Source organism: Streptomyces sp. NPDC088766 (assembly GCF_044750845.1).
In the GTDB taxonomy this organism is placed as follows: domain Bacteria; phylum Actinomycetota; class Actinomycetes; order Streptomycetales; family Streptomycetaceae; genus Streptomyces.
This window is the reverse complement of the sequence record NZ_JBIVKQ010000013.1, coordinates 1-112,034: the sequence shown is the minus strand read 5'-3', so window position 1 is coordinate 112,034 and position 112,034 is coordinate 1. Positions and strand designations below refer to the sequence as shown.

General features: G+C 72.6%; 104 protein-coding genes, 1 pseudogene and 1 riboswitch. Of the genes and pseudogenes, 53 read left to right on the top strand and 52 right to left on the bottom strand.

Annotated features, from left to right (window positions below):
• Positions 1–148 precede the first annotated feature (148 nt).
• Entirely contained in the window at positions 149–2,083 is a 1,935-nt protein-coding gene (gene pknB, locus ACIP5W_RS19715; protein WP_401474739.1) for a Stk1 family PASTA domain-containing Ser/Thr kinase, read from the top strand.
• A gap of 89 nt (positions 2,084–2,172) precedes the next feature.
• Complete coding sequence (locus tag ACIP5W_RS19710; protein ID WP_401474736.1) at positions 2,173–3,051, top strand: deoxyribonuclease IV; 879 nt, start codon at positions 2,173–2,175, stop codon at positions 3,049–3,051.
• Between the two features lie 46 nt (positions 3,052–3,097).
• Here ACIP5W_RS19710 and ACIP5W_RS19705 read toward each other — a convergent pair whose 3' ends face one another.
• On the bottom strand, positions 3,098–3,730 hold the full coding sequence (locus ACIP5W_RS19705) for a sulfite oxidase-like oxidoreductase (protein ID WP_401474733.1): 633 nt from the start codon (positions 3,728–3,730) through the stop codon (positions 3,098–3,100).
• A gap of 174 nt (positions 3,731–3,904) precedes the next feature.
• On the opposite strand from ACIP5W_RS19705, the gene bfr reads away from it, so the two are divergent.
• Positions 3,905–4,384 (top strand): bacterioferritin, encoded by a 480-nt coding sequence (gene bfr / locus ACIP5W_RS19700; RefSeq protein WP_401474730.1) that lies wholly within the window; start codon positions 3,905–3,907, stop codon positions 4,382–4,384.
• Between the two features lie 153 nt (positions 4,385–4,537).
• Here the strand turns inward: bfr and ACIP5W_RS19695 are convergent, their stop codons facing one another.
• Positions 4,538–4,762: a bacterioferritin-associated ferredoxin gene (locus tag ACIP5W_RS19695; protein WP_398093389.1), complete on the bottom strand. Its 225-nt coding sequence runs from the start codon at positions 4,760–4,762 to the stop codon at positions 4,538–4,540.
• 157 nt (positions 4,763–4,919) lie between these two features.
• Positions 4,920–6,275, bottom strand: a complete 1,356-nt coding sequence (locus ACIP5W_RS19690) for a class II 3-deoxy-7-phosphoheptulonate synthase (protein WP_401474726.1) — start codon at positions 6,273–6,275, stop codon at positions 4,920–4,922.
• Positions 6,276–6,510: 235 nt separating this feature from the next.
• Here ACIP5W_RS19690 and ACIP5W_RS19685 point away from each other — a divergent pair, with 235 nt between their 5' ends.
• Positions 6,511–6,567 (top strand): trp operon leader peptide, encoded by a 57-nt coding sequence (locus ACIP5W_RS19685; RefSeq protein ID WP_078912442.1) that lies wholly within the window; start codon positions 6,511–6,513, stop codon positions 6,565–6,567.
• 106 nt (positions 6,568–6,673) lie between these two features.
• Entirely contained in the window at positions 6,674–8,563 is a 1,890-nt protein-coding gene (locus ACIP5W_RS19680) for an anthranilate synthase family protein (protein ID WP_401474723.1), read from the top strand.
• A 140-nt stretch (positions 8,564–8,703) separates the two neighbouring features.
• Here ACIP5W_RS19680 and ACIP5W_RS19675 read toward each other — a convergent pair whose 3' ends face one another.
• From ACIP5W_RS19675 to ACIP5W_RS19665, 3 genes are all read right to left on the bottom strand, one after another.
• Positions 8,704–9,381 (bottom strand): response regulator, encoded by a 678-nt coding sequence (locus tag ACIP5W_RS19675; RefSeq protein ID WP_401474720.1) that lies wholly within the window; start codon positions 9,379–9,381, stop codon positions 8,704–8,706.
• Complete coding sequence (gene macS, locus ACIP5W_RS19670; protein ID WP_401474717.1) at positions 9,378–10,607, bottom strand: MacS family sensor histidine kinase; 1,230 nt, start codon at positions 10,605–10,607, stop codon at positions 9,378–9,380. Before macS ends, ACIP5W_RS19675 begins: the two co-directional genes overlap by 4 nt.
• A 145-nt stretch (positions 10,608–10,752) precedes the next feature.
• Positions 10,753–11,523, bottom strand: coding sequence for a lysophospholipid acyltransferase family protein (locus ACIP5W_RS19665; RefSeq protein WP_401474714.1), 771 nt, complete (start codon positions 11,521–11,523; stop codon positions 10,753–10,755).
• A 252-nt stretch (positions 11,524–11,775) separates the two neighbouring features.
• On the opposite strand from ACIP5W_RS19665, the gene ACIP5W_RS19660 reads away from it, so the two are divergent.
• The gene (locus tag ACIP5W_RS19660; RefSeq protein WP_401474711.1) at positions 11,776–12,555 is read left to right on the top strand and encodes an alpha/beta hydrolase; all 780 of its coding nucleotides are present in this window, start codon (positions 11,776–11,778) and stop codon (positions 12,553–12,555) included.
• Positions 12,548–13,171 carry a hypothetical protein gene (locus ACIP5W_RS19655; protein WP_401474708.1) on the top strand — a complete coding sequence of 208 codons (624 nt, stop codon included), beginning with the start codon at positions 12,548–12,550 and terminating at the stop codon, positions 13,169–13,171. Before ACIP5W_RS19660 ends, ACIP5W_RS19655 begins: the two co-directional genes overlap by 8 nt.
• Before the next feature lie 142 nt (positions 13,172–13,313).
• On the opposite strand, the gene ACIP5W_RS19650 is transcribed toward ACIP5W_RS19655, so the two are convergent.
• The 6 genes from ACIP5W_RS19650 to ACIP5W_RS19625 all read right to left on the bottom strand — a co-directional run bounded on the left by ACIP5W_RS19650 (position 13,314) and on the right by ACIP5W_RS19625 (position 18,433).
• The gene (locus ACIP5W_RS19650; RefSeq protein ID WP_401474705.1) at positions 13,314–14,069 is read right to left on the bottom strand and encodes an endonuclease/exonuclease/phosphatase family protein; all 756 of its coding nucleotides are present in this window, start codon (positions 14,067–14,069) and stop codon (positions 13,314–13,316) included.
• Positions 14,070–14,184: 115 nt separating this feature from the next.
• The gene (locus ACIP5W_RS19645) at positions 14,185–15,138 is read right to left on the bottom strand and encodes an ROK family glucokinase (protein ID WP_398093401.1); all 954 of its coding nucleotides are present in this window, start codon (positions 15,136–15,138) and stop codon (positions 14,185–14,187) included.
• A gap of 98 nt (positions 15,139–15,236) precedes the next feature.
• Complete coding sequence (locus ACIP5W_RS19640; protein WP_401474702.1) at positions 15,237–15,737, bottom strand: DUF5304 family protein; 501 nt, start codon at positions 15,735–15,737, stop codon at positions 15,237–15,239.
• A 57-nt stretch (positions 15,738–15,794) separates the two neighbouring features.
• The gene (locus ACIP5W_RS19635) at positions 15,795–16,955 is read right to left on the bottom strand and encodes an ArsA family ATPase (RefSeq protein WP_401474699.1); all 1,161 of its coding nucleotides are present in this window, start codon (positions 16,953–16,955) and stop codon (positions 15,795–15,797) included.
• A gap of 130 nt (positions 16,956–17,085) precedes the next feature.
• Positions 17,086–17,526, bottom strand: coding sequence for an SRPBCC family protein (locus ACIP5W_RS19630; RefSeq protein WP_401474696.1), 441 nt, complete (start codon positions 17,524–17,526; stop codon positions 17,086–17,088).
• Between the two features lie 151 nt (positions 17,527–17,677).
• On the bottom strand, positions 17,678–18,433 hold the full coding sequence (locus ACIP5W_RS19625) for a metallophosphoesterase (RefSeq protein WP_401475043.1): 756 nt from the start codon (positions 18,431–18,433) through the stop codon (positions 17,678–17,680).
• Positions 18,434–18,770: 337 nt separating this feature from the next.
• Here ACIP5W_RS19625 and ACIP5W_RS19620 point away from each other — a divergent pair, with 337 nt between their 5' ends.
• A complete protein-coding gene (locus tag ACIP5W_RS19620) occupies positions 18,771–20,567 on the top strand; it encodes an AMP-dependent synthetase/ligase (RefSeq protein ID WP_401474693.1) in 1,797 nt (598 codons plus the stop codon).
• A 290-nt stretch (positions 20,568–20,857) separates the two neighbouring features.
• On the opposite strand, the gene ACIP5W_RS19615 is transcribed toward ACIP5W_RS19620, so the two are convergent.
• A complete protein-coding gene (locus tag ACIP5W_RS19615) occupies positions 20,858–22,000 on the bottom strand; it encodes a glycosyltransferase family 4 protein (RefSeq protein WP_401474690.1) in 1,143 nt (380 codons plus the stop codon).
• 134 nt (positions 22,001–22,134) lie between these two features.
• Between ACIP5W_RS19615 and ACIP5W_RS19610 the strand changes: the two genes are divergently transcribed.
• The gene (locus tag ACIP5W_RS19610; RefSeq protein ID WP_401474688.1) at positions 22,135–23,376 is read left to right on the top strand and encodes a glycosyltransferase 87 family protein; all 1,242 of its coding nucleotides are present in this window, start codon (positions 22,135–22,137) and stop codon (positions 23,374–23,376) included.
• Positions 23,377–23,458: 82 nt separating this feature from the next.
• Here the strand turns inward: ACIP5W_RS19610 and ACIP5W_RS19605 are convergent, their stop codons facing one another.
• The 5 genes from ACIP5W_RS19605 to ACIP5W_RS19585 form a co-directional block, all read right to left on the bottom strand.
• Positions 23,459–24,652, bottom strand: coding sequence for a hypothetical protein (locus ACIP5W_RS19605; protein ID WP_401474685.1), 1,194 nt, complete (start codon positions 24,650–24,652; stop codon positions 23,459–23,461).
• Positions 24,653–24,715: 63 nt separating this feature from the next.
• Entirely contained in the window at positions 24,716–25,738 is a 1,023-nt protein-coding gene (locus ACIP5W_RS19600) for an NlpC/P60 family protein (protein ID WP_401474682.1), read from the bottom strand.
• A 226-nt stretch (positions 25,739–25,964) separates the two neighbouring features.
• Complete coding sequence (locus tag ACIP5W_RS19595; protein WP_401474679.1) at positions 25,965–26,999, bottom strand: NlpC/P60 family protein; 1,035 nt, start codon at positions 26,997–26,999, stop codon at positions 25,965–25,967.
• Between the two features lie 211 nt (positions 27,000–27,210).
• A complete protein-coding gene (locus ACIP5W_RS19590; protein ID WP_401474676.1) occupies positions 27,211–28,554 on the bottom strand; it encodes an NYN domain-containing protein in 1,344 nt (447 codons plus the stop codon).
• A gap of 72 nt (positions 28,555–28,626) precedes the next feature.
• Positions 28,627–28,866, bottom strand: a complete 240-nt coding sequence (locus tag ACIP5W_RS19585; RefSeq protein ID WP_073491882.1) for a hypothetical protein — start codon at positions 28,864–28,866, stop codon at positions 28,627–28,629.
• Between the two features lie 171 nt (positions 28,867–29,037).
• Between ACIP5W_RS19585 and ACIP5W_RS19580 the strand changes: the two genes are divergently transcribed.
• Positions 29,038–29,751 carry a rhomboid family intramembrane serine protease gene (locus ACIP5W_RS19580; RefSeq protein ID WP_401474672.1) on the top strand — a complete coding sequence of 238 codons (714 nt, stop codon included), beginning with the start codon at positions 29,038–29,040 and terminating at the stop codon, positions 29,749–29,751.
• 182 nt (positions 29,752–29,933) lie between these two features.
• Positions 29,934–30,215, top strand: a complete 282-nt coding sequence (locus ACIP5W_RS19575; protein WP_367323768.1) for an Lrp/AsnC family transcriptional regulator — start codon at positions 29,934–29,936, stop codon at positions 30,213–30,215.
• A gap of 36 nt (positions 30,216–30,251) precedes the next feature.
• Here the strand turns inward: ACIP5W_RS19575 and ACIP5W_RS19570 are convergent, their stop codons facing one another.
• The 6 genes from ACIP5W_RS19570 to ACIP5W_RS19545 all read right to left on the bottom strand — a co-directional run bounded on the left by ACIP5W_RS19570 (position 30,252) and on the right by ACIP5W_RS19545 (position 37,445).
• The gene (locus ACIP5W_RS19570) at positions 30,252–31,613 is read right to left on the bottom strand and encodes an aminotransferase class V-fold PLP-dependent enzyme (protein ID WP_401474669.1); all 1,362 of its coding nucleotides are present in this window, start codon (positions 31,611–31,613) and stop codon (positions 30,252–30,254) included.
• Between the two features lie 238 nt (positions 31,614–31,851).
• Positions 31,852–31,968, bottom strand: a riboswitch (SAM riboswitch).
• 100 nt (positions 31,969–32,068) lie between these two features.
• A complete protein-coding gene (gene trpD / locus ACIP5W_RS19565; protein WP_401474666.1) occupies positions 32,069–33,133 on the bottom strand; it encodes an anthranilate phosphoribosyltransferase in 1,065 nt (354 codons plus the stop codon).
• 139 nt (positions 33,134–33,272) lie between these two features.
• The gene (locus ACIP5W_RS19560) at positions 33,273–34,895 is read right to left on the bottom strand and encodes a cytochrome bc complex cytochrome b subunit (protein WP_401474663.1); all 1,623 of its coding nucleotides are present in this window, start codon (positions 34,893–34,895) and stop codon (positions 33,273–33,275) included.
• The gene (locus ACIP5W_RS19555) at positions 34,892–35,950 is read right to left on the bottom strand and encodes a Rieske 2Fe-2S domain-containing protein (protein ID WP_401474660.1); all 1,059 of its coding nucleotides are present in this window, start codon (positions 35,948–35,950) and stop codon (positions 34,892–34,894) included. The genes ACIP5W_RS19560 and ACIP5W_RS19555 overlap by 4 nt, the downstream gene beginning before the upstream one ends.
• Complete coding sequence (locus ACIP5W_RS19550; RefSeq protein ID WP_401474657.1) at positions 35,947–36,759, bottom strand: c-type cytochrome; 813 nt, start codon at positions 36,757–36,759, stop codon at positions 35,947–35,949. The genes ACIP5W_RS19555 and ACIP5W_RS19550 overlap by 4 nt, the downstream gene beginning before the upstream one ends.
• A 65-nt stretch (positions 36,760–36,824) precedes the next feature.
• On the bottom strand, positions 36,825–37,445 hold the full coding sequence (locus tag ACIP5W_RS19545) for a heme-copper oxidase subunit III (RefSeq protein WP_366062195.1): 621 nt from the start codon (positions 37,443–37,445) through the stop codon (positions 36,825–36,827).
• Between the two features lie 179 nt (positions 37,446–37,624).
• Between ACIP5W_RS19545 and ACIP5W_RS19540 the strand changes: the two genes are divergently transcribed.
• Entirely contained in the window at positions 37,625–38,047 is a 423-nt protein-coding gene (locus ACIP5W_RS19540; RefSeq protein WP_401474654.1) for a hypothetical protein, read from the top strand.
• A gap of 86 nt (positions 38,048–38,133) precedes the next feature.
• On the opposite strand, the gene ACIP5W_RS19535 is transcribed toward ACIP5W_RS19540, so the two are convergent.
• The 4 genes from ACIP5W_RS19535 to coxB all read right to left on the bottom strand — a co-directional run bounded on the left by ACIP5W_RS19535 (position 38,134) and on the right by coxB (position 42,608).
• A complete protein-coding gene (locus tag ACIP5W_RS19535; RefSeq protein WP_401474651.1) occupies positions 38,134–39,390 on the bottom strand; it encodes an Ig-like domain-containing protein in 1,257 nt (418 codons plus the stop codon).
• Between the two features lie 130 nt (positions 39,391–39,520).
• Entirely contained in the window at positions 39,521–39,919 is a 399-nt protein-coding gene (locus tag ACIP5W_RS19530) for a cytochrome c oxidase subunit 4 (RefSeq protein WP_363087165.1), read from the bottom strand.
• Positions 39,916–41,652, bottom strand: a complete 1,737-nt coding sequence (gene ctaD, locus ACIP5W_RS19525) for a cytochrome c oxidase subunit I (RefSeq protein ID WP_401474647.1) — start codon at positions 41,650–41,652, stop codon at positions 39,916–39,918. Before ctaD ends, ACIP5W_RS19530 begins: the two co-directional genes overlap by 4 nt.
• Positions 41,649–42,608, bottom strand: a complete 960-nt coding sequence (gene coxB, locus ACIP5W_RS19520) for a cytochrome c oxidase subunit II (RefSeq protein ID WP_401474644.1) — start codon at positions 42,606–42,608, stop codon at positions 41,649–41,651. Before coxB ends, ctaD begins: the two co-directional genes overlap by 4 nt.
• A 293-nt stretch (positions 42,609–42,901) precedes the next feature.
• Between coxB and ACIP5W_RS19515 the strand changes: the two genes are divergently transcribed.
• A complete protein-coding gene (locus tag ACIP5W_RS19515) occupies positions 42,902–44,278 on the top strand; it encodes a cysteine desulfurase/sulfurtransferase TusA family protein (RefSeq protein WP_401474641.1) in 1,377 nt (458 codons plus the stop codon).
• Between the two features lie 68 nt (positions 44,279–44,346).
• Here the strand turns inward: ACIP5W_RS19515 and ACIP5W_RS19510 are convergent, their stop codons facing one another.
• Complete coding sequence (locus ACIP5W_RS19510; protein WP_401474638.1) at positions 44,347–45,321, bottom strand: carbohydrate kinase family protein; 975 nt, start codon at positions 45,319–45,321, stop codon at positions 44,347–44,349.
• A gap of 129 nt (positions 45,322–45,450) precedes the next feature.
• Between ACIP5W_RS19510 and ACIP5W_RS19505 the strand changes: the two genes are divergently transcribed.
• Both ACIP5W_RS19505 and ACIP5W_RS19500 read left to right on the top strand, forming a co-directional pair.
• Positions 45,451–45,660, top strand: a complete 210-nt coding sequence (locus tag ACIP5W_RS19505; RefSeq protein WP_401474635.1) for a hypothetical protein — start codon at positions 45,451–45,453, stop codon at positions 45,658–45,660.
• 161 nt (positions 45,661–45,821) lie between these two features.
• Positions 45,822–47,591 carry a hypothetical protein gene (locus ACIP5W_RS19500; RefSeq protein ID WP_401474632.1) on the top strand — a complete coding sequence of 590 codons (1,770 nt, stop codon included), beginning with the start codon at positions 45,822–45,824 and terminating at the stop codon, positions 47,589–47,591.
• A 79-nt stretch (positions 47,592–47,670) separates the two neighbouring features.
• On the opposite strand, the gene ACIP5W_RS19495 is transcribed toward ACIP5W_RS19500, so the two are convergent.
• Positions 47,671–48,027 (bottom strand): iron-sulfur cluster assembly accessory protein, encoded by a 357-nt coding sequence (locus ACIP5W_RS19495; RefSeq protein ID WP_030794551.1) that lies wholly within the window; start codon positions 48,025–48,027, stop codon positions 47,671–47,673.
• 278 nt (positions 48,028–48,305) lie between these two features.
• Between ACIP5W_RS19495 and nadA the strand changes: the two genes are divergently transcribed.
• The gene (gene nadA, locus ACIP5W_RS19490) at positions 48,306–49,490 is read left to right on the top strand and encodes a quinolinate synthase NadA (RefSeq protein WP_401474628.1); all 1,185 of its coding nucleotides are present in this window, start codon (positions 48,306–48,308) and stop codon (positions 49,488–49,490) included.
• A gap of 71 nt (positions 49,491–49,561) precedes the next feature.
• Here the strand turns inward: nadA and ACIP5W_RS19485 are convergent, their stop codons facing one another.
• From ACIP5W_RS19485 to ACIP5W_RS19465, 5 genes are all read right to left on the bottom strand, one after another.
• Positions 49,562–52,666 (bottom strand): efflux RND transporter permease subunit, encoded by a 3,105-nt coding sequence (locus tag ACIP5W_RS19485; protein ID WP_401474625.1) that lies wholly within the window; start codon positions 52,664–52,666, stop codon positions 49,562–49,564.
• 181 nt (positions 52,667–52,847) lie between these two features.
• Complete coding sequence (locus ACIP5W_RS19480; RefSeq protein ID WP_401474622.1) at positions 52,848–53,531, bottom strand: response regulator; 684 nt, start codon at positions 53,529–53,531, stop codon at positions 52,848–52,850.
• Complete coding sequence (locus tag ACIP5W_RS19475; RefSeq protein ID WP_401474619.1) at positions 53,528–54,748, bottom strand: sensor histidine kinase; 1,221 nt, start codon at positions 54,746–54,748, stop codon at positions 53,528–53,530. The genes ACIP5W_RS19480 and ACIP5W_RS19475 overlap by 4 nt, the downstream gene beginning before the upstream one ends.
• 174 nt (positions 54,749–54,922) lie before the next feature.
• The gene (locus ACIP5W_RS19470) at positions 54,923–55,201 is read right to left on the bottom strand and encodes a hypothetical protein (RefSeq protein WP_401474616.1); all 279 of its coding nucleotides are present in this window, start codon (positions 55,199–55,201) and stop codon (positions 54,923–54,925) included.
• A gap of 34 nt (positions 55,202–55,235) precedes the next feature.
• Positions 55,236–56,006, bottom strand: a complete 771-nt coding sequence (locus tag ACIP5W_RS19465) for a PspA/IM30 family protein (RefSeq protein ID WP_401475040.1) — start codon at positions 56,004–56,006, stop codon at positions 55,236–55,238.
• A 295-nt stretch (positions 56,007–56,301) separates the two neighbouring features.
• On the opposite strand from ACIP5W_RS19465, the gene ACIP5W_RS19460 reads away from it, so the two are divergent.
• On the top strand, positions 56,302–56,928 hold the full coding sequence (locus tag ACIP5W_RS19460; RefSeq protein WP_401474613.1) for a DUF3043 domain-containing protein: 627 nt from the start codon (positions 56,302–56,304) through the stop codon (positions 56,926–56,928).
• Positions 56,929–57,011: 83 nt separating this feature from the next.
• The gene (locus ACIP5W_RS19455; RefSeq protein WP_401474610.1) at positions 57,012–57,713 is read left to right on the top strand and encodes a class I SAM-dependent methyltransferase; all 702 of its coding nucleotides are present in this window, start codon (positions 57,012–57,014) and stop codon (positions 57,711–57,713) included.
• 257 nt (positions 57,714–57,970) lie between these two features.
• Here ACIP5W_RS19455 and ACIP5W_RS19450 read toward each other — a convergent pair whose 3' ends face one another.
• Positions 57,971–58,183: a hypothetical protein gene (locus ACIP5W_RS19450; protein ID WP_401474607.1), complete on the bottom strand. Its 213-nt coding sequence runs from the start codon at positions 58,181–58,183 to the stop codon at positions 57,971–57,973.
• Between the two features lie 114 nt (positions 58,184–58,297).
• On the opposite strand from ACIP5W_RS19450, the gene ACIP5W_RS19445 reads away from it, so the two are divergent.
• Positions 58,298–59,509, top strand: coding sequence for a bifunctional adenosylcobinamide kinase/adenosylcobinamide-phosphate guanylyltransferase (locus tag ACIP5W_RS19445; RefSeq protein WP_401474604.1), 1,212 nt, complete (start codon positions 58,298–58,300; stop codon positions 59,507–59,509).
• Positions 59,510–59,874: 365 nt separating this feature from the next.
• On the opposite strand, the gene ACIP5W_RS19440 is transcribed toward ACIP5W_RS19445, so the two are convergent.
• The gene (locus tag ACIP5W_RS19440) at positions 59,875–60,831 is read right to left on the bottom strand and encodes a class I SAM-dependent methyltransferase (protein WP_401474601.1); all 957 of its coding nucleotides are present in this window, start codon (positions 60,829–60,831) and stop codon (positions 59,875–59,877) included.
• A gap of 149 nt (positions 60,832–60,980) precedes the next feature.
• Here ACIP5W_RS19440 and cobT point away from each other — a divergent pair, with 149 nt between their 5' ends.
• Positions 60,981–62,129: a nicotinate-nucleotide--dimethylbenzimidazole phosphoribosyltransferase gene (gene cobT / locus ACIP5W_RS19435; protein WP_401474598.1), complete on the top strand. Its 1,149-nt coding sequence runs from the start codon at positions 60,981–60,983 to the stop codon at positions 62,127–62,129.
• Between the two features lie 19 nt (positions 62,130–62,148).
• On the opposite strand, the gene ACIP5W_RS19430 is transcribed toward cobT, so the two are convergent.
• The gene (locus tag ACIP5W_RS19430) at positions 62,149–62,928 is read right to left on the bottom strand and encodes a hypothetical protein (RefSeq protein WP_401474595.1); all 780 of its coding nucleotides are present in this window, start codon (positions 62,926–62,928) and stop codon (positions 62,149–62,151) included.
• Between the two features lie 61 nt (positions 62,929–62,989).
• Here ACIP5W_RS19430 and ACIP5W_RS19425 point away from each other — a divergent pair, with 61 nt between their 5' ends.
• Positions 62,990–63,799, top strand: a complete 810-nt coding sequence (locus ACIP5W_RS19425; RefSeq protein ID WP_401474592.1) for an adenosylcobinamide-GDP ribazoletransferase — start codon at positions 62,990–62,992, stop codon at positions 63,797–63,799.
• Between the two features lie 37 nt (positions 63,800–63,836).
• On the opposite strand, the gene ACIP5W_RS19420 is transcribed toward ACIP5W_RS19425, so the two are convergent.
• Positions 63,837–64,610 carry an endo alpha-1,4 polygalactosaminidase gene (locus ACIP5W_RS19420; protein WP_401475037.1) on the bottom strand — a complete coding sequence of 258 codons (774 nt, stop codon included), beginning with the start codon at positions 64,608–64,610 and terminating at the stop codon, positions 63,837–63,839.
• Between the two features lie 355 nt (positions 64,611–64,965).
• Between ACIP5W_RS19420 and ACIP5W_RS19415 the strand changes: the two genes are divergently transcribed.
• The 7 genes and pseudogenes from ACIP5W_RS19415 (at position 64,966) to ACIP5W_RS19385 (ending at position 76,075) form a co-directional block, all read left to right on the top strand.
• Positions 64,966–66,492, top strand: coding sequence for a leucyl aminopeptidase (locus tag ACIP5W_RS19415; RefSeq protein WP_401474589.1), 1,527 nt, complete (start codon positions 64,966–64,968; stop codon positions 66,490–66,492).
• A 667-nt stretch (positions 66,493–67,159) separates the two neighbouring features.
• Positions 67,160–68,548 carry a dihydrolipoyl dehydrogenase gene (lpdA, locus tag ACIP5W_RS19410; protein WP_401474586.1) on the top strand — a complete coding sequence of 463 codons (1,389 nt, stop codon included), beginning with the start codon at positions 67,160–67,162 and terminating at the stop codon, positions 68,546–68,548.
• Positions 68,549–68,623: 75 nt separating this feature from the next.
• On the top strand, positions 68,624–70,513 hold the full coding sequence (sucB, locus tag ACIP5W_RS19405) for a 2-oxoglutarate dehydrogenase, E2 component, dihydrolipoamide succinyltransferase (protein WP_401474583.1): 1,890 nt from the start codon (positions 68,624–68,626) through the stop codon (positions 70,511–70,513).
• Between the two features lie 336 nt (positions 70,514–70,849).
• Positions 70,850–71,473, top strand: a complete 624-nt coding sequence (locus tag ACIP5W_RS19400) for a GntR family transcriptional regulator (RefSeq protein ID WP_366060811.1) — start codon at positions 70,850–70,852, stop codon at positions 71,471–71,473.
• Between the two features lie 294 nt (positions 71,474–71,767).
• Positions 71,768–74,404: pseudogene (gene aceE, locus ACIP5W_RS19395) on the top strand (pyruvate dehydrogenase (acetyl-transferring), homodimeric type); the annotation flags it as partial.
• Between the two features lie 121 nt (positions 74,405–74,525).
• Positions 74,526–75,500, top strand: a complete 975-nt coding sequence (locus ACIP5W_RS19390; RefSeq protein WP_401475034.1) for a helix-turn-helix transcriptional regulator — start codon at positions 74,526–74,528, stop codon at positions 75,498–75,500.
• A 41-nt stretch (positions 75,501–75,541) separates the two neighbouring features.
• Positions 75,542–76,075 carry a DUF4240 domain-containing protein gene (locus ACIP5W_RS19385; RefSeq protein WP_401475031.1) on the top strand — a complete coding sequence of 178 codons (534 nt, stop codon included), beginning with the start codon at positions 75,542–75,544 and terminating at the stop codon, positions 76,073–76,075.
• A gap of 113 nt (positions 76,076–76,188) precedes the next feature.
• Here ACIP5W_RS19385 and ACIP5W_RS19380 read toward each other — a convergent pair whose 3' ends face one another.
• Together ACIP5W_RS19380 and ACIP5W_RS19375 are read right to left on the bottom strand one after the other, a co-directional pair.
• Complete coding sequence (locus ACIP5W_RS19380) at positions 76,189–76,458, bottom strand: hypothetical protein (RefSeq protein ID WP_401474580.1); 270 nt, start codon at positions 76,456–76,458, stop codon at positions 76,189–76,191.
• 71 nt (positions 76,459–76,529) lie between these two features.
• A complete protein-coding gene (locus ACIP5W_RS19375) occupies positions 76,530–77,393 on the bottom strand; it encodes a peptidoglycan recognition protein (RefSeq protein ID WP_401474577.1) in 864 nt (287 codons plus the stop codon).
• A gap of 187 nt (positions 77,394–77,580) precedes the next feature.
• Here ACIP5W_RS19375 and ACIP5W_RS19370 point away from each other — a divergent pair, with 187 nt between their 5' ends.
• Positions 77,581–78,765, top strand: coding sequence for a MarP family serine protease (locus ACIP5W_RS19370; protein ID WP_401474574.1), 1,185 nt, complete (start codon positions 77,581–77,583; stop codon positions 78,763–78,765).
• Positions 78,766–78,778: 13 nt separating this feature from the next.
• On the opposite strand, the gene ACIP5W_RS19365 is transcribed toward ACIP5W_RS19370, so the two are convergent.
• On the bottom strand, positions 78,779–79,270 hold the full coding sequence (locus ACIP5W_RS19365) for a GNAT family N-acetyltransferase (protein ID WP_401474570.1): 492 nt from the start codon (positions 79,268–79,270) through the stop codon (positions 78,779–78,781).
• 71 nt (positions 79,271–79,341) lie between these two features.
• Between ACIP5W_RS19365 and ACIP5W_RS19360 the strand changes: the two genes are divergently transcribed.
• Together ACIP5W_RS19360 and ACIP5W_RS19355 are read left to right on the top strand one after the other, a co-directional pair.
• Positions 79,342–80,235 (top strand): TIGR01777 family oxidoreductase, encoded by an 894-nt coding sequence (locus ACIP5W_RS19360; RefSeq protein ID WP_401474567.1) that lies wholly within the window; start codon positions 79,342–79,344, stop codon positions 80,233–80,235.
• 162 nt (positions 80,236–80,397) lie between these two features.
• Positions 80,398–81,783, top strand: a complete 1,386-nt coding sequence (locus ACIP5W_RS19355) for an NAD(P)/FAD-dependent oxidoreductase (protein ID WP_401474564.1) — start codon at positions 80,398–80,400, stop codon at positions 81,781–81,783.
• A 100-nt stretch (positions 81,784–81,883) separates the two neighbouring features.
• On the opposite strand, the gene ACIP5W_RS19350 is transcribed toward ACIP5W_RS19355, so the two are convergent.
• Complete coding sequence (locus tag ACIP5W_RS19350) at positions 81,884–83,413, bottom strand: regulator (protein ID WP_401474561.1); 1,530 nt, start codon at positions 83,411–83,413, stop codon at positions 81,884–81,886.
• Positions 83,414–83,765: 352 nt separating this feature from the next.
• Here ACIP5W_RS19350 and lipB point away from each other — a divergent pair, with 352 nt between their 5' ends.
• From lipB to ACIP5W_RS19330, 4 genes are all read left to right on the top strand, one after another.
• The gene (gene lipB / locus ACIP5W_RS19345) at positions 83,766–84,563 is read left to right on the top strand and encodes a lipoyl(octanoyl) transferase LipB (RefSeq protein WP_401474558.1); all 798 of its coding nucleotides are present in this window, start codon (positions 83,766–83,768) and stop codon (positions 84,561–84,563) included.
• Between the two features lie 125 nt (positions 84,564–84,688).
• Positions 84,689–85,654, top strand: a complete 966-nt coding sequence (gene lipA / locus ACIP5W_RS19340) for a lipoyl synthase (protein ID WP_382790198.1) — start codon at positions 84,689–84,691, stop codon at positions 85,652–85,654.
• Positions 85,655–85,936: 282 nt separating this feature from the next.
• On the top strand, positions 85,937–86,137 hold the full coding sequence (locus tag ACIP5W_RS19335) for a hypothetical protein (protein ID WP_401474555.1): 201 nt from the start codon (positions 85,937–85,939) through the stop codon (positions 86,135–86,137).
• Positions 86,138–86,226: 89 nt separating this feature from the next.
• Positions 86,227–86,928 (top strand): DUF4191 domain-containing protein, encoded by a 702-nt coding sequence (locus ACIP5W_RS19330; protein ID WP_382790202.1) that lies wholly within the window; start codon positions 86,227–86,229, stop codon positions 86,926–86,928.
• Between the two features lie 161 nt (positions 86,929–87,089).
• Here the strand turns inward: ACIP5W_RS19330 and ACIP5W_RS19325 are convergent, their stop codons facing one another.
• A complete protein-coding gene (locus ACIP5W_RS19325; protein WP_363087127.1) occupies positions 87,090–87,557 on the bottom strand; it encodes an RDD family protein in 468 nt (155 codons plus the stop codon).
• Between the two features lie 208 nt (positions 87,558–87,765).
• On the opposite strand from ACIP5W_RS19325, the gene glnA reads away from it, so the two are divergent.
• Together glnA and ACIP5W_RS19315 are read left to right on the top strand one after the other, a co-directional pair.
• Complete coding sequence (glnA, locus tag ACIP5W_RS19320; RefSeq protein ID WP_392246393.1) at positions 87,766–89,175, top strand: type I glutamate--ammonia ligase; 1,410 nt, start codon at positions 87,766–87,768, stop codon at positions 89,173–89,175.
• Positions 89,176–89,296: 121 nt separating this feature from the next.
• Positions 89,297–89,554, top strand: a complete 258-nt coding sequence (locus tag ACIP5W_RS19315) for a hypothetical protein (RefSeq protein ID WP_401474550.1) — start codon at positions 89,297–89,299, stop codon at positions 89,552–89,554.
• Positions 89,555–89,729: 175 nt separating this feature from the next.
• On the opposite strand, the gene ACIP5W_RS19310 is transcribed toward ACIP5W_RS19315, so the two are convergent.
• Positions 89,730–90,851 (bottom strand): CapA family protein, encoded by a 1,122-nt coding sequence (locus ACIP5W_RS19310; RefSeq protein ID WP_401474547.1) that lies wholly within the window; start codon positions 90,849–90,851, stop codon positions 89,730–89,732.
• Positions 90,852–91,123: 272 nt separating this feature from the next.
• On the opposite strand from ACIP5W_RS19310, the gene htpX reads away from it, so the two are divergent.
• Both htpX and ACIP5W_RS19300 read left to right on the top strand, forming a co-directional pair.
• Positions 91,124–92,044 (top strand): zinc metalloprotease HtpX, encoded by a 921-nt coding sequence (gene htpX / locus ACIP5W_RS19305; protein WP_401474544.1) that lies wholly within the window; start codon positions 91,124–91,126, stop codon positions 92,042–92,044.
• On the top strand, positions 92,045–92,629 hold the full coding sequence (locus ACIP5W_RS19300; RefSeq protein WP_401474541.1) for a hypothetical protein: 585 nt from the start codon (positions 92,045–92,047) through the stop codon (positions 92,627–92,629).
• A 55-nt stretch (positions 92,630–92,684) separates the two neighbouring features.
• Here the strand turns inward: ACIP5W_RS19300 and ACIP5W_RS19295 are convergent, their stop codons facing one another.
• A complete protein-coding gene (locus ACIP5W_RS19295; protein ID WP_401474538.1) occupies positions 92,685–92,978 on the bottom strand; it encodes a hypothetical protein in 294 nt (97 codons plus the stop codon).
• Positions 92,979–93,142: 164 nt separating this feature from the next.
• On the opposite strand from ACIP5W_RS19295, the gene ACIP5W_RS19290 reads away from it, so the two are divergent.
• Together ACIP5W_RS19290 and ACIP5W_RS19285 are read left to right on the top strand one after the other, a co-directional pair.
• Entirely contained in the window at positions 93,143–93,664 is a 522-nt protein-coding gene (locus ACIP5W_RS19290) for a DUF1269 domain-containing protein (RefSeq protein WP_401474535.1), read from the top strand.
• 32 nt (positions 93,665–93,696) lie between these two features.
• Positions 93,697–95,385 (top strand): alpha/beta fold hydrolase, encoded by a 1,689-nt coding sequence (locus ACIP5W_RS19285; RefSeq protein ID WP_401474532.1) that lies wholly within the window; start codon positions 93,697–93,699, stop codon positions 95,383–95,385.
• Between the two features lie 8 nt (positions 95,386–95,393).
• Here ACIP5W_RS19285 and ACIP5W_RS19280 read toward each other — a convergent pair whose 3' ends face one another.
• Both ACIP5W_RS19280 and ACIP5W_RS19275 read right to left on the bottom strand, forming a co-directional pair.
• Positions 95,394–96,734 (bottom strand): DUF2252 domain-containing protein, encoded by a 1,341-nt coding sequence (locus ACIP5W_RS19280; RefSeq protein WP_401474529.1) that lies wholly within the window; start codon positions 96,732–96,734, stop codon positions 95,394–95,396.
• Positions 96,735–97,030: 296 nt separating this feature from the next.
• Positions 97,031–97,318 (bottom strand): hypothetical protein, encoded by a 288-nt coding sequence (locus ACIP5W_RS19275; RefSeq protein ID WP_401474526.1) that lies wholly within the window; start codon positions 97,316–97,318, stop codon positions 97,031–97,033.
• A 142-nt stretch (positions 97,319–97,460) separates the two neighbouring features.
• Between ACIP5W_RS19275 and ACIP5W_RS19270 the strand changes: the two genes are divergently transcribed.
• From ACIP5W_RS19270 to ACIP5W_RS19225, 10 genes are all read left to right on the top strand, one after another.
• Positions 97,461–97,820 carry an arsenate reductase family protein gene (locus ACIP5W_RS19270; RefSeq protein WP_401474523.1) on the top strand — a complete coding sequence of 120 codons (360 nt, stop codon included), beginning with the start codon at positions 97,461–97,463 and terminating at the stop codon, positions 97,818–97,820.
• 65 nt (positions 97,821–97,885) lie between these two features.
• On the top strand, positions 97,886–98,755 hold the full coding sequence (locus ACIP5W_RS19265) for a hypothetical protein (protein WP_401474520.1): 870 nt from the start codon (positions 97,886–97,888) through the stop codon (positions 98,753–98,755).
• A 129-nt stretch (positions 98,756–98,884) separates the two neighbouring features.
• On the top strand, positions 98,885–99,595 hold the full coding sequence (locus tag ACIP5W_RS19260) for a hypothetical protein (protein WP_401474517.1): 711 nt from the start codon (positions 98,885–98,887) through the stop codon (positions 99,593–99,595).
• 438 nt (positions 99,596–100,033) lie between these two features.
• A complete protein-coding gene (glnII, locus tag ACIP5W_RS19255) occupies positions 100,034–101,065 on the top strand; it encodes a glutamine synthetase (protein ID WP_363087119.1) in 1,032 nt (343 codons plus the stop codon).
• 173 nt (positions 101,066–101,238) lie between these two features.
• A complete protein-coding gene (locus ACIP5W_RS19250; RefSeq protein ID WP_401474514.1) occupies positions 101,239–101,361 on the top strand; it encodes a hypothetical protein in 123 nt (40 codons plus the stop codon).
• 116 nt (positions 101,362–101,477) lie between these two features.
• Positions 101,478–102,062: a winged helix-turn-helix domain-containing protein gene (locus ACIP5W_RS19245; protein ID WP_401474512.1), complete on the top strand. Its 585-nt coding sequence runs from the start codon at positions 101,478–101,480 to the stop codon at positions 102,060–102,062.
• Between the two features lie 60 nt (positions 102,063–102,122).
• Positions 102,123–103,151 (top strand): NAD-dependent epimerase/dehydratase family protein, encoded by a 1,029-nt coding sequence (locus tag ACIP5W_RS19240; protein ID WP_401474509.1) that lies wholly within the window; start codon positions 102,123–102,125, stop codon positions 103,149–103,151.
• 53 nt (positions 103,152–103,204) lie between these two features.
• Entirely contained in the window at positions 103,205–104,491 is a 1,287-nt protein-coding gene (locus ACIP5W_RS19235) for a sensor histidine kinase (protein ID WP_401474506.1), read from the top strand.
• Positions 104,476–105,126 carry a LuxR C-terminal-related transcriptional regulator gene (locus ACIP5W_RS19230; protein WP_401474503.1) on the top strand — a complete coding sequence of 217 codons (651 nt, stop codon included), beginning with the start codon at positions 104,476–104,478 and terminating at the stop codon, positions 105,124–105,126. Before ACIP5W_RS19235 ends, ACIP5W_RS19230 begins: the two co-directional genes overlap by 16 nt.
• A gap of 171 nt (positions 105,127–105,297) precedes the next feature.
• Positions 105,298–106,827 carry a DUF1996 domain-containing protein gene (locus tag ACIP5W_RS19225; protein WP_401474500.1) on the top strand — a complete coding sequence of 510 codons (1,530 nt, stop codon included), beginning with the start codon at positions 105,298–105,300 and terminating at the stop codon, positions 106,825–106,827.
• A gap of 115 nt (positions 106,828–106,942) precedes the next feature.
• Here the strand turns inward: ACIP5W_RS19225 and ACIP5W_RS19220 are convergent, their stop codons facing one another.
• Entirely contained in the window at positions 106,943–107,383 is a 441-nt protein-coding gene (locus ACIP5W_RS19220; protein WP_401474498.1) for a hypothetical protein, read from the bottom strand.
• A 217-nt stretch (positions 107,384–107,600) separates the two neighbouring features.
• Between ACIP5W_RS19220 and ACIP5W_RS19215 the strand changes: the two genes are divergently transcribed.
• A complete protein-coding gene (locus ACIP5W_RS19215) occupies positions 107,601–109,523 on the top strand; it encodes a hypothetical protein (RefSeq protein WP_401474495.1) in 1,923 nt (640 codons plus the stop codon).
• Positions 109,524–109,617: 94 nt separating this feature from the next.
• A complete protein-coding gene (locus tag ACIP5W_RS19210) occupies positions 109,618–110,307 on the top strand; it encodes a TetR/AcrR family transcriptional regulator (protein WP_401474492.1) in 690 nt (229 codons plus the stop codon).
• A 233-nt stretch (positions 110,308–110,540) separates the two neighbouring features.
• On the opposite strand, the gene ACIP5W_RS19205 is transcribed toward ACIP5W_RS19210, so the two are convergent.
• From ACIP5W_RS19205 to ACIP5W_RS19195, 3 genes are all read right to left on the bottom strand, one after another.
• Entirely contained in the window at positions 110,541–110,897 is a 357-nt protein-coding gene (locus ACIP5W_RS19205) for a 5-carboxymethyl-2-hydroxymuconate Delta-isomerase (RefSeq protein ID WP_401474489.1), read from the bottom strand.
• 44 nt (positions 110,898–110,941) lie between these two features.
• The gene (locus tag ACIP5W_RS19200; protein ID WP_401474486.1) at positions 110,942–111,088 is read right to left on the bottom strand and encodes a hypothetical protein; all 147 of its coding nucleotides are present in this window, start codon (positions 111,086–111,088) and stop codon (positions 110,942–110,944) included.
• A gap of 80 nt (positions 111,089–111,168) precedes the next feature.
• Positions 111,169–112,034: alpha-1,6-glucosidase domain-containing protein (locus ACIP5W_RS19195; RefSeq protein WP_401474483.1), on the bottom strand; the 866-nt coding region annotated here is incomplete at its 5' end.

Sequence of the window (112,034 nt, the reverse complement as noted above, 5' to 3'; positions counted from 1 at the left end):
TGTCACGGGTGACGCGTGGGCGGGTGACGGCTTCGGGCGGGCGCGCACGCCGCCCGGTCGTGTCGCTCGTCACAGGTCCGCTTCAGTCCCGCTGCGATACCGGTGTGAGCGGTGAGGGGTGTCGGTGCGGGCTCGTAGACTCGCCTGCGTGGACACGACCCTTCAGGACCCTCTGGTCGGGCAGGTGCTCGACGGGCGTTATCGCGTGGACGCGCGGATCGCGGTCGGCGGGATGGCCACGGTCTACCGGGCCGTGGACACCCGCCTCGACCGCGTTCTCGCGCTCAAGGTGATGCACCCGGCCCTCGCGGCCGACGTCTCCTTCGTCGAGCGCTTCATCCGCGAGGCCAAGTCCGTGGCCCGGCTGGCGCACCCGAACGTCGTCCAGGTGTTCGACCAGGGGACCGACGGGTCGTACGTCTACCTCGCGATGGAGTACGTCGCCGGCTGCACCCTGCGGGACGTGCTGCGCGAGCGCGGCGCACTCCAGCCGCGGGCCGCGCTGGACATCCTGGAGCCGGTCCTGGCCGCGCTCGGAGCCGCGCACCGCGCCGGGTTCGTGCACCGGGACATGAAGCCGGAGAACGTGCTGATAGGGGACGACGGCCGGGTCAAGGTCGCCGACTTCGGCCTGGTCAGGTCCGTGGACACCGTGACCAGCACCACGGGAGCCGTCCTCGGCACCGTCGCCTACCTCGCGCCCGAGCAGATGGAACAGGGCACCACCGACGCACGCGTGGACGTCTACGCCTGCGGGGTCGTGCTCTACGAGATGCTGACCGGCGACAAGCCGCACGACGGCGACACCCCCGCCGTGGTGCTCTACAAGCACCTCCACGAGGACGTGCCGCCGCCCTCCGCCGCCGTCCCCGGCATGGCGTTCGCGCTGGACGAGCTGGTGGCGTCGGCCACCGCCCGCACCCCCGACGTCCGTCCGGCCGACGCCGTGGCCCTGCTCGCGCAGGTCCGTGAGGCGCGGGCCGCTCTCGACGAGGCCCAGCTGGACGCGCTGCCGCCGCAGGCCCTGTCGGCGGACCGCGACATCGCCGAGGACCGCACCAGCGTGATCCCGCGCTCGCTCACGGTCCCGCGCCCCCTGCCCGTCGACGACGGCGGGCAGGGCCCCGACGGGGACCCGATGAACCGGACGTCCCGGTTCGCGGCGGAGCCCCCGCCGCCCCGGCGCCGCTCGGTGCGGCCCCGCCGCCAAGTGGTCGCGATCCTCGCCGCCGCCCTGCTGGTGCTCGGCGTCGGCGCGGGCGTCTGGTACATCAGCTCGGGCCAGTTCACCAAGGTCCCGGCGGTGCTCACCCAGACCGAGGCGCAGGCCAGGGAGCGGCTGGAGGCGGCCGGGCTGGACGTCGGCGAGGTGAAGCACGCCTACAGCGACACGGTCGAGCGCGGCACCGTCGTCAGCACGGACCCGGGGCCGGGCGCCCGTATCCGTGCCAACGACTCGGTGGCCCTCACCGTCTCCGACGGCCCCGAGACGGTGAAGGTGCCGGATGTGAAGGGCTCGCGGCTGGACAAGGCCGAGGACCTGCTGAAGTCGGACGGGCTGGAGCCCGGCCTGGTGACCGAGGCGTTCAGCGAGGACGTCCTCAAGGGCTTCGTGATCAGCAGCAGCCCGGCGGCCGGCACCGAGCGGCGGGCGGGCTCGGCGGTCTCCCTCGTGGTCAGCAAGGGCAGCCCCGTCGAGGTCCCGGACGTCACCGGCAAGGACCTGGACGACGCGCGGGCCGAGCTGGAGGAGGCCGGCCTGGAGGTGAAGGTCTCCGCCGGGGAGGTCACCTCCGAGTTCGACAAGGGCCAGGTCGCCGCCCAGTCACCGGGTGCGGAGGAGGAGGTCGCCGACGGCGACACGGTGACGCTGACCCTGTCCAAGGGCCCGGAGATGGTCGAGGTCCCGGACGTGGTGGGCGCGAGCGTCGACGACGCCAAGGCCGAGCTGGAGAAGGCCGGCTTCGAGGTGGACGAGGACCGCGGCCTGCTGGGCCTGTTCGGCGACACGGTCAAGAGCCAGTCCGTGGACGGCGGCGAGACGGCCCCCAAGGGATCGACGATCACGATCACCATCCGGTGACGGTGGCTGCCCGACCGCCCTGCGGTGCCGGTGGCGCCAGACCGCCCTGCGGTGACCGGGCCGCACCGGCGGCATGACACCCTGAACGGGTGAGTTCCGCGCACCCCTTCCCCTCCCGCAATCCCGTCGGCGGCCATGTCCCGGTGGCCGGCGGTCTGCACTCCGTGGGCATGTCCTACGCCCGTGACCTCAAGGCCGAGACGGTCCAGGTCTTCGTCGCCAACCCGCGCGGCTGGGCCACCCCGGCGGGCAACCCGGCGCAGGACGCGGCGTTCCGGGAGGCCTGCGCGGCGGAGTCGGTGCCGGCGTACGTGCACGCGCCGTACCTGATCAACTTCGGCTCGCACACCGAGGCGACGGCGGAGCGGTCGGTGGAGTCCCTGCGGCACTCGCTGCGCCGGGGGCGGGAGATCGGCGCGCTGGGCGTGGTCGTGCACACGGGGAGCGCGACGGGCGGGCGGGACCGGGGCGTGGCCCTGAAGCAGGTCCGGGAGTACCTGCTGCCGCTGCTGGACGAGCTGACCCACGACGACGACCCGTTCCTGCTGCTGGAGTCGACGGCCGGGCAGGGCGCCTCGCTCTGCTCGCGGACCTGGGACTTCGGGCCGTACTTCGAGGCGCTGGACGCCCATCCGAGGCTCGGCGTCTGTCTGGACACCTGCCACGTCTTCGCGGCCGGGCACGACCTGACCGGTCCGGCGGGCATGCACCAGACCCTCGATCTGCTGGTGGACACGGTCGGCGAGGGCCGGCTGAAGCTGATCCACGCCAATGACTCCAAGGACGTGGTGGGCGCCCACAAGGACCGGCACGAGAACATCGGCGCGGGTCACATCGGCGAGGATCCGTTCCGCGCGCTGATGACGCACCCGGCGACCGCGGGCGTACCGCTCGTGATCGAGACGCCCGGTGGCAAGGAGGGGCACGCGGCGGACGTGGAGCGGCTGAAGAAGCTCCGGGACGGCTGATCCGCCTCCCCGGGCGGTGCCCGGGCGCCCCGGGGGACGCCGGGGCTCAGAGTTCGGGGCCGTCCCCGGGCTTCTCCTGGTAGGAGTAGCGCTGCTCTTTCCAGGGGTCGCCGATGTTGTGGTAGCCGCGTTCCTCCCAGAAGCCACGGCGGTCGGCGGTCATGTACTCGACACCGCGGACCCACTTGGGACCCTTCCAGGCGTAGAGGTGGGGCACGACCAGGCGCACCGGGAAGCCGTGCTCGGCGGTGAGCAGCTCGCCGTCCTTGTGGGTGGCGAAGAGGGTGTGCTCGGCGGCGAAGTCCGACAACCGCAGGTTGGAGCTGAAGCCGTACTCCGCCCACACCATCACATGGGTGACGTCGGCGGCGGGCGGCACGGCCTCCAGGATGGTCCGGGCCGGGATGCCGCCCCACTCGGCGCCGAGCATGCTGAACTTCGTCACGCAGTGCAGGTCGGCGACCACGGTGGCGTACGGAAGGGCCGTGAACTCCTCGTGGGTCCAGCAGCGCTTGTCACCGTCGGCGGTGCCGCCGAAGACCCTGAACTCCCAGCGCTCGGGCCGGAACTTGGGCACCGGGCCGTAGTGGGTGACGGGCCAGCCCCGCTGAAGTCGCTGCCCCGGCGGAAGCTCGGACGCTGCTGCTTCTCCTGATTCTCGCTCCACCGGATGACCCATGACTCCATCCTGACAGACCCCGGCCGGTGCGAATGACCAGGCATGACCAGAATCGGGCAATTAACGCCAAGCATGAACCAACGCACTAAGTACGCACTTACTGGACGATCTTCCGCGCCGGTGACATCATGCGGCGGCAATCTCCCGTACCCCCGCGCGGAAGGAGCCTCTGCGATGCAGGGCGACCCCGAGGTCCTCGAGTTCCTCAACGAGCAGCTCACCGGTGAGCTGACCGCGATCAACCAGTACTTCCTGCACGCGAAGATGCAGGAGAACCTCGGCTGGACGAAGCTCGCGAAATACACGCGGCACGAGTCGTTCGACGAGATGAAGCACGCGGAGGTCCTGACCGACCGGATCCTGCTCCTGGAGGGCCTGCCGAACTACCAGCGGCTGTTCCACGTACGGGTGGGCCAGACGGTCAAGGAGATGTTCGAGGCCGACCGGCAGGTCGAGGTGGAGGCGATCGACCGCCTCAAGCGCGGGATCAAGGTGATGCGCGAGAAGGGCGACATCACGTCCGCGAACATCTTCGAGTCGATCCTCGAGGACGAGGAGCACCACATCGACTACCTCGACACCCAGCTGGACCTGGTGGAGAAGCTCGGTGAGGCGCTGTACATCGCACAGCTGATCGAGCAGCCGGAGAGCTGAGAAGCGGCGGGAGGGCCGAGACCCGGTGGACAGCCCCAGGGGGAACCGGCGAGAGCCCGGGAGAACCTGGAGAGCCGGGGAAGCCGGGAAGGCCCGGCGAGAGCCCGGGAGAGCCGGGGAAGCCGGGAAGGCCCGGCGGGAACCGTCAGGCGCTCAGGCGGCTTCGTCGAGTGCGGCGAGGACCGGCCGGCCCTCGCCGGCCAGGTCACGGCGCGGGGCGGCGCCCCGGCCGAGGATCGCCTGGATGCGGCGGACGCACGAGCCGCAGTCCGTGCCCGCCTTGCAGGCGGAGGCGATCTGGCGAGGCGTACAGGCGCCGCCGTCCGCGTGCTGCTGGACCTGCGCTTCCGTCACTCCGAAGCAGCTGCAGACGTACACGCGGACACCTCCCGCCGAGATCGATTAGGTTTACCTAACCTTACCCGGCGCCCAGAGGCCGCAAAAGGGAGATGGGGCGCGGATCGTATGTGATCCGCGCCCCACTTCGGGTTCTGCGACGCGTGAACCGGTCGCCGGTCCGCCACGTCACCGGCCGCTACTGGTCCCGGTACATCTCCGCGACCAGGAACGCCAGGTCGAGGGACTGGCTGCGGTTGAGCCGCGGGTCGCAGGCGGTCTCGTAGCGCTGGTGGAGGTCGTCGACGAAGATCTCGTCACCGCCGCCCACGCATTCGGTCACGTCGTCGCCGGTCAGCTCGACGTGGATGCCGCCGGGGTGGGTGCCGAGGCCCTTGTGGACCTCGAAGAAGCCCTTGACCTCGTCGAGCACGTCGTCGAAGCGGCGGGTCTTGTGGCCGGAGGCCGCCTCGAAGGTGTTGCCGTGCATCGGGTCCGTCACCCAGGCGACGGTCGCGCCCGAGGCGGTGACCTTCTCGACCAGCTCCGGCAGCTTGTCGCGGACCTTGTCGGCGCCCATGCGGACGATGAAGGTCAGCCGGCCCGGCTCCCGGTCGGGGTCGAGGCGCTCGATGTACTGGAGCGCTTCCTCGGCCGTCGTCGTCGGACCGAGCTTGATGCCGATGGGGTTGCGGATCTTCGAGGCGAACTCGATGTGCGCGTGGTCCAGCTGGCGGGTGCGCTCGCCGATCCACACCATGTGCGCGGAGACGTCGTACAGGCGGCCGGTACGGGAGTCGACGCGGGTGAGGGCCGACTCGTAGTCGAGGAGCAGCGCCTCGTGGGAGGCGTAGAACTCGACCGTCTTGAACTCCTCCGGGTCCGTGCCGCAGGCGTGCATGAAGTTGAGCGCCTGGTCGATCTCGCGGGCGAGCTGCTCGTAGCGCTGACCGGACGGGGACGACTTCACGAAGTCCTGGTTCCAGGCGTGGACCTGGCGCAGGTCGGCGTAGCCGCCGGTGGTGAAGGCGCGCACCAGGTTCAGCGTGGAGGCGGACGCGTGGTACATCCGCTTCAGGCGCTCGGGGTCCGGGACGCGGGCGGCCTCGTTGAAGTCGAAGCCGTTGACCGAGTCACCGCGGTACGTCGGCAGGGTCACGCCGTCGCGGGTCTCGGTGTTCTTGGAGCGCGGCTTGGAGTACTGGCCCGCGATCCGGCCCACCTTCACGACCGGCACGGAGGCCGCGTACGTGAGGACGGCGCCCATCTGGAGGAGCGTCTTCAACTTCGCCCGGATGTGCTCGGCGGACACCGCCTCGAAGGACTCGGCACAGTCACCGCCCTGCAGCAGGAACGCCTCCCCCCGGGCAACCGCAGCCATCCGTGAGCGAAGCTGGTCGCACTCACCGGCGAACACCAGCGGGGGATACGTTTCGAGCTCGGCGATCACTTCGCGCAGAGCCTCGGCATCCGGGTACTCGGGCTGCTGCGCCGCGGGCAGGTCTCGCCACGTCGCCTGAGCGGCGACACTTCGGGAATCAGCGTTCACGGTCACGCGCCCAACAGTACGCGGTCGGTCCATGGGTCCATTGCAGCGCTCAGCCTGTGAGACGGCTCTGTCCCCGGCTCGGTGAGCCGGGGACAGAGCCCGACAGCCCCGCTGCCGCGGGGAGCGAACCGCACCCGTCTGAAGCGGAGTCCTGGGCTTCGGACCGTCCCCCGCGCGGCGGGGAGCACACCTTGTCGGACGAGGCAGAGCCGGACGCCTCACATCGTGTAGCGTGCACCCCATGTTCGCGCTTTCGACCCAGAACTGGTGGTGGACCGCTCATCCGGCGGCCCACTGACTGCGCGTACGCAAGACTTCGCGAAGGCCGCCCGAAGGGGCGGCCTTCGGTGTTTCCGGGCCCGGCCGTCCCTGTCGACTCTCCCACCGAGAAGGACACGGACCCCATGCATCTGCTCGATCTCCTGGCCGACCCCCGCCCGTTCGCCCTGCTGCGCCGCCGGGCGCCGGGCCGGACCACCGAGGACGGCACCACCGTGGAGCTGCTCCTCGGCCCGGTCACCGTCCGCGAGCGGCTCGCCGACCTGCCCGACGAGGGCCTCGCGCTGGTGCCGTTCCGTCAGATCCGCGAACGCGGCTTCGACGTCCGTGACGACGGCACGCCGCTGTCCGTCCTGATCCCCGAGGAGCGGTACGAGATCCCGCTCGCCGAGGCACTGGAGCAGCTCCCCGCGCACGAGGTGCGCGTCGAGGGCGGCGGCTTCGACGTCGGCGACGAGGAGTACGCGGAGATCGTCGGGCGGGTGCTGCGGGAGGAGATCGGGCGGGGCGAGGGGGCGAACTTCGTCATCCGGCGGACGTACGAGGGCGCGGTCCCGGGATTCGGGAGGGCCGACGCACTCGCGCTGTTCCGGCGGCTGCTGGAGGGCGAGCGGGGCGCTTACTGGACGTTCGTCGTGCACACCGGGGACCGGACGCTGGTGGGTGCCAGCCCCGAGGTGCACGTGCGGATGTCGGGCGGCACGGTCGTGATGAACCCGATCAGCGGGACGTACCGCTATCCCGACGGGGGGCCGACACCCGGGCACCTGCTGGACTTCCTCGCCGACGGCAAGGAGATCGAGGAGCTGTCGATGGTCGTCGACGAGGAACTGAAGATGATGTGCACCGTCGGCGACATGGGCGGGGTGGTCGTCGGGCCGCGGCTGAAGGAGATGGCCCACCTCGCGCACACCGAGTACGAGCTGCGGGGGAAGTCCTCGATGGACGTGCGCGAGGTGCTGCGGGAGACGATGTTCGCGGCGACCGTCACGGGTTCGCCGGTGCAGAACGCCTGCCGGGTCATCGAGCGGCACGAGGTAGGCGGGCGCGGCTACTACGGGGCAGCGCTGGCGCTGATCGGGCGGGACTCCGGCGGGGCCCAGACCCTCGACTCCCCCATCCTCATCCGCACCGCGGACATCGACGCGGCCGGCCGGCTGCGGGTGCCGGTCGGGGCGACGCTGGTGCGCGGTTCGGACCCGGCGGGCGAGGTCGCGGAGACGCACGCCAAGGCGGCGGGCGTGCTGGCCGCCCTCGGCGTCCGGCCGGGAAGACCGCGGGCCGAGCAGGCGCGGGCCCGGCTGGCCGACGATCCGCGGGTGCGGGCGGCGCTGGACGGTCGCCGGGCCTCGCTGGCGCCGTTCTGGCTGCGGATGCGGGAGCGGTCCCGGGAACTGACCGGGCACGCCCTGGTGGTCGACTGCGAGGACACCTTCACGGCGATGCTCGCGCACGTCCTGCGCTCGTCCGGGCTGGAGGTCACCGTCCGGCGCTACGACGAACCGGGGCTGCGGGCGGCGGTGCTCGCGCACGAGGGTCCCGTGGTGCTGGGCCCGGGTCCGGGTGATCCGTCGGACCTGGCCGACCCCAGGATGCGGTTCCTGCGGGAGCTGACCGCGCGGGTCGTCGGGGAGCACCGGCACGGGGTGCTGGGCGTGTGCCTCGGGCACGAACTGATCGCGGCGGAGCTGGGGCTGGACATCGTACGCAAGGAGGTGCCGTACCAGGGGGCGCAGACGCGGGTGGAGCTGTTCGGGCGGGAGGAGACCGTCGGGTTCTACAACAGCTTCGTCGCGCGGTGCGACGACGACGCCCGGCAGGAGCTGGCCGCGCACGGGGTGGAGGTGAGCCGTGCGGCGAACGGGGAGGTGCACGCGCTGCGCGGGCCCGGGTTCGCCGGCGTGCAGTTCCACCCGGAGTCGGTGCTCACGCTGGACGGGGTGGCGATCGTGCGGGAACTGATGGGACGGCTACAGGGCACCGGCGGCCTGTCCGAGCGGCGGCCGGCGCGCTAGATGCACCGACCCGCAGGGGCGTTGACCCGGCTGTCCGGCGCACGCTCCCGTCGTCGTCGGCCCCGCTGCCGGCGCCCGCAGGGACCCGGTGGTGCCGCGACCGGCGCCGCCGGGTGTTCCCCGGGGCGCCGGCGGCGGGGTCACTCGTCGTCGAGGCCGCGCTCTATCGCGTACCGCACCAGCTCCACGCGGTTGTGCAGCTGGAGCTTGCCGAGGGTGTTCTGCACGTGGTTCTGGACCGTGCGGTGCGAGATGACGAGGCGTTCGGCGATCTGCTTGTAGCTCAGGCCCTTGGCGACCAGGCGCAGCACCTCGGTCTCGCGGTCGGTGAGCCGGGGCGCGTCCGGTTCGCCGGCGCCGGGCGCCGGGCCGGGGTCGGAGGCCAGCCGCCGGTACTCGCCGAGCACCAGTCCGGCCAGGCCCGGCGTGAACACCGGGTCGCCAGCGGCGGTGCGGCGCACCGCGTCCAGCAGTTCCTCCGTGGACGCCGACTTCAGCAGGTAGCCGGTCGCGCCGGACTTCACCGCTTCCAGTACGTCGGCGTGCTCGCCGCTCGCGGACAGCACCAGGACGCGCAGCGCCGGGTCGGCGGCGACGACCTCCTTGCAGACCTGGACGCCCGGTTTGGCGGGCAGGTTGAGGTCCAGGACGAGGACGTCGGGCGAGGTGGCCCTGGCGCGGCGCACGGCCTGCTCGCCGTCGCCGGCGGTGGCGACCACGTCGAAGCCGGACTCGGCGAGGTCGCGGGCGACGGCCTCGCGCCACATGGGGTGGTCGTCGACCACCATCACCTTGATCGGGTCCTGTCCGCTGCTCATCGTGTGCCTGCCTTCCCCCGCTTGACGTGCTGTTTCGGTACCGTCAGTTCGACCTCGGTGCCCTGCCCCGGCGTCGACACCAGTTCGGCCCCGCCGCCGAGGTCGCGCAGCCGGCCCCGGATCGACTGGGCGACCCCGAGCCGCCCCTCGCCCTCGGCCTGCGCCAGCCGGCCCTCCGCGATGCCCGGCCCGTCGTCCCGTACGGTCACGATCACCGCGTCGGGCTCGTCCTCCACCAGGATCCAGGCCCGCGCCTGCTCCCCCGCGTGCCTGCGCACGTTGTCCAGCGCGGCCCCGACCGCCGCGGCCAGCTCCCGGGCGGCGGCCGGGGCCAGCAGGACCGGGGCGCCGGGCTCGGCGAGGCTGACCCGGGCCGCGGCGAAGGGGGCGAGCAGCGCGCGCAGATCGACCGGACCGGCCTCGTCGTCGCCGTCGTCCTCGTCCACCGCGACGACGAGGGCTCCCTCGGTGGCGTCCCGCGACACCCGGGAGACGGGGACGAGGCCGCCGGAGACCAGGGTGCGCAGGGCGACCTCCTGCTCGCCGGCCATCCGGCCCAGTTCGGCCGCCTCACCGCCGATGACCGCGCCGCGCCGCTGCACCATGGCGAGCACCTGGAGCACGCTGTCGTGGATGTCGCGGGCGAGCCGCTCCCGCTCACGGGTCGCGGCCTCGATCTCCAGGGCGCGGGCGAGGGTGCGCTCGGAGGCGCGGGCGACCTCGACGACGTATCCGATGGCGATGGAGGCGACCCAGACGAGGATGACGTTGTGGACGGTGTCGCGGGCCGGGTGACCGCGCTCGATCAGGTTGGCGGCGGCCACCGGTGTGGAGGCGAACGCCGCCCAGCGCCAGCCGCCCTTGATGGCGAACGCCAGGACCGAGCCGGCCGTCCATATCGAGGGCAGGGTGGGGCCGCTGTCCTGGATGTGCTGGTCGCTGACGACCAGCGGGGTCAGGAGGATGCCGGTGAGCGCGACGAGGAGGTCGGCGGTGAGGAAGCGCTTGGTGCACGCCGTCGCGTTCTGCACGCGGGGCAGGGTGGCGAGCGTCCAGCAGCACAGGACGGCGAAGTAGGCGACGGCGATGCCGGGCCGGTCGTAGTCGTCGTGGGCGGCGACGAACAGGCCGACCGCGTACAGCATGGTCAGCACCCGGTAGGCGGTGAGCGCACGCCACAGCGGCAGCTCGACCGACATCCTCATGACTCTCTCGCGCTTGGGCACTTCCCCCACCCCCTGAGCCCGGACCGCCTCGCCGGGGTCTTCCCTGCGGATCGGGCCGGGCCCCTCGACCCAACCTGATCCAGTCTGATCCAGCCTGATCCGGACGAAGGGATCCGGACGAAAGACCCCGGGGCCCGCAAAGACCCTAGGGCTCGCTCCGCTCGGACTTCTCCTTCTTCGCCTGTTCCTTCTCGGCCTGCGCGAGGGCGGCCTTCGCGGCCTTCTCCGCTTCCCTGTCGGCCTTCGCCGCCTCCGCGATCTGCCGCTTGGCGGCCGTCGCGTAGATGTCGACGTACTCCTGGCCGGAGAGCTTCATGATCTCGTACATGACCTCGTCGGTCACCGCCCGGAGCACGAAACGGTCGTGTTCCATGCCGTGGTAGCGGCTGAAGTCCAGCGGCCTGCCGATGCGGATGCCGGGCCGCATGATCTTCGGCATCACCTGACCGGGCGGCTGGATCTTCTCCGTGTCGATCATCGCGACCGGGATCACCGGAGCGCCGGTGGCGAGCGCCACGCGCGCGAGGCCGCCCGGCTTGCCGCGGTAGAGCCGGCCGTCGGGCGAGCGGGTGCCCTCCGGGTAGATCCCGAACAGCTCACCGCGCTCCAGCACGTCTATCCCGCTCCTGATCGCCGCCTCGCCCGCGCCGCGGGCGCCGGAACGGTCCACGGGGAGCTGCCCGACGCCCTTGAAGAAGGCCGCCGTGAGCCGGCCCTTCACGCCGGGCGTGGTGAAGTACTCGGCCTTCGCGATGAACGTGACCTTGCGGTCGAGGACCGCGGGGAGGAAGAACGAGTCGGAGAAGGAGAGGTGATTGCTCGCCAGGATCGCGGGGCCCTCGGCGGGCACGTTCTCCAGGCCCTCCACCCAGGGCCTGAAGATCATCTTCAGCGGCCCCCCGACGGAAACCTTCATCGCGCCGTACAACAACCGAGTGCCTCCTGTAAGTGTCGCTCAGACCTTAACCCGGAGTGGCGGCCCGAGGCTTCGACGGCCCTGGTCGGTGTCGGTGCGGTCGCGTACGGTGAACCTCACGTCCGTCCGTCGCGGAAGTCCCGTCGCGGAGGTCCCGTCGGGGAGGTCCCGTCGGGAACCGCCGCCGAGGACTCCACCGAGAAACTCCAGCGAGAAGCCCCCATCGAGAACGACGAAGACAGGAGACCGAAGGTGCCGGTCCTTCCTGGAGCCGAGCCGTACCGCCACGAGGGCGGGGAGGTAGGGATCCTCCTCTGTCACGGCTTCACCGGTTCCCCGCAGTCGCTGCGTCCCTGGGCGCGGCATCTGGCCGGGCACGGCCTGACCGTCTCGCTGCCCCTGCTGCCGGGCCACGGCACGCGCTGGGAGGACATGGCGCTCACCGGCTGGCCCGACTGGTACGCGGAGGTGGACCGCGAGCTGCGCGTCCTGCGGGAGCGGTGCGCGCGGGTGTTCGTGGCCGGGCTCTCGATGGGCGGTGCCCTGGCGCTGCGGCTCGCCGCCCGGCACGGCGACGCGGTCGAGGGCGTCGTGGTCGTCAATCCGGCGAACCGGGTGCACGGTCTGTCCGCCCGCGCGCTTCCGGTGGCGCGTCACCTCGTGCGCACGACGCGGGGGATCGTCAGCGACATCGCGAAGGAGGGGGCGGTGGAGACCGGGTACGACCGGGTGCCGCTGCACGCGGCGCACTCGCTGCGTACCTTTCTCCGGCTGGTCGACGGCGAGCTGCCGCAGGTCACCCAGCCGCTGCTGCTCCTGCGCAGTGTGCGGGACCATGTGGTGCCGGCCGCCGACTCCGCCCGGATCCTGAGCCGGGTGTCGTCGACGGACGTGACCGAGGTCCTGCTGGAACAGAGCTACCACGTGGCGACGTTGGACCACGACGCGGACCGGATCTTCGAGGAGACCCTCGCGTTCATCGGCCGGCTCGCACCCAGTGTCGGCAAGGAAGGGACGACAGCAGGTGGCTGAGCACGACTCCGACCGCGAGGACCGTGAGGACCGCGAGGACGGCCGCGACCACGAGCCGGAGCAGAGTGTGCCCTTCGACGAGGAGGCCGCGTGGGCGGCGATCGTCGCGGGGTACGGCGACGAGCCGGTGGACCCGCCGGGCGCCAAGCCGTTCAAGTCGGTCGAGGACCTGGCACTCCTGGAAGCGGAGACCGATGACGAGAGTCCGGCGAGCGGCGCGCCCTCGGGCGCGGGCCCCGTGGAGGAGCCCGCCGAGGAGAGGAAGCCGGCCGGACCGCTGGGCAGCTCGGTCTCCTTCGCCCCCGGTGTCGGACCGCGCGACTACTCGCCGGCCGAGCCCGCCGCGACGGACCCCGACGGGGACGACGAGGGGCACTTCGTGCCGCCCGAGCCGCCGCCGCTGCCCGAGGCCGACACGACGGCCAAGTTCGCCTGGCTCGGGGTGATCGGCGGTCCGGTCCTGCTCCTGCTGGCGATCCTGCTCGGCTGGGAGATGACCTGGTGGCTGACGACGATCTGCATCGGCGGCTTCCTCGGCGGCTTCGCCACGCTGGTGATGCGCATGCGCCCGGACGACGAGGACGACGAGGATCCGGGGCGGGGCGCGGTCGTCTGAGGACCGCGCGCCCGCGCGCCGCCGCCCCGCGCCCGGCACTCCGACGGCACCGGGAGCGGCCGGGGTGCCCCGGCCGTCCGCGGCGCGGACTCCCCCGACGCGCCCGCACCGGCGCGGCCCCGGCCTCCGTCCGGCGGTCGGTTCAGACGGCGGGCACCCGCAGGGCGGCCAGGACCGGCAGGTGGTCCGTGGCCGCCCTCAGGTCCGTGTCCGTGACGCCCGGGAGGCCGAGCGGGACCCCGCAGCCCAGCACCTCCACGCCCTTCGTCGCGAGGAGGGCGTCGATGCGGCGGTCCGGGCGGCCGGCCGGGAAGGTGTTCTCGCCGCCCCGGGGTGCCGTCGTACGGCAGTCCTGGAGTGCGGCGGTCAGGCGGGTGAAGGCGCGTCCGCCGGGGCGCTCGTTGAGGTCGCCGCCCGCGACGGCGTGCTCCACGCCCAGCCCGGCGAGCCGGTCGAGGAGCATCCCGGCCTGCTCGTACCGCTCGGCCCCGTCCAGGCCGAGGTGACAGCTGAGGACGCCGAGGCGGGCGCCCGCGAACCGGACCACGGCGGTGGCGAAGCCCCGTCGGTGGTGTCCGGGGGTGAGGGGCAGGAGCACGTCCTCGGTGCGTTCGACGGTGGCCCGCAGCGAGCAGAGGACGGCGGGGCCCGCGGCCGTGCCGCCGCCGGTGAGGACGACCTGCCCGGAGGCGGCCGCGAGCCGGGCCAGCTTCTTGCGCCAGCGGAAGAACCGCGGGGCCTCCTGGACCAGGACCAGGTCGGGGGCGCAGGCGGTGATCACTCGGGCGAGGGCGGCGGTGTCGTCGCGCATCGAGCGGATGTTGTAGCCGAGGACGCGGATCACGGCGGAGCCGTCGGGTTCGGTGCGGGACTCAGGGAGCGGCGGGGGCGTCACCATGCCGTCACGATACGTGCCGATCGCCCGGCGGGGGCGAGGATCCCGGGCGGCCGCGGACGTGGTTCCCCGCGCCCCGAAGGGGTGCGGGGAACCGTGGTGCGTCAGACGGCCGCCCTCACATGATCGGGTCGGGCTCGCGGGCCAGGTCGGCCGCGCCCACCAGCCCCGCCTTGTTGCCCAGCCGGGCCGCGATCACGTCCGCCACCGGGCGCCAGTTGCCGCCGACCAGCCACCGCTTGTAGGACTTGCGGATCGGGTCGAGGACCAGGTCGCCCTCGTCCGAGAGGCCGCCGCCGACGATGAAGGCGGACGGGTCGAACAGGGAGGCCAGGTCGGCGAGGCCGGCGCCGGCCCAGCGGGCCAGCTCGCGGTAGGAGTCCACGGCGACCGGGTCGCCCTGGCGGGCGGCCATGGAGATGTGCTTGCCCTCGATGCCGTCGGGGGTGCCGTCGCCGAGCGCGAGCAGCACCTCGGCGCGCTCCGGGGTGGCGTTGGCGCGCTGCTTGGCGTACCGCACGAGGGCGCGGCCGGAGGCGTACTGCTCCCAGCAGCCCTGCGAGCCGCAGCCGCACAGCAGCCCGTCCGGGACCATGCGGATGTGGCCGAACTCGGCGGCCACGCCGAAGTGGCCGCGGCGCAGCTTGTTGCCGATGATGATGCCGCCGCCGAGGCCGGTGCCGAGCGTGATGCAGATGACGTTGCGATGGCCCTTGCCGGCGCCGAACTTGTACTCGCCCCAGGCCGCGGCGTTGGCGTCGTTCTCCACGACGACCGGCAGGCCGACGCGGGCCTCGACCTTCTCCTTGAGCGGCTCGTTGCGCCAGTCGATGTTCGGCGCGAAGTAGACCGTGGAGCGCTGGCGGTTGACGTAACCGGCGGCACCGATGCCCACGCCGACGATCTCGTGCCCGGCGCGCGCGCCCTCCACCGCGGAGGCGATGGCGTCCACGATGCCCTCGGGCGTACCCGGGGTCGGCACCTTGAAGGTCGAGAGGATGTTGCCTTCCTCGTCGACCACGCCGGCCGCGATCTTCGTGCCGCCGATGTCGACGCCGATGGTGAGTCCCATGAATCCCTCAGTTTCGGTCGAGCCCCGCTACGGCCAACCGTACCCGAGGGGGCGGCGCCACTACCGCGCGAGCGCCGCCCGGGTGCGGGCAAGGACCGTCAGTCGAGATCGATGCGCTGGCCGGGGCCGGTGTCCCCGTCGTCGTCGCGGGGGTGGGCCGGGTCCTCGCGCGGTTCGGCGGTGCGGGCCGTCCAGCGCCGCTCCTGCTGCTGGACGGCGGAGCGGTAGGCGGCGAGCAGTTCGCCGCCCGCGGCGGCCAGGTGGTCGAAGACGTCCGGGTTGCGCTCGATGACCGGTTCGACGGCCGCCCTGGCCTGCTGGACGACCTGGCGGACCACCTGCTGGGCGGCGGGTCCGGCGACCGCGCCGAGCAGCGGGGACTGGAGGCCGGAGAGCTTGTCGGCGACCGTGTCGACGAGCCTGCGCAGTTCCTCGGCGGCCGATCCCTGGGGCGCGCCCTGCTCCGCCCGGCGGCGGGCCCTCTCCGCCGCCATGTCCTCGGCGCAGGCGGTCGCCCAGGCGTCGGCGTCGGTGGCGCGAGGTACCTCGTCGGCGGTCTGGTGCTCACCGGTGTCCGACGGGGGAAGCTCTTCGCTCATGACGGGCTCCTGACTACGGTTCGTCCCTCCGACGTTACCCGAACGGCGGAACGTCCTTCACCGGGTCCGCGGCCACAGCGCGGGATCCGGCGCGAACCGCACGCGCAGCTCGCCGTCGCGCAGGGCGGCGCCCGCCACGGTGCAGCGGCGCAGGGCGGAGGGCAGCGGGACGATCCGGCGGAACGGACCGGCGGTGACGACGAGTTCGTCGCCGCGGCGGACGAGGTCCAGCCCGTCGCGTACGGCGCCGGGCAGCGGGAGGTGCCACACCAGGACGCCGTCCGCGCCGATCCGGTCCTCGACGGGCCACTCGACCGGGGAGGCCGCCGGGTTGACGCCGGGCACGGCCAGGGCGGTCAGGTCGTCGTCCCCGCGGGGGTCGCGGCCGAGGTGCGCGACGGTCCCCGCGCCGGTCCACTCCCCCAGGGTCTTCTGCTGCTGGGCGTGGAGCCCGGCGAGCAGGCCGTCCCCGGCGTCCTCGGGCAGGACGCGGTTGGCGAGGAGCGACTCGACGGGCAGGCCGCGCAGGGCCAGGCCGAGGCGGGCGTCACGGACGGCGTCGGCGCCGGCCGGTCCCGGCTCGGCCACCAGCCGTACGGAGGTCCTGCGGTCGGCGAGGACGGCCTGCACGGCGGCCAGTTCCACGTCCCAGCGGGCGGTCGTCTCGTACAGCCACTCGGCGGGCATGGGGACGCCGGCCAGGCGGCCGAGGACGGGGCGCAGGGCGCGGGCGGCCTGCCGCTCCGGGGGGAGCAGCCGGCGCAGGTAGCGCCGCAGTTCCTCCGGGAGGGCGAGCAGGGCGAGGGCCTGCGGGGCGGGCGGCAGGTCGACGACGAGGAGGTCGTGGGTCTCGGCGAGGGCGGCGTCGCGCAGGGCGCGCAGCAGGGTCAGTTCCTCCGCGCCGGGCAGCGGGGTGACCTCCTCGGGGTCGAGCCGGGAGGCGCCGAGCAGGTCCAGGACGGTGGCGGCGCGGTCCTGGAAGGAGGTGAGGTCGTCCCGGAAGCCGGCGGTGGCGTCGGGGCGCCAGGCGGTGAGGTCGGGGCCCGCCTGCACCGGCACCGCGCCCGTCGCCACGCCGAGTGCCGCGCCGAGGGTGTCGGTGCGGTCGGCACTGAGCACGAGGGTCTTCACGCCCGCGCGGGCCGCCCCGAGCGCGGTGGCCGCGGCGACGGTCGTACGGCCGCTGCCGCCGGGGCCGGTGATCAGGAGGGTGCGCATGAGGGTGAACGGTAACGGACGCCGGGGTTGTGCCCTGGTGGCCGGCGGCCGGACGGGGTCCGGGGGCGGCAGCCCCCGCGGAGGCCCGCACCGGCGCGGGGCCACCGGGCCACCGGCTACCGGCTACCGGCTACCGGCCGGACTCGACCCGCTTCTTGAGGCCCGCCAGCGCCCGGTCGATGATGACCTTCTCCGCCTTGCGCTTGATCATGCCCAGCATGGGGATCTTGACGTCGACCGTCAGCTGGTAGGTGACCTCGGTCGCCCCCGCCCCGGCGGCCCGCAGGAGGTACGAGCCGTCCAGGGACCGCAGCATCTGGGACTTGACCAGCGTCCAGGAGACCTCGTGCGCGCCGGTCCAGGTGTAGGCCAGCGTCTGGTCGTCCTTGATCGCGCCCGCGTCCATGACCAGCCGCACCCGCTCGGCGCGTCCCGCCGCGTCGGTCGCCAGGACCTCCGCCTCCTTGACCTCACCGGTCCAGTCCGGGTAGCGGGCGAAGTCGGCGATGACCGCCATGACGTCGGCCGGTGCCGCCTCGATCGTGATGCTCGAGCTGGTGTATTCCGCCATCGCGGTGGCTCCTCCAGATGCGGGCCGGTAGGGAGGGATCCCCCGTGCGCGAGCGTGCGCACGTGTGTGCAGCGTGAAGGCTACCGCGCGCCCGACCAGCCGCCTTCACCCCGTGGGGCACGGCGGCCCGTGCCGTGCCGCGCGGCGGTGTTCACCACTGCAGCGCCCACGGCTTCCCGGTCCCCGCGAAGTGCCCGACGTTGACGCACTCGGTCGCCCCGATCCGCATCCGCCGGACCAGCGGCTGGTGGACGTGGCCGAAGAGGGAGTAGCGGGGCCGGGTGCGGCGGATGGCGTCCAGCAGTGCGCGGCTGCCGCGTTCGAAGCGGCGCGCGACGGTGTCGTAGACGAGTTCCGGCACCTCGGGCGGGATGTGCGTGCACAGGACGTCGACCTCGCCGACGGCCTCGATCTTCGCGGCGTACTCCTCGTCGCTGATCTCGTAGGGGGTGCGCATCGGGGTGCGCAGGCCGCCGCCCACGAAGCCGAAGACCCGGCCGCCGATCTCCACCCGCTCCCCGTCGAGCACGGTGGTGCCGGGACCGGCGTACTCCGGCCACAGCGCCGGCATGTCGACATTGCCGTAGGTGGCGTACGTCGGCGTCGGGAAGGCGGCGAACATCTCGGCGTACTGCCTGCGCACCGCCCGCTCGATCACCGCGGCCCGGTCCTCGCCGACCCCGCCCCACAGCCGGGCGCCCAGCTCACGGGCCTCGGCGAAGCGGCGGGCCGTGCGCAGCTCGACGATGCGGTGGGCGTTCTCCACGCCGAACAGGTCGGGGAAGATGCCGCGGGAGTGGTCGGCGTAGTCGAGGAAGAGGACGAGGTCGCCCAGGCAGATCAGCGCGTCCGCGCCCTCGCCGGCCAGGGCCAGATCGCGCGCGTTGCCGTGCACGTCGCTGACCACGTGGATACGTGTGCCGGGGTTTCCGGACGGTGTGGAGGCCATGTCGATCAAGGGTAGGCGCGTGCGGCATACGTGAACAGTGGCGGCGAAACCTGCCGTTACTGGCCGGTCGGTTTCCGGGTGGACTACCGTACGGACTGCAACATCCATCTGTGTGACGCAGCGAACATCTCGCCGGGACCCCCTGTCGAAGAAGCCATACCGGCGGGTAACGTCCGGGCAGTCCAGTCGTGCTCAGCATTTCAACCACCGATGCGCGAGCACTTGCCCGAGCCTTGGACCGCACCGTCGCATCGCACAACGTCGTGGCGCCGGCGCCCTATGAGGAGCAGCAGTCTTGCGCGAGTTCAGCCTTCCGGCTTTGTACGAGGTCCCCGCGGACGGCAATCTGACCGACATCGTCCGGAGAAACGCCGCGCAGCATCCCGACGTCGCCGTCATCGCCCGCAAGGTCGACGGCGTCTGGCAGGACGTCACGGCCACGGCCTTCCTGGCCGAGGTGCACGCGGCGGCCAAGGGCCTCATCGCCTCCGGCGTGCAGCCGGGCGACCGCGTCGGCCTGATGTCCCGCACCCGTTACGAGTGGACACTGCTCGACTTCGCGATCTGGTGCGCGGGCGCCGTCACCGTGCCGGTGTACGAGACCAGCTCGCCCGAGCAGGTGCAGTGGATCCTCTCCGACTCGGGCGCGACGGCCTGCGTGGTCGAGCTGGACGGCCACAGCGCCGCCGTCGAGTCGGTGCGCGAGACCCTGCCGGCGCTGAAGCACGTCTGGCAGATCGAGGGCGGCGGCGTCGAGGAGCTGCGGCGGCTGGGCACGGACGTCTCCGACGAGGCCGTGGAGGAGCGCGGTTCGCTCGCCAAGGCCGACGACCCGGCCACCATCGTCTACACCTCCGGCACGACCGGCCGGCCCAAGGGCTGCGTGCTCACCCACCGCAGCTTCTTCGCCGAGTGCGGCAACGTGGTGGAGCGGCTGCGCCCGCTGTTCCGCACCGGCGAGTGCAGCGTGCTGCTGTTCCTCCCGCTCGCGCACGTCTTCGGCCGCCTGGTGCAGATCGCCCCGATGATGGCGCCGATCAAGCTGGGCACGGTCCCGGACATCAAGAACCTCACCGACGAACTGGCGTCCTTCCGGCCGACGCTGATCCTCGGCGTGCCGCGCGTGTTCGAGAAGGTCTACAACGCGGCGCGGGCCAAGGCGCAGGCGGACGGCAAGGGCGCGATCTTCGACAAGGCGGCGGACGCCGCGATCGCGTACAGCAAGGCGCTGGACACCCCGTCGGGCCCCTCGATCGGCGTGCGGATCAAGCACAAGGTCTTCGACAAGCTCGTCTACGGCAAGCTGCGCGCGGTGCTCGGCGGCAGGGGCGAGTACGCCATCTCCGGCGGCGCCCCGCTGGGCGAGCGCCTCGGCCACTTCTTCCGCGGCATCGGCTTCACCGTCCTGGAGGGCTACGGCCTGACGGAGTCCTGTGCGGCGACCGCGTTCAACCCGTGGGACCGGCAGAAGATCGGCACGGTCGGCCAGCCGCTGCCGGGTTCGGTCGTGCGCATCGCGGACGACGGCGAGGTGCTGCTGCACGGCGAGCACCTGTTCAAGGAGTACTGGAACAACCCCGGCGCGACGGCGGAGGCGCTGGCCGACGGCTGGTTCCACACCGGCGACATCGGCACCCTGGACGAGGACGGCTACCTCAGGATCACCGGCCGCAAGAAGGAGATCATCGTCACCGCGGGCGGCAAGAACGTCGCCCCGGCCGTGATCGAGGACCGCATCCGGGCGCACGCGCTGGTCGCGGAGTGCATGGTGGTGGGCGACGGGCGGCCGTTCGTGGGCGCGCTGGTCACCATCGACGAGGAGTTCCTGGGCCGGTGGGCCGCCGACCACGGCAAGCCGGCGGGCTCCACCGCGGCGTCGCTGCGCGAGGACGCCGACCTGCTGTCGGAGATCCAGTCGGCGGTCGACGACGGCAACGCCGCGGTCTCGAAGGCGGAATCGGTGCGGAGGTTCCGCATCCTGTCCGCCCAGTTCACGGAGGACTCGGGCCACCTGACCCCGTCGCTGAAGCTCAAGCGCAACGTGGTGGCGAAGGACTACGCGGCCGAGATCGAGGCGATCTACGCGAAGTAGTGCCCGAGTCGTCCCATGGCGCGGGTCCTCGGCGAGGACCCGCGCCATGGTGCGTTCGGCGAACGCGGTGACGGTGGCGGACGGGTGCACCCCGATCGCCCCGGGCACGAGCGGGCCGCCGGTCACGGACACCGCCACACCCGGTACGTGACGAACCGTCAGGTGACGCTGCATCAGATGGGGTGCCGTGCGGGCAGGGCGGGCGGGTTGCCCGGTTCCGGCCGGCGACCGCGGCGCACCGGGGGCACCGACGGGCCCGCGGGCGACCGTGACGGGGCGGCGGGGGCTGCCTAGAGCAGTTCCTTCAGCCTCTCCGCCAGCAGGTCCCAGCGCCACTTCTCCTCGACCCATCGGCGGCCCCGTTCGCCCATGCGGCGGCGCAGTTCGGGATCGGCCAGCAGGGCCGTGACGCGGTCGGCCGTGTCTTCCGGGGAGGCACCCCGTACGACCCAGCCGGTCTCGCCGTCCAGTACGGCGTCGGGGGCGCCGCCGGAGTCGCCGGCGACGACGGGCAGGCCGGTCGCGGAGGCCTCCAGGTAGACGATGCCGAGGCCCTCGACGTCGAGTCCGCCCCGGCGGGTGCGGCACGGCATGGCGAAGACGTCGCCGGCGCCGTAGTGGGCGGGCAGGTCGGACCAGGGAACGGAGCCGGTGAACCGTACGGAGGCGGCGACCCCCGTCTCGTGGGCCAGGCGGCGCAGGGCCTTCTCGTAGGGCCCGCCGCCGACGACGAGCAGCACGGCCTCCGGCTCGGCGGCGAGGATGCGGGGCATGGCCCGGATCAGCGTGTCCTGGCCCTTGCGCGGCACGAGCCGCGAGACGCACACCACCACCGGGCGGTCGGTGAGCCCGAGGCGGGCCCGCACCCGGTCGCCGCCGGAACCGGGGTGGAAGGTCTTCTCGTCGACGCCCGGCGGCAGTTGCACCATCCGCGCGGCGGCCTCGGGGCTCAGCGCGGTGGCGATGCGCGAGCGCGTGTACTCGCCGAGGTAGGTGATCGTGTCGGTGGCCTCGCCGATGCGCCCCAGCAGTTGCCGGGCGGCGGGCAGCTGGGCCCAGCCGGCCTCGTGGCCGTGCGTGGTGGCCACCAGCCGCCGGGCGCCGGCCTTCCTGAGCGCGGGTGCCATCAGTCCGAGCGGCGCGGCGGCCCCGAACCACACGGACGTGCACCCGTGCTCGCGCAGCAGAGCGACGGCCCGCCGCGTCGCGCCGGGCGTCGGCAGCAGCATGGTCGTGGAGTCCCGTACGACGGTGAAGGGCTGCTCGGCGTCGAAGGCCGCCGTCGCCTCGGCGCCCTCGCGGCCCCGCTTCCAGGTGGACGCGTGGACGACGACGCGCTCGGGGTCGAGGCGCAGCGCCATGTTGTGCAGGAACGCCTGGATGCCGCCCGGTCGGGGCGGGAAGTCGTTCGTCACGATCAAGGTCTTGTGCATCGCCGCCGACCCTATCCAAACCGTCCCTCACAGCCGCGCCCGGCCGTGCCGCACGGCCCGCGCACAGCCGGGCGGGAGATCATGTGGTCCGCATACCCCGACCAAGAGGACGAACAGGGGCACACGTGGAGTTCATGGAGGGCAGACGCTCCCCGGCCGGCCTGACGGGCCTGACGGGCCTGACGGGCCTGACGGGCCTCTGGGTCGTGACCCGGCTCGTGCTGCTGCTGTACGTGTTCAGGGTGTACGTCTTCCCCGGCCCGGACGTCACCACCGACGTGTCGGTGATCTACCGGGGCTGGTACGACGTGCTGAGCGCCGGAGCCTACCCGCAGGGCGACGTGACCTGGCAGTACCCGCCCGCGGCCGCCCTCGCGATCCTCTCCCCCGGTCTGCTGGCCTTCCTGGACTACGCGTCGGCGTTCTTCGTCCTGGTCCTCCTCGCCGACCTCGCCGTCCTCGTGCTGCTGCTGACCGCCGGCCGCTCCCCGCGCGGCGCCCTGGTGTGGGTGGCGGGCGTCCCCCTGCTGGGCCCGACGGTGTACGCACGTTACGACCTGATGGTGACCGCGGTCGCGGTGGCCGCACTGCTCGCCGGGGTCCGGCGTCCCCGGGTCATGGGGGCGCTGGTCGGTCTGGGAGCCCTGCTCAAGGTGTGGCCGGTGCTGCTGCTGGCCGGTGCGCGGCGGCGGGCCCAGGGCGCGGCGGCCGTCACCGTCGGCGCCCTCGGGGCCCTGTTCGCGCTGGCCGCGCCCGGCGCCTTCGGCTTCCTCTCCTCCCAGCGGGACCGCGGCACCGAGGTGGAGTCGCTGGGCGCCCTGGTGTTCCACGTCGCCCGGCATCTCGGCTGGAGCGGCGAGGTGCGGCTCCACTACGGCTCGGTCGAATTCCTCGGCCCGCACGTGGACGCGGTGAGCGAGGCGGCCCTCGGTCTGACGGCGGCCGCGTTCGGCTGGCTGCTGCTGTGGCGGCTGCGGGCGCGGCGGTCCGCGCCGCACACGCTCGCGGACGCCGCCCTCACCGCCGTCCTGCTGTTCACCGTCACCAGCCGCGTGATCAGCCCGCAGTACCTGGTGTGGCTGGTCGGTCTGGCGGCCGTCTGCCGGTGCTTCCCAGGCAGCCGGATGGGGCCGCCGACCGTCCTGGTGCTGGCCGCGTCGCCGGTGACGGTGCTGGAGTTCCCCGTCTGGTTCGGCCACGTCGTCGCGAGCGACGCCCTCGGGCTCACCCTGCTGTTCCTGCGCAACGGCCTGCTGGTGGCGGCCACGGTCACCGCGGCCGTACGGCTGTGGCGCTCGACGGTGCCACGGGCCGCCGCCCCGCCCGCCGAACCCGGTCGGGCCGCCCGCGCCGGGCACGCGCAGGTCCCCTCCTGACGCCGGGCCCGGCGCACGGGGAAACCGGGCGGGCCCGGCGCGAAGAGGCGACCGTCCGGCCGGGTGACGGGAGTGGCGGTGCTCAGCCCAGTTCGTCGTGGAGGTACCGCTGCCACTCGGCGGTGAAGTCCTCCAGGGTCGTTCCCAGCACGCTCTCCATCGCCCCCTCGACCGCCCCCGGCCGTTTCCCGTGCTCGCCCACGGCCCGGTAGAAGGCGTGGAGGTCCTCCTCGCCCCATCGCTCGGCGATCATCCGGCAGGCCGTCCAGCCGCCCTCGTACGCCCGCGCCAGCCGCGCCGCGTCCCCGGCGAAACCGAAGTCGCCGTCGGACGGCAGCCCGTCCGGCAGGTCACCCCCGCGGACGGCCTTCTGCAGCTCGGGCGCGGCCTCCTCCGGGGTGCGGCCGGTGCCGCGGTAGCCGACCCAGTCGGCATAGCCCTCCGACAGCCACAGCGGGGTCGCCGCGTTGGTGTCGGCCCGGGTGGCGACGTGCGTGGTCTCGTGGGTGAGCACCACCTGCCGGCCGACCGGACCGAGCACGCCGAAGGCGTCCGGGTTGACGATGACCCGGTCGGCCGGGGCGTCGGCCCCGCCGCCCGTCTCGCCCGTGGTGACCGCGGCGATCCCGCGGTAGGAGGAGGCGGGCGAGCCGAGCAGCGCCGCCATGCCGTCGAGCGACTTCGGTACGAGGACGACGACCCGCCGGGCCCAGTCGGTGCCCCACGCCTGCGAGACCGCGGGGACGGCCCGGTCGGCCAGCCCCGCGAAGGTCCGCAGCTGCTCGCCGGACCGGCCGACCCCGAGGACGAGGCTGCGGGCGCCCCGGACGACCGTGACCGTGCCCTGGTCCCACAGTTGCTGGCCGGACTCGCGTGCGGGCTCCTCGCCGGCCACGTTCCACCGCCCGGCGGCGTCGCGGGTCAGCCGCAGGGTGCGTGCCACGGTCACCGGACCGCGGTCGTGGCCCTCGACGCGGTAGCTCAGCTCCGCGTCGGCCTCGGCCCCGTCCCCGCCGGGCCGGACGGCGGTGACCCGGTAGGACCAGGCGGCCAGGGGTACGGCGCGCAGCCGGGTGTATCCGGTGGGGTCCCCGGTGGCGGCGTAGGCGGTCGCGTCGTGGGCCAGGACGGCGGCGGCCCGCCGGTCCAGCACCCGCTGGACCTCGGCCCTGACGCCGTCGGTGGCGGGCCGCCCGCCGCAGCCCACGAGCAGGACGAGCAGCAGCACCGCGAGCCCCACGGCTCCGGATCCGCGCGCCCGCCCGTGACCAGCCATCCCCCCGATCGTACGGTGGGCCGCCCCGGGCGGAACCCCGACGGCGTGCGCCGCCCGCCCCGGTCAGGGCCTCGTCACCGACGACACCGGCATCATCCCGACCGGGTCGTAGCGCACGGCCGCACCCGGGTGGGGGGCGTGGATGACCTGGCCGTTGCCCGCGTACATGCCGACGTGGCTGGCGTCGGAGCGGTAGGTGACGATGTCGCCGGGCCGGGCCTGGGAGAGCGGGACCCGCCGTCCGGCGTGCGCCTGGGCCTGTGAGGTCCGCGGCAGGGAGACCCCGGCCTGCGCGTACGACCACTGCATCAGGCCCGAGCAGTCGAAGCCGGTGGGCCCGTTGGCGCCCCAGACGTAGGGTCTGCCGACTGCGGAGCGGGCGGCGGCCAGGGCGGCGGCCGCGCGGCCCGAGGCGGCGCCGGCGCTCTCGGGGCCGGGCAGGCCGGAGCGGCCGGACCGGGCAGCCCGGTCGTAGGCGGCGCGTTCGGCGGACGGCAGGGAGTTCAGCAGCCGCCGGGCCCCGGCGAGCTTCCGCTCGACGGTCCGCTTGTGCTTCTCGACGACCTCGCGGCTCTTCTCCAGCTCGCCGAGTTTCCGGGTGGCCTCGGTGCGTTCCTGGGCCAGTTCGCGCAGGGCGTGCTGGAGGTCCTTCAGCTCGCCGGCCTGGTGGGCGGTGATGCGGTCGAGGACGGAGGCCTTGTCGAGGTAGTCGGCCGGGTCCTCGGAGAACAGCAGTGCCAGGGACGGGTCGATTCCGCCGGAGCGGTACTGGGCGCCGGCCAGCGCGCCGAGCCGCTCGCGCAGCACGTTGACGCGCTCCTGCTTGCGGGCGACGCGGTCCTGGGCGTCTTTGACCTGCCTGCGCAGGGTGCCGGCCCGTTCCCCGGCCTCATTGAAGGCCTCGGTGGCCTTCTCGGCGGCCGCGTAGAGCCGGTCCACCTCGGTCCGGGTGTCCTCGTGCGGGGCGGCCGTGGCCGGTACGGCGGTGGTGGCGACGGCGCCGAGGGCGGCTGCGGCGGCGGACAGGACGCACAGGGCGCCCCGGTCGAACCCGGACGACGGTGCAAGGCGGCGATGGGACCCCACGGGAAGCCGCGTTCCTTCCTCTGGCGGACAGAGACCGTCCCCTCGGCACACGTGCCGGGGAAACGCGGCAGACAGTAGCCGCGCGACGGGGGGCCCACCAAAGACCTCGGCGGCGACACAACGTGACACCCCGCCTCTGACGCAGGTCATGGGCGGGGTGCGGGGTCAGTTCACGTCGCGGTGATTCGCCCGTTCGGGCGCCTTGGTGTCGCGGTCGGGCGAATGCTCAGATCCGGACGCCGAACTGGTACGGCATGTTGTTGATCGACTCGTAGCGCACGACGGTGCCGGTGCGCGGGGCGTGCAGCACCTGGCCGTTGCCCGCGTAGAAGCCGACGTGGTGCTGGTCGCCGTAGAAGATGACCAGGTCGCCGACCTTGAGGTCGGACTGGGAGTAGATGCGCGTACCGGCGTTGGCCTGGGCCTGGGAGGTGCGCGGGATGCTGACGCCGGCCTGGGCGAAGGCCCAGGAGGTCAGGCCCGAGCAGTCGAAGGTGGAGGGGCCGGTGGCGCCGTAGGAGTAGGGCGAGCCGATCTTGCTCTGGGCGGCCTGGAAGGCGGCCATGGCGCGGCCGGAGGCGGCGCCCGTGTTGCCGAGGTCGACGCGCTCACCGGCGTCACGGCTGGCGCGGGCGTCGGAGGCGGCCAGCGCGGCCTTCTCCTCGGCCGTCAGTGTGTTGAGGAGCTTGCGCGCCTCGGCGAGCTTGGCCTGGACTTCCTTCTTCTTCTTGCCCAGTTCGGTGCGGGTGGAGGCGAGGTCCGCGAGCTTGTCGGAGGCCTCCGCGCGGTCCTGGGCCAGCTCGCGCTGCTTGTCCTGGATCTTCTTCAGCGACTCGACCTGCTGGGCGCTCAGCTGGTCGGCGGTGGACGCCTTGTCCAGGTAGTCGTCCGGGTCCGAGGACAGGAGCAGCTGGAGGGAGGGGTCGATGCTGCCGGAGCGGTACTGGGCCGCCGCCGCCTGGCCTATGGACTCACGCAGCTCGTTCAGCTCTTCCTGGCCGCGGGCGACGTTGTCCTGGATCGTGGAGATCTCCTTCTGGAGCTTCTCCTGCTTCTCCTTGGCCCCGTTGTACTTCTCGGTGGCCTGCTCCGCGTCTTCGTAGAGCTTGTCGACCTTGGACTTAACCTCGTCCTTGCTGGGCTTCTCACTCGGCGCGGCGTTGGCGGCCTGCGAGGTCAGGGCAACAGCGGCGGCGGCCGCGGTGGTCAGCAAGGTCACGCGTGCGCGACTCGGCTGCTTGGGTCGACGGTGGGACGCCACGGAGAGCGAGCTCCTTCATGTGAGTGATCACTCGTGCGGAGGTTCGAAGGCAGACCCTAGTGACCCTCTCGTGATCACTTCAAATCCTGGAGCCGAAAAAGTCGGTGACGCACTGCATTCTTTACACTCAACCCACATGCAGTGACGCGCGATTGACGCTACGTTGCGTGACGATTGCGCCAATTCGGGCATTGACCCTTTACGTTGACCTTCAGGTCAGTCGCTTCAGGAGTACCGCAGAAGCCACGGGCCGGGCCCCCGCCCTGGCCACCCCGTCGGCCACCTCGCGGTCCGTCGAGGCCACGATGACCGGCCGGCCGGGCGGTTCGGCCCGCACCAGCTGGCGGATCAGCTCGTCGGCGGTGACCCCCGGCTTGGAGAACAGCACCCGCACCCCGCGCGGCGGCGCCAGCAGTACCGGCGCGACCAGTTCGGCACCGTCGAAGACGCAGGTGACCTCGGCGCCGGTCTGCGCGGCGAGCGCCGAGAGCTGCCCGAGCAGCCTCAGCCGCTGCTTCTCCAACGGCATCTGCGGATAACCGGTCTTGGTGACGTTGTAGCCGTCGACGACGAGATGTGCCTGCGGCAGCGCCAGCAACTGGTCCAGGATCGCCGGGTCGTTCTCCGACAGCGCGCGGGCCGCGATGTCCTTCGGGGTCATCCGGCCCGGCTCCACCGCGTCGACGGTCTCCGCCGGACGCACCGACACCGGCGGCAACGCCAGTTCCCGGCGCAGTCCTTGGGCCGATTCCAGCAGGGTGTCCAGCAGCAGCCGTACCCGCATGTCCTCGACGCTGCGCCCCTCGCGGGCCGCCCGCCGGGTGGCCTCCAGCGCGGCCTCCGCCTCGCTGAGCCGCGTCTTGAGCCGCCGCGACTCGCTCTCGGCCGCGGACACCTGCGCCTGCCCCTCGCTCCGTACAGCCTCCATCTCGCCCTGGAGCTTGCGCAGCGCGGCCTCACCGCGCTTGACGTCGCTGAGGGCCGACCGCAGCTTGCGGTGCAGCGACTCGCCCTCGCGCTTCGCCGCGTCCAGCTCGGCGCGCAGCCGCTCGGTCTCGGTCCGGGTCAGCTCACGGGCCTCGGCCAGCTGCTCGCGCAGCCGCTCCAGCTCCGCCCGGCTCTCCTCGTCGGCCCGCTCGGCGTCCGCCCGCAGGGCCTCCTCGCCGGCGGCGGTGACCAGCTTGACCCAGCCGGCGGGGCGCAGCACGTAGGCCGCGGCGGCCACGTCGAGCGGGTCCGCGGCCGGGGGCGGCGAACCGGAGTCCAGGGCACCGGCCAGTTCCGGCTGGGCCTCCCTGAACTTCTCCGCGATGCGCTGCCGGAACAGCGGATCGGTCTCCAGCGCGGCGGCCATCGCGTTGCCCGCGAACTTGGCCCGCCGGTTCGGGGCGAACCGGGCGTACTGCCGCAGCTGGGCGGGCAGTTCGGCGACGGTCAGGCCGCCGAAGCCGTCCGAGACGATCTGCACGACCCGGCGCCGCACTCCGTCGGGCAGCGGACGGTCGAGCACCTCGGCGGCGCCGTCGCCCGGCCCCCCGCCCGTGGTCTCCACCATCCGTCACACCCCAATTCTGTGCGGGGCCCTCCCCCACCCTCGGCTTCGCTCGAGCGGGGGGGACCCCCATCCTCAGGAGCCGGCGCCCGGCCTGTCCACCAGTTCCACCTGATCCACGGCGTTGCACCAACGGCACCGCACCGACTCGATGGTCTCACTGACCACCTCGCGCTCCTCCACCTTCGCCTCACCGGCGAGATCGAGGTGGACGTACTCGACGACCTTCGACGAGCGCGTCACGTCGAACCGCGTGAGGTTGCCGCAGAGGGTGCAGCGCCACCGCGTCGTGGCGGTCGGCAGGGGAACCGTCATCGTGACTGTCCGCTTCCTTCTAGTGTCCGTCTTCCGGGACCGGGGCGCGCCGAAGGCTCCCCGGAGCATGTGGCTCGTAACCCTACGGCCTGGCGGGTCCTCGCCGCCCGTCCGTCCACGGCGGCGAGGCGGTACGGCCCGGTACGCCCCGTTGCGTCATGCTCTGTAGCCATGATCAGCGACTGGAGCGGGCCCCTGGGCCGAGCCGTCCGGCACCCCGTGGCGCCCGTGACGTACGCACTGATGGCCCTGTGCTGCCTGATCTTCGTGATCGGCCCGGCCTCGGGCCTCGACCCGGTGTACGGCACCGGCGAGGAGGCGGCGCTCGCGCAGCGCGCCTACTTCCGCCGGTGGGGCGTGATCCCCGCGGACGTGTTCGACGGCTTGCCGCGGTCCGCCCTCACCCCCTTCACGGCCCTGTTCGTCCACGGCAGCTGGGTGCACCTGCTGGGCAACATGCTCTTCCTCTACGTCTTCGGGGCGATGACCGAGCACCGGATGGGCCGCGTCGAGTTCACGCTCTTCTACCTCGGCTGCGGCGCCCTGGCACTGCTGGGGTACGCCGCCGCCAACGCCGGCTCGGGGCAGTCCCTGGTCGGCGCCTCCGGGGCGATCTCGGCGGTTCTCGGCGCATTCCTGTACCTGTTCCCCCGGGCCCGCGTCACCAGTCTCCTGCCGTTCCTCTTCTTCCTGCCGCTGCGCTTCCCGGCCTGGGTCGTGCTGCCCTTCTGGGCGGCGCTGCAGTGGGTGGCGGCGGGGCGGGCCGGACCGGGGCCGGGCGTGGCGTACCTGGCGCACCTGGTGGGCTTCGGGCTGGGCTTCGGCTACGCGTGGGCCCGGTTCACCCGGCCCACCCGTGCCGCGGCAGGCGGCGTCCGCCCGTGAAGGAGCGGCGTCCGGTGCGTGCTCCCGGCGTGCCGGCCGGAAGCCCTCGTACGGAATGCACCCGGGCTTTCGGCCGGTGCGGCGAGAGAGCGTGCAGGGCGTCGCGACGGGGCGAACGTCGCCTGCCGCGGCACTAGAGTGAGCAGCAGCCCAGCTCCGGCCCCCGAGGGAGAGAACCAGCCGTGATCACCGCGATCGTCCTCATCAAGACCAGCGTGGACCGGATCCCCGAGATCGCGGAGTCGATCGCTTCGCTGGAGTCCGTGAGCGAGGTGTTCTCCGTGACCGGCACCTACGACCTGATCGCCATGGTGCGGGTGCGGCAGCACGAGGACCTCGCCGAGGTGATCCCGGGGCGGATCAGCAAGATTCCGGGCGTGGAGGCGACGGACACGCACGTGGCGTTCCGCACCTACTCGCAGCACGACCTCGAGGCCGCGTTCGCCATCGGGCTGGACTCCTGACCGTCCGGCGCACCGCCCGCGGCGGGCGGGGCCCGTCTACACCGCCGGGACGCAGCGGCCGCCCTCCGTGCGGTAGCGCCACTTCGCACCCTCGGTCACCAGTTCCCGCACCGCCGCCACGAAGCGGTCGACGTGCTCGTCGGGGGTGCCCGCGCCGAAGCTCACGCGGATCGCGTTGAGGGACTTCTCGCCGGGGGCCGCCTCGGGGGCGCCGCACTCGCCCTGGCTGTGGGGGGCACCGCCGAGGAGGGTGCGCACCAGGGGGTGGGCGCAGAAGAGGCCGTCGCGGACGCCGATGCCGTACTCGGCGGAGAGCGCGGCGGCGAGGTGGGAGCTGTTCCAGCCGTCCACGACGAAGGAGATCACGCCGACCCGCGGCGCGTCGTCGCCGAAGAGGGACAGGATCCGCACCTCGGGGACCTCCGCGAGGCCGGTGCGGACCTTCTCCACGAGGTACTGCTCGCGGGCCACCAGGGTGTCGAAGCCCGCCTCGGTGAGCGCCTTGCAGGCGGAGGCGACGGCGTAGGCCCCGATGACGTTCGGGGAGCCGGCCTCGTGCCGGGCGGCGCTCTCGTGCCACTCCACCTCCACTCCCCCGTCCGCGCGCCGGGTCACCTTGCGGCTGGCGCCGCCACCGGCGAGGTACGGCTCGGCCGCCCGCAGCCAGTCGGCGCGGCCGGCCAGCACGCCGGAGCCGAAGGGGGCGTACAGCTTGTGGCCGGAGAAGGCGACCCAGTCGACGTCGAGGTCGCGGACGGACACCGGGTGGTGGGGGGCGAGCTGGGCGGCGTCCAGGACGATCCGGGCACCGTGGGCGTGGGCCGCGGCGGCCAGCTCGCGCACGGGCCACAGCTCGCCGGTGACGTTGGAGGCGCCGGTGACGCAGACCAGGGCCGGGCCGTGCGGTTCCCGGTCGGCGAGGGCCCGCTCCAGGGCGGCCACGGCCTGCCGCGGGGTGCGGGGGGCGTCGAGGCAGGTGACCCGGGCGTTCTTCCAGGGCAGCAGCGCGGCGTGGTGCTCGGTCTCGAAGACGAAGACCTGGCAGTCGGCGGGAAGGGCGGCGGCGAGGAGGTTGAGGGAGTCGGTGGTGGAGCGGGTGAAGACGAGCTGGTCGTCGGGCCGGCAGTCGAGGAAGTCGGCGACCGTGCGGCGGGCGTTCTCGAAGAGGTCGGTGGAGAGCTGGGAGAGGTGTCCGGCGCCGCGGTGGACGCTGCCGTAGTAGGGGGCGTAGGCGGCCACGTCGTCCCAGACACGCTGGAGGGCGGGCGCGCTGGCGGCGTAGTCCAGGGCCGCGTAGCCGACCTCGCCGCCGGTGACGAGCGGGACGGTGACATCCCGTCCCAGAACGGGCAGGGGGGCGCAAACGGTCGGGGCGACGGCAGCGGTGGAGACGGACATGACGGAACTCCCGTGAGAGGCAGAGGGATTCACCACGCGAGCGGCCGGGTTCTTCCGTTCGGATCAGGCCGGATCAGGGAGCGGGGCCCGCGGGCCCGGCATGATCCGCACGAGAGGCCCTGGGGCTCGAGCGCGGGAAAAGGTGAAGGAGGGATGCGGAGGCGGGGCTCTGCGGCCCTATCGCATTCGCTTGCTCACGGAAGGCTCCTCGACGACCAGGACCCCTGGTGTGACGAGGGGTCCGCGCTTGCCGTGGACCTTTGTGTCCACAGCCTGGTCTTCACCCGGGGCACCCCGCCACGGACGGAGGGTTGCCGGACAGTCGGCCGGGGCCTCATGACTGTCACTCATGACCTGGTACGGCATCCTGCCACACGATCACCGGCGCGCAAGGCGCGGTCCATTTCCTGAGACACCAGGGGCCGGGACCGCGCCTCGCCGGCCGTTGTCCCGGCTCAGGCGTGGGTGGCCGCCGCCCAGCGCTCCAGCGTCCGCTTCGCCGCCCCCGAGTCGAGGGACTCCGCGGCCCTGGCCATACCGGCGCGGAGCTGCTCGGCGAGCGGTGCCCCGGTCGGCTCCAGGGCGACCAGGGCGGCCGCCGAGTTCAGCAGGACGGCGTCGCGGACGGGGCCCGTCCCGCCGTCCAGCAGCCTGCGCGCCACCTCGGCGTTGTAGGAGGCGTCGGCACCCCGCAGGGCCTCGACGGGAACGAGGTCGAGGCCGACGTCGCGCGGGTCGAAGGACTCCTCGGTCACCTTGCCCTCCCGCACGACCCAGACCCGGGAGGTGGAGGTCGTCGTCAGCTCGTCGAGGCCGTCGTCGCCGCGGAACACCAGCGAGGAGTGGCCGCGTTCGGCGAAGACACCGGCGACGATCGGCGCCATGCGCAGGTCCGCCACACCGACCGCCTGGGCCCGGACCCTGGCCGGGTTGGTCAGCGGGCCGAGGACGTTGAACACCGTGCGGATGCCCAGCTGGCCGCGCGCGGCACCCGCGTGACGCAGCGCCGGGTGGAACTTGACGGCGAAGCAGAAGGTGATGCCCGCCTCCTCGGCGACCTCGGCCACCCGCCGCGGGGTCAGGTCGAGGCGGACACCGAGCTTCTCCAGGACGTCCGAGGCACCGGAGGCGGAGGACGCGGCCCGGTTGCCGTGCTTGACGACCTTGACGCCCGTGCCGGCGACGACGATCGAGGACATCGTGGAGATGTTGACCGTCTTCGCGCCGTCGCCGCCCGTGCCGACGATGTCGACCGCCGGGCCGGGCACCTCGATGACGTTCGCGTGCTCGTACATCGCGCGGACGAGTCCGTTGATCTCCTCGACGGTCTCGCCCTTGGCGCGCAGCGCCACCACGAAGCCGGCGATCTGCGCGTCGGTGGCCTCGCCGCGCATGATGCGGTCCATCGCCCATGCCGTGGCGTCGGCGCTCAGGTCGCGGCCGGACAGCAGGGCGTTCAGCACCTCGGGCCAGGAACGGGCCGCCGCGGTGTCGCCTCCGGCGGGGGTCACAGCGCTCATAAGCCGCTCCTGGATCAGTGTGGTCCCGCTCCACGGGACGCGCGTCTCGACGGTTCCACCCTATCCAGCCGCGGACAGGGCGAAGGGCCCCGTCCGTACACCGGACGGGGCCCTTCTGGGGTGCGTGGCGACGCAGCGATCAGTGGTGGCCGTGGCCGCTCGTGATCTCCTTGTACTCCTCGACGGTCGGCTTGGCGATCTGGCTCTCCTCGCCGTAGTACGCGTTGCTCAGCTTGACGCGGACCTTCTCGGCACGGTTCACCTTGCGCTCGACGCCGTTCTCGTCGACCGTCGGGCCGATCTCGGCGGGCTTGTACTGCTCGTGCGCGGTGAGCGTGTAGAGCGCCTCCTGGCTGAGCGGCTCGTGCACCTCGATGAACTCACCGTGCGGCAGGCGCTTGATGGTGCCGGTCTCGCGACCGTGCAGCACCTTGTCCTTGTCGCGGCGCTGGAGGCCGAGGCAGATCCGCTTGGTGATCACGAAGGCGATGACCGGTCCGGCGAAGAAGCCGATCCGGACGAACCAGGTGACCGCGTTGATCGACAGGTGGAAGTGGGTGGCGATGATGTCGTTGCCACCACCGACCAGCATGATCAGGTAGCCGGTGACCCAGGCGACACCGAAGGCCGTACGGGTCGGGGCGTTGCGCGGCCGGTCCAGGATGTGGTGCTCGCGCTTGTCGCCGGTGACCCAGGACTCGATGAACGGGTACATGGCGATCACACCGAGGAACAGACCGAACAGCACCAGCGGGACGAACACGCCCATGACCAGCGTGTGGCCCCAGAAGTTGATCTCCCAGCCCGGCATCGCGCGGATCAGGCCCTCGGCGAAGCCCATGTACCAGTCGGGCTGGGCGCCGGTGGACACCTGGTCCGGACGGTAGGGGCCCAGCACCCAGATCGGGTTGATGGTCGCGATGCCGGCCATGGCCGCGATGGCACCGAAGACCAGGAAGAAGAAGCCTCCGGCCTTGGCCATGTAGACCGGCAGCAGCGGCATGCCGACGACGTTCTTGTTGGTGCGTCCGGGACCCGCGAACTGGGTGTGCTTGTGGTAGAAGACCAGGATCAGGTGGCCGACCACGAGCCCGAGCATGATGCCCGGCAGCAGCAGGATGTGGATCGAGTAGAACCGCGCGACGAAGTCGCCGCCCGGGAACTCCCCGCCGAACAGGAACATCGAGATGTACGTGCCGACGATCGGCACGGACAGGATCGCGCCCTGCGTGAAGCGGACACCGGTGCCGGAGAGCAGGTCGTCCGGGAGCGAGTAGCCGGTGAAACCGGTGAACATGCCCAGGACGAACAGCAGGAAGCCGAACAGCCAGTTGATCTCGCGCGGCTTGCGGAAGGCGCCCGTGAAGAAGACGCGCATCATGTGCACGAACATGCCGGCGAGGAAGATGACCGCGGCCCAGTGGTGGATCTGCCGGATGAGCAGACCACCGCGCACGTCGAAGGAGATGTGCATGGTCGAGTTGAAGGCCTCGGACATCAGCTGGCCCTGCAGCGGGACGTAGCTGCCGTGGTACTCCACCTCGTTCATCGACGGGTGGAAGAACAGCGTCAGGTACACACCCGTGAGGATGATGATGATGAAGCTGTAGAGGCAGATCTCACCGAGCATGAAGGACCAGTGGTCCGGGAAGATCTTGCGCATGTTGGCCTTGGCCAGGGAGTAGATCCCCAGGCGGCCGTCGGCCCAGTCGGCGACCCGCTCGCCCGCGGGTGCCTTGCGGCGGTCGTCCTTGTTGCTCATCCGCGCTCCCAGAAGGCAGGACCGACGGGCTCTTCGAAGTCGCCGAGCGCCTCGAGATAGCCCTCGTCGTTCACGCCGATGCGCAGCTGCGGCAGGGCGTGACCGGCGGGACCGAAGATCACTCGGGCACCGTCGGACAGGTCGAAGGTGGACTGGTGGCAGGGGCACAGCACGTGGTGCGTCTGCTGCTCGTACAGGGAGATCGGGCAACCCACGTGGGTGCAGATCTTCGAGTACGCCACGATGCCCTCGTGCGACCACTCGAGCTCGCGCTTGTCCTTGATGTTGTCCGGCTGGATGCGGACGATCATCAGGGCGGCCTTGGCGATCTCGGTCTGGAAGTCGTGGTCCTCCTCCTCCAGGCCTTCCGGCTTGGCGAAGGTGAGGGAACCGACGGCGACGTCCGAGGGACGCAGCGGCTCGTTGGTGTTCATGTTGACGAGCAGCTTGCCCTTGGCCCACAGCGTGTGCCGCAGCTTGTCCTCGGGCAGCGGACCGAGGTCGCGCAGCAGGACGACACCGGAGAGCGGGAACAGGGCCAGCGCACCGAACATCGTGTTGCGGATCAGCTTGCGGCGGCCCAGCGCGGACTCCCTGGCGCCGTCCCGGAAGTCGGCCATGACCTTGGCCTTGACCTCGGGCGCCGCCTCGATCGGGTGCCGCTCGTCGGCGATCTCCACGTCGGACATCAGGGTGCGGGCCCAGTGGACCGCGCCCGCGCCGATGCAGAACAGGGCCGCGCCGAGCGTCAGACCGAGCGCGAAGTTCAGCGCGCTGATGTGGCCGAGCGGGAAGATGAAGACCGACTTGTCGTGCGGGATCGCCACGTAGGAGGCGATGAAGCCGACGGTGGCCAGCATCGACAGCGTGAACAGGAAGGCGACCGCACGCTCGGACCGCTTGGCGGCCCGCTCGTCGATGTCCTGCACGCGGTGCTCGTGCGGCGGCAGGCCGGGGTCGGCGAACGGGTGCTTCTCGTCCGCGACGCCCACGGCTCCGTGGACGTGGTCCTGCTCAGCGGGCAGGTTCTCTTCTGGGATGTCTTGGCTACTCATGACTTCTTGGCCTTTGCGGTCCGGGCGGCGACCCACACGGCGACGGCGATCAGACCGCCGAGACCGAAGATCCAGCCGAAGAGGCCCTCGCTGACCGGCCCGAGGCCGCCCAGCTCAAGGCCGCCGGGGCTCTCCGTGTCGGAGCTGTTGACCGCGTCCAGGTACGCGATGATGTCCTTCTTGTTCTGCTCCGACAGGGTGGTGTCGGGGAAGGAGGGCATGTTCTGCGGGCCGGTCTGCATGGCCTCGTAGATGTGCTTCGGGTCCACGCCCTCCAGCGAAGGCGCGTACTTGCCCCGGGTCAGGGCGCCGCCCTTGCCGGTGAAGTTGTGGCACTGAGCGCAGTTGGTGCGGAACAGCTCACCACCCTTGGCGATGTCCGCGCCCTCGGGCCCGTACTGGGCCTCGGTGGGGACGGCCGGGCCGGCGCCGAGCGAGGCGATGTACGCGGCGAGCTGGTCGATCTCGGCCTGCGTGTAGATGTTCTTCTTCTTGGGCACCTGGGCGCCCTGGGAGGTCGCGGCCGGCATCCGGCCGGTGGCGACCTGGAAGTCGACGGCCGCGGCGCCCACGCCGACCAGGCTCGGACCGTCGGAGGTGCCCTGACCGCCGGTGCCGTGGCAGCTGGCGCAGCCGACGGCGTAGAGCTTCTTGCCCTCGTCGATGGCGAGGGACTGTGCGGTTTCGTCTGCCTGCGCCTTGCTCGCGGGTGCGAACGCGGCGTACAGCCCCCCGGTGCATGCCAGCGCGAGGAGTAGGACGACGAGCGCCGCCATCGGATGGCGTCGTCGTGCGGAGAGCTTTTTCACGGATTACCCCGGTGTCAGGATCTTCTGCGTCGATGCTTCTGGGACGGGTGCGGGATCGGGCCCGGCTACTTGATCAGGTAGATCGTGGCGAAGAGGCCGATCCAGACGACATCGACGAAGTGCCAGTAGTAGGACACGACGATGGCCGCGGTCGCCTGTTCGTGGGTGAACCTCTTCGCCGCGTAGGTGCGGCCGAGGACGAACAGGAAGGCGATGAGGCCACCCGTCACGTGCAGGCCGTGGAACCCGGTGGTCAGGTAGAACGCCGAGCCGTACGGGTCGGAGGAGAGCGAGAGCCCGTCCTTCTTGACCAGCTCGGTGTACTCGTACACCTGACCGCCGATGAAGATCGCACCCATCACGAAGGTGACGATGAACCACATTCTGAGCTTCTTCACGTCACCGCGCTCGGCGGCGAAGACGCCGAGCTGGCAGGTGAGGGAGGAGAGCACCAGGATCGTGGTGTTCGTCGCCGAGAACGGAAGGTTCAGCGCGTGCGCCATTTCCTTCCAGTGATCGGGACCCGTCACCGATCGCAGGGTGAAGTACATCGCGAAGAGGGCCGCGAAGAACATCAGCTCGGAACTCAGCCAGATGATGGTTCCGACGCTGGTGAGGTTCGGCCGATTGACCGACGGGTGCGCGTGCCCGGTGTCTACTGTCGTTGCTGTCGCCACGACCGACATTATGTCGGTCGCTTATCCCGCCCTCACTCCGGGGGGTGCCGTTCGGAGTGTTCGCACCTCGTGTACTGCCCGTATGGCCCATCGCAGGCATGTTCCAACAGGTGTTGACGAGGTGTGCGGGGGAGTAGCATCCGCCCCATCGGTACCCCGAAGTTCCACTCCAATGACGCGGAGGAACCATGCAGGCGACCGCCACGGTGCTGGTCTACAGCGACGACGCCAACACCAGGGAGCAGGTGCGGCTGGCCGCCGGCCGGCGGCCGGCCCCGGACGCGCCCCTGGTCGAGTTCCTGGAGTGCGCGACGCCCGCCGCCGTGCTGACGGAGCTGGACCGGGGCGGGATCGACGTGTGCGTGCTGGACGGCGAGGCCGTTCCCATGGGCGGCATGGGGCTGTGCCGGCAGATCAAGGACGAGGTGTTCCGCTGCCCGCCGGTGCTGCTGCTCATCGGGCGGCCGCAGGACGCGTGGCTGGCGACCTGGAGCCGGGCCGACGCGGCCGTGACGCTGCCGGTGGACCCCGTGGAGTTCGCGGAGGCCCTGGCGGCCCTGCTGCGCCGCCGGAGCCTCGTGGGCGCGTCCGAGGGCCTCGCCGGAGCCTGAGACGCCGGCGCGCGCGGGCACCCGCGGGCCGTCGGGGCCGGGCGCGTCCCGCGGGGCCGCGGAGGCCCGCGGCCCCGCGGGACGTGCTAGACGGCCGTCGGCCAAAGCCTCGAGGTGTCCTCCTGGGGCTTCTGCTTGCCGGCTGTCAGGGCGCTGCCCTCGCGCCACTTCTTCCAGTCCAGGTTCCAGTCGCCGAAGCCGTTGCCGAAGGTCTCCATCGTGTCGCCGTCGCTGTTGACGACCTGGACGATGTCGCCCTCGCGGACGTTCTCGAAGAACCACTCGGCGTTCGCGGTGCTCATGCCCACGCAGCCGTGGCTGACGTTGGCGGAGCCCTGGGAGCCGACGGACCAGGGGGCGGCGTGGACGTACTCGCCGCTCCAGGTGACGCGGGTGGCGTAGTACACGGGCAGGTCGTACGACTCCGAGGAGCCCTCGGCGATGCCGATGCTGGTGCCGCGCATGCGTACGAAGTACTCCTTGCCCAGGACGACCTTGACGCCGTTGCGGGTCTCGAAGCCGGGCTTTCCGGTGGTGACGGGAATCTCCTTCACCTCCTCACCGTTGCGGTACAGCGTGAGGGAGTGCGCGGAGGCGTCGGTGACGGCGATGACGCGGTCGCCGATGGTGAGGGTGACCCCCTTCGACTTCCCGCCCCAGAGCCGGTCGCCGACCTTGATGCCGTCCAGGGTGCTGCGGACGCGGACGGTGGCGTGGGCGGGCCAGTAGTCCTTCGGGCGGTAGTGCAGCGTCTTGTCGTCCACCCAGTGCCAGGCCCCCTGCACGGCGGGCTTGGCGTCGACCTTCAGGGCGCGTTCCACGACGGCCCGCTGGGCGGGGTCCTTGATCGGCCGGCTCAGTTCGGCGGTGACGGGCCGGCCGACGCCGTAGGTGCCCGTGCCGGGACCGAAGGTGACGGTCAGCCGCTTCTTGGCGGTGGGCCTGCCGGTGTCGAAGGTGAGGACCCGGCGGCCGGGGGCGCCGTCCTCGTCCTCGGTGCTCACCCGGACCGTGTAGTGGGCGCCCGCGGCGAGCGGCTCGGTGCTGTGCCAGCGACGGCCGTCGGCGGCGAGTTCGCCCGCCACGTAGCGGCCTGTGGCGTCCAGGGCGGTGACGTCGGTGATCCGCTCGTCGGAGTCCTCCGCCCTGATCTCCAGGGGCTTGTCCGGGTCGGCCTTCTCGGCGTCGCCGCGGGGGACGTTGAACGAGATCCGGTCCGTCGCGTCGTACGGGCGTGAGGCCAGCGGGTTGCCGTCCGAGCCGCAGGCGGTTGCGCCCGCGACCAGGGCGGTCACCAACAGCGTGCAGCCGGCGACGGTGCGGGGGCGGGGTTCGTGGCTCATGGCTCCACGCTAGGGAGCAGCGTCAAACACGGCACGCCGGGTGACACGGACGGGCGATACCGATTACGGCAAAAGCAGGAGCCCGGACGCTCCTTGCGGAGTGTCCGGGCTCTGTCGCGCACGGCGCGTGCTACTGGGTGCGGTTCTCGCCGCGGTAGTACTCGAAGACCCAGCCCCACAGGCCGATGAGGATCAGCGGGGCGGAGAAGTAGAGCAGCCACCAGCCGACCGCGACCCCCAGGAAGGCGAGGGCGCCGCCGATGGCCAGGGAGAGCGGCTGCCAGCTGTGCGGGCTGAAGAAGCCCAGCTCGCCGGCGTCGTCCGCGACGTCCGCCTCCTTGTTGTCCTGGGCACCGGTGTCGACCCGCTTGGCGGTGAAGCCCAGGTAGAAGCCGACCATGATGGACAGGCCGAAGGCCAGGAAGAGGGCCGTCGTACCGGCCGGCTCCTTGGACCAGACGCCGTAGACGGTCGCCATGACGAGCAGGAAGACGCTCAGCCAGATGAACATCTTGCCCTGGATCTTCACTTGCCGGCCTCCTTGCTGCCCGCGACGGCGGCGGCGCCGTGACCGGCGTGCTCCAGCTGCTCGAGCGCTGCGATCTCCGGGTGGTGCAGGTCGAACGCCGGGGATTCACTGCGGATCCGCGGCAGGGTGAGGAAGTTGTGCCGCGGCGGCGGGCAGGAGGTCGCCCACTCCAGGGAGCGGCCGTAGCCCCACGGGTCGTCGACCTGGACCGGCTTGCCGTACTTGGCGGTCTTCCACACGTTGTAGAAGAACGGCAGGACGGACAGGCCGAGCACGAACGAGCTGATCGTCGAGATCGTGTTCAGGGCGGTGAAGCCGTCGGCGGCCAGATAGTCCGCGTAACGGCGCGGCATGCCCTCGGCGCCCAGCCAGTGCTGGACCAGGAACGTGCCGTGGAAGCCGACGAACAGCGTCCAGAAGGTGATCTTGCCGAGGCGCTCGTCGAGCATCTTGCCGGTCATCTTCGGCCACCAGAAGTGGAAGCCGGAGAACATCGCGAAGACGACGGTGCCGAAGACGACGTAGTGGAAGTGCGCCACCACGAAGTACGAGTCCGAGACGTGGAAGTCCATCGGCGGCGAGGCCAGGATGACACCGGTCAGACCACCGAAGGTGAAGGTGATCAGGAAGCCGGTCGCCCACAGCATCGGGGTCTCGAAACTCAGTGACCCCTTCCACATCGTTCCGATCCAGTTGAAGAACTTCACGCCCGTCGGGACGGCGATGAGGAACGTCATGAAGGAGAAGAACGGGAGCAGGACGCCACCGGTGACGTACATGTGGTGCGCCCACACGGTCACGGACAGACCGGCGATCGAGATGGTCGCGGCGATCAGGCCCATGTAGCCGAACATCGGCTTGCGGGAGAACACGGGGATCACTTCGGAGATGATCCCGAAGAACGGCAGGGCGATGATGTACACCTCTGGATGGCCGAAGAACCAGAAGAGGTGTTGCCACAGCAACGCGCCGCCGTTGGAGGCGTCGAAGATGTGGGCGCCGAACTTGCGGTCCGCCTCCAGGGCGAACAGCGCTGCCGCGAGGACCGGGAAGGCCAGCAGGACCAGGACACCGGTCAGCAGGACGTTCCAGGTGAAGATCGGCATGCGGAACATGGTCATGCCCGGGGCGCGCATGCAGATGATCGTGGTGATGAAGTTGACCGAGCCGAGGATCGTGCCGAAGCCGGAGAAGGCCAGGCCCATGATCCACATGTCGGCGCCGATGCCCGGGCTGCGGACCGCGTCCGAGAGCGGGGAGTAGGCGAACCAGCCGAAGTCGGCCGCACCCGAGGGGGTGAGGAAGCCGCCCACGGCGATCAGCGAGCCGAACAGGTACAGCCAGTAGGCGAACATGTTCAGCCGCGGGAAGGCGACGTCGGGGGCACCGATCTGGAGCGGCATGATCCAGTTCGCGAAGCCGGCGAACAGCGGCGTCGCGAACATCAGCAGCATGATCGTGCCGTGCATCGTGAACGCCTGGTTGAACTGCTCGTTCGACATGAACTGCAGGCCCGGACGGGCCAGCTCGGCGCGCATGAAGAGCGCCATCACGCCGCCGATGCAGAAGAACGCGAACGACGTCACGAGGTACAGCGTGCCGATCGTCTTGTGGTCCGTCGTGGTGAGCCACTTGACGGCGACTTCGCCACGGCGCTGGCGCCGGACCGGCAGCTCGTCCTCATAGTAGGACCCTGCTGCGGCGGCACCCTGGGGTTCGTTGAGGATGCTCACAGGATGTTCGACTCCCGGTTCTTCTCGGGGCTCGTCTGCTCGATGCCGGCCGGAACGTAACCGGTCTGCCCCTTCTTGGCGAGGTCCTTCAGGTGCTGCTCGTAGCGCTCGGGGGAGACGACCTTCACGTTGAACAGCATCCGGGAGTGGTCGACGCCGCACAGCTCGGCGCACTTGCCCAGGAAGGTGCCCTGCTTGTTGGGGGTCACCTGGAAGGCGTTGGTGTGGCCCGGGATGACGTCCTGCTTCATCAGGAACGGCACCACCCAGAAGGAGTGGATGACGTCACGCGAGGTGAGGACGAAGCGGACCGTCTTGCCCTCGGGGAGCCAGAGGGTCGGGCCGGGGTTGTCGGTCTGCGGGTTCCGCTCACCGGGGGTGCCGCAGGTGTAGACACCGCCCGCGTCGGCCGGGAAGTCCTTCTTGTACCGGTCCGGGATCGCGGCCAGGTTCTTGTCGGACTTCGCGTCACCGGTGGAACCGTCGACGCTCTCGATGTAGTTGAAGCACCAGCTCCACTGGAAGCCGACCACGTTGACCGTGACGTCGGGCTTCTTGTCGAGGCTGAGCAGCTTCGATTCGTCGCGGGCGGTGAAGTAGAAGAGGACCGAGACGATGATGATCGGGACCACCGTGTACAGGGCCTCGATGGGCATGTTGTACCGGGTCTGCGGAGGTACCTCGACCTTGGTGCGGCTGCGCCGGTGGAAGAAAGCACTCCACAGGATCAGGCCCCACACCAGCACGCCGGTGGCCAGCGCGGCAGCCCATGAGCCCTGCCACAGGGAGAGGATCCGCGGAGCCTCTTCCGTGGTCGGGGTGGGCATACCAAGGCGGGGGAAGTCCTCGTATGTGCAACCGGTTGCGGTCGCAAGGACCAGGCCCGCGGTCAGTGCCTGCAGCAGCTTCCGCCGCATCGGGCGCCGCGGCGAGCGGTCGGAGCCGTTGGGACTCACGTAGCGCCTTCCCGAGAGTCTCGCCCGCGCGGTCGGCTGCGGCCTTCTCGCTGGTAGGTCGCCGCCCTGCGTCGGGCAGGGGTTTGGATGTTTATGCGGACCAAACCCTACTGGACGCGTTTTGGGGTCGCGCGGGGAGGGGTGGGCAACGCGCCGGGGGTCATGCCCAGGGGTGGGAGAGGGCCCCTAATCACTCGGGGATGCGGTCTGTTGGACGCGTGCGTGCGGGTTTGTGGCTGCTCGCGCCGTTCCCCGGCCCGCGGTCCCGCTCCCCCGCGCTCTACCGTTGCCGTGTGCCCTACTTCGACGCCGCCTCCGCCGCCCCGCTCCATCCCGTGGCCCGTCAGGCCCTGTTGGCCTCCCTCGACGAGGGGTGGGCCGATCCCGCACGCCTCTACCGGGAGGGCCGCCGGGCCCGGCTGCTGCTGGACGCCTCCCGTGAGGCCGCGGCGGAGGCGGTGGGGTGCCGGCCCGACGAGGTGGTGTTCACCCCGTCGGGGACGCGCGCCGTGCACAGCGGTGTCGCCGGCGCGCTCGCAGGCCGGCGGCGCGCCGGACGCCACCTGATCGTGTCAGCGGTCGAACACTCCTCCGTGCTCCATTCGGCCGGGGCCTTCGAGTCGGCCGGCGGGACGGTGACCCGGGTGCCGGTGCTGCGGTCCGGCGCGGTGACCGCCGCGTCGTACGCCGGGGCGCTGCGGCCGGACACCGCGCTCGCCTGTCTTCAGTCGGCCAACCACGAGGTGGGGACCGAGCAGCCGGTGGCGGAGGTGGCCGAGGCGTGCCGGGAGGCGGGGGTGCCGTTGTTCGTCGACGCGGCCCAGTCGCTCGGGTGGGGGCCGGTGGCGGGGCCCTGGTCGCTGCTGGCGGCGAGCGCGCACAAGTGGGGCGGACCGTCGGGGGTGGGGCTGCTGGTGGTGCGCAAGGGGGTGCGGTTCGCTCCTGAAGGGCCCGCCGACGAGCGGGAGTCGGGGCGCGCGGCCGGGTTCGAGAACATCCCGGCGATCGTGGCCGCGGTGGCGTCGCTGCGGGCGGTGCGGACGGAGGCGGCGGCCGAGGCGGCGCGGCTGCGGGAGCTGACCGGGCGGATCCGGGCCGCGGTGGCGCGGACCGTGCCGGACGTGGAGGTGGTGGGTGACGCGGAGCGGCGGCTGCCCGGGATCGTCACCTTCTCCTGTCTCTATGTCGACGGGGAGACCCTGCTGCACGAGCTGGACCGGGAGGGGTTCTCCGTCTCGTCCGGTTCGTCCTGCACGAGCAGCACGCTCACGCCGAGTCATGTGCTCAGGGCGATGGGGGTGCTGAGCGAGGGCAACGTGCGGGTGTCGCTGCCGCCGGGGACGGCCGAGGAGGACGTGGAGCGGTTCCTCGCCGTGCTGCCGGGCGTGGTGGCGGGGGTGCGGGACAAGCTCGGGACGCCCACGCCGACGGCCGTCACGGGGGAGGACGAGCTGGTCGTCGACGCCCTCGGCAAGCTCTGCCCGCTCCCCGTCATCGAACTGGCGAAGGTCATCGGTGACGTGCCGGTCGGCGGCACCGTGCGGATCCTGGCCGACGACGAGGCGGCCCGGCTCGACATCCCCGCCTGGTGCCAGATGCGGGGACAGGAGTACGTCGGCGAGGAGCCGGCGGACCGGGGCTCCGCCCATCTGGTCCGCCGGCTCGTCTGAGCCGGCCCGGAGTCCTCCGGGCCGGCTCCGGGTGGGCCGGGGTGGGCCGGGGTGCCGGCCGCCCCGGGTCAGTTCAGGTGCTTCTGGACCTCGGCGGCGGCCTCGTCGCCGTACGCCTTCGCGAAGCGGTCCATGAAGTGGGCGCGGCGGAGCTGGTACTCCTGGGTGCCGATGGTCTCGATGACCAGGGTGGCGAGCATGCAGCCGATCTGGGCGGCGCGCTCCAGGGAGACGTCCCATGCCAGGCCGGAGAGGAAGCCGGCGCGGAAGGCGTCGCCGACGCCGGTGGGCTCGGCCTTGCGCTCCTCCTGCGGGCAGCCGACCTCGATCGGCTCCTCGCCGGCCCGCTCGACGCGCACGCCGCGCGCGCCGAGGGTGGTGACGCGGTGGCCGACCTTGCCGAGGATCTCCTCGTCGCTCCAGCCGGTCTTGGATTCGATGAGGCCCTTCTCGTACTCGTTGGAGAAGAGGTACGTCGCCCCGTCCAGCAGGATGCGGATCTCCTCGCCGCCCATGCGGGCGATCTGCTGGGAGAAGTCGGCGGCGAAGGGGATGTTCCGGGAGCGGCACTCCTCCGTGTGGCGCAGCATCGCCTCGGGGTCGTCGGCGCCGATCAGGACCAGGTCGAGGCCGCCGACGCGGTCGGCGACGGTCTTCAGCTCGATGAGGCGGGCCTCGCTCATCGCGCCCGTGTAGAAGGAGCCGATCTGGTTGTGGTCGGAGTCCGTGGTGCACACGAAGCGGGCGGTGTGCAGGGTCTCGGAGATGCGGACCGAGGCGGTGTCGACGCCGTGCCGGTCCAGCCAGGCCCGGTACTCGTCGAAGTCGGAGCCGGCGGCGCCGACCAGGATGGGCTTCGTGCCGAGCTGCCCCATGCCGAAGGCGATGTTCGCGCCCACCCCGCCGCGCCGTACGTCCAGCTTGTCGACCAGGAAGGAGAGCGAGACCGTGTGGAGCTGGTCCGCGACGAGCTGGTCGGCGAAGCGGCCGGGGAACGTCATGAGGTGGTCGGTTGCGATGGAGCCGGTGACTGCGATGCGCACGGCGTGGACTCTCCTGTGGGAGGGGGATTGACAGTTCACGCTACCCGGTCGACCGTGACCGTTGAAGCGGATGAAACTACCCGATAGTAAATCTTTCTTCGCGCCCCCGACCGTGCATACGGTGCCGTCATGACGAACCTCAAGGTCCACTCGCCCGCTCCGGCCGATCTCGAAGGCGACCTGGCGTCGCTGCGGGGTGACTGCGCCCGGATGGCACCGCACTGGACCGCCCCGGAGAAGCGCGCGGCCCGTCCGGTGCCGCTGTCCCTGATCCACGGCGTGACCGTCCCCGCGACCGCGGCCCGGCTGCTGGAGGCGATGCCGGAGTACGGCAACTGACGCGGGCTCCCCCACGGGCCCTGTACGGGCCGCCTTCCGCGGGCCCTTCTTTCGGCCGGGGCGCGAGCAGGGGAACCGTGCGCTCCCCCGCTGCGTCCCATCGCTGTCCCCCGTGCAGGGGATGTGAGGTACGACAGCGGCGCAGCCGAAGGAGCGATGCGGTGAACACCGAGCGACCCGACAACGACGACGCCGCACGCGGGCCGGAGGACGGACGTGCCCCGCAGGACCGGGGTACGCCGGAGGAGGCGCGTGCGGAGGAGGCCACGGTCGAGGAGACCGCGCAGGCCGGCGAGGCCGAGGCAGCCGGGGCCGAGGGGAGTGCGCATCGGCCCGGCCCGGAGGTGCCCGCCGATGCCCCCGGCACGGCTGCGGAAGCGAGGAGCCTCGGCCCGGCCGGTGCCTCCGACACGGAGGAGCCGGCGGCCCGTCCGGCGCCTCACGCGGGTCCGGACCTGGAGGAGGAGGCCGACGACGCCGTCGTCGGCCGCTCTCCCGGCGACGGCGCCTCCCGGGGCGGTCGCCGGCGCTCCGTCGTCCTCGTCGCCTCCGTCGCCGCCGCCGTACTGCTCGTCGGCGGAGGCGGGGCCTTCCTCGCCTCCCGTGCGGGAGACGGCACCGGTGGCGGTGGCCGGGCGCCCGCGGCGGCCGGCACTCCGTCGGCGCTCGTGCTGGACGACCACGCCCCGGCGTCGGCCCAGGGGAGCCCGCAGGGCATCGCGCCCGGGGAGCCGAACCCGTACGGGGTGACCTACCGGGCCGACGGCACCCTCCCGGCGGGCCCCGGCTCGGCGTCCGTGTACTGGGCGAAGGGCGAGGTGACGCAGACAGAGGTGGCCCGGCTGGCGGGCGCACTGGGGGTCGAGGGCACTCCGGTGGCCGAAGGCCTGACGTGGCGGATCGGTTCCGGGAACGACGGGTCCGGTCCGGTGCTCCGGGTGGAGAAGGGGGCGCCGGGCCTGTGGACGTTCAGCCGGTACGCCCCCGGCACCGACGCCTGCAAGAACGGCTCCGACGTCTGCGCGCCGGAGGCCACGGCCTCGTCCGCGGACCCGGTGAGCGAGGCGGCCGCGAAGAAGGCGGCGGCGCCGGTCCTGAAGGCGGTCGGGCAGGACGACGCCACGATCGACGCGAGCCAGGTCACGGGTGCGCAGCGGGTCGTGAACGCCGACCCCGAGGTCGACGGTCTGCCGACCCACGGCTGGACGACCGGCGTCACCGTGAGCACCCAGGGCGAGATCGTCGCCGGCAGCGGCCAGGTGAAGGCACCGGTCGAGGGGGCGACGTACCCGGTGCTGGGGGCGCAGGAGACGCTGGACCGGATGAACGCGGCGCCGGGGACCGATCCCCGTGCCGGCATCGGCGGCTGCGCCACGCCCGTGCCGGCGCAGGAGCGGCCGGAGAGCCCGTGCGGGACGTCGGCCGGTGTGGCCCTGAAGGAGACGCTCACGGTCGAGGACGCGGTGTTCGGGCTCGCCCCGCACACCTCGGGCGGCCGGCAGGTGCTGGTGCCCTCCTGGCTGTTCTCGGTGCGCGGGGCCGGGGCGGGGGACGCCTACACGGTGACGTATCCGGCGGTCGAGCCGGAGTTCCTGAGCGCACCCCCGGCCGCCACGCCGTCCGCGGCGCCGACCTCGGGCACCGGGACCCGTGACGTGAAGGTCGACGGCTACACGGCCGAGGGCGACGAACTGGTCGTCGGCTTCACGGGCGGGGTGTGCTCCGACTACCGGGCGACGGCGGTGGAGAGCGGGGACCGGGTGAAGGTCACCGTGACCGAGACGCCGTGGCCGGACACCGTCTGCATCAAGATCGCCAAGTTCTTCCACCGGACCGTGCGGCTCGACGAGCCGCTGGGCGACCGGACGGTCGTCGGCCCGGACGGCAAGCAGGTCCCCCTGGAGAAGCCGGGGGCGCGGCTGCCCCGCTAGTGCTGTGACCGGACGACACGCGGAAGGCGGCGGCCCCCCGGGGGGGGCCGCCGCCTTCCGCGTCGAGTACCGGGACGCCCTAGCTGAAGGAGTCGCCGCAGGCGCAGGAGCCCGTCGCGTTCGGGTTGTCGATCGTGAAGCCCTGCTTCTCGATGGTGTCCACGAAGTCGATGGACGCGCCGCCCAGGTAGGGGGCGCTCATGCGGTCGGTGACGACCTTGACGCCGTCGAAGTCCTTGACCACGTCGCCGTCGAGGGAACGCTCGTCGAAGAAGAGCTGGTAGCGCAGGCCGGAGCAGCCACCGGGCTGGACGGCGACACGCAGGGCCAGGTCGTCACGGCCTTCCTGGTCGAGCAGGGCCTTGACCTTCGCCGCGGCGGCGTCGGACAGGATGATGCCGTCGGTGACGGTGCTGGTCTCGTCCGATACGGACATCTACATCTCTCCCGGGTTGTACGGAGACTGCTTGCCGACGGTTTCAACCGGCGGGGCCGCGGATTCATTCCACGGGCCGGGCGAGTTGTCTTCCGCCCGTTCTTTCATGCTCGCACACGCGGGCAGCGGCGAACAGCGGCCCTCGGCGCCCGCGGACGAGCCCGTGCCGGGGCGCGCGGGATTCATGTCACATCGACGCAATGACCATCGTCAAAGTGACGTGAAGCGGGTTATGATAGATAACGTCAGATCGACGAAAAGTAGAAAGGGTGCGTGTCGTGACCACCGCCCAGACCACGGAGCTCGACGTACAGCCGACTCCGCTCGCCCTGTTGCTGCTCGGCCGCGAGGCCGACCCGAAGAGTGAGCGGGGCGTCGAGTGTCCCGGCGACCTGCCCTCCCCGTCCGACCCGGACCTGGTGGAGCGGGCCCGCGCCGCCAAGGAGAAGCTCGGTGACAAGGTCTTCGTCCTCGGGCACCACTACCAGCGCGACGAGGTCATCCAGTTCGCCGACGTCACGGGCGACTCCTTCAAGCTGGCACGGGACGCGGCCGCCCGCCCGGAGGCCGAGTACATCGTGTTCTGCGGTGTGCACTTCATGGCCGAGTCCGCGGACATCCTGACCTCCGACGACCAGAAGGTGGTCCTGCCCGACCTGGCGGCCGGCTGCTCGATGGCCGACATGGCGACGGCCGAGCAGGTCGCCGAGTGCTGGGACGTGCTGACCGAGGCCGGCATGGCCGAGCAGGTCGTGCCCGTCTCGTACATGAACTCCTCCGCGGACATCAAGGCGTTCACCGGCAGGCACGGCGGCACGATCTGCACCTCGTCCAACGCGCAGCGGGCTCTGGAGTGGGCCTTCGCGCAGGGCGAGAAGGTGCTGTTCCTGCCGGACCAGCACCTGGGCCGCAACACCGCCGTCCGCGACATGGGCATGTCCCTGGAGGACTGCGTCGTCTACAACCCGCACAAGCCGAACGGCGGGCTCACCGCCGAGCAGCTGCGCGACGCGAAGATGATCCTGTGGCGGGGCCACTGCTCGGTGCACGGCCGCTTCAGCCTGGAGTCGGTGGAGGACGTCCGCGCCCGCATCCCCGGGGTGAACGTGCTCGTCCACCCCGAGTGCCGGCACGAGGTCGTGGCGGCGGCGGACCACGTCGGCTCGACCGAGTACATCATCAAGGCCCTGGAAGCCGCGCCCGCCGGGTCCAAGTGGGCCATCGGCACGGAGCTGAACCTGGTCCGCCGGCTGGCGAACCGTTTCGCGCCCGAGGGCAAGGAGATCGTGTTCCTCGACAGGACGGTCTGCTTCTGCTCGACCATGAACCGCATCGACCTGCCGCACCTGGTCTGGACCCTGGAGTCCCTGGCCGAGGGCAAGCTGGTCAACCGCATCGAGGTCGACGAGGAGACCGCGGCGTTCGCGAAGCTGGCGCTGGAGCGGATGCTGGCGCTGCCGTAGGGCAGCCCGCGGGACAGACGTCGAGGCCCCGGCCCGCGCACTGCGGACCGGGGCCTCGGTGCGTCCACCGGTCAGACGCCGGCCGTCTCCAGGGTCCTCTCCGGTTCGGCGGCGCGCTTCTTCGCCGCCCGCTTCTGCGCCCGCCGCTCCTTGCGCAGTTCGACCACCGCGTAGAGGGTCGGGACCAGCAGCAGGGTGAGCAGCGTCGAGGTGATCAGACCGCCGATCACGACCACCGCCAGCGGCTGCGCGATGAAGCCGCCCTCACCGGTGACGCCCAGGGCCATCGGCAGCAGGGCGAAGATGGTCGCCAGCGCCGTCATGAGGATGGGCCGCAGCCGGTGGCGGCCGCCCTCGACCACGGCCTCGACCACGCCGTACCCCTGTCCGCGGTACTGGTTGATCAGGTCGATCAGCACGATGGCGTTGGTCACCACGATGCCGATCAGCATCAGCATGCCGATCATGGCCGGGACGCCCATCGGGGTGCCGGTGGCGATCAGCAGGCCGATCGCGCCGGTCGCCGCGAACGGGATGGAGACCAGCAGGATCAGCGGCTGGACCAGTGACCGGAAGGTCGCCACCAGCAGCATGAAGACGATCGCGATCGCCGCGAGCATCGCCAGGGCGAGGTTCTTGAACGCGTCGTCCTGGTCCTGCGAGACACCGCCGATCTCGGCCGTGGCGCCCGCCGGCAGCTTCAGCGCGTCCAGCTTCGACGTCAGGTCCGCGCTCACCGCGCCCGTGTTGTCGCCGGTCGGCCGCGCGGTGACGGTGGCCGCGCGCTGACCGTCGATGCGGGTCATGGCGACGGGGCCGTCGACGAGCCGCACGGTCGCGATGTCGCCGAGCTTCACCGGCCCCAGGGGCAGGGCCCTGAGCTGCGCCAGCGTGGTGGCCGGCCGGGCGGAGGTGATGACGACGTCGCGCTCGGTGTCGTCCAGGGTCGCCTTCGCCGCCGTCGTCCCGCGGACCGCCTGGGTGACCGCCGCGCCCAGCGTCTGCTCGTCGAACCCGGCCGCCGCGGCCTTCGCGTTCGCCTCGACCGAGATGCGCGGCACGCTCTGCGAGAGGTCGCTGGTGACGTCCGTGACGTCGTCCAGGCCGGCCACCGCGGCGCGGACCTGCTCGGCAGCCTTGCGCAGCACCTCGCCGTCGGCCGCCTTCACCACGACGCTCAGGTCCTGGCTGCCGAAGCCGTCACCGGCGGCGACCGTGGTGCTGCCGATGCCGGACAGCTTCTTCAGGCCGTCCTCGATGTGGTCCCGGACGTCCTCGAAGGACGCCGAGTCCTCCAGCATCACCTGGTACGAGGCCTGGTTGGTGTCGGTGCCGCCGCCGAAGGCCGCCATGAACCCGGAGGAGCCGACGGTGACCTGGTAGTCCTTCACGCCCTCGGTGCCGGCGAGGAGTTGTTCGACCTTCCTGGCCCGGGCGTCGGTCGCCGCCAGGCTGGTGCCCGGCTCCAGCTCCTGCTTGACCGTCAGGACCTGCTGCTCGCCCTGGTCGAAGAAGTTGGTCTTCAGCAGCGGCGCCATGCCGAAGGTGCCGATCAGGACGACGACCGCGATCGCCACGCTCGTCAGACGGCGCCGGGTCGCGAACCGCAGGACGGGGACGTAGAAGCGCTGGAGGCGGCTGCGCGCCTCCTTCTCCTCGGCCGCGCGGCGGGCTTCCTCGGCGTCCTCGGGGGTGCCCTTCGGGGGCCGCAGGAACCAGTACGACAGGACCGGGACGACGGTCAGCGACACCAGCAGGGAGGCCAGCAGGGCCGCCGTGACGGTGAGGCTGAACGCGCCGAACAGGGCGCCGACCATGCCGCCGACCAGGCCGATCGGCAGGAACACGGCGACCGTGGTGAGGGTGGAGGAGGTGACCGCGCCGGCCACCTCGCGGACCGCGGTGAGGATCGCGGTCTGGCGCTCCTCGCCGTAGCCGAGGTGGCGCTTGATGTTCTCCAGGACCACGATCGAGTCGTCGACGACCCGGCCGATGGCGATGGTCAGCGCGCCCAGGGTCAGCATGTTGAGCGACAGGTCACGGGTCCACAGCACGATCAGGGCGAGGACCACGGACAGCGGGATGGACACCGCCGTCACCAGCGTCGAGCGGATCGACGCCAGGAAGACCAGGATGACCAGGACCGCGAAGAGCAGGCCGAGCGCGCCCTCCGTGGTCAGGCCCTCGATGGACTTCGACACCGCCGGGCCCTGGTCGCTGACGACCGTGATCGACGCGCCGGCGCCGAGGTCATCGCGCAGAGCGGGCAGCTTGTCGCGGACCGCGTCGGAGATGGCGACCGCGCTGCCGTCGTGGTCCATGGTGACGGCCACGGCGAGGCTGGGCTTGCCGTCGGTGCGGGTGATGGAGGCGGCCGGGGCCTCCTCCTGCTTCACCGTGGCGACGTCGGCGAGGCGGACCGGCTTGCCGCCCGGCCGCGCGGGGATCACCAGGTCCTGGATCTGCCGCAGGGAGGTGTAGCCGCCGCCGACCTGGACGGTGCGGTTGCCGCCGGCCTCGTCGAAGGAGCCCGCGGCGACGGTGACACCGCCGGCCTGGAGGGCCTGGGCGAGGGACTGGGTGGTCAGCCCGGCCTCGGCCAGTTTCGCGTCGGCCGGGGTGACGGTGACCCGGAGGTCGCGCACACCGTCGACGGTGACCTGACCGACGCCGTCGATGTCCTTCAGCGCGGGCACGACCGTCGTGTCCAGGCGGTCGGCGAGGGCCTGCTGGTCCCCGGCCGAGGCGACGGCGAGGACCACGGTCGGGATGTCGTCCGTGGAACCGGCGACGACCTGCGGGTCCACCGAGTCCGGGAGCTGGACGCGGGCCCGGTTGACGGCCTGCTGGACGTCGGCGACGAGCTGCTTGGTGTCGTTGCCGTAGTCGAAGGAGGCCAGGATGACCGCGTTGCCCTCGCTGGCCGTGGAGGTGACGCCGGTGATGCCGTCGACCGCTTCGAGGTTGTCCTCGATGGGCTGGATCACCTGCTTCTCGACGACGTCGGGGGAAGCGCCCTGGTACGGCGCGAGCACCGACACCACCGGCAGTTCGATGGTGGGCAGGAGCTGCTGTTTGAGCTGCGGGATCGCGATCGCCCCGAACACGATCGCGATGATGGACACGAGGCCTATCAGGGCCCGTTGCGCGAGGCTGAACTTCGACAGCCAGGACATGGGTTACAGGTCTCTCTTCTGAAAGCGGCAGAAGCGGCACGGCAGGGACGGAAAGGGACGACGCGAGCACGCATGAGCGCCGTCCCCTACACCCTGAGCCATGGAGAGAGCCCGATCCGTAAGCCCCAGGTCGGTTTCCTTATACGGCGCATACTCCGGGTGCAGTACGGCCGGGTGGAGATCAGTCCACCCTTGGGCGGACCAGCCCGGACTCGTACGCGATCACCACGAGCTGGGCCCGGTCGCGGGCGCCCAGCTTGGCCATCGCCCTGTTGACGTGCGTCTTCACGGTCAGCGGACTGACCTCCAGGCGCTCGGCGATCTCGTCGTTGGAGTGGCCGCCGGCGACCTGGACGAGGACCTCGCGCTCCCGGCCGGTGAGTGCCGACAGCCGCTGCGCCCGGTCCGGGTCACCGCCGTCGCCCCCCGCGTCGCCCTGGGCGAGGAAGCGGGCGATCAGCCCCTTGGTCGCGGCCGGCGAGAGCAGGGCGTCCCCGCCGGCGGCGACCCGGATGGCGTTGAGCAGTTCCTCCGGCTCGCTGCCCTTGCCGAGGAAGCCGGAGGCACCCGCGCGCAGCGACCGCACCACGTAGTCGTCGACCTCGAAGGTCGTCAGGATCACCACCCGGACGTGCGCGAGGGACGGGTCGGCGCTGATCAGACGGGTGGCGGCGAGGCCGTCGGTGCCGGGCATGCGGATGTCCATCAGGACGACGTCGGCACGCTCCTCCTTGGCGAGCCGGACCGCCTGCGCCCCGTCGGACGCCTCACCGACCACCTCCATGTCGGGCTCGGAGTCGACGAGCACCCGGAACGCGCTGCGCAGCAGCGCCTGGTCGTCGGCGAGCAGGACACGGATGGTCACGCGGAGTCCTCGGGGGCGCTGGAGCGGGTCTTGACGGGCAGGATGGCATGGACGCGATAGCCGCCTCCGTAGCGGGGACCGGTGGTGAGGGCGCCGCGCAGGGCGGTGACGCGCTCGCGCATCCCGAGCAGGCCGTGCCCGCCGCCGTCCTCGGGGGCCGGCACGTCCCCGGCGCCGTCGTCGAGGACGGTGACCTCGATGTGGGGGCCGACGCGGACGACGCTGACCTCGGCCCTGGCCTGCGGCCCCGCGTGTTTGCGCACGTTGGTGAGGGCCTCCTGGATGACGCGGTAGGCGGCCAGGTCGACGGCGGCGGGGAGTTCGGTGCCGTGGTCGGAGCGGGCCACCTCGACCTGGAGGCCCGCGTTGCGGAAGGTGCCGGCCAGTTCGTCGAGCCGGTAGAGGCCGGGGGCCGGCTCGGTGGGCGCCTCCGGGTCGCCGGACTGGCGCAGCAGGCCGACCGTGGCGCGGAGTTCGTTGAGCGCGGAGCGGCTGGCCTCGCGGACGTGCGCGAGGGCTTCCTTGGCCTGGTCGGGGCGTTTGTCCATGACGTGGGCGGCGACCCCGGCCTGCACGTTGACCAGGGCGATGTGGTGGGCGACCACGTCGTGCAGGTCGCGGGCGATGCGCAGGCGCTCCTCGGCGACCCGGCGGCGGGCCTCCTCCTCGCGGGTGCGTTCGGCCCGTTCGGCCCGCTCCCGGATGGCGCGCACGACGGCCCGTCGGCTGCGGACGGCGTCCCCGGCGGTGGCGCCGATGCCGGTCCAGGCGAGGATCGCCACGTTCTCCTGGGCGTACCAGGGCAGCGGCCCGGCGAGCATGGCGGCGCCGGTGAGGACGGTCATGGTGAGCAGGCCGACCCGCCAGGTGGTGGGGCGGTCGGTGGTGGAGGCGACGGTGTAGAGGGCGATGACGGCGGACATCGCGACGGGGGCGCGGGGGTCGCCGGTGACGCTCTCGACCACGGAGCAGGTGCCGGTGACCGCGAGGACCGCCAGGGGGGCGATGCGGCGCAGGACGAGGGCGGCGCCGGCGAGGGTGATCAGCAGCAGGCTGAGCGGGTCAGGGGTGCGCAGGCTCCAGCTGACGCCCCGCTGGCCGTGCGGGTCGACGAAGGAACCGGCCAGCATGCACAGCAGTACGGCGGCGGCGAGGGCGGAGTCCAGGGCGAGGGGGTGGGCCTTCAGCCGGCGCCGGGCTCGGGCGAGGGGGGTCAAGGGGGGTCACTTTCCGTACCGTCGCTTTCGTGGCGGTCGCCCGCTTTCGTGGCCGCCGCCGGGACCGCCGCCGGGGGCTGCCGCCCTCGGACCCGGCCGTCGGCCCGGGCGGTCTCGTCCTCGGTCGCCCGACGGGCCGGACACGCGCGCCGCCACCCGGGGAGCGGCCCGCCGTCACCCGGGGATCAGCCCGCCGTCGCTCAGCATCTCCCGGACCTCCTCCAGGCTCGCGTCCGGGGCCGGGAGGATCAGTTCCGACGGTTCCAGGGCGTCGTCGGGAAGGGGCTCGCCGAAGCGGCGGACGGCGTCCAGGAGGGCACCGAGGGTGCGGTGGAAGCCGTCGTCGTCGCCGCCCTCCATCTCGGCCAGCAGTTCGTCGTCCAGCTTGTTCAGCTCGGCGAAGTGGGAGTCGGCCAGCGTCCACTGGCCCTCCCCCATGATCCGGACGATCATGTCGGCCTCCTCGGCTCCGGCCCCGGCGCCGAAGCTACTGCTTGTCGAAGCGCGGGGTGTCCTGCGGCTGCTGCCGGCTCTGCGACGGGTCGGTGCCGCCTTCGATGGCCTGCTGCCCCGACGAGGGGCCGCCGGCCAGCTCCGCCTTCATGCGCTGGAGCTCCAGCTCTACATCCGTACCACCGGAGAGCCGGTCCAGCTCGGCCTGGAGGTCGTCCTTGGCGATGCCGGTGGGGTCGTCCAGGGCGCCGGAGGCGAGGAGTTCGTCGAGGGCGCCGGCCCGGGCCTGGAGCTGGGCCGTCTTGTCCTCGGCGCGCTGGATCGCCAGCCCGACGTCCCCCATCTCCTCGGAGATGCCCGAGAAGGCCTCCCCGATCCGGGTCTGCGCCTGCGCCGCCGTGTAGGTGGCCTTGATGGTCTCCTTCTTGGTGCGGAAGGCGTCCACCTTGGCCTGGAGGCGCTGGGCCGCAAGGGTGAGCTTCTCCTCCTCGCCCTGGAGCGTCGAGTGCTGCGTCTCCAGGTCGGTGACCTGCTGCTGGAGGGCGGCACGGCGGGAGAGCGCCTCACGGGCCAGGTCCTCGCGGCCCAGCGCGAGCGCCTTGCGGCCCTGGTCCTCCAGCTTGGAGGACTGCGACTGCAACTGGTTCAGCTGGAGTTCCAGTCGCTTGCGCGAGGTGGCCACGTCCGCGACACCGCGGCGGACCTTCTGGAGGAGCTCCAGCTGCTTCTGGTACGAGTAGTCGAGGGTTTCGCGCGGGTCCTCGGCCCGGTCAAGGGCCTTGTTCGCCTTCGCGCGGAAGATCATCCCCATACGCTTCATGACACCGCTCATGGGCTTCGCGCGCCCCCTTCTGACGTCCAGCTCCAGCTCTGCGACAGAACCCACAGTACGGGCCCTGCTTCCATTGACGCACTGTTCGAGGACAGATGCGCTCATCCCCAAGGACGACTGACCAAGGCCTTGCTCCGGCGTAAGGAGTAGGTGACCTTCGGGGTGACCGTCGCGCCACCGCTCGTCCCCTCTCCACCGGTTCGTCCCGGGTCCGTCCTCACTTCAGACGACTGGTGTTGCCGGATCGTTCCCCGCCCGGCTGGGGTCCATGCCCGGGGAGCGCTTACCCTTGGGTTTTGTGTTCCGTAGCCGTGCCAAGGAAGAGAAGGCCCCGGTAGCCGACAAGGCGCCGGCCGACTCCAAGCAGACCCGCGACCCGCAGGCCCCGAAGGGCAGGCCCACGCCCAAGCGCAGTGAGGCCCAGTCCCAGCGCCGCAGCGTCGCCAACACCTCGTTGTCGCGCAAGGACGCCGCCAAGCGTCAGCGCGAGGAGCGCCGAGCCCAGCTGGAGCGCCAGCGTCAGGCGCTGGCGGGCGGTGACGAGCGGTTCCTGCCGGCCCGCGACAAGGGTCCGGTGCGCAAGTTCGCGCGCGACACCATCGACTCGCGGTTCAACGTGGCGGAGTTCTTCCTGCCGATGGCCGTGGTCATCCTGGTGCTGAGCATGGTCCGGGTGGGCTCGCTCCAGACGACCGCGCTGCTGCTGTGGCTCGTGGTGATCGTGCTGATCGTGCTGGACTCGCTCGTGACCGGGTTCCGTCTCAAGAAGCGGCTCGCCGAGCGCTTCCCCGACCAGAACCGGCGGGGCGCGGTGGCCTACGCGCTCATGCGCTCCCTCCAGATGCGTCGGCTCCGGCTGCCCAAGCCGCAGGTCAAGCGCGGAGAGCGGCCCTGAGCACCGGTTCTTTCTCCGGGGGTGCGGCGAAGGCCTGGCTGAGCAGGCTCGGCGGACTGCGTGATGTCGTACGGCAGGAGCTGGTGGCCCGGCAGCTCGACGAACAGATAGCCGGGCGGTATCCGGTCGGGCAGCGGCTGCGCGTGCTCGACGTGGGGATGGGACAGGGCACGCAGGCGCTGCGGCTGGCCCGGCTCGGTCACCAGGTGACCGGCCTGGAACAGGACGCGACGATGATCGCCGCGGCCCGTGAGGCCCTGGGCGGGGAGCCCGAGGGCATCCGGGAGCGGATGCGGATCATGGAGGGCGACGGCCGGGACACCGGTGCGCACTTCCCGCCCGGCAGCTTCGACGTGGTGCTCTGCCACGGCGTGCTCATGTACGTCCAGGAGCCGGATCCCCTGCTCGCGGGCCTCGCGCGCGTGCTGGCCCCCGGCGGGCTGCTGTCCCTCCTGGTCCGCAACGCCGACGCGCTGGCCATGCGGCCGGGGCTGGGCGGGGACTGGGCGGGCGCCCTGAGCTCCTTCGACACCACGGCGTATCGCAACCGGCTGGGCCTCGACGTCCGCGCGGACCGCCGGGAGACCCTGACCGCGACCCTCGCGGGCATCGGGGCACCGCTGCACACCTGGTACGGCGTGCGGGTCTTCACGGACACGGCGGTGGACGGCGCGGACGTCCCCGAGGACCTGGAGCCGCTGCTGGCGGCGGAGGAGCGGGCGGGCCGGACGGACCCGTACCGCGGTGTGGCGGCGCTGCTGCACCTGTGCGGGGTGCGGGGCTGAGAGGCTCCCCGAGGACCGGTCGGGTGCCGGGGCCCGGCGGGTCTGCGGGACCTCGCCGTGGGAGACGCCGCCCCGAGTGCGGCCCGGCGGGCGGGACACGGCCCCGCGGGCGGAGGCCGGTCGCTTCCACCCGCGACTTCACCCGCAACGGCGACGGGCGGACGGCCGGCGCGCCGCCGGACGAGCGGTGACGGGGGCGGTCGGGGCGGGGTGAGCGGGGTGGCCGTCGACCGGCCACCCCGGGCCGGGGGCCTGTCCTACGACTCGTCGGCGTGCAGGTTCATCGGGCCGTAGATCTCCGTGGCGTCCTCGGACAGCCGGACCTGGTCCGCGCCGCCTTCGAGCAGGGCCTTCCAGTGCTCCCCGAGCCAGGACTCGGCGTCCCCCTGGGTGGTGAACTCCTCCGGCTGCACCGCGGGCTGGACCTCCGTCCCGTCGGCCTTCTCGAACCGCCACGTCCATGCCGCCATGTACGCCTCCAACGTGTGAGCGCATGCAGAGCAGAAGCCGGATCATGGTCCGGCTCCTGGCACGCAGCCTAGCCGGATGCGCAAGACCTGATCGGACGCGCGAAAATCAGGTCCGTGGAAGTGACTCTGCTCGGTACCGGTGCCCCCGCGGGACTCCCCCGCCCCGACTGTCCCTGTGCCGTCTGCGCGACCTCCCTCGGGGTGGACGCCCGGGCGGCGACCGCGGTGCTCGTGGACGGGGCGCTGCTGCTCGACCTCACGCCGGGCGCGGCCTTCGCCGCGGCGCGCTCCGGGCACTCCCTGGGCGGGGTACGGCAGGTGCTGCTGTCGCATCCGCACGACGGACCCGCGGTCGAGGTGCCGGCCGGGCTGCCGCAACCCGTCCGGGTGCCGGACGGAAGGGAGTTGACGCAGCTGACGGGGCATCGGGTGCGGGCGGTGGCGATGGACGCGCCCGGTACGGGGTACGCCGTGACCGGCCCGGGCGGGCAGCGGCTGCTGTACCTGCCGCCGGGCGGCGCGCCGGCCGGGCTGGAGGAGGGCGGGGAGCCGGCCGAGCGGTACGACATGGTCCTCGCCGACGTGGTGGGGCGGCCGGACGCGCTGGCGAAGCTGCGGGCGGTGGGCGCGGTGGGGCCCACGACGGACGTCGTCGCGGTGCATCTGGACCACGACGTGCCCCCGGGGCCGGAGTCGCGGCGCCGGCTGGCCGCGGCGGGGGCGCGGGCGGTGCCGGACGGATCGACGCTGACGGTGGGGGTGTACGAGGAGGTGCCGGACGTGCCGCGGCGGACCCTGGTGCTGGGCGGCGCGCGGTCGGGGAAGTCGGTGGAGGCCGAACGGCGGCTGGAGTCCTTCCCCGACGTGCTGTACGTCGCGACCGGCGGGTCGCGGGGCGGGGACGGCGAGTGGGCGGCACGGGTCGCCACGCACCGGGAGCGGCGGCCGGGGTCGTGGCGGACGGTCGAGACGTGCGACCTGGTGCCGCTGCTCGCGCAGGACGGGGCGCCGCCCCTGCTGATCGACTGTCTGTCGCTGTGGCTGACCGACGCGATGGACTCCGTCGGCGCCTGGGACGACGCGGTGTGGGCGGACGGCGGTGAGCGCGAACTGCGCTCCCGGGTGGCGGAGTTGGCGGGAGCGGTGCGGGGGACCCGGCGGCCGGTGGTGCTGGTGTCGAACGAGGTGGGGTCCGGGATCGTACCGGCCACGGCGTCGGGACGGCGCTACCGGGACGAGCTGGGACGGCTGAACGCGGCTGTCGCGGGCGAGTGCGAGGAGGTGCTGCTGGTGGTGGCGGGACAGGTGCTGGTGCTACGGGGCTGACGCGCCGGCGCGCCTCCGGGGGCGGTGGGCCGATACCGGGACCCGGTGCCGGGACCCGGTGCCGGGTCCGGTGCCGGGTCCGGTGCCGGGGCCAGGGCCCGGCGGGGGGCGCGGCACGGCGGGGGCGCGGCACGGCCCGGAACCGCAGGAGGGCTCCCCGGCTCCCGGCTCGCTCGGGCGGGGCTCCGGCACACGCCCGTGCGGCTCCGGGCGGCACGCCTGCCTGCGGACGACAGAGGGGGCCGCGGGCCGGGGCTTCGCTCCCGCGCGACCGCCGCCGGGCATGAGGACGGGGCGCACAGGACGGGGCGCGCAGGGCGGGGTTCCGGCGGCGGGGGCCGGGGCGGCCGCCACCGGTGCCGGGGTCAGTTCTTGCGGGCGATCACCCGGTACGTGTTGGAGAAGCGGGTGTGGCGGAGCAGGGGGGCCAGCGCGTGGTCCAGGGCGCCCGCCGCGGTGACCAACGGGGCGGCGGCTCGCAGCAGGGCCGTACGGGGGGCCGGGACCGAGTGGGACAGGGACAGGGCGAGGGCCGCCGCGAGGTCGTGGGGGACGTGGGCGCCGCTGCGGTCGGCCGTGACGACGGTGCAGCCCCGGGACTCGAGTTCGGCGCGGAGGTTGGGCAGCGGGATGAGGTGGAGGTGGCGCGGCTGCCCGTGAGCCACCCACCACTTGCCGAGCAGCGCCGCGAACGCGCTGCGCGGCTCGGGCAGTTCGAGGAGCAGATGTCCGCCGGGCCGCAGCGCGAGGAGCGCGGCACGGAGTTCCGCGCGCGGGTCGAGGGTGTGCTCCACATGGCCGAGCATGCTGACGACGTCGTAGCGGGCGCGCAGCCGTGCGCCGGTGGCGGGGTCGGTGAGCTGCCCCTGGTGGGCCTCCTCCACACGGCCGGCCTCCCGGGCCCGGACGACCCGCGCGGTGGGGTCGAGCCCGTCGAAGGAGGTGTAGGCGAAGACCTCCTTCGCCACCTCGGGGAACAGCGCGTCCCCCGTGCCCACGTCCAGCCAGCTCTCCGGCTCGGAGAAGGGCAGCATCGCGCGGGCGGTGGCCACCAGCCGGCGCCGCCGCGTGCGGGTGGCGAGGACGCGTTCGGCGGAGCCACCGGGCAGGCCCCCCGCCGGGGGGCGCTGGTAGAGGGCGAGCCCCTCCGCGGTCAGTCGCGGGTTCTGGAAGGTGTGGGCACAGTCCCGGCATTCGTCGACGGCGAAGGTGCCGGGCCGGTGCTGGAGCAGGTCGGACGCGCGCAGGCGGGTGCGCAGGCGTTTCGAGCCGCACCAGGGGCAGTCGTCGCGGCGCGGCTCGTGGATGGGCCTGGGGGGCATGAGCGGCTCCGTGGAGGGGCGTCGAGGGATGCGGCAATTCGCAGTAAAACGGAACGTATGGGATGCCGATCTTGGGTGCAAAGACGTCATGGGGGTGTGGTGCCGATGTGGCGCCGAACCGTTCGATCGGTGCCGGTACTGTTCGGCGAATGAGCTCGCTGAATCTCGACGACTTCACCGATCTGATCGAGCGCCCCGACGGCGGGGTGCGCCGCGACGCGGAGGCCCGCCGGGAACGCCTGGTCGTGCCGCCCGGATCGCTGGGCCGCCTCGACGACCTGGGCGAGTGGCTGGCGGCGGCGCAGGGTTCGGTGCCCGTACGGCCGGTCGTACGGCCGCGGGTGGTGCTGTTCGCCGGCGATCACGGGATCGCCGAACTGGGCGTCTCGGCGCGTCCGGCGGGCAGCGCGGCGGAGCTGGTGCGCCAGGTGCGCGAGGGCGGCCGGCCGGTGTCGGTGCTCGCCGGGCGGCTCGGCGTCCCCGTGCGCGTGGTGGACATGGCGCTGGACTGCCCGCCGGAGACGTTCCCCGAGGACGTCGTACGCCACCGGGTGCGGCGCGGCAGCGGCCGTATCGACGTCGAGGACGCGCTGACCGCGGAGGAGGCCGAGGCGGCCTTCCTCGCCGGGGTCGCGGTGGCCGACGAGGAGGCCGACTCCGGGACGGATCTGGTCGTGCTCGGCGACGTCAGCGTGGGCGGGACGACGGCGGCGGGCGTGCTGGTGGCCGCGCTGTGCGGGACCGACGCGTCCGTGGTGACCGGGCGGGGCGGCCTGGCGATCGACGACCTGGCGTGGATGCGCAAGTGCGCGGCGATCCGGGACGCGTTGCGGCGGGCGCGGCCGGTGCTCGGGGACCAGGTGCAGCTGCTGGCGACCGTGGGCGGCGCGGACCTCGCCGCGATGACGGGCTTCCTGCTCCAGAGCGCCGTCCGCAAGATGCCGGTGGTGCTGGACGGCGTCGTGGCGGCGGCGTGCGCGCTCGTGGGGCAGCGGATCGCGTTCCGGGCCCCGGACTGGTGGCTGGCCGGTCAGCGCAGCGGGGAGCCGGGGCAGGCGAAGGCGCTGGACCGGATGGCGCTGGAGCCGCTGCTGGACCAGGGCGTGACGGTGGGCGAGGGCGCGGGGGCGCTGCTGGCGCTGCCGCTGGTGCAGGCCGCCGCCGCCCTGGCCGCCGAGCTGCCGGAGAAGCCCGGAGCACCCCGGGAGCCCGAGCAGGCCGAGGGACCCGAGGGACCCGAGGGACCTGCCGGGAAGGTGTCCGCCGGGGAGCCCGCCGAGGCGTTCGGCACGGAGTAGCCACCGGGGCCCGCGGCCGTCACGGCGGCGCGTCAGTGCGGTGCTCGGCGGCCCGGCTCAGCTCGGCGTCGGTCTTGCCGCCCAGCCAGTCACCGAGCACCCGGCGCGGGCCTGCCCAGCGGCGGTCGTGGTGGTAGGCCCGCAGCACCGCCCGGGCACGGGCGCGGGGGCGCCTGCGGTAGAAGCGGCGGGCCCACGGCGAGTCGGGACGGGCCACCCGGACGAGGCCGAACAGGGCGACGAACGGGACGAACACGCTGAAGACCGCCAGCTTCACCTTGCCCTTGCTCAGTACGGCCAGGGCGAACAGGAAGTTGACGGCCACGGTCGACAGCACGGTGCCCCGGTCCTGGAGTTCCTCGTCGCTGAGGTCGTTGACGCCGAACGGCGCGAAGCCGACCAGCACCAGGCCGACGAGGGCCGCCGTCACGACGACGACCTCCACGCTCTTGCGGCCGGCCTCCGTCCAGTACACGTCGTCGAGGTGCAGGACCAGCGCGAACTCGTCCAGGACCAGGCCCGCGCCGATGCCGAAGACCGCCGCGCAGACGTACGAGCCGAAGCCGCTCCGGCCGCTGGCCACCGCGCCGAAGCCGCCGACGACGGTGAGCACGACGCCGGGCACCACGTGGTGGATGTGCACCCCGCCCGCGCTGACGTTGCCGAACGGACCCCTGCCCGCGCGGATCAGGCGGGTGATGACCCGGGTGATCACGAAGGTCAGGACGAAGGAGGCGAGGGCGATGAGCAGGGGGAGCTTGCCCGGCTCGACGATGTTGCGCTGCAGCCAATCTCCCATAGGCGCATTTTCGTCCCGGGCGCCCCGGGGCGCCCGTCCGACCGCCGGGTAACCTGCGCCGGTGTCCACGACCCCGCCCTCCACGCCGCCTTCCCCGTCCTCCGGCCTCGACGGTCTCCGCTTCGCCTTCGGCACCCTCACCGTCCTCCCGGTCCGGGTGACCCGCTGGGACCGCGGGGCCGCGCGCGGGGGCATGCTCGCGGCCCCGCTGGCCGGGCTGGCCGTCGGCGGCTGCGCGGCCGGGCTCGGGCTGCTGCTCCTGCTCCTCGGCGCGGGCCCGCTGCTCGCCGCCGTCGCCTCCGCCGCCGTACCCGCCGCCCTCACCCGCGGCCTGCATCTCGACGGGCTGGCCGACACCGCGGACGGGCTGGGCAGCGGCAGGCCCGCGGACGACGCGCTGCGGATCATGAAGCAGTCGGACATCGGGCCCTTCGGCGTGCTCACCCTCGTCCTCGTCCTGCTCGCCCAGGTCGCCGCGCTGGCCCAGCTCTACGGCTCCTCCTGGGCCCGGGGCGCCCTGGCGGCCGTCGCCTGCGCGGTCGCCGCCCGGCTGGCGCTCACCCTCGCCGCCCGCGCCGGCGTGCCCGCGGCCCGGCCGGAGGGGCTCGGCGCGGCGGTCGCCGGGGTGGTCCCGGTGCGCGGCGCGCTGGCCGTGGCGGCGGGCTGCCTCGCGGCCGCGGCGGCCGGGGGCGCCCTGCTCGGCCCGTTCGACGCCGTCCGCACGCCCGTCGCGGTCGTCCTCGCCGTCGTCGCCGCCGAACTGCTCCTGCGCCACTGCACGCGTCGCTTCGGCGGGGTCACCGGCGACGTCTTCGGCGGCCTGGCGGAGACGGCGGCCACGACGGCACTGGTGGTGCTCTGCCTCGGCTAGGACTTCCGAAGGTAACGAGGGTGACGAGGGTGTCCGGCTAACAGGCCTCGCGCCACGCCGTGAGTTCGTACTCCTTCCGCAGGGAACTCAGTTTCAGGCGGCGGGACTCGGCGCAGAAGCGGCTCGTGGGGAGCTCGTACTCGACGTGAAAGACGGCCTTGCCCGCCTCGACGAACGGGGTCGTCCTCGCGCACTCGCCGTACTGGGCGCACTGTTCGTTGACCGCGAAGTCGAAGTCGTCGACGAGTTCGGGGATCTGGTCGAGGTCGTTCTTCAGCCCGACGGACAGGCCCCGGTCGTGGGCGAGCCGGGCGATCAGCCGGTTGTAGCGGAGCTGGTCGGCGGCCGTCAGCGGGAAACCGGTCCCGTTGCGGTAGCCGTCCATGTTGTCCGGTTCCACCGCGTCGAAGCCCTTGTCGCGGCACATGTCGAGCCGGGCCGCCATCAGCGGTTCGAGGACGTCGGTACGGCGGATGTCCAGCCAGCGTTCCCCCTCCCAGCCGTTGCCCTCGCCCAGGACCGCCCGCGGGAACCTGCCGGCGTCCGGGCGCCAGTCCTCCCAGGCACCGGTGGACAGGTAGCAGATGACCTTGCGGCCGTCCTCGTGCAGTCCGGCGACGGCCGCCGCGCTCTGGTCGAAGCCGTCGATGTCGTACACCGGCACGTCGACGGAGGTGTCCAGACGCCCCCTCAGCTGCCACTGCCAGCCGGTGCCGGGACGCGGCCGCCAGCGGTCCCCCTCCGCGGGCTCCCCGTCCGGCGCGGACGCGCAGCCCGCGAGCAGCAACAGCAGGACGGGCAGCAGGACCATGCGTCTCACGGACGGGCTCCAGGGTGGGCGACGGCGGCTCCCGCCATGATCCCCCGCCGCCGCCCGGCACGGGACGCCGCCCTCCACCGCACCCGAGAGGTGTGACCGCGTCAGCCGGATGCGAGGATCGGGGAGTGGCCACGACGCCACCGACAGGTGAACGCTCCCGTGCACGAGCGAACGCTCACGCACGCGTACGCTCGTCGCGGGGTCTCCGCGCCGGTCCGCCGCGCCGGTGGGGCCGACCCCGGTGACGACCGCACCCCCAGCCCGGTTCTAGGGTCGGCTGTCGGGCCCGGTCGACCCACTCATATCGGCCACAGCAACTCCACATCGGAAGCGAGAAATCACCACCGTGACTGCTCTCACTCTCAGCACCGCCGCGGCGCCCGGCCTGCGGGCCGACGCGATCGTGATCGGTGTCGCCAAGGGCGCCAACGGCCCCGTCGTCACAGCGGGCGCCGAGGCCGTGGACAAGGCCTACGACGGCCGGCTCGCCGGCGTCCTGGAAACCCTCGGTGCCGCCGGCGCCGAGGGCGAGGTGACGAAGCTGCCGGCCCCGGCCGGCTTCAAGACGCCTCTCGTGCTGGCGGTGGGGCTGGGCGCGGAGCCCGAGAAGGACGCCTCCTACGACGCCGAGGCACTGCGCCGCGCCGCCGGTGTGGCCGCCCGCACCCTCGCCGGTTCCAAGAAGGCCGCCTTCGCCCTGCCCCTGACGGACGCCGCCGACCTCGGCGCGGTCGCCGAGGGCGTCGTGCTCGGCGCCTACTCCTTCGACGTCTACAAGGAGCAGGGCAAGGACGCCAAGGCGAAGAACGGCAAGGGCCCGCTCGCCGAGGCCGTCCTGCTCGGCGGCAAGCCGCGCGACGCCGCCCACAAGGCCGCCGTCGCCCGCGCCGCCGCCGTCACCGAGGAGCTCAACCGCGCCCGGGACCTCATCAACACCCCGCCGAACGACCTCGATCCCCAGGCCTTCGCCGCCCTCGCCCAGACCGCGGCCAAGGAACACGGCATCAAGGTGCAGGTCCTCGACGAGAAGGCCCTCGCCAAGGGCGGCTACGGCGGCATCCTCGGCGTCGGCGCCGGTTCGGCCGCGGCCCCGCGCCTGGTGAAGCTGTCGTACACCTCCTCCAGGGCGAAGAAGCACCTCGCCTTCGTCGGCAAGGGCATCACCTACGACTCGGGCGGCATCTCGCTCAAGCCGGCCGGGCACAACGAGACGATGAAGTGCGACATGAGCGGTGCGGCGGCGGTCTTCGCCGCCGTGGTCGCCGTCGCGCGTCTCGGCCTGGACGTCAACGTCACCGGCTGGCTGGCGCTGGCCGAGAACATGCCGTCCGGCTCCGCCACCCGCCCGGGTGACGTGCTGCGCATGTTCAGCGGCAAGACGGTCGAGGTCCTCAACACCGACGCCGAGGGCCGGCTGGTCCTCGCCGACGCGCTGTGGGCCGCCTCCCAGGAGAAGCCGGACGCCATCGTGGACGTCGCGACCCTGACCGGCGCGATGATGCTGGCGCTGGGCAGCCGGACGTTCGGCATCATGGCGAACGACGACGCGTTCCGCGCCACGGTGCACGAGGCCGCCGAGGAGGTCGGCGAGCCGGCCTGGCCGATGCCGCTGCCCGACCACCTGCGCAAGGGCATGGACTCCCCCGTCGCCGACATCGCGAACATGGGTGAGCGGATGGGCGGCGGGCTCGTCGCCGGTCTGTTCCTGCGGGAGTTCGTCGGCGAGGGGATCACCTGGGCGCACCTCGACATCGCGGGACCGGCGTTCAACGAGGGCGGGCCGTTCGGCTACACGCCCAAGGGCGGTACGGGTACCGCGGTGCGGACGCTGGTGCGGCTGGCGGAGCTGACCGCGGAGGGCGACCTCGGCTGACCGCCGCGGGTGCGGGGACTGTGTGCCTGGTCACTCGGCGCGCCGCCGATCGGCACGTCCCCGCACCCCCGGTGGGGCCGCTCGCCCCGCACACCAGTGGGCGTGGGGTGTCTCACACCTTTCCTGCGGACCGAGCAGAGGTGAACCGCCTCGGCCGCGCGCCCCGGACGGTCCTGGGCGTTCCCCCACTGCCCCAAGGGCGCGGGAGGTGCCCCCGGGTCCCCGGCGCACCCGGCCCCGGGGCGGCGACACGGATCCCTTCCGTGGTCCGCCCCGGGAGGCCGGCTCCCTCACGACCTGGGCGGACGGGTACGGCCGGAGGCGACGGGGAGGCCCCGGACGGTCACTCCGGTGGAGCGGGGGCACCGCACGCCGACGCCGTACCGGGGGTCTCAAATCGCGCGGTCACCGCAGCCCGAACGGCCCAGGACGCCGCGAGTCCGAAAGCCGGCCGCCACACGATCGCGCTGAACCACCCTTGTGCACACTCCCCGGCGGCGAACAGCCGGCAACTCCGGCCCGGCGTCCCGTTCGGCTCCCACAGGTGCGAAGATGGGGCTCGGCAGGACAGGGCCCCCACCACAGGGCCGAAGAAAGAGCGGCCGGACACCAGCCGCCGGCGGTCAGCGACGACCGGCGCACGGCGCACATGCATGGAGGACGTGACGTGGCGAACGACGCCAGCACCGTTTTCGACCTAGTGATCCTCGGCGGTGGCAGTGGCGGTTACGCCGCGGCCCTGCGCGGGGCCCAGCTGGGCCTGGACGTCGCCCTGATCGAGAAGGACAAGGTCGGCGGCACCTGCCTGCACCGGGGTTGCATCCCCACCAAGGCCCTGCTCCACGCGGGCGAGGTCGCCGACCAGGCCCGCGAGAGCGAGCAGTTCGGCGTCAAGGCCACCTTCGAGGGCATCGACATCGCCGGGGTCCACAAGTACAAGGACGGTGTCATCTCCGGCCTGTACAAGGGCCTGCAGGGGCTCGTCGCCTCCCGCAAGGTGACGTACATCGAGGGTGAGGGCCGTCTGTCCTCGCCGACCTCCGTCGACGTGGGCGGGCAGCGCGTCCAGGGCCGCCACGTGCTCCTGGCGACCGGCTCCGTGCCGAAGTCGCTGCCGGGCCTGGAGATCGACGGCAACCGGATCATCTCCTCCGACCACGCGCTCGTCCTGGACCGCGTGCCGAAGTCCGCGATCATCCTGGGCGGCGGCGTCATCGGCGTGGAGTTCGCCTCCGCGTGGAAGTCCTTCGGCACCGACGTCACCATCGTCGAGGGCCTCAAGCACCTCGTCCCGGTCGAGGACGAGAACTCCTCCAAGCTTCTCGAGCGCGCGTTCCGCAAGCGCGGCATCAAGTTCAACCTGGGCACCTTCTTCCAGAAGGCCGAGTACACCCAGGACGGCGTCAAGGTCACCCTCGCCGACGGCAAGGAGTTCGAGGCCGAGATCCTGCTCGTCGCCATCGGCCGCGGCCCGGTCTCGCAGGGCCTCGGCTACGAGGAGCAGGGCATCGCGATGGACCGCGGCTACGTCCTGGTCGACGAGTACATGCGCACGAACGTCCCCACCGTCTCCGCCGTCGGCGACCTCGTCCCGACGCTCCAGCTCGCGCACGTCGGCTTCGCCGAGGGCATCCTGGTGGCGGAGCGGCTGGCCGGTCTGAAGACCGTCCCGATCGACTACGACGGCGTCCCGCGGGTGACGTACTGCCACCCCGAGGTCGCCTCCGTGGGCATCACCGAGGCCAAGGCCAAGGAGATCTACGGCGCGGACAAGGTCGTCGCTCTGAAGTACAACCTGGCGGGCAACGGCAAGAGCAAGATCCTCAACACCGCGGGCGAGATCAAGCTCGTCCAGGTCAAGGACGGCGCCGTGGTCGGCGTCCACATGGTCGGCGACCGCATGGGCGAGCAGGTCGGCGAAGCCCAGCTGATCTACAACTGGGAGGCGCTGCCGGCCGAGGTCGCGCAGCTCATCCACGCCCACCCGACGCAGAACGAGGCGATGGGCGAGGCCCACCTGGCCCTGGCCGGCAAGCCGCTCCACTCGCACGACTGACCCTCGGTCGACGAAGCGACTCCGCGACTCCGCGACGACACAGACTTCCGCAATTCGTAAGGAGCAACCGAAACCATGGCGGTTTCCGTAACCCTTCCGGCGCTCGGTGAGAGCGTCACCGAGGGCACTGTCACCCGCTGGCTGAAGGCCGAGGGCGAGCGCGTCGAGGCCGACGAGCCCCTGCTCGAGGTGTCGACCGACAAGGTCGACACCGAGATCCCCTCGCCCGCCGCCGGCATCCTGGCGTCCATCAAGGTCGCCGAGGACGAGACCGTCGAGGTCGGCGCCGAGCTGGCCGTCATCGACGACGGCACCGGCGCGCCCGCTGCCGAGCCGGCCCCGGCCGCCGAGGAGGCGCCGGCCGCCGAGGAGGCGCCGGCCGCCGAGCAGGTCGCCCCGCCGGCCCCTGAGCCGGCCCCGGCCGCGCAGCCCTCCACCGAGCAGGCGGCCCCGGCCCCCGCCCCCACCGCCGAGGCCGCCTCCGGCGGCGGCTCCGCCGAGGGCACGGACGTCGTCCTGCCCGCGCTCGGCGAGTCCGTCACCGAGGGCACCGTCACCCGCTGGCTGAAGTCGGTCGGCGACTCCGTCGAGGCCGACGAGCCGCTGCTCGAGGTCTCCACGGACAAGGTCGACACGGAGATCCCGGCGCCCGCCTCCGGTGTGCTGCTCGAGATCACGGTCGGCGAGGACGAGACCGCCGAGGTCGGCGCCAAGCTGGCCGTCATCGGCGCTCCGGGTGCGGCCCCGGCCGCCGCCCCGGCGCCCGCCGCCCCGGCCCCGGCGCCCGCCGCGCCCGCCCCCGCCGCCCCGGCTCCGGCCGCCCCCGCGCCCGCCGCTCCGGCACCCGCGCCCACCCCGGAGCCCGCCCCGGCCGCGCCCGCCCCGGCTCCGGCTCCGGCCGCGCCCGCCCCGGTCGCCGCAGCCCCGGTCGCCGCAGCCCCGGCTCCGGCCGCTCCGGCTCCGGCCGCTCCGGCCGCCGCTGCGACTGCCGGAGGCCCTGCCGCCGCGCAGGCCGGCGACGAGGGTGCCTACGTCACCCCGCTGGTGCGCAAGCTCGCCGCCGAGAACGGCGTCGACCTGGGCTCGGTCAAGGGCACCGGCGTCGGTGGCCGTATCCGCAAGCAGGACGTCGTCGCCGCCGCCGAGGCCGCGAAGGCCGCCGCCGCTGCCCCGGCTCCGGCCGCCGCCGCGACCGCCGCAGGCCCCGCCGCCGCGAAGAAGGCCCCCGCGCTGGAGGCCTCCCCGCTGCGTGGCCAGACCGTCAAGATGCCGCGCATCCGCAAGGTCATCGGCGACAACATGGTCAAGGCGCTGCACGAGCAGGCCCAGCTGTCGTCGGTCGTCGAGGTCGACGTCACGCGGCTGATGAAGCTGCGCGCCAAGGCGAAGGACTCCTTCGCGGCCCGTGAGGGCGTCAAGCTCTCGCCGATGCCGTTCTTCGTCAAGGCCGCCGCGCAGGCGCTGAAGGCCCACCCGGTCATCAACGCCAAGATCAACGAGGCCGAGGGCACGATCACCTACTTCGACACCGAGAACGTCGGTATCGCGGTGGACTCGGAGAAGGGCCTGATGACCCCGGTCATCAAGGGCGCGGGCGACCTGAACATCGCCGGTATCGCCAAGGCCACGGCCGAGCTGGCCGGCAAGGTCCGCGGCAACAAGATCACTCCGGACGAGCTGTCCGGCGCGACCTTCACCATCTCCAACACCGGTTCGCGCGGTGCCCTCTTCGACACGATCATCGTGCCGCCTGGGCAGGTCGCGATCCTCGGCATCGGGGCCACGGTGAAGCGTCCGGCCGTCATCGAGACGGAGGAGGGTACGGTCATCGGCGTCCGCGACATGACCTACCTGACGCTGTCCTACGACCACCGGCTGGTGGACGGCGCCGACGCGGCCCGCTACCTGACGGCGGTCAAGGCGATCCTGGAGGCGGGCGAGTTCGAGGTCGAGCTCGGCCTGTAGTCAGCGCACAGTGTCGTACGGCGCCCCCGCCCGGGTCACCCGGGCGGGGGCGCCGCGCGTTGGCGTCCAGGGGACCTCTTCCGCCCCGCCGCCCCTTCCCGTCCCCGCCCCGCCGACCCTTCCCGTCCCCGTCCCGGAGCCGCCGCCCCAAAGCCGTGCTTCGGTCCTGGACAGGCCTCGTCCTCGAAGGCAGGACAAGCCGTCAGTGGCGTGTAAGTCTCGTCTCACCTGCGCGGAAGCACCCCCGTGAGCCGCTCCCCGAACCCGTCGCGGCCGTATTGTCTAAACGTCAAACGCCCCCGGGGCCGATGGGCGGCCCCTCCCTAAGGAGCCCTCATGACCGCGCCCGTCGTCCACTCGCTGCGCGAACAGATCCGCGAGCACATCGTGGAGGGGATCGTCAGCGGGCGCTGGCAGCCGGGCGAGCGGATCGTGGAGCGGCGGATCGCCAGTGAGCTGGAGGTCAGCCAGACACCGGTGCGGGAGGCGCTGCGCGAGCTGGAGTCGCTGCGGCTGATCGAGTCCGCACCGAACAAGGGCGTACGGGTGCGGAACCTGACCGCGGCCGACCTGGAGGAGAGCTATCCGGTCCGGGCCGGTCTGGAGGCGATCGCCGCGGAGCTGGCGGCGCAGCGGCTGGCCGAGGACTGCTCGGCGCTGGAGCCGCACGTGGCCGCGCTGTACGAGGCGGACCGGGCGTCGGACGGGACGGGCCAGGTGCGGCACACGGTGGCCTTCCACCGCGAGCTGGTCCGCGCGGCCGGCAACTCCGTACTGCTGCACACCTGGGAGGGCCTGGGCATCGAGGTGTTCACGGCGCTGTCGATCCGCTGGCTGGGGACGGTGCAGCAGTCGTACGCGGAGGAGCACGAGGAGCTGGTGGCGGCCTTCAAGCGGCGGGACCCGCGCATCGCGGAGATCGTGAAGGCGCACGTGCTGGGCTGCGCGCCGCGGGCCTGAGCGGTGCGCGCCGAGGGCAACGAGGGCGCCGGACGCCACTGAGCGCACATTCGCTCATACGTGGCCCCACCTGCGAAAACCTTTCGAAAATGCGGCACCGGGTGCCTTTGCGCGAGACACCCCGTGCCGACTTTCTCGCGATCAAGAGGTTTTCACCCTCAACCCTTTGATCGATCATCGATCAGGGGGTTACAGTCACCGACGGGCCACGCGGCGGTGTCGTACCACGACTCCGCGGCGGAGCCCCACCGCCCTGTCCTGCCAAAGACAAAGGGCACCCCCGAACCCTTACCGATGAGGGAACCCCCTTCGACTGAGGAAGGCGGCGACATGACCGACCCCCACGCCATCCAGCCGAGCGCGCTCGACCAGCTCCCCGACCGGGACCCGGAGGAGACCGCCGAATGGCAGGCCTCACTGGACGCGGTCGCCCAGGCGGCCGGGCCGCACCGTGCCGCGTACCTGATGCGGCGCACGCTGGAGCGGGCCGAGGGCAACGGCATCGCGCTGCCCAAGCTGCTCGAGACGGACTACGTCAACACCATCCCCACCGCCGCCGAGCCCGCCACGCCGGGTGACGAGGCGATGGAGGCCCGGATCACCGCCTGGAACCGCTGGAACGCGGCGGCCATGGTGACCCGCGGCGCGAAACACGGCGTCGGCGGCCACATCGCCACCTTCGCCTCCGCGGCCTGGCTGTACGAGACCGGCTTCAACCACTTCTTCCGGGGCAAGGAGACCGACGGCTCGGGCGACCAGCTCTACATCCAGGGCCACGCCTCCCCCGGCATCTACGCCCGCGCCTTCCTCGACGGCCGGCTGAACGAGGGCCACCTGGACAACTTCCGCCAGGAGGCGGGCGGCAACGGCCTGCCGTCGTACCCGCACCCGCGGCGCCTGCCCTGGCTGTGGGAGTTCCCGACGGTGTCGATGGGCCTCGGCCCGCTCTCCGCGATCTACCAGGCGCGTTTCAACCGCTACCTGACCAACCGCGGCATCAAGGACCTCACCGGCTCCCACGTCTGGGCGTTCCTCGGCGACGGCGAGATGGACGAGCCCGAGTCGACGGCGGCCCTCGCGCTCGCCGCCCGCGAGGAGCTGGACAACCTCACCTTCGTCATCAACTGCAACCTCCAGCGCCTCGACGGCCCGGTCCGCGCGAACTTCAAGATCGTGCAGGAGCTGGAGGCCCAGTTCCGCGGCGCCGGCTGGAACGTCGTCAAGACGCTGTGGGGTTCGGCCTGGGACGAGCTGTTCCGGCTCGACACCACGGGCGCGCTCGTACGCCGCCTGCGCCAGGTGCCCGACGCCCAGGTGCAGACGTACCAGACGCGCGACGCCGCCTACATCCGCCAGGACTTCTTCGGCGCCGACCCGGCGCTCGTCGAGATGGCGAAGCTGCTGAGCGACGACAAGATCCTGGAGTGCTTCCACCTCTCCCGCGGCGGCCACGAGGCGCGCAAGGTGTACGCGGCCTACAAGGCGGCCGTCGAGCACAAGGGCGCCCCGACGGTCATCCTGGCCCAGACGGTCAAGGGCCACACCCTCGGTGAGGGCTTCGCGTCGAAGAACGCCAACCACCAGATGAAGAAGCTCTCGGTGGACGAGTTCAAGACGATGCGCGACCTGCTGGAGCTGCCGATCTCCGACAGCCAGTTCGTCGACGGCGTGGTCCCCTACGGCCACCCCGGCGCCGACTCCCCCGAGGTCCGCTACCTCCAGGAGCGCCGCGCCGCCCTCGGCGGCCCGGCCCCGGCCCGCCGTACGCACGCGCTCGCCCCGCTGCCCGCCCCCGCCGAGAAGGCGTTCGCCGCGTTCGACAAGGGCTCCGGCTCCCAGAACGTCGCCACCACCATGGCCTTCGTCCGGCTGGTCAAGGACCTGGTCCGCGACAAGGAGACCGGCAGGCGCTGGGTGCCGATCGTCCCCGACGAGGCGCGCACCTTCGGCATGGAGTCGCTGTTCCCCTCGCTCGGGATCTACTCCCCCAAGGGCCAGACGTACGAGCCGGTCGACCGCGACCAGCTGATGTACTACAAGGAGGCCAAGAACGGCCAGATCCTCAACGAGGGGATCACCGAGGCCGGTTCGATGGCCGACTTCATCGCCGCGTCCACCGCGTACGCCACGCACGGCGAAGCGATGATCCCGTTCTACATCTTCTACTCGATGTTCGGCTGGCAGCGCACGGCCGACCAGATGTGGCAGCTCGGCGACCAGCTCGGCCGCGGCTTCCTCGTCGGCGCCACGGCCGGCCGCACCACGCTGACGGGCGAGGGCCTCCAGCACGCCGACGGCCACTCGCCGGTGATCGCGGCGACCAACCCGGCCGCGCTGACGTACGACCCGGCGTTCGCGTACGAGATCGGCGTCATCGTCAAGGACGGTCTGCGCCGGATGTACGGCGAGGCGGCGCCGGGTGAGGACCCGAACGTCTTCTACTACCTGACCGTCTACAACGAGCCGATGCCGCAGCCCGCCAAGCCGGCCGGCCCCGGCATCGACGAGGGCATCGTCAAGGGCCTGTACCGCTTCAACACGGCGGAGTCGGCGGGCCTGTCCCCCGCGGCCAACGCGCCGCGCATCCAGCTCCTGGGTTCCGGTACGGCGATCCACTGGACGCTGAAGGCGCAGAAGCTGCTCGCCGAGGAGTGGGGCGTGGCCGCCGACGTGTGGTCCGCGACCTCCTGGACCGAGCTGCGGCGCGACGCGCTGGAGGCCGACGCGGCGCTGCTGCGCGGCGAGGAGCGGCTGCCGTACGTCCGCCAGGCGCTCCAGGGTGCCGCGGGGCCGGTCCTCGCGGTCTCCGACTACATGCGCCAGGTCCCGGACCAGATCGCGCAGTGGGTCGAACAGGACTACTCGTCGCTGGGCGCCGACGGCTTCGGCCTGTCCGACACCCGTGACGCCGCCCGCCGCCACTTCGGCGTCGACGCGGAGTCCATCGTGGTGGCGGCCCTCGCCCAGCTGGCCCGCCGCGGCGAGGTCCGGGGGCCAGAGCGGGGTCCGGGGGCCAGAGCGCCCTGTCGGTGCCACCCGGCATCATGCGGGTATGCGTGCTGCCCGGCTCATCAAGATGGTGCTGCTCCTGCAGGGGCGGTCCGCCATGACCGCCGCCGAGCTGGCGCGCGAGCTGGAGGTGTCGGAGCGGACGGTCACCAGGGACGCCCAGGCCCTGTCGGAGGCGGGCGTCCCGGTGTACGCCGAGCGCGGACGGGCCGGCGGCTACCGCCTGGTCGACGGCTACCGCACCCGCCTGACCGGCCTGGCCCGCGGCGAGGCGGAAGCGCTGTTCCTGAGCGGCGTACCGGGCGCGCTCCGGGAGATGGGCCTGCAGGACGCGGCCTCGGCGGCCCGCCTGAAGGTGTCGGCCGCCCTGATGCCGTCCCTCCGGGACGCCCCGAGGACGGCGGCGCAGCGGTTCCATCTGGACGCGCCCGCCTGGTTCCAGGAGCCGGAGACACCCCCGCTGCTGCCCGTGGTCGCGGAGGCGGTGTGGGACGACCGTCCGCTCACCGCCCGGTACCTGCGGGGCGGGACGGAGGCCGTACGGGAGCTGGAGCCGTACGGGCTCGTGCTCAAGGCGGGCGTCTGGTACCTGTGCGCGCGGGTGGCCGGCGCGGGGGCCTTCCGGACGTACCGCGTCGACCGGTTCACGGACGCGCGACCGGGCGCGCAACGGTTCGACAGGGACGAGGAGTTCGATCTGCCCGGCTTCTGGGCCCGGCAGGCGGAGCGGTTCGCACGGTCGATCCTGCGGACCGAGGTCGTCGTACGGCTCACGCCGGCGGGGCTGCGCCGGCTGCCGTACGCCGTCGACCCGGTGGCCGCGCGGGACGCCCTGGCGGGGGCCGGGGAGCCCGACGCGCGGGGGTGGGTGACGGTCACCCTGGGCGTGGAGTCCGAGGAGGTGGCGCACGACCAGCTCACCGCGCTGGGGCCGGAGGCCGAGGTGGTCTCCCCCGAGCCGCTGCGCCGCCGTCTCGCCGAGGACGCGGCCCGGCTGGCGGCGCTGTACCGCCCCTGAGACCGCCCGCACTCCGGGTGCGGCCCACCGGTCCAGGCAGGATGCTGGGACGCGTGATGGACGAGACGGAGTTCTGGGAACTGGTCGACGCCACCCGCGAGGCCGCCGAAGGCGACCCGGAGGACCAGGCCGATCTGCTGGTGGAGCGGCTGCTCCTGCTGGACCCCGACATGGTGCTCGACTTCGCCCGTCACTTCGAGGCCCGCTACAACCGGGCGTACACCTGGGACCTGTGGGGCGCCGCCTGGGTGTTGCTGGACGGGGCGAGCGACGACGCCTTCGACTTCTTCCGGTGCTGGCTGATCGGTCAGGGCCGGGAGGTGTACGAGGGGGCCGTGCACGACCCGGACTCGCTCGCGGAGCTGCTGGGCGAGTTCGACGAGGAGATCGACGGCGACGGCGAGGAGCTGGGCTACGCGGCCGACGAGGCCTATGAGCAGCTCACCGGGACCGTCGCCCCGGACCTGGGCATCGCGCCCGCCCCGGCGGAACCCGAGGGCACCCCGGTCGACTTCGAGAGCGAGCGGGCGCTCGCGGAGCGGTGTCCGCGGCTGTGGGAGCGCTTCCGGGGCTGACCGTGGCGCCGGGCCGCGAACGGCCGGGCGCGCAGCGAACGGCCGGGCGCGCAGCCAACGGCCGGGCGCGCCGCGAACAGCCGGGGCCGCGCCGCGAACAGCCGGGGCCGGGGTCAGACCGTCGTGCGGCGGCGGGTGGTGTCCGCCGGGAGGTACGCCTGCTGATCGGCCCGCACCGCGTGGTGCAGCGGCGCCTTGTTGGCCTGTTCCAGGGCGGACGCGGTGGCCGCGGCGGGGCCGAGGACGACCGCGGCGACGGCGCAGACGACCGTCCAGGGGCTGCGGAGGGCCCCTCGCCCGGCGGCCGCCGCCTGCCGGCCGCGGTGCGTGGTGCCGGTGCCGGTGCCGGTGCCGGTCTTCAGGATGCCGTTCGTGCCGTTCATGATCCCCACCTCGGTCGGCTTGTGTTGTGCATGACCGTAGGAGACGCGGATGGGAGAAGCCTGAACGGCGCCTAAGGCGTTCCTGTGAGCGTCCGGCCCTGGAGGCGGGCGGCCGTCTGCCGGATCTCCGGCAGCCGGGCGCTGAGGGCCGCGCCGGGGCAGCTGGTCATGTAGCCGTCCTGGTGGCCGGCGAGGGCGGGCAGGGCGGCCGTGACGCCCGCGGCGTACCGGCTGCCGCTGTTGCTGGAGGTCAGCCGGACGCTCCCGCGCGGGTCGACGTCCGCCAGGCCGAGCTTCCAGGCGGCGAGGGCCGCTATCGAGTCCACCATCGCCTGCGGCACGGGGACGCCCGAGGTGAACGTGCCGAGGGCGGCGATGCCGGCCGTGCGGTGGTTGAAGCCCTGGGTGTGCGCGCCGGTGACGGGCCGGTCGACGCCGCCCGCCCGGCCCTCGTAGACGGTGCCGCAGCGGTCGACGAGGAAGTTGTAGCCGATGTCGTCCCAGTCGCGGCCGCCGGTCTGGCCCGCGTAGAGGTGGCGGATGATGCGGGGCGCGTCGGCGCAGTCGTAACCGTTGGGCGAGTCGGTGTGGTGGACGAAGACGGCGACGACCTTGTCGTCGTAGCGCGGCGGCGGCTGGGCGCGTCCGGCGTCGGCCACCCAGACCGAGCGCGGCACGATGCGCGGCCGGGCGGCGGAGTGTGCGGGGAGCTGCGCCGCGCGCCGCACGGGGCGGGCCGCCAGGGACGCCGTGGCGGCGTGTTCGACGCCGCCCGCGCACAGGCCCAGGGCTGCCACGGCGGCCAGTCCGGGCAGGCAGGCCAGGGCCACGAGGAGGGGGCGCGGCAGCCGCGCCGAAGGCCGTTCCCAGGGTCTCCGTCCGGGTCTTTGCACAGGCCTCCGCCCGGGGCGGGGGGCCTGTCGGATGGCACGCATGAACCCACTGTCGGACGGTTCCGTTCCGCCCGCGATGTGTGCTGTGCCACCCGGTGGAACCATCCTCCCGGTCCGCGACGTTTCCTGGGTGCACGCGTGCGCGGCCGGTCGGGGCGGGCCCCGCGCGCGAGGCTGATCACCGGGCCCCTCCCCCACGTACTGAGGGGCCCGAGAGGAAGGCGGCTGCGTGGACCTGCTCGACATCGCGCTGGTACTGGTGATCCTGGCGTACGCCGGATCGGGCTACCGGCGGGGACTGGTGGCCGGCTGTGTCTCGCTGGCCGGTTTCGTGGGCGGCGCGGCGGTGGGCGTGTGGATCCTGCCGTGGGTGATGGACCTGGTGGCGCCGGGGACGACGGCGGCGACGGTCACCGCGGTGCTCACCGTGCTGGTCCCGGCGGCGGTGGGGCACGAGCTGGCGGGGCGGCTGGCGCTGCGGTTGCGCCGGGAGCTGGACCGCGGGCCGCTCCGGGTGGCCGACGGGATCGGCGGGGCGGTGGCGAACTCGGTGGCGGTGCTGATCGTGGCCTGGGTGGCGGCGAGCGTGCTGGCCGTGTCCTCGACGCCGGTGGTGTCGTCGGCGATCCGGGACTCCCGGCTGCTGGGGGCGGTGCAGGACACGATGCCGGACACCACCCCGGCCTGGTTCTCACGGGCCACGTCCGCGCTCACCGAGGCGGGTTTCCCGCAGGTCTTCAACCCGTTCGAGAACGAGTCGACGGCGGAGGTCGCCGAGCCCACCGGCGACAGCGTGACCCCGGCCGCGACGAACGCCGCCAGGCTCAGCACGGTGAAGATCGAGGGCGTCGCGGGCGACCAGGGCCGGGAGGGCAGCGGGTTCGTGTACGCGCGCGAGCATGTGATGACCAACGCGCACGTGGTGGCGGGCATCGACGACCCGACCGTACGGATCGGGGGTGTGGGGCGGTCGTACGAGGCGCGGGTGGTGCTGTTCGACCCGGCCGGGGACGTCGCGGTGCTCTACGTGCCGGGGATGCGGGCGCCGGAGCTGCGGTTCGACGACGACGCCTCGCGCGGGGACTCCGCGGTCGTCGCGGGCTATCCGGAGGACGGCGGTCTGAACCTCCAGGCGGCGACGGTGGCCAACCGGGTCGACGCGACCGGGCGGAACATCTACAACGACACCACCGTCACCAGGGAGATCTACTCGATCCGTTCCACCGTCCGCCCCGGCAACTCCGGCGGTCCGCTGCTGACCACCGACGGCCGGGTGTTCGGGGTCGTCTTCGCCCGGTCCACCTCCGACGCCGGGACGGGGTACGTCCTGACGGCCGCCGAGGTGGCCGGGGACGCCGAGCGGGCGGCGACGGCGACGGCGGCCGTGGACACGGGCGAGCTGGTCGGTTCCTAGGACCGCAGGTGGATCACAGGACGGAACGGCCCATGAACACGTCGTCGACGTACGCACCGTCGAGGAGGAACTCCTCCGGCAGGACGCCCTCCACCGCGAAACCCTCGGACTCGTAGAGCGCGCGGGCCACGGTGTTGTGGCCGAGCACGCGCAGGGTCAGGCGGCGGGCGCCGCGCCGGCGGGTCTCCTCGACGGCCGCCCGGACCAGGGCGCGTCCGACACCGTGGCCGCGCGCCTCGTCGGAGACGGCGAGGCCCTGGATCTGGCGCACGTGCGCGTTGCAGGCGAGTTCGGTGGGGCGGACGACGCGGACGTAGCCGACGACCCGGCCGGACACTTCGGCGACCAGGTGGTCCTCGGGCAGGTGCCGCGCGTCGAAGAAGGGGCCGTACGGCGGCTGCGGCCGGGGCATGACGGCGTGCAGGGGCGACCAGGTCAGGGCGTCGACCAGGGCGAGCGTCGCGTCGTCGTCGGGCCGGGCGGGGCGTATGAGAGGGCCGGTCATGAGCGGCATCCTACGAGTCGGGCGGCTTGTCCCGGCGAGGGTGTCGCGGGGTCACGGGGCAGGATGGGTCCATGGAACGAACGCGAATCGCGGTGGCCGGCGCGTCCGGTCTCATCGGCAGCGCCCTGGTGCGGTCCCTGACCGCCGACGGGCACGAGGTGGTCCGCCTGGTGCGCCACGCGCCCCGGGGGGCGGACGAGGTGCGCTGGGACCCCGAGCGGGGGCAGGTGGACGCGGCGGGACTCGCCGGGTGCTCCGCCGTGGTCAACCTGGCGGGCGCGGGGGTCGGCGACCACCGCTGGACGGACGAGTACAAGCGCCGCATCCATGACAGCCGGGTGCACGGGACGACCGCCCTCGCCGAGGCCGTCGCCTCGCTCGACGAGCGGCCGCGGGTGTTCGTGAACGGCAGCGCGATGGGCTACTACGGCGAGACGGGCGACCGGGTCGTCGACGAGAGCGCGCCGGCCGGCCGGGGCTTTCTGCCGGAGCTGTGCGTGAAGTGGGAGGCGGCGGCGGAACCGGCGCGGGCGGCCGGGGTGCGGACGGTGTTCCCCCGGACCGGGCTGGTGGTGTCGCGCGACGGTGGCGCCTGGGGGCGGCTGTTCCCGCTGTTCCGGGCGGGCCTCGGGGGGCGGATGGGCGACGGGCGGCAGTACTGGTCGTACATCGCGCTGCACGACGAGGTGGCGGCCGTCCGGCACCTGCTGGACCGTGACGACCTGTCGGGGCCGTTCAACCTGACCGCGCCGGAGCCGCTGACGAACCGTGAGGTCACCGCGGCCATGGGGCGGGTGCTGCACCGGCCGACGCTGTTCTCCGTGCCGGCGCCGGTGCTGCGGGGAGTCCTGGGCGAGATGGCCGGGGATGTGCTGGGCAGCGCGCGGGTGGTGCCGAAGCGGCTGCTGGAGTCGGGGTTCACCTTCGCGTTCCCCGGGATCGAGGACGCCCTCCGGGCCGCCTGAGGACCCGTCGGGGCCGTATGCGACCGCCGTGCGACCGTGCCCTGTCCATGCGCGACTGTTCCCGACCGGTCACGGGCCTACGCTCGATCCGAACTCGGGTATCCAGGAAGCCGGTCGGGGGCATGACGTCTCCATCGGCCGCGCAACCTCGAGGAGGGGCACGTGCTTGAGCCCGCGTACCGGACGGACGTCGTCATCGTGGGGGCCGGGGTCGCCGGACTCTCCGCGGCGCATCGGCTGACCAGCGCAGGAGTGACGACCACGGTCCTGGAGGCCGCCCCCTGCGTGGGCGGCCGCATGGCGACCGAGAAGGTCGACGGCTTCCGGCTCGACCGCATCGGACAGCTGCTGTCCACGGCGTATCCCGAACTGGCCCTGACCCCCGGGCTGGACGCGCTCACCCTGCGTCCCTTCGCCCCGGGGGTCCTGCTGCACAGCGGCGGACGCCACCATCGCGCAGGCGCGCAGGCGGGCGCTGGGGGCGCAAGGGGCGCACTCCACGCCGTACGCGCCCTCGCCGGCGCTCCCCGGAGCGGTGCGCTGCCACGGCAGCGCACCGGCTCGACCGCCGCACCGCCACGGATGCGGACCGGGGCGCCGCTGGGTTCGGCCGTGGACCAGGCCCGGCTCGGCGCCGCGCTCACCCGGCTCGCGGCCACGCCCGCCGAACGGCTGCTGCGCCGGCCCGAGGCACCGGCCGCCGAGGCCCTCGCGGCGCGCGGTCTGCCCGCCCGCACGATCGACGGCTTCCTGCGGCCGCTGCTCGCCGCGCTGCTGTGCGACCCGGACCTGACCACCTCCAGCCGGTGCGCGGACCTGGCGCTGCGCGCCTTCGCGGCCGGACGGCTGTGCGTGCCGGAGGGCGGGGCCGACGTCCTGCCCGACCTGCTCGCGCGGACGCTGCCGCCGGGAACCGTGCACACCGGGGTGCGTGCCACCGCCGTCTCCACGACCTCGGTGACCACCGCCGAGCACGGCGAGTTCCGGTGCCGCGCGGTGCTGGTGGCGACGGGCGCGCGCACCGCGGCGGAGCTGCTGCCCGGCCTGCGGGTGCCCGGCTTCCATCCCGTCACGGTCCTCCACCACACGACGGACGAGCCGCTCGCGACCGGGGCCTCGCTGCTGCTGGACGCCGACCGGAGCGGACCGGTCGCCCACACGGCGGTGCTCAGCCGGGTGGACCCGAGCCGGGCCCCGGCCGGCCGCACGCTGATCTCCTCCACGGTGCTCGGGGCGCCGCCGGAGGGGGTCGACGCGGCCGTCCGCAGGCACCTCGCGCGGCTGTACGGCACCTCGACCGGGCGCTGGGAGACGCTGGCCGTGCACCACACCGCCGAGGCCGTGCCGGCCATGCGGGCGCCGCACGACCTGCGCCGCCCGGTGCGGCTGCTGGCCGGGCTGTACGTCTGCGGCGACCACCGGGACACCAGCACGGTCCAGGGCGCGCTGCACTCGGCGCACCGGGCGTCCGCGGCCATCGTCTCCGACCTGGGAGCGGGGTCGCTCCACACGGCCGAGCCGGTCAGGACGGCGCAGCGGGCGGCGTGAGCGCACACGGGGGCCGGGGCCAGAACCCTCTGCCCCCGGCCCCCGCCCCCTGGACCCCGGCCGCCCGGCCCGGCGGGACGGGGAGCGACGGCCGGTGTCCCTACCCCAGCGCAGCCACCCGGTCCCGGTACACCCTGGCCGGGGCCGCGTCGCGGTAAGGCTCCAGACGGCGTTCGAAGTCACGGACGTACTCCACCGCCCGTACCGACCGCATCTCCGCGGCCTGTGCCGCCGCCTCCGCGGCGATCTGGCAGGCCTGGTCGAGTTCGCCGAGGCCGAGGCGGGCGGTGGCGAGGACGATCCGGCAGAACAGGCGGCTGCGCGCGTACCCGGCGGACCGCAGCCGCAGGGAGCGTTCGGCGTGCTGCGCGGCGGCGCGGAACTGCTGGAGATCGCGGTGGCAGTGCCCGAACTCGCCGGCCAGCTGTCCCTCGTCGAAGAACCGCGCCCAGAACGGCACCTCCTCGCCCGGCCCGGCCGCCTCCAGCGCCCGCTCTGCCCGCACCAGGGACGCCGTGCAGGCCCGCACCTCCCCGAGCACCGCGTGCCCGCGCGCCTCGACCGCGTGCAGCAACGCCTGCACGGCGGGCGGCGCACCGGTGCCGACGCCCTGCTGCGCCACCCGCGCGAGCTGCACGGCCTCCCGTCCGTGGCCGAGGTACACAGCCTGACGGCTCATGGTGACGAGGACGTAGGAGCCGTACGCCCGGTCCGCGGCGGCCTGGGAGAGGCGCAGGGCCTGGACGAAGTAGCGCTGGGCCAGACCGTGCGCGGCGATGTCGAAGGAGGTCCAGCCCGCGAGGCGGGTGAGGTCGGCGGCGGCGCCGAACAGCCGGCGGCCGGTCTGTTCGCCGTAGGTGCCGCGCAGCATCGGCTCGCACTCGTGCTCCAGGTAGCGCACCAGGGCCTGACGGGCGTGACCGCCGCCGTACATGTCGTCGAGGGTGCGGAAGAGTTCGCCGACCGAGCGGAGCGCGGCGATGTCGCCGCCGGTGACCCGCTGGCCGGGGCCCCGCTCGGCCGTGCCGCGCTGCCGGGGCACGGCGGGCAGGACGGGCGGGCCGGGCGGGCCGGGCGGGCCGGGCGGGCCGGGCGGGCCGGCCGCGAGGGCGTTCCGGGACGGGGCGGGCCGGGCGGCCGGGCGGCCCTGGGCGGGCACGCGGGCGGCCGGATCGCCGTGGGCCACCTTCTCGTCGGCCCGGCCGATCAGCCAGTCCCGGCTGGGCACGACGAGCCCGGCCGCGGTGAAGGCGATCCTGCGCAGCTCGGCGTGGCTGCCGGAGTCCTTGCGCCAGAGCCCGCTGACGATCTCGACGGCCTCCTCGGGGGTGCCGGCGAACTCCAGCCCCGCGTACACGGGGGCGCAGGCGTCCAGGCCGAGGTCCTGGGCGGTGAGCCGGCGGCCGAGACGGCGGGTGAAGACCTCGGCGATGAGGGCGGGGGTGGTGCCACGGGGCTGCTGGCCGCGCAGCCACCGGGTGACGGACGTCTTGTCGTATCTGAGGTCCAGGCCGTGCTCGATGCCGAGCTGATCGACGCGTCGGGCCAGACCCGCGTTGGAGAATCCCGCTTCTGCGATGAGCGCGGCGAGCTGACGGTTGGGGATGCGCTGCGCGGGTCGTTCCGTCATCTGCGGTGCGGTCTCCTGCCTTCCGGGCCTGTGACGTGCCCGGATGAAGTGCCCTGATTGCTGTGAGCAGCCCTGATGGCCTCGTGAACGGCGCGAATGTAGCGGAGCGTGAGCAAGCAGTCGCACATATCGACGTTCATTCATCCGATCGTGTGAGGATTGCCCGCGGGGCTGACGCGCGACGGGCGGACGTACAGTGGCTTGGGGCGCGGTCGGACCTGACAGACAGGTCCGGGCGGCCGGCCGCGCATCCGGGTGCCGACGGCAGGTCCGGGTGACCGGCACGGAGCCCCGCCGCATCACCGTGCCGCCGTATCGCCGTATCGCCGTATCGCCTAGGGAGGCGTTTGCCGTGAGTGAGTTGCGGTTCGTTCGCATGGGCTTCGGAGCGGACTTTGTGGAGTACCGGAAGGCGTGGGACGAGCAGCGCCGGGTGCACGCGGCGCGGTTCGCGGACGAGGTGCCCGACACCGTGCTGCTGCTGGAACACCCGCCGGTGTACACGGCGGGCCGGCGCACGGCCGAGAGCGAGCGCCCCCTGGACGGCACCCCGGTGGTGGACGTGGACCGCGGCGGCAAGATCACCTGGCACGGTCCCGGCCAGCTGGTGGGCTACCCGATCCAGAAGCTCCCGCGGCCGGTGGACGTCGTGGCGCACGTGCGGCGGCTGGAGGAGGCCCTGATCCGGGTGTGCGCGGAGTTCGGCGTCGCGACCTCGCGGGTCGAGGGCCGCAGCGGGGTGTGGGTGCTGGGCGACCCGGTCGAGCAGCGGCCCTCGCTCGGCGGGCTCTCCCTCGACTTCGACCCCCGGCTGCACGACGAGGAGTTCGACCCGCGGATGAACGGCCCGGAGTACGCGCCCTCCAACGCCGGCCAGCGCCGCGAGGACCGCAAGCTCGCGGCGATCGGCATCCGGGTGGCCAAGGGCGTGACGATGCACGGCTTCGCCCTGAACGTGAACCCCGACAACGCCTGGTTCGACCGCATCATCCCCTGCGGGATCCGGGACGCGGGCGTCACGTCCCTGGCCGCGGAGCTGGGCCGGGACGTCACGATCGACGAGGTGCTGCCGGTCGCCGAACGGCACCTGCGGGACGTACTGGAGAACGCGGAGCTGAAGCCGCGGGAGATCGAGAAGGCGTCCGTCTAGCCGGACGGTGCCCGGCTCCGGGGGAATGGCCCCCGCGGTCTCCGGGTTGGCCTCACCGGTAGGGCTCAACAAACACGGGCGTACCCTGGTGTACGCCGAAGAATCGAAGCTACAGGGAGCCGGTCGTGTCCGCAGTCGCACCCGACGGACGCAAGATGCTGCGCCTGGAGGTCCGCAACAGCCAGACCCCCATCGAGCGCAAGCCCGAGTGGATCAAGACCCGGGCGAAAATGGGCCCCGAGTACACGAAGATGCAGAACCTCGTGAAGAGCGAGGGCCTGCACACGGTCTGCCAGGAAGCCGGCTGTCCGAACATCTACGAGTGCTGGGAGGACCGCGAGGCGACCTTCCTCATCGGCGGTGACCAGTGCACGCGGCGCTGCGACTTCTGCCAGATCGACACCGGCAAGCCCGAGGCGCTGGACCGTGACGAGCCCCGCCGGGTCGGCGAGTCCGTGGTGACCATGGACCTGAACTACGCCACCATCACCGGCGTGGCCCGCGACGACCTGGAGGACGGCGGCGCCTGGCTGTACGCGGAGACGGTCCGCCAGATCCACGCGCAGACCGCCGGCCGCGAGGGCGGCCGGACCAAGGTCGAGCTGCTGGCGCCGGACTTCAACGCCGTCCCCGAGCAGCTGGCGGAGGTCTTCTCCGCCCGCCCCGAGGTCTTCGCGCACAACGTCGAGACGGTCCCGCGGATCTTCAAGCGGATCCGTCCGGGCTTCCGGTACGAGCGCTCGCTGAAGGTCATCACCGAGGCCCGGGACTTCGGGCTGGTCACCAAGTCCAACCTGATCCTCGGCATGGGCGAGACCCGCGAAGAGGTCAGCGAGGCACTCCGGCAACTGCACGAGGCGGGCTGCGAGCTGGTCACCATCACGCAGTACCTGCGCCCCTCCGTGCGCCACCACCCGGTGGAGCGCTGGGTGAAGCCGCACGAGTTCGTGGAGCTGAAGGAGGAGGCCGAGCAGATCGGCTTCTCGGGCGTGATGTCCGGACCGCTGGTACGGTCCTCCTACCGCGCCGGACGCCTGTACCAGATGGCCGTCGAGAAGCGCGGTTCCTTCGTGGCCGTCCAGGCCGTCTGACACACCGTCAAGCGTCCCTCGCGCCGGGCCGGGAGCGCCATTGTGTGAATTCGCGCACAAGCGATTACCTGCCAGTAGAGTCCGATACGACGCGGTCCTGACCGTCCTCGCAGATGAGGGCGTACGTCAGGGCCGCGTCAGCATTTCGGCCCCCCGCACCAAGGCTTCATGGGTGTTTGACCGGTCGGTCATGCCCTGGTAACACCAAACAGTGACGCTGGTGTCACATCACGCAGACCACCGCAGATCCGTGCCGAGCCGCTCCCGAGGGGGACCCCCGCCATGCAGGCCGCGCCCGTTCGCGCCACCGCGATCCCGTCCATCACCGACGCCCTGCGCGCCGTCGAGTCCCTGCTCATGAGCGGCGGCCAGCGCACCGCCCGGCGCAACGCCTGGACCTCCGTCCTGGAGGACCGCCGGCGCGCCAAGGACCGCTTCGAGGCGCAGCGCGTCCTCGAAGAGGTCACCTCCGTCCGCCTCTGACCACCCCGGCCCCCTCTCCGGGACGCCTCCGGGAGATCTCCGGGGCACTGCCGTCGTCGGCGGTCCCGGGGCCACGTAGACTGCGTGGCATGGCGAGGAAGGACACGGCGGCGGACGCCGCTAACCCCGGGCGACTGAAGCAGATCGCCCTGACCTACAAGATGACCCGCAAGGCCGACAAGAAGATCGGTCTTGTACTCGCGGCTGTCGGAATCGTCACCTTCGGTGTCTTCCTCGCGATCGGTTTCCTGATCGGTCACCCCATCTATCTCGGCATCCTGGGCTTCCTGCTCGCTTTCCTCGCGACGGCGATCGTGTTCGGGCGCCGGGCCGAGCGGGCGGCCTTCGGGCAGATGGAGGGCCAGCCGGGCGCTGCCGCGGCGGTGCTCGACAACATCGGCCGAGGCTGGACGACGACCCCCGCGGTGGCGATGAACCGCAGCCAGGACGTGGTGCACCGCGCGGTCGGCAAGGCCGGCATCGTGCTGGTGGCCGAGGGCAACCCGAACCGGGTGAAGAGCCTGCTGGCCGCCGAGAAGAGGAAGATGAACCGCATCGTCGCGGACGTCCCCGTGCACGACCTCCTCGTCGGCACGGGCGAGGGCCAGGTCGAGCTGAAGAAGCTGCGGACCACCATGCTGAAGCTGCCGCGGGTGCTGACCGGCCCCCAGGTGACCACCACCAACGACCGGCTGCGCGCCATGGGCGACCTGATGAGCAACATGCCGCTGCCGAAGGGCCCGATGCCCAAGGGCATGCGCCTGCCGAAGGGCGGACAGCGGCCCCGCTGATCCCCGTCTCACACGAAGGGGGCGCCCGGAATCATCCGGGCGCCCCCTTCGTCGTACCGTCGCGCTTCGTCATGCCGTCGTGCTTCACCGCGTTGCCGTGCTTCGCCGCGTTGCCGTGCATGCGGTCGCGCTTGCGCTCGTGCCGCCGCATGGCGCGCTTCTCAGAAGCGGACCTCGACCGTGCGGGCCACGCGGTCGTGGAGGCCGCGGCCGTCGCGGTCCCAGACCAGGGCGGGGACGGCGAGGCAGAGCAGGACGGTGCGGGCGGCCGCGCGCAGGGGGCTGACGGTGCCGGTACCGAGGGCCACCACGCGCAGGCGGAACAACCGCTTGCCGGGCGTGAAGCCGAGCGTGCCCACCGTGAGGAGGCTCATCACGAGGAAGATCAGCAGGGCCCAGTTGCTGGTCGCGGGGCCGTAGCCGTGCGTGATCAAGCTGTATGCGATCAGGACGCACAGACCCCAGTCCACGGCCAGTGCGCCCAGCCGCCGGCCGGGGCGGGCGATCGACCCCGGCCCCTCCTCCGGCAGGCCCAGCTGCTCGCCCCGGTATCCGAAGTCGGCACCGGCGTCCTCCATGGCCGCGCGGGGCCCGGACAGCCACGATCCGATTGCTTGCCTGTTGTCCACCCGTCCACGGTACTGCGCCCCCTTTCGCGCGCGGGACGCCGGGGTGCGGCGGCGTTACGGTGGAACCGGGTCCGTTAACTTCTGCGAAACAAACGGGTCACGCCCGAGAAACCACCCGTCCTTAGGGTCGACGACAGCGTGTGCCACCGCACTGGCCGCACGAACGAACTACCACCCCGGCTCGACGGCCGGGAGTAGGAGGAGCTGGATGTTCCAGAACGCCGACGAGGTCAAGAAGTTCATCGCGGACAAGGACGTCAAGTTCATCGACGTCCGGTTCTGCGACCTGCCGGGCGTCATGCAGCACTTCTCGCTGCCCGTCGAGGCGTTCGACCCGGACGAGGAGCTGGCGTTCGACGGTTCGTCGATCCGCGGCTTCCAGGCCATCCACGAGTCCGACATGGCGCTGCGCGCCGACCTGTCGACGGCGCGCGTCGACCCCTTCCGCCGCGACAAGACGCTGAACATCAACTTCTTCATCCACGACCCGATCACGGGCGAGCAGTACTCCCGTGACCCGCGGAACGTCGCGAAGAAGGCCGAGGCGTACCTGGCGTCGACCGGTATCGCCGACACCGCCTACTTCGGCCCCGAGGCCGAGTTCTACGTCTTCGACTCCGTGCGCTTCAAGACGTCGGAGAACGAGTCCTTCTACCACATCGACTCCGAGGCGGGCGCCTGGAACACCGGTGCGCTGGAGGACAACCGCGGTTACAAGGTCCGCTACAAGGGCGGCTACTTCCCGACCCCGCCGGTCGACCACTTCGCCGACCTGCGTGCGGAGATCTCCCTGGAGCTGGCCGCGTCCGGCCTCCAGGTCGAGCGCCAGCACCACGAGGTGGGCACCGCCGGCCAGGCCGAGATCAACTACAAGTTCAACACGCTGCTCGCCGCGGCCGACGACCTTCAGCTGTTCAAGTACATCGTGAAGAACGTCGCCTGGCGCAACGGCAAGACCGCGACCTTCATGCCGAAGCCGATCTTCGGCGACAACGGCTCGGGCATGCACGTGCACCAGTCGCTGTGGAGCGGCGGCTCCCCGCTGTTCTACGACGAGGCCGGTTATGCGGGCCTGTCGGACATGGCCCGCTACTACATCGGCGGCATCCTCAAGCACGCCCCGTCGCTGCTGGCCTTCACCAACCCGACGGTGAACTCCTACCACCGCCTGGTCCCCGGCTTCGAGGCCCCGGTCAACCTGGTGTACTCGCAGCGCAACCGCTCCGCCGCGATGCGTATCCCGATCACGGGCTCGAACCCGAAGGCCAAGCGCGTCGAGTTCCGCGCGCCCGACGCCTCCGGCAACCCGTACCTGGCGTTCTCCGCCCTCCTCATGGCGGGTCTGGACGGCGTCAAGAACAAGATCGAGCCGGCCGAGCCGATCGACAAGGACCTCTACGAGCTGGCTCCCGAGGAGCACGCGAACGTCGCGCAGGTCCCGACCTCGCTGTCGGCCGTCCTGGACCGTCTCGAGTCCGACCACGAGTTCCTGCTCGCCGGTGACGTCTTCACGCCCGACCTGATCGAGACGTGGATCGACTACAAGCGCACGCACGAGATCGCGCCGCTCCAGCTGCGTCCGCACCCGCACGAGTTCGAGCTGTACTTCGACGTGTGATCGAACCGCCAGGCCGTCGGCCTGGCGGGCCGCGCCCCCGTTCCTGGTTTCCCAGGGCCGGGGGCGCCGTCGTATGGTTTCTGGCACGGCTGTTCGACGAGGGTGACGGGGAGAGACGGGGATGTCCCGACAGGACGACGCCGAGCGGGAGTTCGACCTCAAGTGGGCCGACAGCGCGGAACACAAGGAGCCGTCGGCGCGCGCCCGGATGCTGGCCGCCCGCTGGAAGGAGAACCCGCCCGAGCCCCAGCCCTTCCGGGCCGACCCCGGCCCGCGAACGCCCCGCCGGTCGTCCTGGACGTCGACGGCGATCGTCCTGGGGTGCGTCGCCGCGGTGATCCTGCTGCTGGGGTACGCGCGGTTCCAGGCGCCCCACTAGGGTCTTTCGTTCGGATCACTCCGCGGACGCGGGGCCCGGCACGCGCTCCCCGGGAGGACGAACCGCCGGCGGCGTCGTCGCAGGTCGCCGATGTCCCCCGGCCTTCGGCCGAGGGTGCCCCCACCGCGTCGCCGGACGCCTTCGCCGCCGCCCGTCGGAATGCACCACTCCCCCGTCAGCCACCCGGCTCCGGCCTGAGCGTGATGCCGCCGTCGGCACAGGGGCCGGTCGGCGGACGGAAACCGGAGGTGATCCGGGCGAGAAGTGCGGACATCCAGCGGGTGTCCGTGGGCGGGGCGTGCCACAGGCGCATCCGCCGGGCCCGGAAGGGGACGATCCGCAGGGCGACGAGCCGGCCGGTGTCCGGTTCCAGGGTGGCCAGGTGGGCGGGCCGCAGGTCGTCCCGGTACTCCTCGTAGCCGGTGATGCCCTCGTAGTCGTCGATGAAGTCGCCGCAGCCGTGCAGGATCAGTCTGCCCCGGTGGACCTCCAGCGGCCGGATGTGGTGCGAGGAGTGGCCGTGCACGACGTCCGCCCCGCCGTCGACGAGCGCGCGGGCGAAGGCCGCCTGCTCACGGGGGACGAGATAACCCCAGTTGGAGCCCATGTGCACCGACACGACCGCCAGATCCCCGGGCCGCTTCACCTGCCTGACCCGCTGGACCACCGTGTGGGCCACGGCGTCCGTCGGCCCGTCGGCGAAGGCGACGCCGCTCCGGTCCGCCGTCGCCGCCCAGGCGGAGGGGACGCCGCTGGAGGGCAGGGCGACGGAGAAGACCAGCAGCCGGGCGCCCGTACCGAGCGGGACGACCGCCGGCCGGCATGCCTCGTCGGCGTCCCGTCCGGCCCCCGCGGTGCGCAGCCCGGCCCCGGCCAGGGCGTCGAGCGTCTCCGCCAGGCCCGGGCGGCCGAAGTCCAGGACGTGGTTGTTGCCCAGGACGCAGACATCGGGACGGGCGGCGGTGAGACAGGGCAGGTTGGCCGGGTTCATCCGGTAGTGGACCTCCTTGCCCGGCGCGAACCCGTCGTGCCTCGTGACAGCCGTCTCCAGGTTGATCACCCGGGCGTCCGGGGCCGCCTCGTCGAGCAGCGGCAGGGCCTCTCCCCACGGCCCGGCGAAGTCGGCCGGCACCGGTATCGGACCGTGGGCCGCCTCGGCCAGCTCCACGTAGGCGCGGGCGTCCTTGATGTGCCGCTCCCGCAGGGCCGGGCCGCCGGGGTACGGGAGGATCTGGTCGACGCCCCGGCCGAGCATGACGTCACCGCAGAGGAAGAGCGTGAGCAGGTCGCCGCCCATGCCTCCATGCTAGGACCTCTCGTCCGGGTCATGCCGGGCTCGCGGGGTCCGGCCCGGTCCGGGCGAAAGACCCTGGGGCCGGGCCGGCACCGTCCTGCCGGCAGACGAGCGCCGGGCTTGGTCGCACCGGACCGGGCCGGGGTCACCGGCCTCTACCGCCTCTGTGGCCTCTGCCGCCTCTGCGGCTTCCGGAGCGGACGACGACCGCGTCGTGGGCGGTCAAGGTGCACACTTGCAGTGGGGCGAGTGCCTGACTGTGGGTGGTGGTACGGATGAGGAGTCGCTTTCGCAGCGACCGGGGCCTGACCGTGCGGATGACGGTCACGCTGTTCCTGCTCGGGCTGCTGTACGTGGCGTTCGTCGCCGCGTTGGTCGTGTTGCTGAAGTCGTGGGTACTGGTGGTCGTGGTCGCGGCGGGGTTCCTCGGCGCGCAGTACTGGTTCTCCGACCGGATCGCACTGTTCGCGATGCGGGGGCGGGTGGTGGAGCGGGAGGAGTATCCCGAGCTGTACGCCGTGGTCGACCGGTTGAGCGCGCTGGCGGACATGCCGAGGCCGGTGGTCGCCGTGTCGGAGATCAACATGCCGAACGCGTTCGCCACCGGCCGCGATGCCGGTCACGCGGTGGTGTGCGTGACCACCGGGCTGCTGCGGCGGCTGGAGCCGGCGGAACTGGAGGGCGTGCTCGCGCACGAGTTGTCGCACGTGGCGCACAAGGACGTCGCCGTGATCACGGTCGCCTCGTTCCTCGGTGTGATCGCGGGGCTGGTCGTGCGGTTCGCCTTCTACAGCCAGGTGTTCGGCGGTGCGCGCAGGGACCAGAACACCGCGGCGGTGTTCGCCGCCGTCATGGGTGTCTCGGCGGCCGTGTACGCGATCAGCTTCCTGTTGATCCGGTCCCTGTCCCGGTACCGGGAGCTGGCGGCGGACCGGGCGGCGGCACTGCTGACCGGGCGGCCCTCGGCGCTGGCCTCCGCCCTGACGAAGGTCACCGGGGACATCGTGCGGATCCCTTCGGAGGACCTGCGGACGGTCCAGGCGTTCAACGCGTTCTACTTCACCCCGGCGCTGGGCTCCGGCCCGGGTCTCGCGCGGCTGTTCTCCACCCACCCGAGCCTGGAGCAGCGGCTGGCGCAGCTGGGGCGGATCTCGGCCGAACTGGGCGAGGCCGCCGTCCCGGGGAAGGCGGACTGAATGGGGCTGCTGGACATCCTGCTCGGCCGGTCGAAGCCGGTCGCACCCGACCTCGACCAGTTGTTCGCGCTGCCGTCGGCTGCGGTGACGCTGGAGGCGGCGGCCGGGTTCACGCCGACCGGGCAGGGCGCGGTGTGCTTCGCGACGGTCGAGGGGTCGGCGTTCGAGCAGACGCACCGCGAGGTCCAGGCCCTGCTGGACGCGGACACCGAGCGCACCGGGCCCCCGGTGCGGCTGCTGCGGGACGACTACGGCTACTCCTGGCTGGTCTCCCTCCGCTCCCCCGGCGAACTCCCGCAGCTGGTCAACGATCTGCACGCGGTGAACAGCGCGATGGAGGCCAACGGCTTCGGCCCGCAGTTGCTGTGCTCGCTCGCGGGGTTCGAGGACCGGGGCGGGCGGCGGCTGGCGCTGGTGTACCTGTACAAGCGCGGCTCCTTCTACCCGTTCGCACCGCTGCCCGGCGGGGGGCAGCGGCGCGACAGCTCGCTGGAGCTCCAGGTGAGGGCGGCCCTCGCGAGCGACCTGCGGACCGAGGAGGACCTCGGCCGCTGGTACCCGCTGTGGGGCGCGCCCGGCCTGTGAGGGGTGGCGCCGGCCGGTGCGGGGAAGCCGCTGCGCGGAAGCGGCCCTGCGCTTCCTACCTGCCGCCGCGCTCGCGGGCGTAGCGGCGCTCCCACTCGGCCTGCTGGTCACGGCGTGCCCGGTAGGCCTTGTACGACGTCGGCGCGGACGCGGGGGCGGAGCCCTGCGCGGAGCCGGCGACCGGACCGGACACCGCCGACGAGGACGACGCCGACGACCAGGACGACGACGAGCCGCGGCCGTGGCGCGCGTACAGGTAGAGGACGGCGATCGCGGCGAGCCAGTACAGGTGGTTGCCGAATCCCAGGACCACCAGGACGACGGTGCCGGAGAGGACGACGGTGCCCATGGTGTGCCTCCTTCCTGGGCAGGGACGGACGGGTGTGCCGGGTGGTGGGGGTGAGGGGCGGGGGTCTCCTCAGAGTAGGGATGCGGTGACTCGACGTGCATCTCCTTTTCGCGGCACCTAGAGTCGGCCGAAACGGCATACAAAAGACCAAAAGGGGTGCCCTGATGAGCAATCTCTTCGTCGTCGCCTACGACGACCTCGCCACCGCGAACCAGGTGCGCGACAAGCTGTTCGAGCTGTCCAAGCAGCATCTGGTCGAGCTGGAGGACGCGGTGGTCGTCGAGCGGCGCGACGACGGCAGGATCAAACTGCACCAGGCGGTGAACCACACGGCGGTGGGCGCGGCGGGCGGCGCCGTGTGGGGCGGGGTGATCGGACTGCTGTTCCTGGCCCCGCTGCTCGGGGCGGCGGTGGGCGCGGCGGCCGGAGCGGCCGGAGGCTCCTTGACCGACACCGGTATCGACGACGACTTCATGAGGGACCTCAGCCAGAACCTGCGGCCCGGTGCCGCGGCCCTCTTCGTCCTGGTCGAGCACGCGGCCGGGGACAAGGTGATCCCGCAGATCGCCCCGTTCGGCGGGCAGTTGGTGCAGACCTCGCTGAGCAAGGCGGAGGAGGAGCATCTGCGGGAGGCGGTCAGGGCGGCCCGGACGCCCGGGGCGGAGACTGCGTCTCCGACGGCGTGACCGCCCGTGCGTGAACATGAGTGAATGGGTTGATGAGCGAGTTCTCCGGCTTCCCTCACCAGGCCTTCCGGCACGAGCACGACGGTGAACGACTCAGCGGTGTGTACGGCGACGGCGGCAAGGGCCCGGCAGCGGCCACCGCCGTCGTCCTGCACGGGGCCGGCCGCAGCAGCAAGGAACGACTGCTGCCGCTGCTCGGCGAGTTCACGGCGCGGGGCTGCCACGCCCTCGCCCTCGATTTCTCCGGCCACGGCGAAAGCACCGGCGCGCTGCGGGAGTCGAGCCTGCGGCGCCGCTTCGAGCAGGCCGTGGCGGTGATCGACGCGTACGTGCCACGGGGCGGACCGCTGGTGCTCGTGGGGTTCAGCATGAGCGGCCAGACGGTGGCCGACCTCACCGCCCACTACGGGGGCCGGGTCGCGGCCCTCGGCCTGTGCGCGCCCGCGGTGTACGCGGCCGAGGCGTGGGACGTGCCGTTCGGGGACGGGGGAGGTCCCTCCCGAGCGGGCGCGGCCGGGAGCGGGGCAGGACGGTTCAGCGCGATCATCCGGACGCCGGGGAGCTGGCGGGCGGCGCCGGCGTTCGACGTCCTGCGGGCGTACGAGGGCCGGGCGGTACTCGCCGTCCCGGGGACCGACGCGGTGATCCCGGCGGAGGTCACGGAGGCGGTGCAGGACGCGCTGGCCGCCCGTTCCCAGTACACCCGGTTCGAACTGCCGGACGCCGACCACCAGGTGGGTGCGTGGCTGCGCGATCACCCCGATGACCGGCGGGAGTTCGTCAGTGCCGTCCTCACCGGCCTCGGCGAGGACGGCTGGACGGCGACCCGCGCCTGGCTGGCCGGGCAGTTGCCGGGCGGCCGGACGGTCGTCGACTCCCGTCGGCTGCAAGGCGGTTGGAGTTCGCAGATGCGCCGGCTCACCCTGGACGACGGCACGCGCCTGGTGCTGCGGACGTTCGTGAAACCCTTCTTCCGCCGTCACGCGCCGGGGCTGCTGGCGCGCGAGGCGGACGTGCTGACGCTGCTCGCGGGGCAGGAGGGCGTCCCGGCGGCGCGACTGCTCGCCGTCGACGCGGCGGGCGAACTGTGCGACCACCCCAGCCTGCTGATGTCGTCGCTGCCCGGCCGGGTGCGGGTCGACGAGGAGGACCTGGAGCGCCGGCTGGACCTGCTCGCGGCCCAGCTCGTCCGGGTCCACGCCGTCACCCCCGGCGAGCGCCCGCGGACCTACCAGGCCTGGACGTCCCCGGAGCGGGTCCGTGCGCCTGCCGGGGCGGTGTGGGAGCGGGCGGTCGACGTGATCCGCCGCGAACCACCGGCCCACGAGGGGCGTTTCCTGCACCGGGACTTCCATCCCGGCAACGTGCTGTTCGACGGAGCGGGCGACGGGCTGCGCGTCAGCGGGGTCGTCGACTGGGTGGAGACCTCGTGGGGCCCCGCCGACCTGGACCTTGCGCACTGCTCCACGGCGCTGGCCCTGCTGCACGGTCCCGCCCACGGTCTGGGCTTCCGGGAGCGCTACGAGGCGCACGGCGGACACGGCCTCGCCGACGGCGCCGACCACCTGTACTGGCGGCTGCTCGACGCCCTGGCCCACTGCCCCGACGCGGCGAAACTGGCGGGGCCGTGGCGCGAGCTGGGCCGGACCGACCTGACGGCGGAGGTGCTCGGCGGGCGGCTGGAGGCTTACGTGGCGGGGCTGTTGGAGGCGTACGCGTGAGGGGCCGTTCACACTCCGGGGGCGGCGGGCAGGACTCCCGCCGCGATCGCCGCGCCCAGGGCCGCGTGGTCGGCGGCGGTCTGGTCGGCGTAGGCGAGGGCGAAGTCGGCCACGGCGCGTTCGAAGGTGTCGGCGCCCCCGAGGTACCCGGCGATGGCGATGCGGTCGCCGGAGCGGGCGTGCGCGCGGGCCAGGGCCGTGCCGCACAGCCGGGCGTACGCGGCCAGGTCGGCCGGGGTCATGCCGGCGACGTCGGCGGAGCCCTTCATGTCGCGCAGCTGCCGCCAGTAGAAGGCGCGCCCCTGCGGCCCGGTCATCCAGCCCAGGAAGATGTCGCTCGCCGCCTGCAGGAGCCGCTGACCGGCGACGACCCGGTGGCCGGGGTGGACGTACGCCCCGCTCGGCAGGTGCTCCTCCAGCACGGACGGGCGGGCCTCCTTGATCTGGAGGAACAGCGGGTCGTCGGTGTCGCGGCCGGTGAGCAGGACGACGAAGCAGCGGGTGCCGACGCTGCCGACGCCGACCACCTTGCGGGCGGCGTCGACGTAGCGGAAACGGTCGAGAAGCAGGCGGCGTTCCTCGGAGAGGGTGGAGCGGTAGTCGCTGAAGATCTTTCGCAGGGCGGCGGAGTCGGAGGCGCCGGCCGGTTCGAGCAGCGGCGGGTCGTGCACGATGCGGCGGCGTCCGTCGACCACCTCGGTCAGCCGGTCGAGGGCCTGCAGACCGGTGCGGCGGCGGGCGCGGGTGAGGCTGGCCTCGGCGCGCCCGCGGCGGCGGGCGGAGCGGATCAGCGGCAGCAGGCGGTCGGCCTCGATGCGCTCGTACCAGACGGCGAGTTCACCGAGGCCGGACAGCCGTCGGACGGCGGTGCGGTAGGCGGCGGCGGTCTCCAGGGCGGCCCGGCGGGCCTTGGCCTCGCTGTGGCCGTTCTCGCGCGCGGCGACGGCGACGGAGGCGGCGAGGCGTTTGACGTCCCACTCGAAGGGGCCGGGGAACGTCTCGTCGAAGTCGTTGAGGTCGAAGAGGAGGGCGCGCTCCGGGGAGGCGTACAGGCCGAAGTTGAGCAGATGCGCGTCGCCGCACAGTTGCACGGTCAGCCCCGTGTGCTGTCCGGCGGCCAGGTCGGCGGCCATCACGGCGGCCGAGCCGCGCAGGAAGGCGAACGGCGAGGCGGCCATCCGCCCGTACCGGATCGGCAGCAGTTCGGTCAGCCGGTCGCGGCCCTGACGCTCCAGTACGGCGACGGGGTCGGGGCGGTCGACGGACGGAAGCCAGTAGGCGTGCGCGGAGCGTGACGCGCGTTTGCGGGCGTCCCGGCCGCGGCGGGCGCGGTCGGCGGGGGTGGTCATGTGAGCCGCCTCTGCATCACGACTGGCCTCCCTGCTCGCGTGCACGCCCACGCGTGCGTACGGCTGTGCACGGGTGCCTACGACTGCGTGTGTATGGGCTTGATCGCAGTGAAGGCCCGGCGGGGGGCCTCCGCACGCCGGGTCCGGCGAACGGGTGACGCGGGGGGCCGTCGCCGGCGGGGGCGGGCAGTGGGGGTACGAGGCGCTGTCCGGGCCGGCGGGAGCGGGGGCGGAACCCCCGGAGGGGAGGGTCGTGGCGCGCCGGGTGCCGTGCGGGGCGGCACCCGGCGCCGCCCTCACCTGCTGTAGCGCATCAGCGCCCGCACCATGTGGCACGTCGTGTCCGACGGCGGGTGCACGCCGATGAGCCGGGCCGTGCTGCGGATCTTCTCGTTGCGGGCCTGGCTGGGCAGGTAGACGCCCAGGTCCAGGAGGGCTATCGCGAGGCGCATGGCCTTGAGGCGCCGGTTGTGCGTGACGTACCAGTCGCGGGGCCGTCCGGGCGGCAGCGGCCGCTTCTCCACGGGCACGTAGGGCAGGTCGAGTTGGACAGGTCGCTTCGTCTTGAGTGCGGCAGCGGGCACAGGCATCCTCCTGTCGCGGTCAGGGCCCCGGCCGGCACCTCCGGCGGAACCCTCGAACACTGCTTCCATTCTACTGCCCACCACTGACAAAAGCCCCTGGCCAGAAGGGCTTTCGGCCCTGTTTCCGGCTACCGTGACCGGCATGGAGATCTGGATCAACCCCGCCTGTTCCAAGTGCCGCAGCGCCCTCACCCTCCTCGACGCCGAGGGCGCCGACTACACCGTCCGCCGCTACCTGGAGGACGTACCGAGCGAGGACGAGATCAGCGCCGTACTCGACCGCCTCGGGCTGGAGCCGTGGGACATCACCCGCACCCAGGAGGCCGAGGCCGAGGAGCTGGGGCTGAGGGAGTGGCCGCGGGACGCCGCAGCGCGCGGGCGCTGGATCGCGGCGCTCGCCGGGCATCCCCGGCTCGTCCAGCGCCCGATCATCACCGCCGGGGACGGCACGGCGGTGGTGGCCCGCACGGACGAGGCCGTACGGGAGGCTCTGTCCCGTTAGTCCGCCTGCGAACGATTCGTCGGGCGGCGGGAGTCGGGGCGGCCGCGCTGTTACCCTCCGCCGCCATGACCTTCGGTGATCAAGGATTCCCGTACGGACCGCCCGACCCGTACGCCCGGTTCGCGGCCGAGCAGGACCGGATCGAGCAGAACCGGATCGAACAGGGCCGGATCGAGCAGGACCGGATACGCCGGCGCCGGCGCAACCGGCGGCTCGTGGCCGCCGGGACCGGTGTCGTCCTGGCCGCCGCCGTCGCGGCCGGTGCCGTGATGGCGGCAGACCGGGACGGCGGGGAGGGCGGGGGCGGCCCGGCCGCCGCTCCCCCGGCGGCCACCGCGACCGGATCGGGCCCGGTCGTCCCGTCCGTCGACGCGTCCCTGCCCTCCGGCGCCCCGAGCACCCTGCCCTCGCTGCTCGCCCGGCCGGTCATCCGGCCGGAGCAGGCGTTCCCGGCGAAGAACGTCCGCGTCGGGGACGGCTCGCGCTACACCCGGGTCGATCTCGCCACCACCACCGACTGCGCCCGCGGCATGTCGGCGGAGCTGGCCGAGCTGATCGAACAGGGCGAGCCGTGCTCCCGGTTGACGGCGGCGCTCTTCACGGACGCGGACCGGCGCTCGCAGATCACGGTGAGCGTGCTGAGCTTCGCCCGCGTCGAGGACGCCACCAGGGTGTTCATGATGGCCTCGATGGACCCGGTCACCTACCAGGTGGTCTCGCTGGACCCGCCGCCCGAGGCCGGCATGCCGACGGTGCCGCCGGGTTCGGCCGGGGTGTTCCGGCGGGTGATGACGGTCCGTTCGGTGGTGTTCGCCAACGGCCAGTGGGGCGACGGCTCGCAGACCGGCGAGGCCGAACTCACCTCCCAGACGGAGGGGTTGCTGCGGCACGTCAAGGAGACGGTGGTGGATCACGAGGACGGGGAGAACGGCTGAGCGGGTCACCGGACAGGGGGACGCCCGCGTGACGCACGCCACACCATTTGACGTCGGCGGCCACTGAGCACCCTCGTTCGGTATCTCGTACATAGCGGCGTACGCTCCCCTACCTCTCAGGAGGCGCGGATGTCGCGCAGGAGAACTCTCGGTACGAAGAAGAAGATCGCGCTGCTGGTGGGCGCCGCGACGGTGGCGGGAGGTGGCGCCTTCGTCATGGCGGCCACCTCGAACGCCGCGCAGAGCCCGCAGACGGCCGCCGGGTCGACCGTCTGCCAGGGGCTCGCCACCGCCCTCGGCAACAACCAGCGGTTCATCGCCGACCAGCGGGCGGAACCGGACGCGCAGTCCGCGGCCCGGATCGCCAACCGGGAGGCGGTCGTCGAGCAGATCAAGGTGCAGCAGAAGGCGTCGGGTTGCGTCGTTGGGGAGTCGGCTCAGGGCTCCCAGGCGACGCAGCCGGCGCAGGGCAACCAGCAGGGCGGCGGGCAGCAGGCCACCCGGCCCGCCCAGCCGCCGCAGAGCGCCCCGGCCGGGAACACCGGAAACACGGGAAACGCAGGGAACACGGGGAACACGGGCGCCGCCTCCGGCCGGCAGGTCTGCAACGGCTCGACCGTCACCCTCTCCGGTGAGGCGGGCGCCCCTGCCGCGTCCAGCAACCAGTTCCCGCCGGGGACGAAGCTCAAGGTCACCAACCTGGACAACAACAAGTCCACGACCGTCGAGGTGACCTCGGTCTCCGGCAGTTGCGCGCTGCTGAACAACGCGGCTTTCGAGCAGGTCCGCGAGCCCGGCAAGTTCCTCATCCGCCGGGCCCTGATCGAGAAGGTGGGGTGACGTCGGGAAGAGACGTACGTGTCACCGGTCCCGCTGTCCGCGGCCACGGACAGCGGGACCGGCACGTCCGGGCCCCGCGGCCGGGGCGGCGGGGCGCCCGCCGGCCGCCCCGTGGCGGCGTCGCCGCTCCCCTCGCGCACGAGGTCCCCACACACGAGGCCCCGCATACGAGACCCCCGCGTTCCCCTCGCGCACGAGGCCCCCGCGCCCGCACCGGCGCACCCGCGACCACGGCCGCGAACGGCGCCTCCGGGCCGGGCCGTCGCCCTCACACCGTGAGCCGGACCACAGAACCACCAGGTAACACGGGGTTCACATGCGAGCAATGACCGGGAAATCGCCTGTTGACAGGCTGCCCGGCATCGAGTGCGGCGCCCCAGTGCCGCAGCGCCGCAGCACCCGCAAGTGCGTCTGACCCACCCCCGAAGGAAGTGGCCCGTGACCTTCAAGGCTGAGTACATCTGGATCGACGGCACCCAGCCGACCGCCAAGCTCCGCTCCAAGACCAAGATCATCACGGGTGAGCCCGCGGGTCTGGACGCGCTGCCGATCTGGGGCTTCGACGGGTCGTCCACGAACCAGGCCGAGGGCCACGCCTCGGACCGTGTCCTCAAGCCGGTCTTCACCTGTCCCGACCCGGTCCGCGGCGGCGACGACATCCTCGTGCTGTGCGAGGTCCTCAACATCGACATGACGCCGCACGAGTCCAACACCCGTGCCGCGCTGGCCGAGGTCGCCGAGAAGTTCGCCGCGCAGGAGCCGATCTTCGGCATCGAGCAGGAGTACACCTTCTTCAAGGACGGTTACCCGCTCGGCTTCCCCAAGGGCGGCTTCCCGGCCCCGCAGGGCGGCTACTACTGCGGTGTCGGCGCCGACGAGATCTTCGGCCGTGACGTCGTCGAGGCGCACCTGGACAACTGCCTGAAGGCGGGCCTCGGCATCTCCGGCATCAACGCCGAGGTCATGCCCGGCCAGTGGGAGTTCCAGGTCGGCCCGCTCTCCCCGCTGGAGGTCTCCGACCAGCTGTGGGTGGCCCGCTGGCTGCTCTACCGCACCGCCGAGGACTTCGACATCGCCGCCACCCTCGACCCCAAGCCGGTCAAGGGCGACTGGAACGGCGCCGGTGCGCACACCAACTTCTCCACCAAGGCGATGCGCGAGACGTACGAGGCGATCATCACCGCGTGCGAGTCGCTCGGCGAGGGCTCCAAGCCCCTCGACCACGTCAAGAACTACGGCGCCGGCATCGACGACCGCCTGACCGGTCTGCACGAGACCGCCCCGTGGAACGAGTACTCCTACGGTGTCTCCAACCGTGGCGCCTCGGTCCGCATCCCGTGGCAGGTCGAGAAGGACGGCAAGGGTTACATCGAGGACCGCCGCCCGAACGCCAACGTGGACCCGTACCTGGTGACCCGCCTGATCGTGGACACCTGCTGCTCCGCGCTGGAGAAGGCCGGCCAGGTCTGATCCCGCACTCCTGACGGAACCGGAACCCGGATCGCCTACGGGTCCGGCCCGCAGTCCGCCCGGAAGGGGCGCCCGCCACCGGCGGGCGCCCCTTGTCCGGTTTCCGGCCGGGAACGCGTCCAAGCAGTGAGAGGACTCCCCTGTCCGGGGCCGGTGTCTGCTTCAATGAACCCATGGCCGGCTTCCAGCAGCACACCGCGACGGGTCACCACGACCTCGAGCCGTTCTGGCCTTCCCGTCAGCACCACGACTTCGACCGGGTGTGTCGCCGCGCGACGAACGCGCCGGCCCTCTAAAGCCGTACCCCCCGGTCTTCGGCCGGCGCGACCGACGTACGTCCCCCGACGGGCCCGACCACGAATCGCGGCCGTCGCCTCCTGACGAACCTCTCGCGCGAAAGAGCTGACCTCTCATGGCGACCACTCGTTCCCTGTCCAACGCCTCCACCCGCCCCGGCCCGGCCCTCCCCGCCCCGGCCCGGCACCGCCTCCGTGCGGTGGACCGCGACGAGGTCGTGGACGTCCCGGACTTCCTGCCGCCGGGTGCCACCTGGCTGCCCGCTCCCCAGCACGTCCTGCCCACCCTGCCGGGGCAGCCGCCGATGATCGGCTACCTGGTGCTCGTCCCGGCCGACCAGCAGCCGCCGTTCCCGTTCGCCGCGGTCCCCGACCGGCCGGTGCCCGACGAGGCCCCGGCCGCCGGTGAGGCGGTCGTGCGGATCGACCCCGTGCAGCGCACCGCGTGGGTGAGCGGGCGGGAACTCGACCTGACCTACCTGGAGTTCGAGCTGCTCGCACATCTCGTCGCACACCCGAACCGGGTGCACACCCGCGACCGGCTCGTCACCACCGTGTGGGGCTACGGGCATGTGGGCGACGGCCGTACCGTCGACGTCCACATCGCCCGGCTGCGCCGCAAGCTGGGCGCGGAACACCGCCGGGCGATCCAGACGGTGCGCCGGGTGGGCTACAAGTACACGCCGCCGACCGGCTCGTGATCCTCTGCTGACGGCAGAGCACGGTTCCCTCCCGGCGGCGGACCGGGCACAGTCACCGGCATGAGACTTCTGGTGCTGGGTGGTACGGAGTTCGCGGGACGGGCCGTCGTCGAGGCGGCCCTCGGGCGCGGCTGGGAGGTGACGGCCTTCAACCGGGGGCGGCACGCGTCCGTCCCCGGCGCGCTGACCCTGGCCGGCGACCGGACCGTGCCCGGCGGCCTCGCCGCGCTGGAGGACGGCGAGTGGGACGCCGTCGTCGACACCTGGTCGGCGGCGCCCCGCGCCGTGCGCGAGGCGGCGCGGCTGCTGCGGGGCCGCGCCGGCCGGTACGTGTACGTGTCGAGCTGCTCGGTGTACGCCTGGGCGCCGCCCGCCGGGTACACCGAGGACGCGCCGCTGGTCGAGGGCGCCGAAGCCGACGCGGAGCGAAGCGACTACGCCCGCGACAAGCGGGGCGGCGAGCTGGCGGCCGTGGACGCGTTCGGGGCGGCGGACTCCTTGCTGGTGCGGGCCGGGCTGATTCTCGGGCCGTACGAGAACGTCGGCCGGCTGCCCTGGTGGCTGACCCGGATCGCGCGCGGCGGCCCGGTCCTGGCGCCGGGGCCGCGCGAACTGCCCCTGCAGTACGTCGACGTCCGTGACCTCGCCGAGTGGATCCTCGGGGCGGTGGAGCGGGGAGCGAGCGGCCCGTTCAACCTGATGAGCCCTCAGGGACACGCGACCATGGGCGAGTTGCTGGAGGCGTGCGTGCGGGTCACCGGCGGTCCGGCCGAACTGCACTGGACCGCGCCGGAGACCGTCCTCGCCGCGGGCATCGAGCCGTGGACCCAACTGCCCGTGTGGGTGCCGCCGGACAGCGACCTGCACGACGCCCTGCACGCGGCGGACGTCTCCCGGGCCCTCGCCACCGGCCTGAGCTGCCGGCCGGTCGGGGAGACCGTCGCCGACACCTGGCGGTGGCTGCGGGAGATCGGCGGCGAGGCACCGCAGCGCCCGGACCGGACGCGGAAGGGCCTGGACCCGGAGGTGGAGGCGAAGGTGCTCGCGGCGGCCGTGCGGGCCGGGGGTGTACCTGGCCCCACCCCCTGACCGGGGGCTTCGGGCCAGTGACCGCCGGCCCGCGGCTCGGCCAGACTGACGGCATGAACACCAACACCAAGAGCGGCGACGTCGGTCCGAGGGCGCGTGGGATGCTGCTCGCCGCCGGGCGGGGGCTCGTGCTGGCCGTGGGATCGCTGCCGCCGGCCGTCCTGGGCTTCTGCCTCTTCCTCGTCTCCCTGGCGCTGATACCGCTCGGGGTCGGGGTCCTCACCACGCCGTACGTGGTCAAGGGAGTGCGGGCCTTCGCCGACCGGCGGCGTGCGCTCGCCGAGCGGTGGGGCGGGGTGCGCATCCCGTCGGCGTACCGGCCGGTACCCGACACCGCCAACCCGTGGACGCGCACCTACGCGCTGCTGCGGGACCCGGCGACCTGGCGGGACCTGCGGTGGCTGCAGGTGGACATGACGGCGGGGTTCGTGACGGCGCTGCTGCCGGCCGTGCTGGTCCTCTATCCGCTGGAGGGGTTCGCGCTGGCGGCCGGACTGTGGCGGACCATGACGGCCGGGGCGTACGGCGAGTACGGACCGTACTGGTACGGCTTCGTCCCGGTCAGCGGTCAGGCGTCCGCCTTCGGCGCCGCCGCCCTGGGCGCCGTCCTGCTCGTCGTCGCCCACCGGTACGCGGTCGGCGCCCTCCGGCTCCACTTCCGGCTCACCCGAGCCGTCCTCACCCCGACCCAGGCCGAACTCGCGGAGCGGGTGCGGGTGCTGACGCGGACGCGGCGGGACGCCGTGGACACCTCGGCCTCCGAGCTGCGGCGCATCGAGCGCGACCTGCACGACGGCGCCCAGGCCCGTCTGGTGGCGATGGGCATGGATCTCGGGACCGTGGAGATGCTCGTCGACAAGGACCCCCAGCAGGCCAAGCTGCTCCTCGCGCAGGCCCGCCGGTCCTCCGCCGACGCCCTCGCCGAACTGCGCGACCTGGTGCGCGGCATCCATCCGCCGGTGCTCGCCGAGCGCGGACTGGGCGACGCCGTACGGGCGTTGGCGCTGCGGATGCCGACGGCCACCGAGGTGACCGTGGAGCTGCCCGGCCGGGCGGACGCCCCCGTGGAGTCGGCCGCGTACTTCGCGGTCAGCGAGGTGCTCACCAACGCGGTCAAGCACTCCGGTGCCGACCGGATCTGGATCGACGTGCACCACGCGGACGGCCACCTGCGGATCTCCGTCACGGACAACGGCAAGGGCGGCGCGGCGATCGGCGCCGGGTCGGGGCTGGCCGGGGTCGAGCGGCGACTGGGTACATTCGACGGCGTCCTGGCCGTCAGCTCCCCGGCGGGCGGCCCCACCATGGTGACCATGGAGATTCCGTGCGCGTTGTCCTAGCCGAAGACCTGTTCCTGCTGCGGGACGGACTCGTCCGGCTCCTGGAGGCGTTCGGCTTCGAGGTGGCCGCCGCCGTCGAGAGCGGACCCGAGCTGGAACGGGCCCTCGCCGAACTGGAGCCGGACGTCGCCGTCGTCGACGTCCGGCTTCCGCCGACCCACACCGACGAGGGCCTCCAGTGCGCGCTGCGGGCCCGGCGGGAGCGGCCCGGGCTGCCGGTGCTGGTCCTGTCCCAGCACGTGGAACAGCTGTACGCGCGCGAGCTGCTCGCCGACGGCAGCGGCGGGGTCGGTTATCTGCTGAAGGACCGGGTCTTCGACGCGGAGCAGTTCGTGGACGCCGTACGGCGGGTCGCGGCGGGCGGGACGGCGATGGACCCGCAGGTGATCCAGCAGTTGCTGGCCCGGCGCGGTGACGACCGGCCGCTGGCCCGGCTGACGCCGCGCGAGCGGGAGGTGATGGAGCTGATGGCGCAGGGCCGGTCGAACACGGCGATCGCCGCGAAGATGGTCGTCACCGAGCGGGCCGTGGCGAAGCACACCGCCAACATCTTCATCAAGCTGGGCCTCGAGGTCTCGGACGACGACAACCGGCGGGTCCTCGCCGTGCTGGCCTATCTGGACCGGGACCGGTGACCGTCACAACCACCTTTGTTCGTAAGACAGTTGAAGTGGAATTGTCCCACGGGTCTCTCATCAATTTCTGAGACCGCTGAACACCTGCGGGGCGGCGTGCGTATGGAGAGGCGCCGCTTCACTCCTGTCGGGCGCCTCGATGCTGCCCCGCAAGGAAGTCAGAGGAGTTCCATGGGACGCAACACACGTAAACGCCGTTCGTCGATGGCCACGAAGGCCGTGGCAGCATCGGCGGCCCTAGCGCTCGGTGGGGGCGGGCTGATCTGGGCGAACTTCTACGCTTCGGCGCACGAGTCGAAGAACTCGTCGCAGAACCAGACCAAGGCCGCCGCCGCGCAGGTGGCCACCATCTCCTGCCCGGATGTGGGGCAGAAGCTGACGAACGTGCCCGGCGGGGCGCGTTCGGGGGTCGACAGGGAGCTGGCGAACCTCGACAAGCAGATCACCGAGGCCTATGCCCGGCTCGCCTCCACGCGCCAGGCGCAGGCCAATGACGCGGGCTTCGTGCAGAACGCGATCGTCGGCCCCCTGAAGGAGAAGCGGGCCGCCACGATCGACCGGATCCGCATCAACATCCAGCGCGCGGGCGGTCAGGTCCAGGACCTGAGCCAGTTCGCCGCCTGCACCACGCAGGGCGCGCAGACCAATGCCGGAGGTGGCCAGCAGAACGGCGGCGGCCAGAACAACGGCGGTCAGCAGAACGGCGGCCAGCAGGGCAACGGCGGCCAGCAGAACGGCGGCCAGCAGGGCAACGGCGGCCAGGGCGGCAACGGCCCGACGGCTGCGGACTTCGTCGACATCACCAAGGTCCAGCAGAACGCCCAGCTCGGCGTGGGGGCCAACGGTCTGGCCGCGAACGGCAACGGCGGATCGCGCGGCACCTTCACCACCTCCTGCGGCACCAACGGCAACGACAACCACAACACGGACAACGTGATCGTCGCCCCCGGTGTCACCAACGGCGCGCACCACCTGCACGACTACGTCGGCAACCAGAACAACGACGCGTTCGCCAGCGACCAGGAGCTGGCCGCGGCCGGGACCAGCTGCCAGAACCAGGGCGACAAGTCGTCGTACTTCTGGCCGGTGCTGCGCGTGCAGGACGGTTCGCAGGACTTCGACCAGAACAACGACGGCGGCGGCAAGGAGGGCAACGTCGGCAAGATCCTCCAGCCGGCCCAGGCCCAGCTGAAGTTCGTCGGCAACAAGCGGGGCAAGGTCGTCGCGATGCCGACGGCACTGCGCATCATCACCGGTGACGCCAAGGCCTTCGTCAACGGCAACGCCAACGCCAACGTCAACTGGAGCTGCACCGGCTTCGAGAACAAGGTGCAGCTGGAGGACAAGTACCCGATCTGCCCGCAGGGCAGCCAGGTCGTCCGCACGACCAACTTCCAGAGCTGCTGGGACGGTCAGAACATCGACAGCGCCAACCACCGCACGCACGTGGCATTCGTGCAGGCGAACGGCACCTGCGCGAACGGTTTCAAGGCGATCCCGCAGCTCCAGGTCCGGCTGGTCTACAACGTCCCGGCGCCCAAGATCCAGAACGGGCAGGTCGTGAACCCGTACGCGGTGGACAGCTTCCCGGAGAACCTGCACAAGCCGATCACCGACCACAACGACTTCATCAACTTCTTCTCCCAGAACACGATGAACAAGATGGTCAACTGCATCAACACCGGCAAGAAGTGCAAGTGAGCGACGGTCCGACCGGCCACTGAGAGGCCGGCGGTGTGACCGCGCGCAAAGAGGCCGGCGGTGAGGAGTCCTCACCGCCGGCCTCTCGCGCTGTCCGCGTCCCGTGACCGGGAGCTCAGTGCCCCGCGTGCGTCGCGCCCTTGGAGGGCTCGTGCGCGGAGTGGTCCGTGCCCTCCTCGATGTCGCCGCCGAGCGTGTCCCGCAGCGCCGTGACGGTGCTGGTCTCCTCGCCCACGGCCACCCACTTGCGGCCGACCAGGTAGTGACCGCCGTAGTCCTTGGCCCCGTTGATCCACTCGCGCTGGCCGCGGTCGGTGGCGAAGGTCAGCAGGATGAACTTGCCGTCGGCGTTCTTGCAGATCGCCTGCCGGAGTTCGTCGGCGTCCGTCTGCATGTCGGGCGTGCACTTCACCTCGGCGGCCAGGTGCTCCAGGCTGCCGGTCGCGGTCACCGGTACACCGCTCTCCGTGTCTTCGCCGGCACCACAGCCCGTCAGCGCCAGCGCTGCCGCCGCGGCGGCAGCGGCCGCCACGAGCATCGGTCGGGTCACCTTCATCTGTTCCTCCCTGCGAGAGCCTCGCTCTGGATACGGCTCCCGCGCCCGGTCCGCTCAACCTACCCGCGTCCCGAACACACCCGGAGGGAGCGAAGACACCCGCAGGGAGCCCGGAGGACCCCGAAGAGAGCCCGGAGGACCCCGCGGGAGCCGGGGAGCCGTCCCGGAGCGGCCCGGCCGACGGTGACCACGGCCCGGCTCGCTCGTTCTGCTGGACGTGCAGTCACAGGATGTCGCCCCGCGCCCCGCACCCGGTTCCCCCGCCGATCGGACCGTCGACGTCGAGCAGGCCGAGGCCGCGCTCGTCGAGCACTACCCGCGTCTGGTCCGGCTCGCCTATCTGGTGCTGCCCCCCGGCCTCGGCCGCGGCAGGCGCGTCCTCGCCGCCCACGCCATCGTCCAGCGGGCCCTCCCCCGCCGCCGCACCTCGGCCGCGGCCGTCCCGTCCCAGTCCGGCGCCCGCGACGGCGGCCCCGGCTACGCCTACGTCCGCCTGCACGTCGTCCGCAAGGCGCTGGAGGCGGGACTGCCGCTGAGGCGCCGGGCCCGGCCCCGGCGCGCCCAACTGCCGCCGCTGCTGCCCCAGGTGTGGGGACTGCGGCTCTTCCCGCGCTCCGGCGGGGCCGACGAACTCGCCCTGGACCAGAAGCTGTCCGCCGTGTCGGGCCCGGCCCGTGCCGCCTACGTCCTGCGCGGACTGGAGAGGCTCCCCGACGGCGACGTGCGCGGGCTGCTGGACGAGGCCGGCGTCGACGACGTGGGTGCCGCGCTGCGGGAGGCCGGCACCGTCCCCGCGCGGTACGCGCTGCTCGAGTCCCCCGAGTTCGACCCCTGTGCGCTCCAGGCCCGCCCCACCGACCTGATGCGGCGGCGCCAGCACACCAAGGCGGCGCTCGCCGCCGCGGCCGCGCTCGCCGTGTGCGGCGCGCTGGTCGCACTGCCCGGGGACGGCTGGGGGCCCGACGGTGCGGCCGCCCCGGCGTACGCGCAGAACCCGGCGGCCGAAGCCGCCCTCGATCCGGGGAAGTTGGTGAAGGTCCCGCCCGCTGCCTGGAAGACCTCCGCGCGCACCGACTTCTCCGTCTGGCCCGCGCGCGGCGACCTCGCCGGCGACGACGCGCTGCTGCGCCGGGCCCTCGCCGTCTGGGCCCGCCCCGGCGAGCGGGTCCGGGTCTCGTCGACGCCCGGCACCCCGTCCGGCGGCCCGGCCGGCCCGCCCCAGCTGCTGTACGCGGGCGAGGCGGCCACGGCCCGCGTGGTCGTCCTGTACGACGGTCTGCGCATCGCCCGCTACGCCGAGCCGAAGGACGGCACGACGGGCGCGGCGCTGGACCTCGCGCGGGTGGACGGGGCGACCGGTGCCGAGGCCGCGGCGGTGGTCCTGGACCGGGCCGACGGCAACGTCCGCTACCTGACGGCCCCCTGGGTGTCGGCGGCGGCCGAGCGGGACCTGTCGAAGCCGGGTGCCGGAGTGATGGACCTGACCCTGGCCGAGGGCGTCACCTCGCCGCTGTCCAGCCCCGCCACCCACGCCGGCGCCTGCACCACGTGGAACGTGCTCCAGGTGACCGACGCCTCCGGGTCGTACCTGCTGAGCGATCTCGGTGAGCTGGTGCCCGCCCGGCTGACCGCGGGCCGGCCCACCGCGCCGAAGGAGGCGACGGGCGCGGAGGCGCTGCGCACCTGGGCGCCGTTCGCCTGCTCCCTGGGCGAGATGCGCGCGCAGGGCGTGCGGTCGGTCAACGCCTGGGCGTACGCGCGCCAGCCGCTGCCCGACGCGGGCGGCCAGGCCGGCTGGGCGTGCACGCGCGCCGACACCTGGCGGGGCGCCGGGAGCCGGGTGCTGGCCCAGTTCCACACGCCGGGCGGCCTGTTCGGGGCGGTCACGGCGCAGGCCGGTGACGTGCCGGCCTGCGGTCCGCGTGACCCGCACGTCCTGGCCGGGGTGCTGTGGAAGTCCGAGGCGGGCACCTGGTACCTCCTGGCCGCCGGTGACAAGGACACCGAGTCGGTGCGCGCGACGGGCGGGGTGAGCGGGTCCGGTGCGGGCAACCTGCTGGCCGTGCCGGCGCGGCAGGGCGCGCGGGCCGAACTGGAGGGGACGCTGGAGGGCGGGCGGTCGATCAACGGGCTGGGCTGAGCGGCCGGTCCGCGCCCGGCAGAGGGGAACGCCGTGCGAACACCGTGGCCGGTCCCGTCCGTTCGCGTCCGGATTCGATCGGTAAGGTGTTCGCATGACTACCGGGGTTCGCCGCAGGATGGGCGTGGAGGAGCGGCGGCAGCAGCTGATCGGCGTCGCTCTCGAGCTGTTCGCCCGTCGCTCCCCCGACGAGGTCTCCATCGACGAGATAGCCGCGGCCGCGGGTATCTCGCGGCCGCTCGTCTACCACTACTTCCCCGGCAAACTCAGCCTGTACGAGGCCGCGTTGAAACGGGCCTCGGAGGATCTGGCGAGCCGGTTCACCGAGCCGCACGAGGGGCCGCTGGGGGCCCGGCTGCTGCGGGTGATGGGCCGGTACTTCGACTTCGTGGACGCGCACGGCCCCGGGTTCTCGGCCCTGATGCGCGGCGGCCCGGCAGTGGGCTCCTCCACCACGAACGCGCTCGTCGACTCCGTGCGCCAGGCCGCCTACGAGCAGATCCTGTCGCATCTGGGAGTCGCCGAGGCGCCCCCGCGGCTCGAACTGATCGTCCGGTCCTGGATCTCGCTCGCCGAGTCCACCGCCCTGATCTGGCTGGACGGGCGGCGCGTCCCCCGCGAGGAGCTGGAGGTCAAGCTCGTGCGCGACTTCGCCGCCCTCACCGCCGTCACCGCCGCCTACGACGAGGAACTGCGCGCCCTGCTGCGGCCGGTCCTGGGCGGGGAACCGGCCGACGGCCCGTTCGGCGACCTGCTGACCCGGCTGGTCGCGCTGGCGTCGTAGGACGGGCCGGGAAGACCTCCTGGTGCTGTGGCCGGAAAGGTCTGCCAAAAAGGTCTGCCGGAAAGCTCGCGGCGTCCGGTGCGCTGCGTCGCAAGGCGGAGCATCACCCGCGTACCGGATGTACTCGGGCGGTGCGACAACGCGGCGGTGGGGGCCCTCCCGCGCGAGCGGAGCCGAGCGTGGGGGGAGCCGTGCCGGACGCCGCGAGCCGGTGAACCTTCCCGGTCACGGCACTAGCCCTCGTACTTGCGGTACGACGGGTCCAGGTCGCGTACCTCGGCGGAGGCGTGCAGGACCGTTTCGGCCGCGGGCTTCACGTACTGCCCGAGCAGTTCCAGGACCGTCTCGGTGAGCCTGGCCCTGGTCTCCTCGGTGCGGCCGGCCAGCAGGGCGATGTGGACGTGCACGATGGCGTGGCCCTCGGTGTCGGGGCCGACGACGGCGTCCTCGGTGCGGCGGAACCGCGTCTTGCAGGCCGGCGGCTTGGCCGCCGCGATCTCGACAACGGCCCGGTGCAGCGCGGTGGCGAAGCCGGGCCGGTCGAAGTCGTCGGCGAGCCGGTCGGAGTAGTCGACGGTGATCTGCGGCATGGGCACCCCTTCTGGACGGCCCGGTGGTGGGCGACGGGGCCAGCCTATTGCGCGAGCCGCAGCGCCGGCAGGGCGATGTCGTCCTCGTGTTCGTGGCCGAAGCGGTCGAGCAGGGTGCCCATGGCGAGGCGGCCGGCCGTGGAGCCGTCCACGACCGGCACGGTCACCGCGGCCCGCCTGCCACTTGCCACCTGCCTTCATCGTGTCGCCCCCGGACACAGCGGTGGAGCAGACCGGGTTCGAGGTCTGCTCCACCACGGTGGTGCGATTTTCAGGGAGTGCGGGTGAACACGGCGACGGTCCGTGCCGGAACGGTGAAGGTGCCGGTGCCCGTCGCGTAGGCGGCGGCCTTGACGGTGCTGTCGGCTCCGGTGGCCTGCACCGGGTGGAGGCGGTAGCCGGTTCCGGCGAGCGCGTCGACCCGCTGGTCCTGTGCGTCGGGCGTGGCGTTGAAGACGACGACCAGGTCGTCGAGTTGCATGGTGATGACGCCGGGTGTCTCGTCCTTGCCGGACAGCGGGAAGGAGAGGGCCGACTGCACCTGTGCGGCTGTGTCGAGGGAGAACGCCTGCTCCGTGGTGCGGATCTTCAGCAGGTCCTGGTAGGCGGCGGAGGCGCCGGTGATCTGGGGGCAGCTCACGCCGATCTCGGTCAGCAGGGGTGTGGCGCGGGGCCATTTGGGGGCGTTGTCGGGGGCGGGGGGCAGTCCGCGGGCGAAGCCGTTGCCGTCGGTGCAGTTCCAGTGGATGGCGTTGAACCAGTCGCCGCTGTCGTAGGAGTTGCGGTCCAGGGATTTGGAGCGCAGCAGGTCGGTGCCGGCCTGGGAGAGGGCCGGGCCCTGGGAGAGGGTGGCGGTGGCCATGGCCAGGACCTGCATGCGGGCCCGGTCGGCGGCGGAGGTGTGGGCGGGGAGTTTGTAGGCGAGGGCGTCGAAGAGGGTTTCGTTGTCGTGGGCGTCGGCGTAGGCGAGGGCGTCGCCGGGGGCGGCGGCGTAGCCGGCCGGGGCGCCGTTGTAGTCGACGTTGGCGCCGGTGACCTGCTTGCCGGTGGTGTCGGTGAAGCGGTAGGCGGCGAGGGTGCCGGAGAGGCCGACCTTGATGAGGTCCTGGTAGTGCAGCAGGCGGGTCTTCTGTTCGG

Coding starts and splice junctions, on each gene's coding strand:
- htpX (WP_401474544.1), top strand. CDS start 91,124: ATGAGGAGTCGCTTTCGCAGCGACCGGGGCCTGACCGTGCGGATGACG.
- ACIP5W_RS19540 (WP_401474654.1), top strand. CDS start 37,625: ATGCAGGCGACCGCCACGGTGCTGGTCTACAGCGACGACGCCAACACC.
- ACIP5W_RS19430 (WP_401474595.1), bottom strand. CDS start 62,928: ATGGGAGATTGGCTGCAGCGCAACATCGTCGAGCCGGGCAAGCTCCCC.
- ACIP5W_RS19210 (WP_401474492.1), top strand. CDS start 109,618: ATGACTACCGGGGTTCGCCGCAGGATGGGCGTGGAGGAGCGGCGGCAG.
- ACIP5W_RS19460 (WP_401474613.1), top strand. CDS start 56,302: ATGCCCGGGGAGCGCTTACCCTTGGGTTTTGTGTTCCGTAGCCGTGCC.
- ACIP5W_RS19535 (WP_401474651.1), bottom strand. CDS start 39,390: ATGAGCCACGAACCCCGCCCCCGCACCGTCGCCGGCTGCACGCTGTTG.
- ACIP5W_RS19680 (WP_401474723.1), top strand. CDS start 6,674: ATGCATCTGCTCGATCTCCTGGCCGACCCCCGCCCGTTCGCCCTGCTG.
- ACIP5W_RS19220 (WP_401474498.1), bottom strand. CDS start 107,383: ATGAAGGTGACCCGACCGATGCTCGTGGCGGCCGCTGCCGCCGCGGCG.
- ACIP5W_RS19485 (WP_401474625.1), bottom strand. CDS start 52,666: ATGTCCTGGCTGTCGAAGTTCAGCCTCGCGCAACGGGCCCTGATAGGC.
- ACIP5W_RS19640 (WP_401474702.1), bottom strand. CDS start 15,737: ATGAGCGAAGAGCTTCCCCCGTCGGACACCGGTGAGCACCAGACCGCC.
- trpD (WP_401474666.1), bottom strand. CDS start 33,133: ATGAGCGCTGTGACCCCCGCCGGAGGCGACACCGCGGCGGCCCGTTCC.
- ACIP5W_RS19260 (WP_401474517.1), top strand. CDS start 98,885: ATGTCGCGCAGGAGAACTCTCGGTACGAAGAAGAAGATCGCGCTGCTG.
- ACIP5W_RS19635 (WP_401474699.1), bottom strand. CDS start 16,955: ATGCGCACCCTCCTGATCACCGGCCCCGGCGGCAGCGGCCGTACGACC.
- ACIP5W_RS19270 (WP_401474523.1), top strand. CDS start 97,461: ATGGAGATCTGGATCAACCCCGCCTGTTCCAAGTGCCGCAGCGCCCTC.
- ACIP5W_RS19365 (WP_401474570.1), bottom strand. CDS start 79,270: ATGACCGGCCCTCTCATACGCCCCGCCCGGCCCGACGACGACGCGACG.
- ACIP5W_RS19465 (WP_401475040.1), bottom strand. CDS start 56,006: ATGATCTTCCGCGCGAAGGCGAACAAGGCCCTTGACCGGGCCGAGGAC.
- ACIP5W_RS19250 (WP_401474514.1), top strand. CDS start 101,239: ATGGCCGGCTTCCAGCAGCACACCGCGACGGGTCACCACGACCTCGAG.
- ACIP5W_RS19380 (WP_401474580.1), bottom strand. CDS start 76,458: ATGAACGGCACGAACGGCATCCTGAAGACCGGCACCGGCACCGGCACC.
- cobT (WP_401474598.1), top strand. CDS start 60,981: ATGAGCTCGCTGAATCTCGACGACTTCACCGATCTGATCGAGCGCCCC.
- glnA (WP_392246393.1), top strand. CDS start 87,766: ATGTTCCAGAACGCCGACGAGGTCAAGAAGTTCATCGCGGACAAGGAC.
- ACIP5W_RS19205 (WP_401474489.1), bottom strand. CDS start 110,897: ATGCCGCAGATCACCGTCGACTACTCCGACCGGCTCGCCGACGACTTC.
- ACIP5W_RS19705 (WP_401474733.1), bottom strand. CDS start 3,730: ATGGGTCATCCGGTGGAGCGAGAATCAGGAGAAGCAGCAGCGTCCGAG.
- ACIP5W_RS19665 (WP_401474714.1), bottom strand. CDS start 11,523: ATGAAGGTTTCCGTCGGGGGGCCGCTGAAGATGATCTTCAGGCCCTGG.
- ACIP5W_RS19310 (WP_401474547.1), bottom strand. CDS start 90,851: ATGGGCGGCGACCTGCTCACGCTCTTCCTCTGCGGTGACGTCATGCTC.
- ACIP5W_RS19235 (WP_401474506.1), top strand. CDS start 103,205: ATGAACACCAACACCAAGAGCGGCGACGTCGGTCCGAGGGCGCGTGGG.
- ACIP5W_RS19290 (WP_401474535.1), top strand. CDS start 93,143: ATGAGCAATCTCTTCGTCGTCGCCTACGACGACCTCGCCACCGCGAAC.
- ACIP5W_RS19280 (WP_401474529.1), bottom strand. CDS start 96,734: ATGACCACCCCCGCCGACCGCGCCCGCCGCGGCCGGGACGCCCGCAAA.
- ACIP5W_RS19285 (WP_401474532.1), top strand. CDS start 93,697: ATGAGCGAGTTCTCCGGCTTCCCTCACCAGGCCTTCCGGCACGAGCAC.
- ACIP5W_RS19360 (WP_401474567.1), top strand. CDS start 79,342: ATGGAACGAACGCGAATCGCGGTGGCCGGCGCGTCCGGTCTCATCGGC.
- ACIP5W_RS19615 (WP_401474690.1), bottom strand. CDS start 22,000: ATGCACAAGACCTTGATCGTGACGAACGACTTCCCGCCCCGACCGGGC.
- sucB (WP_401474583.1), top strand. CDS start 68,624: ATGGCGGTTTCCGTAACCCTTCCGGCGCTCGGTGAGAGCGTCACCGAG.
- ACIP5W_RS19545 (WP_366062195.1), bottom strand. CDS start 37,445: ATGTCGGTCGTGGCGACAGCAACGACAGTAGACACCGGGCACGCGCAC.
- ACIP5W_RS19295 (WP_401474538.1), bottom strand. CDS start 92,978: ATGGGCACCGTCGTCCTCTCCGGCACCGTCGTCCTGGTGGTCCTGGGA.
- ACIP5W_RS19440 (WP_401474601.1), bottom strand. CDS start 60,831: ATGCCCCCCAGGCCCATCCACGAGCCGCGCCGCGACGACTGCCCCTGG.
- ACIP5W_RS19330 (WP_382790202.1), top strand. CDS start 86,227: ATGGCGAGGAAGGACACGGCGGCGGACGCCGCTAACCCCGGGCGACTG.
- ACIP5W_RS19390 (WP_401475034.1), top strand. CDS start 74,526: ATGCGTGCTGCCCGGCTCATCAAGATGGTGCTGCTCCTGCAGGGGCGG.
- ACIP5W_RS19470 (WP_401474616.1), bottom strand. CDS start 55,201: ATGATCGTCCGGATCATGGGGGAGGGCCAGTGGACGCTGGCCGACTCC.
- ACIP5W_RS19675 (WP_401474720.1), bottom strand. CDS start 9,381: ATGAGCAGCGGACAGGACCCGATCAAGGTGATGGTGGTCGACGACCAC.
- ACIP5W_RS19245 (WP_401474512.1), top strand. CDS start 101,478: ATGGCGACCACTCGTTCCCTGTCCAACGCCTCCACCCGCCCCGGCCCG.
- ACIP5W_RS19300 (WP_401474541.1), top strand. CDS start 92,045: ATGGGGCTGCTGGACATCCTGCTCGGCCGGTCGAAGCCGGTCGCACCC.
- bfr (WP_401474730.1), top strand. CDS start 3,905: ATGCAGGGCGACCCCGAGGTCCTCGAGTTCCTCAACGAGCAGCTCACC.
- ACIP5W_RS19555 (WP_401474660.1), bottom strand. CDS start 35,950: ATGAGTAGCCAAGACATCCCAGAAGAGAACCTGCCCGCTGAGCAGGAC.
- ACIP5W_RS19560 (WP_401474663.1), bottom strand. CDS start 34,895: ATGAGCAACAAGGACGACCGCCGCAAGGCACCCGCGGGCGAGCGGGTC.
- ACIP5W_RS19495 (WP_030794551.1), bottom strand. CDS start 48,027: ATGTCCGTATCGGACGAGACCAGCACCGTCACCGACGGCATCATCCTG.
- ACIP5W_RS19610 (WP_401474688.1), top strand. CDS start 22,135: ATGGAGGGCAGACGCTCCCCGGCCGGCCTGACGGGCCTGACGGGCCTG.
- ACIP5W_RS19385 (WP_401475031.1), top strand. CDS start 75,542: ATGCTGGGACGCGTGATGGACGAGACGGAGTTCTGGGAACTGGTCGAC.
- ACIP5W_RS19240 (WP_401474509.1), top strand. CDS start 102,123: ATGAGACTTCTGGTGCTGGGTGGTACGGAGTTCGCGGGACGGGCCGTC.
- ACIP5W_RS19590 (WP_401474676.1), bottom strand. CDS start 28,554: ATGGTGGAGACCACGGGCGGGGGGCCGGGCGACGGCGCCGCCGAGGTG.
- ACIP5W_RS19650 (WP_401474705.1), bottom strand. CDS start 14,069: ATGGTGACGCCCCCGCCGCTCCCTGAGTCCCGCACCGAACCCGACGGC.
- ACIP5W_RS19400 (WP_366060811.1), top strand. CDS start 70,850: ATGACCGCGCCCGTCGTCCACTCGCTGCGCGAACAGATCCGCGAGCAC.
- ACIP5W_RS19225 (WP_401474500.1), top strand. CDS start 105,298: ATGGGACGCAACACACGTAAACGCCGTTCGTCGATGGCCACGAAGGCC.
- ACIP5W_RS19570 (WP_401474669.1), bottom strand. CDS start 31,613: ATGTCCGTCTCCACCGCTGCCGTCGCCCCGACCGTTTGCGCCCCCCTG.
- ACIP5W_RS19645 (WP_398093401.1), bottom strand. CDS start 15,138: ATGGGACTCACCATCGGCGTCGACATCGGCGGCACGAAGATCGCGGCC.
- ACIP5W_RS19375 (WP_401474577.1), bottom strand. CDS start 77,393: ATGCGTGCCATCCGACAGGCCCCCCGCCCCGGGCGGAGGCCTGTGCAA.
- ACIP5W_RS19420 (WP_401475037.1), bottom strand. CDS start 64,610: ATGGTCCTGCTGCCCGTCCTGCTGTTGCTGCTCGCGGGCTGCGCGTCC.
- ACIP5W_RS19505 (WP_401474635.1), top strand. CDS start 45,451: ATGACGAACCTCAAGGTCCACTCGCCCGCTCCGGCCGATCTCGAAGGC.
- ACIP5W_RS19265 (WP_401474520.1), top strand. CDS start 97,886: ATGACCTTCGGTGATCAAGGATTCCCGTACGGACCGCCCGACCCGTAC.
- ACIP5W_RS19630 (WP_401474696.1), bottom strand. CDS start 17,526: ATGGCGGAATACACCAGCTCGAGCATCACGATCGAGGCGGCACCGGCC.
- ACIP5W_RS19350 (WP_401474561.1), bottom strand. CDS start 83,413: ATGACGGAACGACCCGCGCAGCGCATCCCCAACCGTCAGCTCGCCGCG.
- ACIP5W_RS19450 (WP_401474607.1), bottom strand. CDS start 58,183: ATGGCGGCATGGACGTGGCGGTTCGAGAAGGCCGACGGGACGGAGGTC.
- ACIP5W_RS19605 (WP_401474685.1), bottom strand. CDS start 24,652: ATGGCTGGTCACGGGCGGGCGCGCGGATCCGGAGCCGTGGGGCTCGCG.
- ACIP5W_RS19335 (WP_401474555.1), top strand. CDS start 85,937: ATGCAGGCCGCGCCCGTTCGCGCCACCGCGATCCCGTCCATCACCGAC.
- ACIP5W_RS19580 (WP_401474672.1), top strand. CDS start 29,038: ATGATCAGCGACTGGAGCGGGCCCCTGGGCCGAGCCGTCCGGCACCCC.
- ACIP5W_RS19315 (WP_401474550.1), top strand. CDS start 89,297: ATGTCCCGACAGGACGACGCCGAGCGGGAGTTCGACCTCAAGTGGGCC.
- ACIP5W_RS19585 (WP_073491882.1), bottom strand. CDS start 28,866: ATGACGGTTCCCCTGCCGACCGCCACGACGCGGTGGCGCTGCACCCTC.